The organism is Bacillus sp. OV322, assembly GCF_900112495.1.
GTDB lineage: Bacteria > Bacillota > Bacilli > Bacillales > DSM-1321 > Peribacillus.
Genome location: NZ_FOMA01000006.1, coordinates 1 through 115343, shown reverse-complemented (window position 1 = coordinate 115343; position 115343 = coordinate 1). Strand labels below are relative to the sequence as shown.

Below are 115343 nucleotides of genomic sequence, written 5' to 3'. Positions count from 1 at the left end.
AATATCGCTGCTGCATACAGGAGCGGATGGTTGACGAGGCCGATTACGAATATTCCTCCGTGCGGTGCCGGGAGAGTGATGCCAAAAACCATGGTAAGGGCACCGGCAATCGCAGATCCGATTACACTGCTGATGATTACCCTGAGAGGATCAGCAGCTGCGAAAGGAATTGCCCCTTCTGTTATAAAGGATATTCCCATGAAATAGTTGGTAAATCCTGATTTTCGTTCTGTTTCTGTAAATTTATGCTTAAAAAAAGTGGTAGCGAGTGCAATACCGAGTGGAGGAACCATCCCTCCTGCCATAACGGCCGCATGAGGCCCAAGGCTTCCTGCCTGGATGGCAGCAATACCAAATGTAAAGGCTGCTTTATTAATCGGACCACCCATATCTACTGCCATCATTCCGCCAAGGATGATGCCGAGCAGAATGGCATTCGCACCTGATAATCCCTGCAGCCAGGAAGTCAAGCCTGTATTTATGGCTGTTACCGGGTCATTAATCACGTACAGCATAATTAATCCTGTAATCAGGATTCCAAAAACCGGGTACAGCAGAACTGGCTTTATTCCTTCAAGCTGCTGCGGCAGTTTATCAAATAATTTCTTAAGCCCTAATACAACGTATCCGGCAAGGAATCCTGCAATCAATCCGCCAAGAAAACCAGCATGGGCCTGGGCTGCCAGATATCCGCCGACAATTCCCGGTGCAAACCCTGGCCGGTCAGCGATGCTGCTTGCGATGAACCCGGCAAGAATTGGAACAAGGAAGAAGAATGCGCCATGATCTCCCCCGCCAATGTATCCCAGGGCACCTGCAATCGGATTATAGCTGGGGTCTTTTGGATCTGAGGCATGAATGCCAAAAAAGAATGAAAGGGCTATCAAAATTCCGCCTCCAACAACAAACGGAAGCATATTGGAAACACCGTTCATTAAATGCTTGTAAAATCCCCCCAGTTTTGATGTTGAACCGGCATCTTCACCGCTTCCAGCGGTATTTTTCCCCGCCTTATAAATAGGTGCCTCCTGTTTCATTGCCCTTTGGATCAATTCCTGGGGCTTCCTTATGCCCTGTGCGACAGGAACAATAATGACAGGCTTTCCTGCAAAGCGATCCATCTCTACCTGTTTATCGGCAGCAACGATAATGGCATCAGCCGCCCGTATTTCTTCATTAGTCAGTTTATTTTTTATCCCGGTGGAACCATTTGTCTCTACCTTAATGTTCACACCCAACTCTTTTGCTTTCGCCTTTAAAGCATCAGCTGCCATGTAAGTGTGGGCAATGCCTGTCGGACAAGCGGTAACGGCAAGCAGCATCCTTGATGTAGCAAATTCTTCCGATTCATTCTGACTTTCGCTTTCTTGTTCTTTTTTATCTATCAGCTCAAGTATTTCACCTGCCTTTGAAGCACTAAGCAGCTTACCGCGGAACTCTGCATCCATTAATAGAGACGAAAGTCTTGACAGCGTTTCCAAATGATCGTTATCAGCACCTTCGCTTGCTGCAATCATAAAGAAAAGATGTGATGGCTGTCCGTCCAGTGATTCATATTCAACCCCGCGGCTGGAACGTCCGAAGCAGATGCTTGGCTTTTTTACCGCTGCAGTTTTGGCATGGGGGATGGCAATTCCTTCTCCGATGCCTGTTGTGCTTTGTTTTTCCCTATCCAATATGGCAGCCTTGTAGCTAACGGGATCGTGCAGCCTTCCCGCTCCCTCCAGCTTGGCAACTAATTCGTCAATGACACTGTCTTTGGATTCTGAAGCTAATTCAAGAATAATAGTATCATATTGTAAAAGGTCTGTTATTTTCATAGTAAACCACCCTTCATTTCTTCAATTTCAATGTCGCCAAGCAAATTTTCGATATCACCTTGTCTGCAAAGATCCGCAGAAAAGGCAGTCGCACTCCCCGCGGCCAGACTGTATCTGAAGGCAGCAAGCATGCCCGCTGTCACATATTTACCGATAAATCCGGCAACCACGGAATCTCCTGCTCCTGTAGAATTCACTACACACCCTTTTGGAACATTGGCTTTATATGTTTTGCCATCCGTGCATAAAACAGCTCCTTCACCAGCCATAGAGACGATAACATGCTGTGCCCCTGCTTGTGCAAGTTTTTTTCCGTAAAAGGCAGCTTTATCGAAGGAGTCAATTTCTTCAGAAAAAATCTCTCCCAATTCATGATGGTTAGGCTTAATCAGGAAAGGCCGGTGCTTCACTGCATTCAGCAGTTCACTCCCGCTTGTATCGACAACTGCCTTAATATTGTTATTTCCGCAAAATTCAGTCACTTGTTCATAAAATCCGGCCGGCATGCTTTTAGGAATACTTCCAGAGAGTACCAGGATATCGTTTTCCTTCAGCTTTTTTATTTTATTTAACAGGTCTTGATAATTTTCGGAAGAGATTTCCGGTCCGTTTCCATTGATTTCGGTTTCAGTATCTGTTTTTAATTTAATGTTAATCCGGGATTCTCCGGAAACCCTTGTGAAGTCCGTTTCAACATCTTCTTTCCTGAGGAAATCTGAGATAAATTCGCCTGTAAAGCCGCCAATGAAGCCAAGTGCCATGCTATTAACATTCAGCCTTTTTAAAACTCTTGAAACGTTGATACCTTTGCCTCCCGGAAATCTGACATCGTTGTTTACCCGGTTTAAGTGGCCGATTTTTAAATGTTCCACTTGTACGATATAATCTATCGAAGGATTAAGGGTTACTGTATATATCATGCTGTCACAACCTTTGCTTTAGGGTTTTTCCTAAGCTCGGCCAAAGCCTCTGCATCATTTTCATCTGTAATGACCATTGCTTCATGTATATCTGCTACTTTAGCGAATGTCGATTCATTCAGCTTCGTGCTGTCAGCCAGAATATACACTTCATTGGATACAGAAATCGCCATCTTCTTGAGCAGTGCCTCGTCCGGGTCTGGAGTTGTAAATCCAAGTTCAGGATGTATGCCGTTAATACCTAAAAAGCATTTATCAAACCTGAATTGCGAAATGAAATTCACTGCCGTACTTCCTACTACGGCACTAGTAGAAACTTTTATTTCTCCACCGGTAATCAGTGACTTTATCTTATTTTCCATCAGGAGCTGAATATGCATCACTCCATTTGTAAGAACGGTTACATTTTTACTTTTCAAAAAAGGAATCATTTCCATTACGGTTGTTCCGGCATCCAGATAAATGCAATCGCCTTCCTCAACAAAGGAGGAAGCCAATTGGCCGATTTTCAGTTTTTCAGCTGTAAATTTATTTTGTTTTTCATGTATGCTTGGCTCAAGTCCTTTTCTTTGAAGCAATGAAGCGCCTCCATGCACTCTTTTCAGCAGCTTCATTTCTTCGAGCTGCGATAGGTCTCTCCTGATTGTTGACTCCGATGTTTGCAAGTGGTCGACAAGCTCCTGCAGCTTGACAGTTCCATTCATCTTTAGGAGTGCCATTATCTCTTGGTGCCTTTCAGCGGTAAGCAAAAGAACCACCTCATTTCTTATTATCTTTATAATAAAGGAAGCCCTTACAAAATACAATCAAAAACATTCAAAATCATTTAAATTCATTCAAAAACATTTAAATTCATTCAGTTCGATTTTTAAACCTCTGCTAATTTTCCTGGTAATTTCCGCTTCACAGCTGCACTCCCTTCCACTTTAACCGGGCCTGAGGGCTTAAATAAAGGCTGTTTTTGTAAACGTTGCTGCTATGGAAACAAGGTGGTTGATTTCCTCTTCAGGCTGCTCGCTTTCCGCGGGGCAGCCGGTGAGCCTCCTCGGCTGCGCCTGCTTGGGTCTCACCTGTTCAGCATATGAAGCCACTGAAAAAGTCAGGAATTTTAAAAGTGAAAAATGATGTACAAAAAACGAAGCTCTAGAATCGCTTCTAAGCGACGATAAGAAGGTCAGGAAACATTTTTGATCCCCTATAAACTCATCTTTTTTCCAAAACATATAGTTTTTCAGTGGCCTGCTGCATATCCCGCAGGAGTCTCTCACCTTACGCTCCAATCAACCTGACTTGACAATGGGAACGCCTCACATAAAAAACTAAAAAAACAACAATCTTTAAGAAATGAGCCTAAATAAAAAGGGTACAATCCTTTTCAGCCACAAACAGCATGATTCTTTTGCAGATCAGCTGTGAATAACGAAGCTGCTTACTGGTGGTAATTAAGTATTTTTGGATGTCCTCTCTTTCCTGAGATGATATAGATTCATATAAGAGCTTAATCTATTGTCATATTGGAAGACTTGAAAACTATTTGGAATAGAAGATTTCCATGAACGAAAAAAAGCCTAACTTATTCCAGCAATATGGAATAAGTTAGGCTTTTCTGTAATCAGCCTTCTAATAAAAGCTGTTCAGGATCTTCTAAAAGTTCTTTGACTGTGACAAGGAAGCCAACCGCTTCTTTACCGTCTACAATTCTGTGGTCATAAGAAAGCGCAAGATACATCATTGGCCTGTTTTCCATTGTGTCATTATCAATGGCAACCGGCCTAACCTGGATTTTGTGCATTCCGAGGATACCCACTTGCGGAGCATTTAGGATCGGTGTTGATAATAATGATCCAAATGTTCCTCCATTTGTGATTGTAAACGTGCCGCCAGACAAATCGGATAGTGCCAGCTTATTGTTCCTTGCTTTTACAGCAAGATCAGAAATCGCTTGTTCGATTCCGGCAAAGCCTTTTCTGTCTGCATCACGCACAACAGGAACCACAAGACCTTCATCTGTCGAAACGGCAACGCCGATATCATAAAATTTCTTCATGATAATTTCATCGCCATTTATTTCTGCATTAAGAAGAGGGTATTTCTTAAGTGCGCCGATAACCGCTTTTGTGAAGAAGGACATAAAGCCCAGCTTAACATCATGCTGCTTTGCGAACGCATCTTTACGGCGTTTCCTAAGATCCATGACTGCTGTCATGTCAACCTCGTTAAAAGTAGTAAGCATTGCTGCTTCATGCTGCACTGCCACAAGTCGCTTAGCAATGGTCTGGCGTCTGCGGGACATTTTTATTACTTCTACACGGTCATCGGATTGGGATGGTGCCGCTGGTGCAGGCGCAGCCTTTGGTGCCGGTGCACTTTGCTTTTGAACAGGTGCTTTTCCAGCCGCTTCTACATCCTGGACCCGTACTCTTCCAAGCGGATCTGCAGCTGCCACTTCACTTAAGTCAATTCCCTTTTCACGAGCAAGTTTTCTTGCAGCAGGAGAAGCTATTGTCCTCTGTGCAGGGTCTTGTTTCGTTTCTTCTTTTGGTTCAGTTGTGATAGGCTCTGTCTTCGCTTCTGCAGCTTTTGGTGCTTCCGTGCTGACAGGAGCTGCAGTTTCAGCAGGAGCTTCGGCTGGTGCCGCTTTTGAACCGCTTTCGTCTACTACAGCAATTGCCTGGCCGACTTGAACGGTATCGCCTTCTTCTGCAAGAAGCTCTTTTAGTGTTCCAGAGTAATCGGAGATAATTTCCACATTTACCTTATCTGTTTCAAGTTCAAGGATATAATCCCCTTTTTCCACTGTATCTCCCGGTTGCTTTAACCATTGTGCAATGGAACCTTCTGTAATTGATTCTGCTAATTCCGGTACTTTGACTTCAGCCATCTTACTTTTCCCCCTCTACTGTACGTGTAATCGCTTGAGTAATAATCCTCTGCTGCTCTTTTTTATGGACAGTCGGATCTCCCTCTGCAGGGCTTGAACGGCGTTTTCTTCCTATATAAGAAACATTCAGGCCATGAGGTGCCGCTGCATTCAGCCTCGGTTCAACAAAGTTCCATGCCCCCATGTTTTTAGGCTCTTCCTGCAGCCAGATAATTTCCTTCAGGTTTGGATATTTTTTCATGACCTTCTGGATTTCCTCAAATGGGAATGGATAAATTTCTTCGATTCTGATTACATGAAGCCAATCCAGATTTTCCTCAGAAGAAATTCTGCTGCTAAGTTCTACGGCGAGCTTTCCTGTGCAGAAAACAATTCTTTCTACTTGATCAGGGTTTTCACCAAGACCCGGCTGTTCAATGTAAGTCTGGAATTCACCTTCAGTAAAAGCGGAAACCTCTGATGCCATAACCTGATTTCTCAGCAGGCTTTTAGGTGTCATAAGTACCAGCGGCCTTACTTCATCCATTTCAAGAATCTTGGCTTGTCTTCTTAAAATATGGAAATACTGTGCGGCAGAACTCAAGTTTGCAACAGTCCAGTTATTTTCAGCTGCAAGAGAAAGGAAGCGCTCCAGGCGCGCACTTGAATGCTCTGGCCCTTGCCCTTCGTATCCGTGAGGCAGCAGCATGACAAGCCCGGACTTCTGGCCCCATTTAGCACGTCCGGCGGCAATGAACTGGTCAAACATCACTTGTGCTGTATTGGCGAAATCCCCAAACTGGCCTTCCCAAAGAACAAGTGTTTCAGGTGCAAAAACATTGTATCCATACTCAAATCCTACCACTGCTGTTTCAGTGAGCGGGCTGTTATGGACAGCAAAGGAAGCTTTTGCAGACTCAAGTTTGTGAAGCGGTGAATATGTCTGGCCATTCTCGCTATCATGAAGAACAATGTTGCGCTGTGCGAATGTTCCCCGTTCAGAATCCTGTCCAGTTAGCCTGATTGGCGTACCATCACTTAAAATGGAGGCGAATGCCAAGGTTTCAGCATGGGCCCAGTCTATCTTTCCATTTTCAGTGAATGAATCAAGGCGGCGGGTAAGGATGCGTCCCAGTTTTTTATTGACTGTAAACCCTTCCGGCCATTGAACTAACTCTTCATTAATTTTTTTAAGTTCAACTTCCGCTACAGCGGTTACAATTTTTGGAAGTCCATGTTCAACCGTTTCAGGCGGGTTGCATTCTGCACCTTCCACCGGTTTATCGCCTGATACCCTGCTATATGCTTCTGTCAGCCTCGAATCCACTTGTTTTTCAATGTCATCGATTTCTTCCTGAGAAATTTCATTATTTTTCAGGAGAAGTTCCCCATAAATTTCTTTCTGGGTTTTATGCTGATGTATAAGAGCATACATTTGCGGCTGGGTGACAAGCGGCTCGTCCATTTCGTTATGGCCAAAGCGTCTATAGCCGATTAAATCAATTAAGAAATCCTTTTTAAATTCTTTGCGGTATTTATATGCCAGCGCCACAGCTGCAAGGCATGCCTCAGGGTCATCTGCATTCACATGCACAATCGGAACTTCGAATCCTTTAGCAAGATCGCTTGCATATCTTGTGGAACGGGAGTCTTCACTTTCAGTGGTAAAACCGATCATATTATTTGCAATGATATGGATGGATCCGCCGGTCTGATAACCCCGCAAACGGCTTAAATTAAGGGTTTCCGGAACAATGCCTTCACCAGGGAAAGCTGCATCTCCGTGTATTAAAATTGCCATCGAACCCGTTATATCCTGAACAGGATAACCTGCCTTTGTCCTGTCTTCCTGTGCAGCACGTGAATATCCGACAGAAATCGGGCTGACCACTTCAAGATGGCTCGGGTTATTGGCCAAGGTAATTCTTGCTTTTTGGGTATTTTCCTTTGTAATTTGCTTATCAAGGCCTAAGTGATACTTAACATCGCCAGTCCAGCCGTAATTGATGCCAATCGATCCCTCAGATGGAACAAGATCTTTATTTGGAGAGTGCTGGAATTCAGAAAAAATCACTTCATATGGCTTCCCAAGCACATGTGCAAGGACATTCAAACGTCCGCGGTGGGCCATGGCAATATTCACATTAAAAGCCCCGTCCTGGACTGCTTCGGAAATCAATTCGTCGACAATCGGAACTAGTGTATCTAAACCTTCAATAGAAAACCGTTTTTGGCCGACATATGTACGGTGCAAAAATTTCTCAAAGTTTTCTACTTCAGTCAGCCTTTTCAGCAGAAGAGATTTTTTCTCTTTTGTAATCTCCGGGAACATGCTTCCGGTTTCAACCATATCTGTAAGCCATTGTTTTTCGCCTAGATCGCTAACATGCTGAAACTCAAAGGCTATCGTTTTTGTATAAAGTTCTTTCAAATATTGAACAGCATCGTATCCGTCCTTCACATGATCAGGAGAAGCAGCACAAATGAAGTCTGCCGGAATTTTTTTCAGATCATCTGCTGTTAAGTCATATTTTTCAAAATGGATCTGCTCTGCATCTAATGTTTTGTCATTCAGAGGATTAATATTGGCCGCTAGATGTCCATATGTACGGATATTATCAGCCAGCTTAACGGCTGACATGATCTTCTTCATAGATAGACTCTCGCTTGGTTCGATGGTTTGCCTAACCGGTGCCTCTGCCATTACTTCTGCATGTGCATCCAATGCCGGCGGACCAGCAATCTCAAATAAGTTTTTCAGTTCCGGATCCACTTCATCCGGATTGCTTTGCAGTAAATCGTATTGCTCCATGACGTACCCAAGGTTTGGACCGGAAAAAGCTTTCCATGGATCGTATGCCTTAGCATCCTTGTTGGCCATCTTGTAAACCCCCAGATTTTTTCAAAATTTTAAGTTCCCGTTTTACCCATCCCCAGAATATTTGCTGTTTGTCTATTTTTAATAAATATATAAAAATAGTTAATTTGCGATAAATTTATAATATTCAAAGGATAAAACGTTTTCAGATGTTATATTACCATGTTTTCAATGAAATTTCCAAAGAGATTCCTCGCATTGATCAGCAAATTCCAAGAAAATATTCTGCTTTATTCAGTATTTTAAAGCTTTTACTTAATTTTTTTCTGAATTAGGCCATTTTTCGCTGTTTCGACATTTTTTTTCTTCAAGCAAATAATTCAGGGTCTGGAAGAAAATATCATAAAAACCCTTACATCTGACGAAACCATTATAACAAAATATAACTTTCTTTGTTCTACAAATTTTTTATTTTTTTGCATCTGACGAATAAACGCAAACAAAGACTGTCCTGCTCGCTTGAACAATAGAAAAAGCCGGATAAAACACCTTCTGCGTGTTTTCCGGCTTTTCTCATTTTATTAAGGCACTGTAAAATTTGTCTTTTTTAGCGAAAATGTACGATTGGGGCATTTTCCTGAATCATATCGAATTCATATCCCTGTCTTTTCAGCCCCTCAATAATGGCTGGGAGGGCTGTAACTGTGTTTTTCATACTATTAATATCATGAAGCAGAATAATGGCCTTTTTTTGGTTTCGGGCCCCTTTCAGCACAGAATTGATAATCGTTCCTGTGCTTATTGCCGGGCTGATGCCATCTGTAGAATCAACATTCCAATCACAATACACATAGCCTTTATCCTTCAGCTCCTGGAGGATGCCATCCATCATTTCCTTTTTGACATTTTGGCTGATCAACCTGTTTTTGCTTCCTCCGGGGAATCGGATGTACTTGGATGTAATTCCGTATTTCTTTTGAAGCATCTGCTCCAGCCTGTTTACATCCTGAAAAAATCTCTCCTTATCCCGGTAAATTACTGAATAATCATGGGTATAAGAATGCAATGCCACTGTATGGCCTCTTCTTATCATTTCTTTATAGCCCTGATCTGCGTATTTTTCTTCATTTCCCATTACAAAAAAAGTGCCTTTGATATGATAGCGGTCAAGTATATCTAAAATATCCAGGGTATGTGTGGAAGGACCGTCATCAAAAGTCAGATAGGCCACTTTTCTGCTGGCTCTGTCAGCCAGTTCCAGCGGAGTCAGCTCCTCAGGCACAGTTTTCCATTGCTGTTTTTCACCTTTCCCGCCTTGAAATCCTTCAGCCATTTTTTCTGTTGCAATTGAATCCGGACCAGCCCCCAGCATACATATAAATAACATCATGAAACACAGAACGATTTTCATTACAGTTCCCCCTTGTTATTCATAAGGTGCTCAACAGGAGGGAACTCATTCACAGAAGCAAAAAATCAGGTATTCTCCATGTCCGGGGTGTTACTTCATTTTAGGTATCCACCCTGTTTGCATCAAAATACCTTGCCTGCGGATGTGAAAATACAACTGCAGAAACCGATGCCTCAGGCTCCATCATATAGCCTTCTGTAAGTGTTATGCCAATTTCCTCTGGCTGCAGCAGCCTGAATAGCTTAGCCTGGTCCTCAAGATCCGGACAGGCAGGATATCCAAAAGAGAATCTTTGGCCTATATATTTTGCAGCCAGTCTTTCTTTCATGGTCATGTCCAGATGATCGCTGATTCCCCAGTCATTTCTCATGATATGGTGAAGCCTTTCAGCAAACCCTTCAGCCATTTCAAGTGCCAGTGCCTGCAGTGCATGGCTTTTTAAGAAGTCTCCTTCTTTTTTTAGTTCTTCAGCCTTTAGCCGGATTCCCTTGCCTGCAGATACAGTGAAAAACCCTGTATAATCCATGATGCCAGAACTTACTGGTTTGACATAATCGGCAAGGCATAATCCCATTTCCCCGTTTTGGCGGGGGAAATCAAAGGTTTCTGCCACTTCCCCCGGATTTTCAGGATTATAGATAAGGATTTTATTTCCTTCGCTTTGGGAAGGGAAAAACTGATATACGCCATTTAAGCTAAATTCAGGATTTGTTTTTAGCATGTCCACAAGTTCATTTGTCAGCTCATTTAAAAATGCAGCTTTTTCATTCCCTTCCCGCAGCAGTACATCCACTTTTCCTTTTAGCCCCAAGTGATGCCCTATCAGCATCTGTTTATTAACATAAGGCAAAACTAATTCCAGAGGGTAATTTTTCAAAACATGCCGCCTGGTGTCTGCAGGTTTTTTTACATCAAGATCCCTTGAAATAATAAATGCGGCCTTTTTGGCAATCTGCGGCCTTTCTAACAAAGAAACGGCTTTTGCATTTTGTTCTGCTTTATTTCTTTTTTGATCCAGATTAAGCAGAAATTCCTCCTTCTTGCTTTCATCATGGAGCATATTTGCTGCTGAAAGCCCGTCCATGGCATCCTTTGAATATATGACTGGCCCATCATATTCCGGCGAAATCTTAAAATCTGTAAATTTACGGGATAATGCAGCGCCGCCTACAAGGATCGGCACTTTTACTCCCGCCTGCTTTAAATCCTGTGCCGTTATCACCATTTGCTGGGCAGATTTAACAAGGAGGCCTGAAAGCCCGATAACCGTTGGATTATGGGTACGGACTGCCTCAATAATCTGCTGTGTCTGGACCTTGATTCCCAGATCAACGACTTCAAAACCGTTATTCGAGAGGATGATTTCAACTAAATTTTTCCCGATATCATGTACATCGCCTTTTACGGTTGCCAATAGCAGCTTGCCTTTTTTTGCGCTTGTATCCCCAGCCATAAGAGGTTCCAAGTATGACACTGCAGCCTTCATCGCTTCTGCACTTTGAAGAACCTCTGCTACAATCAGCTTGTTATCATTGAAAAGCCTGCCGACTTCAGCCATACCGTCCATCAGCGGGCCATTAATGATGGCAAGCGGCTCTCTGCCCTCTTTCAAGGCGGTGTCAAGATCTGCCAATAGACCCTCTTTTGTCCCCTCTATAATGTAGTTTGCAAGCCTTTCATGCAGCGGAAGCGATGCACCGCTGACTTTACTCTCCGTTTTCTTTCCGCGGTAAAACTCTGTAAAAGCGGTTAATGCTTCTTTCGTGGTATTAAAAAGCAGTTCCTCTGCAAGGCGGACCTCTTCCTTAGGAATAGAAGCAAAACGCTCTAATTTTTCCGTGTTGACAATCGCATAATCCAGCCCTGCTTTTGTGCAGTGATATAAAAATACAGCATTAAGAATTTCCCGCCCTCTTGCCGGCAAGCCAAAAGAAACATTGGAAATGCCCAGGATCGTCTGGCATTGCGGATATTTTTCCTTAATGCTCTGGATGCCTTTTACCGTTTCGGAGCAAGAGCCCAGATATTGCTCATCACCAGTCCCGACGGGAAAAACGAGCGGGTCAAAGATGATATCCTTAGGATTGATTTTATATTTATTAACAAGCAAATCCATGGACCTGCCGGCAATTTCAAGTTTTCTATTCACATCAATTGCCATTCCCTTTTCATCAATCGTCCCGACAACAACAGCTGCCCCGTATTGATGAATGTATGGGGTGATTCTTTCAAATCGATCTTCACCATCTTCTAAATTAATTGAATTGATGATGCTTTTCCCCTGTGAATTCTTCAATGCCTGCTCAAGCACGGCTTCATCTGTAGTATCTATAACTAATGGTACCTTGACTTTCTTCACAGCCTCCCTGACAAATTCCATCATATCACCGAATTCGTCGCCATCAGGGTCTGCGAGGCAGATATCAATCACATGGGCGCCCTTTTTCACTTGTGCTCTTGCAACCTCTGCTGCCTGCTCATATTTCTTATCACGGATCAGCTCTTTGAATTTGCGGGATCCTATTACATTTGTCCTCTCTCCGACAAACAGCGGCCTCATCGTTTCATCGTATATAAGAGGCTCTATGCCTGCAATCGCGTGATTGTGGGTGTTTTCTGGCAGTTCCCTTGGCAGAACATCCTTTAAGGCATCAGACAGGGCCTCAATATGGGCCGGTGTAGTTCCGCAGCAGCCGCCAATAATATTGACCCAGCCCTTTTGGGCAAATTGCTTCATTTTTTCCGCCAGGGAAACTGGCGATTCATGATAATGGCCTTCTTCATCCGGCAGCCCGGCATTCGGATAACAGCTTACTGCATGGTGAGACAGCCCTGAGAGTGTGCGGATATGGTCAATCATAAACTCCGGCCCTGTTGCACAATTCAGTCCGACTGCCAGCGGATCCATATGCTCACAGGATAAATAAAACGCTTCAATGGATTGCCCGGCGAGCGTTGTTCCCATCGGTTCGATCGTTCCAGAAATGATGATCGGCACCGTTCTTCCTGATTTCCTAAAGGCTGACTTAATTCCTAAAAAAGCGGCCTTAACATTCAGCATATCCTGACAGGTTTCAACTAGAAGCAGATCTGCTCCTCCGTCCAGCAAACCTCTTGCCTGCTCTTCATAAGAGGAAGATAATTCATCAAAATCCGCCCCTCCTGTAACGGAAATGGTTTTGGTGGTCGGGCCCATCGAGCCTGCCGCAAACCTAGGCCAGCTGACTGTTGAAAATTTATCACATGCTGCTCTTGCCAGCCTTGCAGAAGCTTTATTCAGTTCATATGCCATGCTTTCGAGTCCATATTCCTCCAGCACAATGCTCGCAGCTCCAAAACTATTGGTTTCAATAATATCGGCTCCTGCTTTTAAATAAGCTTCATGAATGGACAAAATAATCTCCGGGGCTGCAAGTGAAAGATATTCATTGCATCCATCATACGCTTCACCGCCAAAATCAGCTTCGGTGAGGTTTTTAGCCTGAATCATAGTTCCCATTGCACCGTCCAAGATCAATATTTTCTTCTTCATCTGCTTAACAAGAAGATTTTCACTCATATGCTGTCACCCCTGCCAATTTCTTACTATCCGTCTTCATGATATATTCAGTCAGCACTACAGTCATTTCATAGCGCATAAACGGAGTAATTAAATAAATCCCTTGAAATTTTTCCATCGCCGCATCTGCCAAAGCTTTTGCAATGGCAATCCCTTCATTCCTGGCAAGCAGCGGATTGCTGCCTGCAGCAGCCATTGCACGGCGCACATCATCAGGGAGTGTAATGCCCGGTATTTCATTATGAATAAATTCAGCATTTCTGGCACTTGTCAGCGGCATGATGCCTGCAAAAACAGGTGTATCAAGATGTTTAGTTGCTTCATATACTTCTTCCATCTGATTTACGGAATAAATCGGCTGGGTCAGGAAGGATTGTGCCCCGCAGATAATTTTCTTTTCCATTCTTTGTACAGCTTTGTCGAGATACTTAACGTTGGGGTTAAATGCTGCAGCAATTTTAAAATGTGATTGCTGTCCAAGGCTTTGCCCCGAAAAGGATAAACCCTCATTAAACTGCTTGACGAGGCTGATCAAATCGAAAGAAGAAAGGTCATAAACTGAAGTAGCTCCCGGAAAATCGCCAATTTTGGACGGATCTCCAGTCACAACAAGCAATTCATTCAGCCCCAGAGTCTGAAGTCCCATTAAATGAGACTGCAGTCCAATCAGGTTTCTGTCCCTGCAGGTCAGATGTATCAAAGGATTGGCCCCCATCTGATTTTTCAGCATTACGCCAAGAGCTGCATTGCTAATTCTCGGCGTTGCGAGCGAGTTGTCAGCAAGGGTTACGGAATCAGCACCTGCATCTAAAAGTGCTTTAGCTCCCATCATAAAAGGTTCAATTCCGAGCTTCTTTGGCGGGTCAAGCTCAACGAGAACCGTCCGTTTTCTTTTGGCAAGCTGGTGCAGTGCGGGTGTTTTATCATCAATTATCTCGATGATTTCTATTTTTCTGGCCTTAATTTCTTTTTGTGTAACAGGAGGGATAGTGCCAAGCTTCTTTTTTACCTCCGCAATATGAAGCGGAGTTGTTCCACAGCAGCCGCCGATTACTGCCGCCCCCTGTTCTCTGAGCTTTAAGGCACTTGAGCCAAAGTATTCCGGCACGGCTTCATATATCAGCCTGCCATCGATATATTCGGGGAGGCTTGCATTTGGATAAACGGATATCGGCGTGTTCTTCATTAGGGGAACTTCTTCTAAGGAGCGGATCATATGATGCGGCCCTAGCCTGCAGTTTATGCCTGCAACATCTGCACCAAGCTGTTCCATTCTTTGGAATGCTTCATTCAAATGAATGCCGTTTTGCATGTATCCTATTTCATGCAATGTCACATTGGAGATGATAGGAAGATCTGTTTCTTTCCTGGCAATCGGCAGCACGGTCTCCAGTTCTTCGAGGTCATAAAAAGTTTCAAGAATCAGACCATCAGGCCCTTCCATAAGGATACTGTAAAGCTGCTCACGAAAGCTGCGTTTTATCTCCTCCATACTAAGATCATTTTTCCTTATGCTCCGCAGCGCTCCGATCGTTCCAAAAACAAACGCTTTTCCTTCCGAGGCCTTCCTTGCGATGGCAACTCCATTGCGATTAATGGCGCTTACTTCATCTTCAAGGCCGTACCGCTTCAATTTATGGTAGTTTGCACCGTAGGTATTGGATTGCAGAATATCGGCCCCCGCTTCTAAATAGGCCCTGTGAATCGTTTCTATTTTTCCTGGGTCAGTGGAATTAAGCTCCTCATAGCAATGATCAATTCCATGGGAATACAGCAATGTTCCCATGGCTCCCTCCCCGATAAGCACCCGTTTTTTCAGCTCGCTCCGGAAATCCATATGACACCTTCTTTCAATATCTGTGTGTAATTTTAAAAGGGCTTACTGTATACGTGGCTGTTGCTCTCCGTCAGTGACGGCAGACTTCCGGGGACGCGCTGCCTCCCTGTAAATCAAGCCCAACCATTCCAATAATAAAGTGCTGGGATTTGCAATGAACCATAATAATGCACTTCGAAATAATATAAAAACAGGCCTTCTTGGAAGAAGGCCTGTTTCAAACATTCTCCTCATCTATCAAGCTTCTGCTTGCTGGATTTAGCACCATGGCGATATGCCGGTTGCTGAGGCTTCATGGGGCCAGTCCCTCCACCTCTCTCGATAAGATATGTAATTTTAATATTCAAAAAATTAATTACATTTAATTTACATGATTATGCAGCCAATTTCAAGACTTTATGGAAAATAGTATGTATATCCTTCTAAAAAACCCAGGTTTTATCCTCGTGCCGTTCTTTTTTTGCCTTTGGTCATCGCTTTATCTTATAATCCCTGTGTGCATATCAGCTAAGGATTTTTAAGAACAAAAAACTAAAAAAATCAGCACCATGTTTACCAAAAGCTGCAGAAGTGAATAACAAAACTATAATCACAAAGAGAAAGGAGGCATTTTTTTGATTGAAATTTTAGCTAAGCAATTCCGCAGGCCAGACGGGCTATTAGGAAAGCTTGCCGGAACAATAATGCTGTTCGAAAACCGCAGGATCAACCGCTGGACCATTGACCTATTAAATATAAAGCCCGGGGATTATCTTCTTGAGATTGGATTTGGGCCAGGGTATGCGATAAAGGAAATTTTCCGCAGACACCATAATGTGAAAATAGATGGAATAGATGTCTCAGAGTCTATGACTAAGGAAGCGGAAAAGAGAAATTACAAATATGCAGAAGAAGGAAGGCTTCAGCTATACAGCGGGGATGTGACAGATTTCAAGCAGGATTTATACAGATACGACAAGGTTTTGTCTGTTAATAACTATCCCCTTTGGAAAAATCCGAAGAAGGAATTAATCAGGATTCACCATTTGATGAAGGATGGAGGTATCATCGCCATCACTGTACAGCCAAGAGAGGAAGACGCATCCCGGGAAAAAGCCCTGTCCCATGCCATAGAAATTGAACAAGCACTCTTTCATGCCGGATTCCGCAGCATCTCTGTTAAGTTCAAGAAAGTCCGGCCACAATTAACGGTATGTGTTACTGCCCATTGCAAAAAGAATTAAAAAATCAAGGTGTTATAAGAGCTCACTGATTTTAACAGAATCACAGAGCTCTTATCCATTAAGCTAGGTTTATTTATCAGGAAAAATTAAGAAAGCCTTTTTTTCAGCTTTTTTTTCCAGTCTTCTGCAAGCCCTTCTGCCGAAATCAGTTCCTCAGCGGCTGCCAAGCCTCCCTCCTGGTGCAGAAGAATTCTGGATGCCTGTAAGACGGTAATGGGCTTTTGCGCGCGGTGCAGTAAAGTTATATTATCATTTTGATTGATTGTGCCAGCATCAATCATTTTTGCAAAGTAACCTGTATAGCACGTGTCCAAAATGCGCTTTAAGAATTGAGGTTCATTATTGAAAAAAGAAATCGTGGAGCATGGCACCCTTCCTTGTGTTACCTGGACTGCAGCACTTCTGCCAATTCTGAAAATATCACCGATGCATACTTCTTCTTCCTTCATCCCATGAACGGTCAGGTTTTCACCAAAAGCAGGCATCGCAATGGTTTTCTGGAATTCTTCTTCCCACAGGGAATAATGTTCTGCAGGGTAAAAGCATACAGCGCGTTCAGGTCCGCCATGGTGCACCGGGTTTCCTACTCCGTCCCCGGAAAACCCATTTGCACCAAGGTCCGCCATTTCTGTTTTCTGTTTTTTTATGGCTGTCTTCATGTTCATTCCGCTGAATGCCTCATTCTGCGGTTTTCCTATTTGAAGTGATACAATGCTCCCTTGCAATATCATTATTTTTCATCCTCTCTTTCTAAGCATCTCTTTTAGCGAATACATCTGATAGAAACGCAGCTGATTTTGGAGAGTGCTTTTTAACATGCAGTCCTCTTTATGTAAGTATACTAAAGCTTGCCGCCTTAAAAAACGGTTCATGTTGTATTCGTGACAGGGCAGTGATCTTATGATATTCTAATGATAGATAAAAACAAAAAGAACCGCAAATGTGCCAGCATCTGCGGTCCCGCGATAGACTTTTCTGTCGGACCGGGCTTCTATCAGCAAACAGGCCTCTCCTTGTGCATTTTAGGATGGCCTATTTTTTATTGTGAAAAGACAAAATTGCAATTATGAGAGTTGCAAACGAAAACATCGCCATAAAAGTTTCAAAGATTGTCAAAGGCATCACCCCCTTTTGGGGAGTCCCGATCCTAGCAGTCTATCGTCCTTCTATTATACCATAAATCCGCTAAACCAACGAACGTGTGTTCCTTTTTAATGAAATAACTACTTTAGTACTAAAAATTCTGAATAATTATTGTTTTTGATAATGAGACATGTTACTATTACCATACAATATATAGTTGATCTACTGATAATATCGCCTATATATTGATTGTTTTTGTAAATAGATTTCCTCTTTTCCGCCCATCATTTGGGCGGCTTTTTTATTTTCCGGACATCAAAAAAGACGAGCTGCCTCCGATCTCAGGAACAGCTAGTCTTTTAGGATTTTTTAACATCTGTTTTACATGCTTATCAAAACTCCAGGGGAAACTCAGCTTCTCTTATACGTTCCTTCAGAACCTTATCCATTTCAAGTTTCCTGCTCTCACTCCAGCTAAAAACTTCCTCCATATAGGCCGTCACTCCCTCGCTCCACCTTTTTGCGCCAGCGATATCAAACAGGATAGCACCTGTTCTTCTTAGCAGAAAATCATCTGGCGAAGCGGCACTTTCCTCTTCAATCGCATAAACAAGCATGGCAAAAATCTCTTTAGGAAGATGGTATTTGTCCGCAAGACTGCCTTTTTCAAGGAGGATTTGAAAGATCCTGCTGACATTCGACCCGTATTTCTTTGCAAGTTTTTCAGCAGATTCCCTAGACAATCCAGCTTGTATGCCTTCTTCCACCCTATTTTCTATATAGCTTTCAAATTTTGATGCCCCGCCGACATCTCCTCCTGAAATCGGCATATGTTCCGTCTGGCAGACATCAAATTTAATTCCGTGCTCTTTTTCAAATTGCAGGGCAATCTTGTCAGTTACCTGCTTTGACATTTTCCTGTATCCCGTCAGTTTACCTCCGGCAATGGTAATCAGGCCGGAATCCGAGACCCATATTTCATCTTTTCTTGAGATTTCCGAAGGGTCTTTCCCGTCTTCATGGATGAGCGGCCGCACACCTGCCCAGCTTGATTCGACGTCATCTTCTGTAATGCCTACATCAGGGAACATGTAATGGATTGCATCGAGCAGATAATCCCTGTCTGCTTTAGTCATTTTGGGATGGATGGGGTCATTTTCGTAAAAGGTATCCGTGGTTCCTACATATGCTTTCCCTTCCCGCGGAATGGCAAATACCATCCTCTTATCGGGTGTATCAAAGTAAACTGCCTGCTTGAGCGGAAATCGTTTCTGATCGATCACGATATGGACGCCTTTCGTTAAATGAAGGGTCTTTCCTTTTTTTGAATGGTCTTTTTCCCGTAAGTCATCTACCCACGGACCCGCCGCATTCACGATTTTTTTTGCCGTAATGGTGAATTCCTCTCCTGTCAGCATATCCATGATTACAGCTCCTGCTATCCTTCCGTCCTTGTATACTAAATCAGTTACTTTGGCATAATTCAGGAGGTCAGCTCCAATCTCCGCAGCCTTTTTTGCCACTTCAATCGTTAAACGTGCATCATCTGTACGATATTCAACATAATAGCCGCCCCCTTTCAAACCGGTTTGTTTGACCAAAGGCGCTTTGGAAAGGGTTTCTTCCCTTGAAAGCATCGTCCTTCTTTCTTTTCTTTTAACTCCTGCCAGGAAATCATAAACACGCAGCCCGACTGAAGTAGAAAACTTACCGAAATTTCCTCCTTCATGAAATGGAAGCAGCATCCGCTCCGGTGTTGTTACATGAGGGCCATTTTCATAAACAATCGCTCTTTCTTTACCAACTTCGGCTACTAAAGAAACCTCAAGCTGCTTTAAATAACGCAAACCTCCATGAACGAGCTTTGTGGAACGGCTCGATGTTCCCGAAGCAAAATCCTGCATCTCAACCAGTGCCGTTTTAAGACCCCTTGACGCCGCATCAAGAGAAATGCCGCACCCTGTTATTCCTCCTCCTATTATTAATAAGTCATACTCATTTGACTGCAGCTTATCTGTCACTTTCCCGCGATTTAGATTAGAAAACTTCATGCTATCTCCCCCTCAAAGCTTCGTTTAGTTCTTTAATACCCTGATAGCCTTGCGTTTATGTTAAAAATGCATACAAAAAGACCGCAAACCGCACAGCTGCCATATGCAGCCATGCCACTTGCGGTCTCTCCAAATCTCCAACCAATTTTATTAACTTATTTAAAGTATAACGCTTTCTTTTTCATTTGAAAAGCATTTTGCCCGGCAATCAAAGTTCAGGGTCACTATACAGCTTCCAAAGCTCTAAATTGGAAGTGGTTATGGCAACCGCTCCGGAATTCAAGGCATTTTCTGCTTCCTGCCGGGTTCTTATAAAACCGCCTGCCATTATGGGTATGTTCACCTTTGACTTGATTTCTTCAATGATCCAAGGCATTGCACCCGGAAGAAGCTCAATAAAATCAGGCCTTGTTTTTTCAATGAGCTGAAGGCTTTTTTCCAGTGCATGGGAATCGATCAAAAACATGCGCTGTATTGCTTTTATGCCCTTTTTCTTCGCTCTTTGAATCACACTGATTTTTGTGGATATTAATCCGTAAGGCTTGAACTCCTGACAGATATATTCTGTTCCGTATTCGTCATTTTTAATTCCATGGATCAAATCCATATGGTAAATCATATTCTTGCCATGCTGTTCCGCCATTGCTGCAGCCGATTTTAACTGTGAGATATGTATTTCAAGGAAGGCTCCGATTTTAAATGGGCTTTCAAGAAATTTTTCAAATTCCTTCATATTTCTTGAAGCGGGAATAATGTGCTGCATGATTGTCCTCCCTTTCGGAAAGTATCCATTTTCCCATCATTTTATCATACTTTGGCCAATGCTCAAATAACAAAAAAGGAGAAGGCATCTTCCCCTTTTAAGCTTCTTTTTTCCTTATTGCCGTCTTTTTTCTTGCTGTTTTTTTCTTTGCGGCAGGCTGTTTTGGCTTCGTTTTATCAATAGATGCCTGCAGGGCAGCCATCAGGTCAGTAATATTGCTTGCCTGCGGTTCTTTTTCTTTTGCGGTAACCGTCTTTCCTGATTTTTTGGACTCAATCAGTTCAAGAAGTGCCGTACGGTAGTCGTCATGATATTTTTCCGGCTTAAACTCTGCCGTCAGCTGATCAATAAGCATGATGGCCGTTGATAACTCAGTATCAGAAATGGCATCCCCGGAAGGAATACCAGGCACATCGGCTGCCGGCCGGACCTCATCAGGATAATGAATGGTTTCCATGATCAGTGTGTTTTCCATTACCCGGATTACTGCCATTTGTTCCTTTGAGCGGATCATGATTTTTGCGAGACCTGCTTTGCCGGAAGTTTCCAGTGCCTTCCGAAGGAGCGAATAAGCTTTTATTCCTCCTTCATTTGGAGACATATAATAGCTTTTATTATAATAAATGGGATCAATTTCTTCCAATTTCACAAAATCGATAATCTCGACTGCCTTTTCTTCATTCTCCTTTTTAAGCATAGTTAATTCTTCATCTTCAAGAATCACATATTTCCCTTTTGTATATTCGTAGGCCCTGACAATATCATCCTTGCCCACTTCCTTGCTGCAGACAGGACAGACTTTTTCATATTTAATGGGGGAATGACACTCTTTGTGCAAATTTCTAAGCGAAATGTCTTTATCTTCAGTGGCTGCATGCAGCTTGACCGGAATATTCACCAATCCGAAGCTTATGCTGCCTTTCCACATTGTGTGCATATTTTTCACCTGCTGATTTTTTGTCTGCTCCTGTTACGTACTTCCTGGATTCCGTTTCAGGCTTACCCGTGTGCTTCTTTCCCGGGTTTCCCGCAGGAATCCGCCTTCCGCAATCCTCCAGTTTTTAACAGGGCTTTTTTAAAGGAAGATGCTTTAAGTCTCCTTTATTAGGTATTGTGCACAGCTCTTTATATTCCTTCCGTAAAAAAAATTGGCAATGCAAGTTTATGCTGATCTGGTACATCCTAAATGAACAAGCCTTAGACAGACAGGAGGATTCTTCATGAAACCAATGCTTCCTACATATAAAAGCGATCCCCCGCTTGGAGAGCCGTGGAGCTATGAAGTCAAATATGACGGGTTTAGGGGAATATTGACAATAGGGGAATCGCACACAGAGCTTTTAAGCCGGAATAATAAGCAGCTGCTCCCTAATTTTCCCGAAATACAAAGGTACGCTGATTCAATAAGGCCTATGCTTGACGGTTACCTGCCTGTCAAACTGGACGGCGAACTGACGTGGCTTGTTAATCCGTGCAAAAGCGATTTCATGCACCTGCAATGGAGAGGAAGATTAGGAAATTCAGAAGCCATTGAAAATGCCTCTTATGATTCCCCGGCGATATTTCTGGCCTTTGATCTCATTGAATACAAAGGACAGAATCTTTTAAATACCGCTTACAGCGAACGCAAAAAACTGTTAAAAGAATTTATTAGAATACCAGGCATGCCAGAGTCACCTGATCCGTCCGATTCTGCCTGTATTCAATATATTCCTGCCTTCAGGGATTTCCATGCATTAATGGATATGGTGATTTTATATGACGGTGAAGGAATTGTAGCAAAACATGGCGCAAGCCTTTGGGAAGCAGGAAGGCGGACACAGGAATGGATAAAAGTAAAAAACTGGAGGACTGTTTCCTGTTTTATCACCGGGCTCAATACGGTAAATGGCTACTTTTCCCTTGGTGTTTACCGGGGAAGTGACATCATATCCGTGGGACAGGTGAAAAACGGCCTTCCTTCGCATGAAAGAGATATTTTGGAACAGGTTATAAAAAGTAATGCGGCAGGCAGTGACGGTGCTTCTCTGTTCATTCATCCTTCTATATGTGTATCTGTTCATTTTCTGCATTCCTATGATGAAAGTGAGCTTCGTGAACCAAAGTTTCATAAAATTCTTGTAGAGGCACAACCATCTCAATGTACTTGGGAAGCATTTATAGAAGGACAGTTTACTTTTCCTGAAAACCTTAAGATGACATCTCCTGATAAGCCCATATGGAACACTGACAACGGCTGCACTATTACAAAGATAGAGTATTTACAGTATTTGAGGGATATATCCTCTTGGATGCTGCCCGGGTTATACAATAAAGCATTGACGACCATACGCTACCCTCATGGACTCATGTCTGAAGAACGCTTTTACCAGAAAAATGCGCCTGAATATACCCCTTCATTTGTCGATACGTTTAAGGAAGGAGATATCTCCTATATTCTTTGCAATGATATACAAAGCCTGCTATGGCTTGGCAACCAGTTAGCCATTGAGTTCCATGCACCCTTCCTTTCAGCAGGCAAGAACATGCCGGATGAAATAGTACTCGACCTTGACCCTCCCTCATCCGCTTCGTTCCCGCTTGCAGTCAAAGCTGCGGCAGCCATAAAGGGGTTTCTCGATTCCATTTCTATTAGCGGGGTGTTAAAGACCTCTGGCAACAAAGGTCTGCAGATTCATATCCCGATCCCTGCTGATACATACAGCTGGTCTGATACCCGTCTTTTCACGGATTTTCTGGCAGATTATTTATTAAACGCCTTTCCGGATGATTTCACGATTGAACGGATGAAAAAAAACAGACATGGAAAGCTGTATCTTGATTTTGTTCAGCACGGGGAAGGAAAGACCATTATTGTGCCTTATTCTGCAAGAGGCAACAGCTTTGCGGGTGCAGCGACACCTCTTTATTGGGAAGAACTGGAGAATGAGATTGCCATTGAAGATTTTACAATCAGAAATGCTGCCAAAAGGGTCAGAAGTCAGGGATGCCCTTTCAGACATTACGAAGAGTACAGAGCAAACCAGCCATTTCAGGAGGTCATTTCTTTTTTAAATAAGCACAAAAAATAAGGTGCATCACCGGATGCACCTTATTGTGTACTTATTTGAATGCCAAAATTTGTTCCCGCACCGAGTTTTCAAATTTTGAGTAGACGTTGGTCTCTTTTGTGAATTTAGTTTCATGCAGAAGCTTGAATTTTGCCGTTTCTTCAAGGTCGACGGCTATGGATGCACGATACTCATATGTTGCGTTGCCAATCAAATCTATTGTATATTCTCCTGTTTTTTCATCCAAGTGCACAGCACACTTTACTTTGCCGCCTGGATTAAAAACTTCTATTTCTTCTTCCGCGTTAGCTTTGCCGTTCAAACAGGCAACAAGGCTTGAAGCCGACATTGCTGTTCCGCAGGCATTGGTGAAGCCGACTCCTCTTTCAAATGTGCGGACAAAAATTTTGTTTTCCCCAAGATGCTTTACAAAGCTTACATTTACTCCATCAGGAAAAAGTTCATTCGGTTTATTTACACTTTCGGCAAGTTCCTCCTGAATGCCAGAATCCAGGACTTCCTGTTCTACAATTGAAACAAGATGAGGGTTTGGCACAGCAAGGGCAGTAAAACGCAGGCTATCCGAAAGCCCCGGGATCGTTTCATTTTTCAGGGTTTCTTGCCCAAGCCGGAGCGGCAGATCGTTCAGCCTGAAAGAAACAGGCGATATTTCCACTTTAAAAGTAGGAATGCCATCATAAATATCTTCGGTCCGTTCGACGGCAAGGTCTTTTTTCATTGTTTCAATTACTAATGTATCCTTGGTAACTGTTTCATGGACAAACCTTGCCACACAGCGCAATCCATTTCCGCACATTGACGCCTCAGATCCGTCTGCATTGAATACTCTCATCCTGGCATCCCCGCGGCTGCTCTTCATGACAAAAAGAATGCCATCTCCGCCAAGGCTGCCTTTCCGGTTGCATAAAGAAATGGCAAGCTTGCTTCTTTCATCATCCGTAAAGCTTATATCTTTTGTCAATTCATCGATTAATATAAAATCGTTGCCAGATCCATGGCATTTCAGTAAATCAATAATCATTCCAGCATCTCCAATCCATGTTTAACCCGGTGTTAATCTGTTCGCTTGAAAGGGTATATGTATGTAATTCATTATACTATGCTGCTCTGCAAAAATTGAGTGTTACTTCCAGTATACTGATATTTTTTCTTGCGGCAAGCAAACAAGAGGCCATTTATCCGAATAAGCAAATAAGGCCAAGGCGTTAAGGAGAGTGCCATCATGAAAATCCGTTCTGTATTTAAAAAGCATGTCTATTGGTTCCATCTATTTGTACCGGCAAAAGGACATGTCCTTTCTGAAGATTCCAATGGAAAGGTCATTTCTGCAGAAGTTTCCATACTGACAGAATCACAGGAATTAGTCTGGGAAGGTAAAATCCGCGTTTTAATCAATCAGTTTGGCATCTATCCGCAGCCTGAAGATCTAAATCGGATCCATGCTTCCGATACAGCAAAAAAAATGCTTCTTATTGAGCTAAGGCGGTACATCAAACCGCAAAAAGCCTATTTATGATGAAGCCGCACTTCCTGAAAGCAGGCCGCTGGACCAGAAGAGTGCTTCTTTGCAGGCTTCAAATACCTGGCTGCTGTCAAATCCCAGTGAGGCACACATCATTTCAGCGCTTTCCCAATTTGCCCCTTCCACTTCAATTGCCAAGTCCAGAATTTTTTTATAGATATTATGTTCTCCAAGCAGCGCCTGGGAAATTTCTTCATGCAGGGAAAGTTCCTGCAGTACATCCTTCATAGGAACCCCCATAATCGAATCCATCAGGGAAAACATGCCTGCCAGAAAAAATCCCGGTGCCGCCGTTCCTGCCTGGCTAAGTGAAGCAATTTTTTCACATGCCCTTGCCCTCGTCAGGCATATCCTGGCAATTTCACTGGATGCCTTCGATTGCCCCCCGCTATAGTCCCTTACAGCCAGTACAAAGATCCACTTTTGGATTTCAATCAATCCCAGAAAAACAATCGCCTGGCGAATTGAATTTATTTTATTTTTCGGCCTGAAAGATGGCATATTGATTAATTTAAGCAGCTTATAAGATAGAGATAAATCTTTCTCTATTAAACTTGTCAGATGATCGATATCCGGCTCGGGCAATGATAAAATCTGGATAATTTCATAATATGAATGAAAAAAAGAAGGTACATCATGTGTTGTCAAAATAATGGGCTTAGAGAAAAAATACCCTTGAAAATAATCGTAGCCCAGTTTCTTTGCCAGCTCATATTCCTCCCTTGTTTCTACTTTTTCAGCCAGCAGTTTTAAATTCAGCAGCTTGCAGATCGATTCTATTTGCTCTCTCATATTTTCTGGCGTATTCAGAAAATCCACTTTTATGATATCAGCTGTTTTCAGCAGCCTTTCTGAAAAGGGATTTTCTTTATTGAAAACAAAGTCATCCAAAGCAATCTTATAGCCCTGTTTTTTAAGAGATAAACATATGCCGATCAATTGCTCTGTCACAGGGACTGTTTCAAGAATCTCAACTACTATTTCCCTGGGAGGAAAGTATGTCGGCAGGTTCAGTTCCAGTAAATTTTCAGTAAAATTAATAAAGCATGGCTTTCCATCAGAAAGTCTGTCAATCCCAATGTTTAAAAAGCTGTTAATAATTACATCGGCAGTGGCCTGATCATGATTAACGGCTTGATAGCTATTTTCCATACTATTGCGATACAATAATTCATAAGCAGTCAGTTCATCATTTTTCCCAAAAATAGGCTGCCTGGCAACAAAAACTTCCATTTATAAACTCCTCTGTCATCTATAAATAATTATGCCTATATTTTAACAATAAAAGGAATATGTGTCTATTGGTATAAGAACAAATAATCAGGACAAAAAGCCGGCAAAACAGAAAAAGGAAGCAGATTTTACATATCTGCTTCCTTTTGGTTTTACAGCTCAGCTTATGGTGCTGATTATGAAATAGGCTAAAAATAGCACACCAATGATATAAAGCACAGGCGAAACTTCTTTTGCCTTGCCAATTACAATTTTCAAAATAGGATACATGATAAATCCGATGGCCATTCCGTCAGCTATGCTGAAGGTGAATGGAATCATGGCAATAATTAAAATGGCAGGCACACTTTCAGAAAAGTCCCCGAAATTCAGATTCTTGATATTTTCCATCATTAAAATTCCTATAATGATCAAGATAGGTGCAATGGCACTGTCAGGAATGACCTTGATGACTGGAATGAATAATATGGACACGATAAAAAGAATCCCGGTAATGACCGAAGTTAAGCCAGTCCTGCCGCCAGATGCGATTCCAGCCGCTGTTTCAACAGTTGCCACCGTAGGGCTTGAACCAGCTAAGCCCGAAATCAATACAGAAATTCCAGTTGCCTGGAATGCCTTTTGATACTGTCCTGGTCTTTTAATGCTGTTCACATGTCCATGAACAAGGCCGATGTTCTCAAACACAAGTACCATTGTCATGATAAATACGGCTACCCAGAAATCAAAGCGGCCAGCTTCGGCAAAGGATAGAGACATAAAAACATCTCCGTAGGATGAAACATCCATGCCTTTAAACGAAACTCCTGAGAATGAAATGATCCCAAGACAGTATGCAATGATACTGCCGGCAATGATCGTTATCAGAAAGCTGCCCGGCACGTTTTTGATGAACAATGAAATGGCAATGATAAAGGTCAGCGCTGTTGCAATGACTTTGGGGTCGCTGAAGCTTCCAAGCGCTAAAAGCGATGAAGCACTCTTGGTAATCAAACCGCCCTTTTCAAGTCCAAGGAACATTAAAAATAATCCAAGCCCCACTGAAATGCCTTCTTTTAATGAGTTCGGAATTGAATCACTGATAACTTTGGAAAAACGGGTAAAGGCGATAAACGCAAAGATGGCACCGGAAACAAATACAGCACTTAATGCAGACTGCCAGGATAGGCCCATTCCCTGGACCATCGTATAGGCAAATAATGCATTAAGCCCCATTCCCGGCACAAGGATAATCGGGACATTTGCAAAGAACCCCATCAGGATGCAGCTTGCAGCAGACGTGACAATTGTCGCAACGATTGCACCGTTAAATGGAATGCCTGCTTCAGACAGTATCAGCGAATTTACCACGGTAATGTAGACGATGGTAAAATAACTCACTATCCCTGCAAGGATTTCTCTGCGGAATGTCGACCCATTTTCTTGGATGTTAAAAAGCCTTTCAAAAATAGAACGATTCATAGTAGATTCCTTATTTAGTTTATCCCTCACCCACCCGTTTGTTACAGTGACAAACCACACTATGTGATTTTAACAGAAAAACACCGAAAATCAAACTATTCTCCCATTTCATCAGCGGACCGCTTGCTGCAGCCATTTTTTACATGGTGGGCTCAGCTGGCCAAGCAACTTCACCAGATGGACGTATGATTACAGCCCTTTAACGCGATTCTATTATTTAAGAAACTCGTAGCCGTCCACGACTTTGTCAAGTTTACCTGTTTCAGGAGAGATGACAAGCCCGTGTACCGGGATATTTGGCGGAAGCAGCGGATGGTTCCGGATAATTTCAACACTGTTTTTGACGCTTTCCACTACACTGTCAAAGCCGCGGAGCCAGTTTGCCAAGTGAATGCCGGAGTTCTCTACCGTTTCAATTGTTTCTTCTGTAATGCCCCTGTCCTTCATTTTTCCAATCATCTTGTCACTGTTGATGGAGGACATTCCGCAATCATGGTGGCCAACTACAAATACCTCATCAGCATTCAATTCGTAAACGGCAACCATTATGCTCCTCATGGCACTTCCGAATGGATGGGAAACAACCGCACCCGCAGTTTTAATGACTTTGGCATCTCCGTTTTTGAAGTTCATGGACTTAGGAAGCAATTCCACAAGCCTTGTGTCCATACAGCTTAAGACAACCATTCTTTTTTCAGGCAGCTTCCCTGCCTTATACTTTTCATATTCCTCTTCTTCCACAAATCTTTCGTTATATACCAATATTTCATCCAATAAAGACATAAAATCACCTATTTTCTATGTATTTTTCTTGCTAATTATAATACAAAACAAACAAAAATGCTTTTTATAAGAATTCTTTATGCATTCATGCAGTTCTTTTTTTAAGGCTGTTTTAGTAAACTTTGCTGCTGCCTGAACAAATGGCTGATTTCCGCTCCAGGATGATATGCTTTCCGAGGGGCGTTCGCCAGGCCTCCTCGACTTCCGTCTGCGGGGCCTCATCTGTCACGCTGATCCGCAAACCTTTCGCTTCAATCAGCCTGCTTTAACAATGGATTTGCCTCGCAGCTTAAAAACATCATTCTTTATGAAAGGAACCTTATTCATAGCTTTGTTCAATTTTTTCTGTGATGTAAAACTGCTGCACAAAAACCAAGCACGGCCACTTTTTCTTCCATTATGGCTGCTTCACTAAATGAGAGAACGGGAGTGTTCATCTCCTTGAATCGCTCTCCCCACTCGATAGGCATCCAGCCTTTTTGAAACCTCACGATCTTTTTGCCGCTGCAAGTGATTAATTCAAAATCATTAAGCAGCCCGCCGATGCTGACTGGGATCCAGTCTTCCCCGCCCGCACCAGCAATCATGCCATTCACTTTGAAAAGGGATTTTTTCCAGACTTCCTTAAAGGTCCCTATCAGCTGCCCTTCACCGTCTTTCATAACCACTTTGTTCAGCAGGCCCCAGCGGAAATTATACATACCAAACAGTTTTCCCTTTGAGTCATACAATCCATACCTTTTAGGCAAAACCAAGGAAACAGAATTCGGAATCATCCACATATACCAGCTCATGTTCATATCTCTTATTTCTCCTGCAAGTGCCCCGTTCGGTTCAAAAAGCAATACCCTCAATGTAGGAGCCGGCATAAAGGCCGCAAGCAAGTTCTTTTGCTCCTCCAGCGGCTTGCATGAAGTTACCGCTTCTATCGGCAATCCCTGTGCCCTGTTTTCGTATACTCTATAACCCGCAAAGCTTATTATGCTAAAAAGAATGAATGGTGCTTCAATCTCCAGAATATTGCCCGTTAAAACCCCAAAAAGATGCAGTGCAAAGAAAGCTGCAGCCATGATCAAAGAAATCCAGGAAGTCCGGAAGCATATCTTAGCCGTTTTCACATAATAAGTCCGTATATTCATAATCTGCTCCTTGGGAGATTAATAGTATGCCTTAAGAATACATTAATAGAATTGCCGCTTGCCCAGCCTCCTAAAGTACGTTCTACCTCTTTCATTCTATTCCTTCTTGAACTTTAATAGAATACTAAAAAAGCGAAAGCGCCTGATTCAAAGGATCGAAGACTAAGAACGCCGCGTCCTGCGGCAACGTCTTCGTGACCCCCGTCCTGGTGGCCCTCGACAAGCATAAGACGCATCCAAATAGAAGGCGCTCTTTGCCTTCAATTTGGATGTGGCTTATGACCTCGAGAGGCTAGGCGCTGCAGCTGGATTACATAAAAAGCGAAAACGCCTGGTCAGCCTCGTCCTGTGGCTGCGCTTTTGTGCCCCCGCCCCTTGAACTCATATTTTATACAAGTCGCAAGGAAAAAAGTCGGTTAATGAACACCGGCAAACATAAACAAAAAGGCATCCGGCAATGCGGATACCTTTTCTGATTATTACAGAATGCGGAATATAACTGGAATCTTATATTCTATACCCTCATATGACTTAACTGCCGCAATGATGGTAAAAACAAAAGCCGCTATCCCTATCACCGGCAGGGCAATAAATCCTATGAACACCAGGCAAAGCACACCGGCGGCAACTGTATAAATCGTATAGGAAATCAGAAAGTTAAAATATTCCCGTCCATGATAATCAATGAACTTAGAAGAATCTTTCTTTATCAGCCAAATAATCAATGGCCCTATGAAAACAGTAAAGAAACTGGCAACGTATATTAGCGCAGCCAATGATCTTTCATCACTTGATGGCATTTCCCTCTCCTCGCTTTCTTTATGATATTATACGCAAAAACTGTAAATAAGGCTTCATATTTTTCCAGACTCCCCCTTTTTCTTAAAAATCAACATGTTTTTTTTAGGGATACATATGTATGGATATAAGGTTGTACAAAGTATCTTCTTATGAGGTGATGGTTTGTTGAATGGATTTCAAGCTTTAATACTAGGTATGATACAGGGATTGACGGAATTCCTTCCCATATCAAGCACCGGTCATCTGTATTTAGGGAGGCACCTCTTTCACCTTGATGAAGCCGGCATTACGCTCGATACCATGCTGCACATCGGCACACTGCTTGCCCTTATCGCGGTGTACAAAGAGGATTTGTTTGCTTTAGTGAAGAAGCCCTTTTCCAAATTGACACTGTTGCTTATCGCAGGCACGATACCCGCTGTATTTGCAGGACTGCTGCTGGGAGACTGGTTTGATGAGCTTTCCAAAACAGGAGTGACCATTGGATGGGAGTTTCTTGCGACAGGATTGATCTTATGGCTTGCAGACAGCGCCAAGGAAGGCAAAAAATCGATCAGCCAAATCACTGTAAAAGATGCCTTCCTCATCGGCAGTTTTCAGGCTGCTGCAATCATGCCTGCATTATCCCGCTCAGGCCTTACAATAGCTGCAGGATTATTATGCAAGCTAGACAGAGCGACTGCAGCTTATTTTTCTTTTCTCCTATCCATCCCTGCAATAACGGGCGGCATTGTGCTGCAGATCAAACCTGTTTTATTGGGACAGGCTGAGTATCTAAGTTTGCCTGCACTTTTTGCCGGCACCCTGTCATCAGCGATTTTTGGATACATTGCTGTAGTATGGATGATAAATTATTTAAAAAGAAGATCATTAAAGGTTTTTTCCATCTATGTATGGGCTCTGGGCGGGCTGATTTTACTTCTCCAATTTACGGGTGCCTTTTAGACAGATTGGGGCTGCCAGAGTTCCGCCTGTTTTAAGGGGATTAAAATATATGTAGGAAAGGAGAAAAAATGTCTATACTTTTTCAGAATGCCATTGTCCATTCTGTTACCTCCCCTCCTTTGCAGGGAGGTGACGTATATGTGAGGGATGGAAAGATAAAGGATATCGGCCATTCACTTGAGCAAAAGTACAGCCATTATGCCCTTACAAGAATCGATTGCAGAACCATGCATCTTTTCCCTGGATTAATCGATGTTCATACACATATGGGGCTATACGATGAAGGCACAGGCTGGGCTGGCAATGACGCGAATGAAACCATCGAGCCGCTCACCCCCCAAATCCGCTCCATTGATGGGGTCTACCCTCTCGATACGGCTTTTACTGATGCAATTTCAAGCGGAATAACAACTGTTCAGGTGCTGCCTGGAAGCGCCAATGTCATTGGCGGGACTACATCTGTGATTAAGACTTTTGGAAATAATATTACCAAGATGCTGGTAAGGGAAACTTCCGGCCTTAAGATTGCACTCGGTGAAAACCCTAAGAGGATTCATAGTTCCTCAAGCAATGATTCCATAACAAGAATGGGAATTATGGGAATGCTCCGGGAGGCATTTACTGAAGCAAAATACTGTGATAATCCCGATACATTCAGGGCTGCCCCGATCATTAAAGCCTTAAAGAGGGAGATACCAGTCCGCATTCATGCACACAGGGCAGATGATATTTTCTCTGCCATTCGTTTTGCTGAAGAATTCGGGCTGGATTTAAGAATTGAACACTGTACGGAAGGACATTTGATAGCAGATGAACTGGCGGACAGGCAGCTCAAAGTATGCGTCGGTCCGACTCTTACCAGGAGATCCAAGGTCGAACTGAAGAATAAAAGCTGGAAAACGTATGAAGAATTGACTAAACGGGGTGTCGAGGTCTCCATCACCACCGACCATCCTTACACCCCGATCCAGTATTTGAACATATGCGCTTCACTTGCTGTCCGGGAAGGTTTGTCTATTCAAAAAGCAGTTGAGGGCATAACTATTCTTGCTGCAAGAAATCTGGGACTGGAAAAAAGATTAGGGAGCATCGAGGCTGGAAAAGATGCCGATTTGGTTCTTTGGACACACCATCCTTTCCATTATCAGGCAAAGCCATTTATCACCATGATTAATGGAGAAATTGTATTCAAAAAAAAGTAGAAATTTGGTGAAAAAAATAGATAAAAACCTATTTTCAAATTCATTTTTTTTTAGTATTATACCTTCGTAAGGTATTTTTTTTTGAATATATTGCTTAAAAATAAAAATAGGGAAGGCAAATGGTGCGCCACCGGTTTCCGGTCCTAGTGGGTTCGATTCCCACCCCGAAATTTTTTGATGCATTACTTAAAAAATTTCGAGGGTGAGAGCAGAGCAGATGCTTGGAATCTGCCCTCAAGCGGAGGGACGGAAATGTTAAAAAAGAGAGATTTTACAGATTGTCATCCTCTTTACGAGTTGATTACGCATCCAGATGTCTTCCCTTTCGTGCGCCAAAAAGTTGATTCATATGAAGAATATGTATTCGTCACAAAGCAAACGATGGAAGCTGAAGAATCGGGCCATTTGATTTCCCGCACGATAACCGATGAATGGGAAAATCCTATTGGTACGATATCCCTTTTTGATGTACAGGATTCTGCCGGTTTTCTTGGGACCTGGCTTGGCAAGCCTTACCATGGAAAAGGTTATAATGCCATGGCAAAAGAAGCCTTCTTCAATGAACTTTTCTTTGAACTGAACATTGAAACTGTGTTCATGAGAATCCGCAAAAAAAATCTGCGTTCTATTGGGGCTGCCGAAAAACTTCCATATGCAGTCAAAGCCAATGAATCAAGGAAATACATGTATGATGCCATTAACGAAAACGGCGATATTTTTGATTTGTATGAAATTCCAAAGGATTTGTACACCCTTCATATTCTAAGACAGCAGCAGGATGATGATTCACAGCACCTGCTTGAAGCATAATTTTATAAGTTCGCTGATGTAACACCACTAGGGGATTGGCAAATGCGCCAATCCCCATTTATTTTTCTCCTCAGCAATTATCACAGCCCGAATACGCAGAAAAAAACACAGAAGTTATCTCCAGGAAGAAAAAATCAGCCCGGGAGGCTTCTGTGTTTTTTGTTTTTCATTCAGGCTCTTTTTTAAAGATTGCTATATTAATGAGTTCTGCGAGGCGAACCCATCGTTAAAACAGGCTGAATGGAGCGAAAGGCGCGAGCATCCTGGAGAGGAAATCAGCGGCCTGGATCCTGGAACAATACGAAAACAGCCTTCATTTATAAGCTGGAACTTTTTCTGTCACTCTCGATCAATTCTTCGTACAGCTTGCGGACCACATAGGTTTTGTAGGATTCGAGCTTTCTTCTTTCAACAGGATGCTTTGTAATCCCTTTTGCTTTTAATTGAGTCAAAAACCAGCCTTTTGAATATTTATAGGCCAATAGCATCTACCCCCTCATGCGCGTTTTACAAGATATGCGCCTGAGGGGTTTTTCATGTATGTTCTAGCGGTTTTTCATCATACCGTTAAGCAGTTCATACATTTCATGAGCGGTTTTAAAAGGACGCTCTTTTTTCATTTTATCTTTATACAATGCAGACTTCTCCTGTAACGTATGAAGTGCAGCTTCAAAATTTTGATATGTTGCGTCTTCTTCCTGCAGCACCTTTGAAAAACCTTGTTTTTCAAAGCTTGCTGCATTGAGGATTTGATCTCCACGTGAGGCCTGTGCGCTTAAAGGAATCAGCAGCATCGGTTTTTGGAGGCCTAGAAATTCAAAAATCGAATTGGATCCTGCTCTTGAAACGATCACATCAGAAGCAGCCAGCAGGTCGAAAAGCTCTTCATGGACAAATTCAAATGGGCAATAGCCTTTTCTTTTCAGCTCCTCCTTCACATTTCCTTTTCCGCAAATATGGATAATCTGATAGGAATTCAGCAGTTCATCAAGATTTTCGGTAATCAGATTATTGATCTTCACTGCCCCGAGGCTTCCGCCCATAACCAATAGCACGGGCCTGCTGCTGTCAAAACCGCAGAATATCTTTCCTTTTGCTGCATTTCCCTTAAAAATGCCATCCCGCAAAACGGCTCCTATGTACATGGCTTTTTGCTCCGGCAGGTTAGCGGCAGTCTCCTGGAACGTTGTGAAAATTTTAGACGCAAATGGCATGGCAATTTTATTGGCAAGCCCTGGAGTATAATCTGATTCATGAATTAAAATGGGGATTTTCAGCATTTTCCCTGCGAGAACGACAGGAACTGAAACAAATCCTCCCTTTGAAAATATGAACTCAGGTCGCACTTCTTTTAAAATTTTTCGTGCATCGAAGATTCCCTTAATCACTTTAAAAGGATCTTTCAGATTTTGAAGAGACAGGTATCTTCTTAATTTTCCTACAGCAACGGTACGATAGCTGATTTGAGGAAATTCCTTTTCGATGATGGATTTTTCAATCCCCTGCTCTGATCCAATATAGGTTACATCCCAGCTTTTTTCTATAAATTCAGGGATAATGGCAGCATTGACCGATACGTGTCCTGCTGAACCTCCGCCCGTAAAAACGATTTTCTTTTTCATTGATTTCACCTTCCGCAGCCAAAAATGTTTTCCCTTCATATTACCACAGTTAAAGCCGGCTGAAATGGCGAATCATGAATTTTCTTTTGTCAATATAAGCAAAGCGGGAAAAGAAATTCAAGGAACGCGCCAGATCCTGGATTGGAACAAGTGCCTCCCTCCATGCCATATTTAAAATAATTCCCCCCCAGAATAAGCAATCTTCAACAGACTCTATCTATTCAATGAAAAAATGTTATAATGCTATCATTCGCAAAAATGTAAATCGAGGTAACAGCATGAAGCAAACTTATACAAAAGCAGAAAAATTCCGCCAGCTGCTGGTGATACTCCTCCCTATCCTTGTCACTCAAATGGGCATGTACGCAATGAATTTTTTCGATATCATGATGTCTGGCAAATATAGCACTTCACATGTAGCAGGAGTTTCTATAGGGAGTTCCTTGTGGGTCCCGGTAAATACAGGGCTATGCGGGATATTGCTCGCCATTACACCTATTGTTTCCCAGTACATCGGCTCGAAAAACCATAAAGCGGTCCCTGTTTCAGTCATTCAAGGAGTGTATTTATCTGCTTGTATGGCCATTATCATAACAATCATCGGCATGTTCGTACTGGATCCTGTCCTCAATGGCATGAGTCTGTCTCCTGCTGTCAAAGAAGTGGCGCACGATTATCTTGCAGCTCTTGGACTGGGCATCCTGCCGCTTTTTATGTACAATGTCCTTCGATCATTCATCGATTCACTTGGCCAAACAAGAATTTCCATGTTCATTACTCTTTTTTCCCTGCCGGTAAATGTCCTGTTCAATTACCTCTTAATTTATGGGAAATTTGGTTTCCCAGAGCTTGGGGGCGTCGGTTCGGGTTATGCAACAGCCATTTCCTATTGGATGATCTTTTTCATTGCGGTGATTGTCGTTCACAGGATGCGGCCTTTTTCGGGATATAAAGTATTTCATTCTTTTCCAAAAGTATCGTTTGCACAGTGGCGGATGATTCTGAAAATCGGCATGCCCATCGGATTTTCGATTTTCTTTGAAACCAGTATCTTTTCTGCAGTGACACTGTTCATGAGCAATTATGATACAATAACGATTGCTTCTCACCAAGTGGCAATTAATTTCGCTTCTTTCCTTTACATGCTCCCGCTCAGCATTTCAATGGCCCTGACCATCATTATAGGTTTTGAGGCCGGTGCCGGCCGTTATAGGGATGCAAAAGAATACAGTGTGATTGGAATTTCCACGGCACTATTTTTGTCATTGCTATGCGCGTGCATCATTTTCTTTTTCAGGGAAAACGTTGCTTCCCTTTATACAAACGATTCCGTCGTCATGAAAATGACTGCACACTTTTTGATTTACGCAATCTTTTTTCAGATTTCAGATGCCGTGCAGGCACCTATTCAGGGAATTCTCCGGGGTTATAAAGACGTCAATATTACCTTCATCATGACACTTGTGTCGTATTGGATCATTGGCCTCCCAACGGGATACCTTTTTGCCCATTATACAGCGCTCGGACCTTTTGGATATTGGATTGGCTTGATTGCAGGGCTGGCATTTGGAGCCGCCGGACTGACAAGCAGGCTCCTTAACCTGCAGCGAAAAAAAATCGCGGGGCGCGGATAAATCTTAAAAGATTTTTGATTCAAGAGAGTATCTCAAATGAAAAAAAGACTCCGCCGCGGAGTCTTTTTTTCATTTGTGGAATATTTTAGCAAGGACATCCTTGCCTCCTGTAACGGGAATGATGCTTCCTGTGATAAAGTCTGATTGAGAATCGCAAAGGAAACGGATGACACGTGCAAGGTCCTGCCCTGTGCCAGGCCTTCCGACTGGAACCGTATCATCGGAGATGCCCGCTGCCTCAATGATATCTTTTTCTTTCCATTCCTGGGTAATGTCTCCCGGACAAACCATATTTACCGTAATTCCATATGGAGCTTCTTCAAGTGCCAGGGTTTTGGTCAATGAAGTTAAACCGCTTTTTGCTGCTGCAAAGGCAGAACGGTATATCCAAGCAGGTGCTGTATCACTTCGCTCAAAACCGAACGATATCACTCTTCCCCACAAATTCTTCCTCATGCTTGGGATAATCTCTTTTGCCATATAGAAAAAGCCGTTCAAGTTTCCGTTCATAAGATAATTCCATTCATCGCTCGTGTAATCAGCCATCGGTTTGCGCTCTTGAATATAAGGGCCGGCATTGTGGATAAAAATATCTATTTTACCGAAATTCTCTAAAACTTCACCCACAGCCCTGGCACAATCCTCTTCAAGCGACGCATCAGCCTGTATGGCCATAGCCCGGACGCCAAAGGAGGAAGTGATATCTTCAATCACACGTTCTGCTTCTTTGCTGCTTTTCCTGTAGGTTATGATAACAGCCGCTCCTGAGCCTGCAAGCATATAGGCGGTTTTTTTGCCGATGCCTGTTGCCCCCCCGGTTATTAACGCTACTTTTCCATCCACAGTAATACCTCTTCATTTAGTGACTTTTCTTATAGTTTATTATACATAAAAATTTTTCATTCTCTACTTTTTATGGTTTTCTCCCGCATATTCCATTTTCGTAAGTCCACCGTATATTAACGTATAGGCAATGGCCAGCATACGATAACACAACAAAGAAAAAGGATGTGCGGAGATGCAGACCGTGATTAATATTTACAGCCTGAAGATTAATAATATTTCAAGCAACGGAAGTATTAACATTGGGGAATCTCTTCATAATTCTCCCACTGCCAATACCAAGTCACAGGGCCAAAATTCTTCTTACGGTGATTTTGCCCCTCCACACGCAGTCATGGAAAATGTATTTATCGATCCAGACCTAAACGATCAAGGCGACGTTTTGGATTCAACACCAGTAGTATCCAGCCAATTGTAAAGGATGAATGTGATGCCTCAGCAAATAAATATATTTAACATCAAGACAAACAGCATAACCACAAATGCGAATTTTGACATTGGGCCTACTGTCCATAATAGCCATACCTCGAACTTTAAAATCATTGGCGCAAATTTTTCTTTCGGAGATATATCTCCTGCAGGTTCAAGCATGGCAAACGGTGTCTGGGATCCGGATTTCAGTGATCAGGACCAAATTGCCAACCCATCCATGCCGATCACAAGCCAGCTGTAAGAAAGCAAAATACGAAATGCCGGCAACGGAAGAGAGGAATTCATCATGTTTCCCTGGAATATGCTTTTCCCTTTTCAAAAAAACCAGAATGATTCTTTAAAAAACATGAAACCCCAAGAAGTTCAATCATTCATTGATACATTATTTTCCCAGGTGATTCCCCAAAATATGAAAGGAATGATGAACCCTGGGCAAAATGACGGCGGAGGAGGCTTCCCGCCGTTTGGCCAGTCTCCTCAGCCTGCTTCTGCAGAGAGAAAATCCCCTCTTGGCGCAGAGGTATTCGAAACACATACGGATGTTTATGTCAGAATACCCGTTAAAGATCCCGAGTGGCTGAAAAAAATCAGGATTTTTCATACCTCTAATCAATCCATTATTGAAGGAATACCAGAGAATGATGACAAACATATCATCACACTTCCGGCCATTGTAAAGAAAAAAGGAGCCTCTGCACATTTTAAGGATCATACATTGGAAATCAAATTGCAAAAAAACCTTGATTTGCAGTATTCAGAAATAGACGTCTCCGAAATATAATGGAGGCGTCCTTTTTTATCTTTTATTCTGAGATAAGCTCTGTAAAAATATAGTAATAAGAGCACCCGCTTGAAAGGTGGTCATAGTATGGATATGGATAAAATTAAGCAGTGGATTGAAATCTCCCAGTCTTATCAATCCGAACAGTTCTGGAAACAGGTTTTTTCACAAAAAACTGCCGCTGAAAACCCGTCTGCAGATAAAAGCCGCACAATGGATGGCCCTATCAATACTGAAAGTGAATGGCCCATATATGATCTTTTCCTGTTTGGGGAGGTTATGACAATTACCATTGAGCTTGCCGGGATTCACCGGGAAGATATCGAGCTTTCCCTGAAGGATGATATTTTGGCCATAAGGGGCAGGATCAGGTCCATACAGGAGAAAATCCATTATTACGTGAAGGAACGGAAGCATCAGCAATTTGAAAGATTGATTAAATTGCCATATCTCCCGGAAAGAAATACCTTTCAATCTGCCTTCCAAAATGGTCTGCTTACAATCACCTACAAAATCCCCCCTCAGGAAGAGCCGGTGAAGATCGATATACAGCCGGCCAATGAGAAGTAATGGAAAACCGGGGATGATAAAGTTTTTTAAAAGGAAAAAAACGGCCAGCAGCATATATGATGAAAAAATCGATTCACTCGAAGCAACCCTGAAAAATATCGAGCAGTATCTTTTTCAGCTATCGTCCAATAAAGGGCCTCCCATTCTCAAGCAGCAGGTTTCCATCAGACATGAAAACCTTGTCAGGCAAGAGCATAATAATAAAACAGAACAGCATGTTCAGCCCCCGCCAATTAACACTGAAGATTCTCTCGGCGCGTCCGCAGGCTCTCCCATCAAAATTGAGTCTTTAAGGGTCGATAAGATTATTGTGGAGAAGCTGGAATACAGCAACAACTTTGGACAGCTTGGAATAAATGAACTTACCGGCAAACTGAACATTGGAACGAGCTATGAAGGCAAGCTAAAGAAAATGCCGGAATTCAGCATGGCTAAATTTGCCTCAAAGGATGATGATGAAAAAGCACCGGAGGTAAAACTTCATTCAAGAAAGGAGGAATAGCTTATCACAGCAGAAATACATGAAAAAGTATTCTAAAGTAATCGGGGCGGGTTCTGCGGCCGATTATTTTTTTGTTTTGCTGACTGCAGATTTCAGGACTCCATATGCCCCCGCCTTTGATGCTAATCCCCCAGAGTCAGTGAATCCGCTTTCAGCAAAACTTTTTGAAAGCAATACATAAGATATCCTGGAATTACTCCGTGCTGCTGCGGGAGCCTATGGTAAATTCCTTTTTAGGCATTGCATGCATCCCTTCTGCCGTTACGTGCGCAATTATGTAATAGGTCCCTTGTGCCGAAAAGGTTTTTTTTATTTCATAGTCGCCTTTTTCATTGGGGTGGACTTCAATTGTTGTATGCTTATTAATTTGCGAATTCCAAATCTCGAATTTTACCTCGTCTGCCTTTTTTACTCTTTTTCCATTAGAAACAATGTCTGCTTTAAAATCCACCGTTTTATTGACATCTGCTATTTCCGGATTGATTGTAACCTTAACATCAAGCATATTTGGCATATCTTCGGCCATTTCTTGCTTATTGCCGGAACACCCGCCTACAAGCAAAAGCAGGCCAATCAAGCAGCATAAGCTTATCTTTTTCATATCCGTGCCCTCTTTTCCTGTGACTTTCCTTAAAACTGCAGGTCAGTTATTATCTATTTTTGAAGCGTCTTCATTTCCTCAATGTACAGAGAAAGCAGCTCCTGTTTTTCATCAGCTGTCAATGCTTCCGACTCTGCTAATCTTGTAATGCTGAGATAAAATTTTTCATAGCTGGACTTTCTTGTTCTTGGATGTGCATTTTCATCAAGAAGCTCCCGGCGTATCAGCTCACTTATTATTTCTTCAGGCTTTTGTTCCTTTTTACGCAGCTGCCGGTTATTCCAGAGCCTTAGATACAAGGAAAGCAGCTCTTCGCTATGTATATTTGTCATTATAAATTCCTCCTTTTTGGGGGCTTTGTACATAAAACCCAGACGATTTGCAAAAACTTACAGAAAAAGGAGTGAATAACATGCCACAGGTATATCGATGTCCCGGATGCAAAACCAATAAATCCAGATTTAACATGATTCAGCAGGTTTCAGTCCCGGTTAAAAAAGATCCACATACTGGGGAAATCGTCTCTGAATATTCCAATGATGCTCTTGATCCCTTCCATTTGCCTTATAAAGGGCCAGAATTAAAGGTTCAATGTGCGACATGCGGAATGATAGATGAAGAAAAATCCTTTGCTGCTTTCGGGAATATGGACATGCAATAAATTATCAAATACGAAATAATGGCGGCATTAGCCATCACTGCCTAATGCCGCCATTTTCATTTAAACTTTTTGATTAAATGCAGCAGTGATGTCAATTCATCTTCTGTAAATGTGCCGAATTTTTCATGAAGATATTCGGTCTTTTTCTTTTCCAGATTATTGATGAGGTTTACACCTTCTTCTGTCAAATCGAATGTGACAACTCTCCGGTCACTTTCCGTTCTTTTTCTAAGGAGCAAGCCTTTTTTCACTAATGATTCCGTAACAGTTGTGATATGGCTTGCAGAAACATCCATTTCCTTTGATAGCCCTGTTGCATTTTTTATTTCAGAAAAAGCTATATTTTTCAAAACAAGAAATTCACTGCTATTAATGGATTCACCGTAAATGACTGATAATTCTTTTCTCATTGTTCTAAACATATTCTTGAATTCTTTTTCTAAAAGATATAATTTATCTTGTTTTAAAATGATAATCATTCCTTTAATTTTATATGAAGGCGATATTCTAAACGCTTTAAGTATAAAGGTAAATAGGCCATAAGTGTAGTATTATCCTTCAAAAAAAAATAAACCAGTATTGATTGGTTTATTTTTCTATGATTTTCGCCCTGCTCCTGGATCTTCTAACCAGTTTTTTTGCAGGCTTTTTACAGTTACCCGAGATTTTCCAGCTGATCTAATATTCCTGCTTTATCAAGTTCTTCACCGATGATAACCAAATTCAAAGGCAAATTCAGCCCTTCCTGCAGAAAGAGCGGCATTCCATAGGAATATTGAAACAGATAAGGATAATCAGAATGTGAAAATTTAATGTAGCCTTTCATTCTGTATATGGTATCAGGAAGGTTTCGCAGCCATTCCTCAAATTCACGCTGCTTTATTGCATCTTCGAACCGGTGCACCAGCGCTTCAAGCTGCAGACTGTGCTTTGATCCTGAAATTTTGGAAGCATCCTTTGGCTGCATATTCATGTTCCTGATCATATCCAATGAAATTCTTGCCTGGCTGGTTAACAGGCAAAAGGCATTTGGATTAATATTCTGAATGCTAAAAAGGATTTGGCCTGCATCAATTTCACTGACAAGATCCTGTTTATTCAGCAATATCAAATCAGCATGGCGGATTTGTTCCAAAAGCAGCTGTCGAAGATGAGGAGGAAGCTTTTCTCTGTCTTTCCACCTTAGCAGGTCAACCACTCCAACAATCCCTTTGTATATGAGCTGATCTGCAAAGAGCGGAGACATGATGCTATCGAGCACTTCCACCGGATGTGCTGCACCAGTTGTTTCAATATATATGGAATCTAAATCATTAGACGATAAAAGCTCATGCAGCTGCACTTCAAGCTTATCCTGAATACTGCAGCAAATGCACCCGTCAAATAATTCTTTAAGAGGAACGTCCTCCCCAATCAAACCAGTATCCACAGATATGCTTCCTAATTCATTAAGCAATACCGCAATTTTTCTGCCTGCCTTTTTTTCTTCTTTTATTATATTTCTCAGCAGCGTTGTTTTACCGCTGCCCAGGAAACCGCCAAGTATGTATATTTCTGTTTTCTTCATTATTTTTCTCCTAATCCTGCTTCTTTATTACCCTTTATTTTAACATATTCCTGCATGCAGTGAATGCGTCATTTACGCAGATAATTATAGCTCGGGAGAAAATCATTCTGTCATTCAAATAAAAAGCTGAGCAAATGGAAAAAAAACAAAAAATCATTACTTCTGGTGTATTAGCTTAGCTTTAGGAGTGCTTTATGGGGGTTTTTATATATACAATCTTCATACCACTCCAAAAAAAGTAAAGGTAAGTGCGAAATATATCCAACCAGAGATGTGAATGGATTTATTGCCAAAACAGAGTTAATAGCCAAGGTCACTAAAGTGGACGAAAAGAATATGACAGAGGTTACTCAAAGTTCATCAGATCCAAGCCTCAATTATGAAGATCCTTATACAGAGTCTGCTTTTAAGATTGAAAAGATTTATCGTGATACTAAATCAAAATTCCAGAAAAATGATGAAGTGATTGTTGAAGAGTTTGCTGGATATACTGAAAATAAATTAACCGGTCAACGAACAATTTATACTCCTGAAGACTATGAATTGACACAAAAAGGGTATTCATACCTAATAGGTGCAAGAGAAAGCCAATCTTCCCCAGAAAAACATGTGTTGATTGGGCATATATTTGGGAAGTACTCTCTAGAGTTCACTGATGCGAAAAAAGCAGAGTCTCACATGCATGGGGATGTATTAAAGGAATAAAAAAATTTGAACATGAGTTAAAAGGAAAGTTTAATTAGTTCAGGGCATTAACCCCTCAAATTTCAAAGGTACCGGGAGGTTTCGCAATAGGGGCCCTTTTACTTTATTGTACCCAGTGACCTGATTTTTTACGGTTCCTTTTCAAAAAAATAAAAACCCCTTATCAACTCGCTCTAGCCAACCTAGAAAGGCTACTTTAAATATGTTCAGTAACGCTTAAATAAACATATACATATATGCTTTCAATATACATACTTATCATGTGTGCACGTATGGATATCTACCAACAATTGAAAGTGACACAAAAGGTCAGCATTAAATATTCTCATATCACTATTGTTGTCTTAAATTTTAAAAAGAATATGATAAATATTCTAAAGTTCAATATTTCCTGGCTTTGTATCATTGGCAACAATACTATAGCTCGGCAATTAATATGACTTATTTACCTAATCTCTCTATCTCTTTATCATTCATGAGTTCACTATGTATCGCTTATCAGGTATACGTATAAATTGACAAAGTAGATTGTTTCCCTCATTAAGCAGAGGAAATATTCAAGAATCTCTACAATACACAAATAATAACAAAATCACTTAAATCCAATGAGAAGGCCGTTGTATATGAGCAGGTAATTTTGTTTTTACGTCACCTTTAGCCGAATTTATTTGCATTTGTGTCAAAAACATACTGACAGATAGATCGGCCCCACTAAAATCAGCATCCCGCAAATCTGCACCAATAAAATTAACCGCCCTTAAATCAGTATTTCGCATATCGGCAGCAATTAAATATGCTCCTCTAAAATCATTTGCCCTTAAATCTTTGTTCTTTAATTTTTTCCCCATCCAATCTGCTCTCGCATGGTAAAAATCTTTGATTTTTTTATCACCCGGTAACTTTGCAATGATATTTTCTCTAATAGAATTACTTGCTGCTGTAAGTAGCTCATTCAACGAAAATCGGTACATTATCAAATCAAGAGATAATAGTTCATCAGCACCTAATTTTGCTAAATTCTGTAACTCCTCCAATTTCTCAGTTAACTTACCAGACAAGGCACTTGAAATATCATACGATAAGACTTCTGCTGCATATGCAATCATCTCATGGATTTGTTCCATTAAAGAAAAAACTCGGAACATTTTTTGTCCAGTTTCAGGATTATCTTGCCAACTTTGGCCATTAAAAGTAATTTGAGAAACAACTTGTCCAGCACCTAAACAATCAAATACTGTACAGCCATTAAAACCCTTTTCTCTTAACCGGCTATGAATTTGGCAGCTATAATCAGATTGCAAATTCATGCAGGGAGTACCTGCGGGCTTGTTAATGGGAAAATCACTCGATGCAATAATATTAAGTGCTGTGCAGCAGAGTCCAAAGCATTTAGAACAATCAGCAGTTAAACCTTCTCTAATATTTTGGGCTTTTTCTTTATTCATTTTTAATCCTCTTTAGATTCCTTCTTTTTAGTTGAATAAAACCTACTGAATCTATTTTATACTATTCTTTTATAATCTGTTCGGAAAATATGGAATAATTTTAATAGTTCTTCTTAAACAATCCTGATCTACTTCAACAATATTGGTTATGAATTAGATCGCCGCTGACCAAGTCTCTTAGATTAAAAGACCTCAGTAAAGCTTCGATATATTGAACATGTCCTCCATTTTCTTGTAGAGTTTTTCGGTCGCTTACATTAAATAGTCAACCACATTTTTTCGCCGGCATACCCAGCAGACACTGCAAGACATTATGAATGAATTAGAATAAGCATTAAAAGGGTCTGCAGAACATCCGGAAATAGACTAACAAATAAGGCCGCCTCTCCCTCTTTTTGGGAACGGACGGCCTTTTTATTAGCTTACATTATCGTTTTATTCAGGCTTGGATTTCTTCTTTTTCATAGATTGGCACCCAGCCTTCCGTTGTTACAAAAATGCGGACAGCCACAACTTTGCGGTCCTCCTGAAGGGTAAAATAATGGCGGACAGATTCCGGTACGCTGATTAAATCACCAGGATCCAGATTCACATCGAACCATGTACCTTCTTTTCCTTCAATGGCAAATAAGCCATGTCCGCTTACAATAAAACGAACTTCGTCATCTGAATGATGGTGCTCCTGTTTAAAATTGCTGAGTAAGGCATCAAGATTTGGGGTTGAATCCGAAAGCGTAATCACATCATGGGATTTATAGCCCCTTCTATCGGAGATTTCCGTGATTTCTTCTTGAAAGGACTGAAGAATCTCATTCTTTTCTTCATCAGTAAGCTGAAACTTTTCCCTTAATTGCTCTGGAAGTTTTTCAATATCCCAGTTTTCATAAATAACTCCCTCATTTTGCAGAAAAGCATGTACCTTTTCCCTTCCTTCAATCAATTCAGCTGTTCCATGAATTTTAATGCTCGCCATGTATAATCCCTCCAATTTTTATAATGAAACTGCATATGCAGCCTGCTGCCTTAATAGCAGATGGTACTGAAAAAGAAATTCGCTTGCCTCAAGATACTTCTTTGCTTCCAGCGGTGTCCTTCCCCATACTGTAATTCCATGATTGCGGATCAGTATGGCACCGGCGGAGCTTTCAATAAACTTCGAAAATTCCGTTGAAAGAGCAGGTATATCCGCATGATTATGCACAATAGGAATTGTGAACTCTGCATCTTCCTCCCATCTTCCAGTGGCTTTGATAATTTCGTGGCCTTTGAAGGTCACTTTTCCTTTATCTGCGTAAAGATCTGAAATGACGTTATTTTCCACGGTATGGATGTGAAGCACACAGCCTGCATCCGTTTTTCTGTAGATTTCCGTATGCAAAAGCGTCTCTGCAGAAGGCCGCAGCAATGTTTCTTCAGCCGGCTCGCCATTTTCATCTGCAAGCAGAAAATCTTCACTGGTCCTCTTCCTTTTATCCTTTCCGCTGGCAGTAATCAGAAAGGTTTTTGTTCCTTTCACCTTGATGGAAAGGTTTCCGCTTGTTCCCATAAACCAGTCACGTGCGGCAAGTTCATCCTTGATATCAGCAAGCTCCTGCCATTCTTTTTCATAGATACTCATACACTAAGCCGCCTCCAGTTTTAGCTTAAGGATGTTTATACAATCAAAAAATGTTTGAAAGGGCTGGTAGCTGATTCCTTCTTCCATGCATTTTTCAGTCAGGAAATCTCTTGCTAAAACCAAATCTGCTTCTTTGGCTGCTTCAAAGTCAGTGATAGAATCGCCAATGACAATTTTATATGTATCAGCTTCCGAGATCTTCCTCATGATGGAAGGCTTGCAGCAGCCGCATCCATTCTGGCATTGGTCATCACAGGAATTCGGCCATTCTATCGAAATGTTTTCCTGTTCAAAGACCGCCTTATTGCAGTATAAAAGATCCAAATCCAATATATTTTCAAGCAGTGGTTCAATAAAGAAATCAATCCCGCCGCTGACAACGTATAAAGGGATGCTGTTTTGCCTGGCAAATGCAACAAATTCCCGGAATCCGTCCCGAATAACAGCACTGCTTTTGACAAATTCGATAATGTCCTGCTCAAGCCCGCTATCGAGCAGGGAAAACATCTTTCCAACACCTTCAGAAATGCTCACTTTCTGGGATAGAACATCATCTTTTATCGATTCCCATCCTTCGGGAGCGAATTCTTTCATGATAGCTATAATGTTGTCGCTGTTCGTGATTGTTCCGTCAAAGTCGCAAAAAATGATTGGTTTCATAGTCTCTCAGGAACACCTCCCCACAAATCCAGGGCTTTCCGGAGTTCCTGATGATCCCTTGCAGCAACTTCAAGACTTATACCGTTTAACGAAGCTTCTACAGCCTGGCGGAATGCCTTGCCGCCGCCTGCTGCTCCATCCGGATGGCCATGCACTCCTCCGCCTGCATTTATCACGCAATCCTTCCCGAAATCCTCTATTAAATGCGGCACCATGCCTGGGTGGATGCCAGCTGACGGTACAGGAAAGGCTGTATTCCATGGCTCTTCCACTTTTGTCAGCTGACCGGCGAGCTCAATGGCAATGCTCCGGTCAAGCGCGACATTTCCATATGGTGATGGAAAAAGTGATAAATCAGCTCCAGCATACCTGACAAGCTTGCCTAAAAGCAGCGGATGGGAAACTCCGTAAAATTCCGATGCTGTCAATGAACCGCTGAATGCAGGATGTGCCATGATGGGAAGGGAGACATCCTCCAATTCTCTTAAACTCTGAAGAACGTCCAGCCCATATGAAAAGACATTGAATAATAAAGCGTCAGCACCTGCTTCAGCAGCCATCCTTGCTTTATCGGCCAAGGCGAATGTGCTGCCTGTCAGATTAACAGCATATAGTGTCCTCTTTCCTGTTTCTTCGTAAGACTGCCGGAGCACTTCCTTTCCCTGTATTATCCGGTCAAGAAAAGGCGTCTGATCATTTTCAAAAAGAATTTCATCATCTTTTACTAAATCAACGCCCCCCTTGGCTTGGGCGCTGAGCTGGCTTTTCAGATACGAAAGATCTCTGCCGATGACTCCTTTAAATATGCTCATAACCAGCGGCCGGCCAAACACATCAAGTTTTTCGCGAATACCCTTTATTCCATATCGCGGACCTGGGAAGGATTTTCTCAACTCCCCAGTTAGTTCAAGATCCAATAATTTTATGGCGCCGTCCAGTGAGAGCTTACCGAAAACCGTTGTCAATATTGCCGGAAGATCAGCCGAAAAATTGAGAGCAGGATAAGCAATTTTAATGATGGAGCGAAATGTTTTTTCACCAAAATAATTATTAACATTTTCTCTCTGATCCAGCTCTTCTACAGACAAGACCCGCCCTTTATGCTTTTTGAGCTGCTCTTGTTCCAGCAGGGGCAAATCTGTCCACGTTCCTACTGTTAATCCAAGGGCAATTCCCTCTGCCTTTTTTTCGTGATTTCCTTTTGAATCATGGACCATATATGTTGCTATAACTTCACTCACAGATTTCACTCCCGGATGTAAAAATAAAAGGCTGTTTTCGTAAACTTTGCTGCTATGAAATAATGTGGCTGATTTCCGATTCAGGATGCTCGCTCTAATCAACCAATGGGAACGTCTCACATAACAAATTAAAAAAACAACCATCTTTAGAAAATTCCAAATAAAAAAACCTCTTCAGAAAGAAGAGGCCTTTTGAGCCATCTTCTTATCTTTCAGCAAAAAGCTGCAAGAATTAGCACCGTGCCTTGCGGATTATTCATCCGGCGAACGTATTCGCCCCACTTCACAATGGTATTACAGTCGGTTGCCGGGCTTCATCGGGCTAGTTCCCTCCACCTGCTCACAATAAGAAAATGAAATATTTTAATTAATCATGTTTTTGAAATTGTTTAATAATTCATATTCGGAGTATGACAGGAAATTTATTTCTTGTCAATCACTTTCCGAGTTCAATGTGTAAAGAATTTGCCCTGCCGCTGCTGCCTGTTATAGTCCGTTCTGGCCAGCGTTTCAAAACATGTATTAGAAGTTAAAATAAATGTAACGCATCTATTCTCCTGACAGCCTCCAAAAGCCTGTCTTCACCGGTTAGCAGTCCTGCCCTTACATATCCTTCTCCGTATTCCCCAAAACCTGCTCCTGCTGCCATTGCAACATGTGCATGCTGAAGTAGGTAATCTGAAAATTCCTGTGAAGTAAATCCAGCCGGAACTTTAAGCCATGCAAAAAAAGAGCCATCTGGCGAAGATACATTCCACCCTATAGAGCGCAGGCCTCCTATGAATGCCTTTTTCCGGGATTCATAAATATTCACCAGTTCGTTGACGCATTCCTGGGAATGCAGCAGCGCTTCTTGTGCAGCCTCCTGGACGGCCGGGAATAAGCTCACATACATATGATCCTGCAAAAGTTCAATCGCTTCTATCACACTGGAGTTTCCGACAGCAAAACCCACACGCCAGCCGGCCATGTTATAGGTTTTGGAAAGTGTATATATTTCAATCCCAATGTCCTTTGCTCCCTGTGTCTGAAGGAAGCTCAGAGGCTTTTTGCCGCCAAACCCGATGGCACCATACGCAAAATCATGAACGACGCAGATGGAGTGCTTCTTCGCAAGCTTTACTGTTTTCTCAAAGAAATCTTCTGTAGCTGCTGCACCCGTCGGATTATTAGGATAGTTTAAGAACATCAGTTTTGCCAAATCGAGTGTTTCTTGGCCGATTCCATCATAATCCGGCAGAAAACCGTTTTCCTGCAGAAGCGGCAGGGTTTCGATTTTGGCCTGCGCCATCGCTATCCCGGACATATAATCAGGGTACCCGGGATCTGGAACCAGCGCTGTGTCACCTGGATTCATCAGGCATTGCGGCAATTCTACAAGCCCCGCTTTTCCTCCGAACAGGATGGCAACTTCTGAATCGGGATCAAGTTTGACATTATATTCTCTTTCATAAAATTCTGCTGCAGCTTCTTTCAGTGACCGAAGCCCCTTAAATGGCGAATATTTATGGTTAACAGGATTTTCTGCAGCCTGCTGCAGCTTTTTAATAATATGCTGCGGTGTTGGCATATCCGGGTTTCCTTGCCCTAAATTAATTACATCATGTCCTTGTTCTGTTCTGCTGTTCACCTTAGAGACCAGTGAAGTAAAAAACTGCTGAGGCAAATTTTTGAGCAGCTCTGATTTTTGGAATTCTGTCATTTTGGCACCTTCTCTGAAATTTCTTGAAATTCTCGTCACAAATGATATATCTTAAAATTACTAATGTAAAGAAAATTCTATGAAATCATGGAGGAAGATAACATGAAATGGAAAATAGCCTGCATACAAATGGATATATCCTTTGGCAGCCCCGCACAAAATTATGCCAAGGCAGAAGAGCTCATCCGGAAAGCTGCAGAGGAAAGCCCGGATATAGCGGTTTTGCCTGAGCTATGGACAACGGGATATGATCTCGGCAGGCTTGATGAAATAGCTGATGAAGAAGCTGCCGAAACCGTGGCATTTCTGCAGAATTGCGCAAAAAAATACCGCATCCACTTAGTGGGCGGTTCTGTTGCGAAAAAAACAGCAGAAGGAATAACAAACACGCTCATCGTCATCAGCAAGCATGGCGAGCTGATTAAAGAGTATGATAAACTTCACCTATTTCGCTTGATGGATGAACATCATTATCTGCAGCCGGGAAAAGAAGATGGGCTTTTTTCTTTGGAAGGCATGCTCTGCGCAGGCTTTATTTGCTATGATATCAGATTTCCGGAATGGATACGTGCCCATGCTTTAAAAGGTGCACAAGCCCTATTTGTTTCTGCAGAGTGGCCTAAACCCCGCCTTTCGCACTGGAGAGCCCTGTTAATCAGCAGGGCAATAGAAAACCAGGCATATGTAATAGCAGTAAATCGTTCAGGCAGCGACCCGAAAAACCTATTCGCAGGACATTCCATGATCATTGATCCATGGGGAGAAATAGTGGCTGAAGCTGCAGAAGAAGAAGCAATTATCACAGGGACAATCGATTTTGCAAACACCGAACATGTCCGGAAGCAAATACCTGTTTTCTCTGACAGGCGGCCGGAATTTTATTGATATTCTAAAAATTCAGCGTTGACAAATGTTTTTAAATATTGTTATTATTCATTTCAGGAACCAGGAAAAAAACTTAATAGCATCAACTTTCTCTTATCAAGAGCAGGCTGAGGGTTATGGCCCTATGAAGCCCAGCAACCGACCGTAATTCCATTGTGAAATGGGGCGAAACATTTTCGCCGGATCCAATCCTTAAGGCACGGTGCCAATTCCATCAGAAAGACATTTCTTTCTGGCAGATAAGAGGTGCGAAGCCTACACTTCAAGCCTCTTTCTTTTTAGAAGGGGGCTTTTTCTTTACCCCCGGATACATTATTTGGAGGGATTACTCATGACTGAAGCTGAACATACACATTATGAACCACTGACCGAAAAAACCGCTCTGGAGCTCGTGCACCGGCTTGGATTATTTGAAGATGCAGGCAGCTTGAGCTGCAGGGAAATAGGCGATGGCAATTTAAATTATGTTTTCCGCATTACTGAAAAAGACACATCGAAGGGAATCATTATTAAACAGGCCCTGCCATATGCCAAAGTAATCGGGGAATCCTGGCCGCTTACAATCAAACGGGCAGCCATTGAAGCAAATGCACTTGTAATTTTTAGAAGCTATTGCAAGGAATATGTGCCCAAGATTTACTATTCTGATGAAAAATTGGCCATTACCGTAATGGAGGACCTATCACACCTGACCATTGCACGCGAGGGGCTGATTAATGGCGAAGAATTTCCCCTGCTGTCAAAGCATATAGGCGAATATATTGCAAAAACTCTTTTCTATACTTCAGATTATTTTTTAGCTCACACAAAGAAAAAGGAATTGGCGCGGCAGTTTTCCAATCCTGAATTATGCCATATAACAGAAACCTTTGTTTTCACAGATCCCTTTTTCGATAGTGAATCCAATGATTATGAAGCAGAATTGAAGGAAGAAGTTCAAGCTATCTGGCAAAATAATTTACTGAAGCTTGAAGTAGCTAAATTAAAGAAAAGCTTTCTGACCGAGCAAGAAGCGCTTCTGCATGGAGATCTTCATACCGGAAGCATCTTTGCAGGCAGACAGGAAACAAAGGTAATAGATCCCGAATTTTCTTTTTATGGTCCTATTGGATTTGATTTGGGACAGTATATCGCAAATCTGCTCTTTCAGGCTTTCAGCAGATCACAAGATTCAAAAGAAGCCATCTTTACCCACCTGCATGATGTTTGGGATTCATTTACGGAGGTTTTCACTGCCCTTTGGAATGCACAAGGACAGGAAGCTTTTTGCAGAACAGAAGGCTATCTAGAATTTGTACTGAATAAAGTCACCAATGATGCCTTTGGCTTCGCCGGCTGTGAATTAATCCGCAGGACAATCGGTTTGTCCCATGTAAAGGATCTGGACGGAATCCAAGATAAGGACGCACGTATTTCAGCTAAAAAAGTGGCCCTGCGAATCGGGGAATTTTTAATAAAGAACAGGAAGCACCTGGATATTTCACTGGTGACAGAAGCTGTGAGCCAGCATAACCTTTCACTTTCATACACTGCTAAATTATAATTCTGAGGAGATTATCCATGCAAAAAACGACAGATATCCCTTCTTCCATCCAGTGGAAGGACACTCACATAACTATTCTTAACCAGCAGGCCCTGCCTCAGATTACGGAGTTCATTGACCTTTATACGATACAAGATGTTTTTGACAGCATCACCACCCTTAAAGTCAGAGGAGCTCCAGCAATCGGGATTGCCGCCGCGTACGGCATTGCACTTTCTGCTTCTGCATTTATTGGAGATGATCTTTTGGCATTCAGAAAAAAAATGGAAGAAGATATTTCCTTCCTTTCTTCTTCACGGCCAACTGCTGTCAATTTATTCTGGTCATTAAACAGAATGAGGAAAAAGCTTCATGATGCAAGCAGTGTTAATGGAGCCAAAACCGATTTGACACATGAAGCAATCTCTATTTTCACTGAAGATGAAGCGACATGCAGGAGCATTGGAGAATATGGGTTAACGCTTTTTAAGCCTGGAGAGGCTGTCTTGACCCACTGCAATGCAGGTGGTATAGCAACAGCAAGATACGGCACCGCTCTTGCCCCCTTTCACTTAGCAGCTGAAAAGGGAATGAACCTTAGGGTGTTTGCTTGTGAAACAAGACCTGTCCTTCAAGGAGCAAGATTGACTGCCTGGGAGCTGATGCAGGCAGGTGTTGATGTGACCCTGATATCCGATAACATGGCTGCACATACAATCAGCACAAAAAACATCTCAAGTATCATTGTCGGTGCGGACAGGATCACGGCAAACGGCGATACAGCGAATAAAATCGGCACACTTAGCCTTGCTGTACTGGCAAATCACTATGGCATCCCTTTTTATGTTGCCGCTCCTTCCAGCACGTTTGATTTATCCCTGGAAACTGGAGATTTGATTCCTATTGAAGAAAGAAACCCAAAGGAAATCACTCATATTCACGGAGTCCCAGTCGCCCCTGAAAATGTCTCAGTCTTCAATCCTGCATTTGATGTCACACCTAATCATCTTATTACAGCCATCATAACTGAAGAAGGAATCATTTATCCGGATTTCAAAAAAAATATTAGAAAAACTATAAAAAACTAGGGAGCTTTGCCCCTAGTTTTGTTTGTTTTCATTATGATCCTTGAACTCTGGTTCTTCTGCAAATTCTGTCTCATAAGATAATCTCCGGCTATAGAAAGCCTTTTTATCCTGAACATTTCCTGTTCCGCTGCTAAGGCTTAAAATATGCCTGTGTACAAATACCTCTGCACCCAGTACAATGACCGCAGAAATAATACTTCCCCAGGCAATCTGCAAATAATTCTGCAGCACAATGTTCCCGAAAACCCATACGCTTATATATGTGATTAAAAAATCAAAAGCCAGTGCCGCTTTATTCCCGAGTCTCGGCAGAAGGATCAGGTCGCCGAAAATATAGGATACAGTGACCGCAAATAAGCTAAAAGATATGATTTCCAAAAAGGAAGCTTGAAAAAACAAATCCAGTCCGACAGAAAAGGCTATAATGCAAGAGAGGAATTTAATGGCCAAAATTGCTGCATTTTTCACAGGCGTTCACTCCTTTTTCTCTTTAATATGTGTTAGCAGCCTGCCTTTTATACATATAAAAGCCGATTCAGCGCGGGCAGCGCCAAATCGGCTTTTTACTTGATCAAGCGGCTTCGTTTCCGTGAACACCGCTTTCCCGGTTATTTAGATTGAAGTTCTTTTTTTAATACTTCCTCTGCCTTCTTGACTTGAGTGTCATTGGCAAGGATTTTATTGCGCAATATCTCCATTAGCTTTACAGTCGTTTCGCCTGTAATAATGCCTGTTTTCTTTAAAGAATGGTCACCCTGGAACTTCATGACGGCAGATTTGGTTTGTGCATCGAAAAATCCGTCAGCCTTGCCGGGATAGTATCCTTCTGCTTTCAGCATCTCTTGTGCAGACTGCGTTTCAGCAGACGACATAGATTGCTTCAGCACTTTATCAGGAGAGATAAACGGCAGATTCGCATAGCTTGGAAGCGGTACTGCGATATCAGGTTTTATTCCTTTTTTATGAATCCAATTTCCGTTTGGAGTCAGCCATTTAGCAATCGTATATTTGATATTGGATCCGTCACTGAAATCCTGTGAAGTCTGCACAGTACCCTTGCCGAAAGATTTTTCCCCGATAAGTTTTATATCAGCTGCTTCACTTACAGCTCCGGAGACAATTTCGGAGGCGCTTGCGCTTCCTTTATCGATTAGCACCACAACAGGAAGCTTTAACTCGCCATTATTTTGAGATTTAATAATTTCTTTCTTTCCAGCTTTATCTTCTACCTGAACAATTACTTTTCCATCTGGAACGAACATGCTGGCAATTTTCATAGCCTGGTCAAGCAGCCCTCCCGGATTTCCGCGCAAGTCAAGGATAAGACCCTTCATGTTCTTCTTTTTCATTTGGCCAATTGCTGTTTCAAGTTCTTTTGAAGTATTATCGGAAAAGCTTGTCACCTGGATCCTTGCAATTCCCCCTGATAGCATTTCAGGATATACTGTTTCAATCGGGATTGTATCCCGCTCAATACTCACTTGAATAGGGTTGGAATCATCTCCTCTTGAAATCTCGAGGTCTGCCTTTGTCCCTTTTTTACCGCGGATTTTCAATACCGCTTCTGTAGCGCTTAATCCCTGAAGGCTCTTGCCGTTAACACTCAGGATGACATCATTAGGTTTTAGGCCAGCCTTTTCGGCAGGTGACCCTTTAATTGGGGAAACCACCATGATTTTTGAGTTTTGCTCCTGAATCTCTGCCCCAATTCCCTCGAATGAGGAAGAAATGCTTTCATGGAAGCTTTTTGCTTCCTTATCCGTCATATAGTCGGAATAAGGATCGCCTAGTGCTTCCACCATTCCATTTATTGCTCCGTTCACAAGCGTCTTATCATCTGTTTTCTGATAATATTGGCCCTTGAGTGTGTTATAAGCAGAGAATAGCTTATTAAACTCCGGATGGTCTCCCTGCGTCTTTGCCACAATTGGAGCGGCTTTATCGTTGCCGAATGTAAGGGCAATCGTAGTGATTCCTGCCGTTAAAAAAATGAGCAAAAAAATTCCCATAATGAAAGGGAACCTTTTAATTTTAATAAATTTGGGTTCACTATTGTGTTCATGCTGCTTCTTTTCTTCTTCCACTAACCTTCACCACTTTCACCCATCAAAACTGGACTGTTTTATATTCAGGAATTTTATGATTATTTTATCAGGTTTGTCAGCAAACGAAAAATATTAATGTTCAATTTTAAGGAATTATAGAAAAAAGCCGGCATTCTGAAAAAATGATGCCAGGGCTTTCAGGGACATAAAAAATACAGGCAGTCCAGCCAATGGCATATGTCTCAAAATTGGCATATGCCAAATTCATGGTGTGTCATGCCATTGACTTTACTGCCCGATCTCTTTATGGGGGGGTGGCAGGACTGCTTACTCTGCCGCTGCTGCTTCCAATGCAACTTCGATCATTTCATTAAAAGTGGTCTGCCTTTCTTCTGCTGTGGTTTCTTCTCCAGTTAAAATGTGATCGCTGACAGTTAAAACGGAAAGAGCTTTGCGCCCGAATTTGGCAGCAATCGTATAAAGAGCCGTTGTTTCCATTTCAATGGCCAGGATTTGGTATCTTGCAAGCTTCTCTAAGTCAGCGTTATCATTATAGAACTGATCGGCTGTGAATACATTTCCCGCTTTTAGGCGGAGGCCTTTTTTAAGACCTGCATCATAGGCCTTTCTTAGAAGATCGAAATCCGCTGTCGGGGCATAATCAATTCCCCCGAATGCCATCCTGTTCATCTGTGAATCTGTTGATGAGCTCATGGCGAGGATTACATCACGGACCTTGACATCTTTCTGGATGGCTCCGGCTGTACCAACACGGATCAAATTCTGAACATTATAGCTTGAAATTAATTCATTCACATAGATGGAAATAGACGGTACTCCCATGCCTGTTCCCTGTACGGAAACTCTCTTGCCCTTATATGTACCGGTATAGCCAAACATGTTTCTTACTTCATTATATAATTTGGCATCTTCCAAAAAGGTTTCTGCTATGTATTTAGCCCGAAGCGGATCTCCCGGCAATAAGACCGTCTCTGCAATTTCGTTTTCTTTTGCACCAATATGTACACTCATTGTATTGTCCTCCTCATTGTAAAGGATATTCATATATCCTACATTAATATAACACACAGGCGTCTTGAAAGGGAAATAGAACTATATGAATGGGAAGCATCGATAAAAATAATAAATAGCTTAGTTCTGTGCTGCTTAGGATCCGCCTGGTTTCCGGGGTTTAGCATTTCAGCTCCACAAGCGGGCCAGATGTGAGGAGCACAAATAAAAATAACGCCAAATAAATAAAACGGCGGGGGTGTCCGCCGTTTAGCTTCTCGATTCATTTCATTAAAAGGGCAATCCATCTGCCGGCTTTATTGCCGTCTACTCATCAATTTCTTCATCAATGATGCTTTTTTCAAGCAAATAGTCGAATGTAATATCAGCGATGTCTTCTACTTCTTCTGCTGTAGGAATATAGCCCCTTTTCATAAGCTCCCTAAAAAAGAACTCGGCAATTTCTTCCGTATCAATAAATACCTCGATTTCCCGCATATCATCGCCCCCTCAATAAGATGTATGAAAAAAACAAGACAAATATTCCTTGTCTATTCGTGTGAATCTGTAAAATCGGATCTTCATGAAGCCGGATGGCGTATGGTGTCCCATAGTTTTCATTTTAGCCGCCAGCAATTATTCATGAAGAGGATTCCCGGTATTTATTACCATAGTTATATACTTCATGCGCAGCCTTTTGGACTTTGATCATCGCAATATTCATAATCTGTTTAAAATCTTCATCGCCAAACATGTCATACAAGAGCTGATAATCATTATATAAATCGAGAAGCCCATCGATGAAAGCCAGTTTCTCCGATTTCGTGTTTAACGTTTCCTGCTCGCTTGCGCGGGAATCCTTCTTTGTTTTATTGAGATCTACTTTTACCGGTTTTTTCGCTATAGAGTGAAGCAAGCCCAGTTTTTCAATGATGCCGTCAGCCTCTTTTGCATCTGCAATCAGGGTAAGCTCTTCCTCATGGGCCTCAAGCCATTCACCATCCGACACCCTAGAAAGCTCATAGATGACATCTTCCCAGGCATTTTCTTTATACCGCCAAATTTCCGTCCTGAAGCCGATTACCTTAAAATAATCCCGGTCATATCCATCAACCTGAACAAGATCGCCAAAAATAAATTTGTAATCAATGTCAACTTGTTCTTTTTCATAGTGCACTTCGCCTTTATATTCGAAAATATGCTGTAAAGTGCTCTCGATATACAAACCTTCACTATAATTCACTTCATACACATAATTACCGTCGAGATACTTGATATCTGTGATATTGCCGACTGTTCCATACATGATGATCACGACGGTATCGCCTTTCTTGAACTTCGGCTGTTTCCTTTTCCCCATAAGAGACATCCCCTCAGCATAGGTCCTTTAGTTTGATTATTAAATTATATGCAGAAAGAAACAAACAGGTTAAAAAGAAAATCGGCTGGAAATAATCCCAGCCGATAAAAGCATACTGTGCCTTGTGTGACATTAAAAATCAAAGCCCTTTTTCATCTTCTTGGTAAATCTCCCAAGCCTCATCGAAAATCGACATGCTATCAAGATAATGGCCGTTCATTTCAAGATATCTGCTTACTTCATCATAGCTTTTTGATTGTTTGGGAAATCCATGGTCTTCATAAGCCCGATTCGCAAATTTGGTCAATTCATCTATGTCTTTGGGCTGCCTGTATTTCATTAAAAAAGAATAAAAAGCCTTCATCAGAAATCAAATCCTCCTCATTTTCTCCCGGAACCCGCTTTGCCGCTTATTGGACGCTTGCCTAGAAGTATTTAAGCATGGAAATCCACCGCAAGGCAAGCAGGATGATTAACAACCTCATATCCTCCAGCAAGGAAGGATGCTGCCCCTTCAAATATTCCCCATGATGCAGCACCTCTGGGAAATCACTGAAAAAGTCTTTAGAGGATAAGCTTCCTGAAAAAATAAATATTGATACCCCCCTTTTTAAATAGTCGATCACCATGTTAAAACAAAATAAGTCAAATCCCTTTAAAAAATAAGGGATTTGACCTCCTGAAATGTGGTTAATTTTTTTTAATAGCATTAGGTTGATTGGAGCGGCAAGCGAAGCATCCTGCAGTGGAAATCAACCGGACATTTTACAAAGGCGATCCTTTTAAAAATTTTTCAGCGGACTCTGTATCCTGCTGCAGCTTTAATCCCTCGCCAATCTTACCGGTTTTTAGGTAAAGTCAAAATAATTTCTTTTTAGCAGCCTTTCTTTTTTAAGCAGTTCCCCATAGGAGATCACCTTTTCAAGTGTTGAGGTGTTGATTAAGAACAGCTGGTCTTCAATCGTTTTGACGATATCTTCCGTCTGAAAGCTGGCTTTGCAGTCGCTGCAGAGCTTTGAAGGTGTTTCCTTTATTTCAATGGCTTTTGTGCCATCCGGCAGCTCCCAGTATACCGACTCCTTATGATCTGTGAGCACTCCATCACCGCACCAGGGACAAAGTTCCATGTCAATCACCGCCTTCTGTTTTCAGCTCTTTGGGCTGTGGCTGATTTTTTGCTGTGCCTGATATTTTTTTTCTTTTAACGTATCCCGTTTTTCACGCTGATCCTTTAAAGTGGTATGAACGGGATCAGATGTGTAATCCTTCCTTCTATCCATTCGTTTTAATCCTTCAGGAACAAGGTTGAATTGCTTATCATTCATTAAGCCTGCAATTCCTGAGTCTGAGCTTTTTTGCATATAATCCGGGTAAACACCTGCAAAATAGCCATCAGCCATGCCAGGAGTGTAATTCTCCGTTTCCGGATAGGTAGTAATTACACCTTCGAAGTTCCGCAGCACGGTTTTTGACGGTGATTGTGAAATAATATAATTTGGCTGCAGTGAGATCTTGCCTCCGCCACCTGGTGCATCAACAACGAAGGTAGGCACAGCATAACCGGACGTATGTCCCCTCAATCCCTCGATAATTTCCAGTCCCTTTGAAATCGGGGCCCTAAAATGTCCGATGCCTTCAGATAAATCACATTGGTAAATATAATAGGGCCTTACCCTTATTTTTACTAAATCATGGACTAGTTTTTTCATAATCGGCACACTGTCATTAATGCCGGCAAGTATCACAGACTGGTTCCCTACCGGCACTCCAGCGTCAGCAAGCATCTCACAGGCTTTTTTAGATTCCTCTGTAATTTCTATAGAGGTATTAAAATGGGTATTCAGCCAGACAGGATGATATTTTTTCAGGATACTGCACAGATTTTCTGTAATGCGCTGCGGGAATACAACAGGCGCCCTTGTGCCTATGCGGATGATTTCAACATGGGGGATTTCCCTCAGATTTTTCAGAATATATTCCAATATGGTGTCATTGATCAGCAGCCCGTCTCCGCCGGAAATAAGGACATCCCTTACAGCAGGTGTTTCACGGATATAGTGAATCGCAGCATCCAGCTGCTTTTTGGGAACACCCATGCCAATTTGTCCGGAAAACCTTCTTCTTGTACAGTATCTGCAATACATGGAGCATTGATTTGTCACCAAAAATAGGACACGGTCCGGATATCTGTGTGTCAGGCCCGGAACCGGTGAATCTTCATCTTCATGAAGAGGGTCCTCCATATCATATTTTGTCTTATGCAATTCCTTAGAAATGGGCACAGACTGCATCCTGATCGGACAGCGCGGGTCATACTGATTCATCAGGGACGCATAATAAGGAGTGATATTCAAAGGTATCGTCTTCGTAGAGATCCGCACACCTTCTTCTTCGTCTTCTGTTAAATGAATGACCTTTTTCAAATCATCCAGGGTCCTGATTGTATTCGTCAATTGCCATATCCAATTGTTCCATTGCTCATCACTAACGTCTTTCCATAATTCAATATCCTTCCAGTGGCGATCTGGTTTAAATAAATCGTAATGCATACTATTTCCTCCCCCAAAAACTTGATACTTATATTTAATGCAAGAATCGTGCCAAAATAGACAGTTACCTCTCATTACCATAAATATTTCATCTGGTTTTCAGGGGTGCTGGATTTGCTCTGGCTTCTATTTACTGCAAAAAAATCCTGTACAAGCGCAACAGGATTTTTTTTGCTATTTCTTCCCCTTTTGAATCTTGTATTGAAGAGTCTGTCTGGGAATGTCAAGCAGTCTTGACGCCTTAAGGATATTGCCTTCTGAAGCTGCAAGAGCCTTTTCAATCAGTTGTGACTCCGTTCGCCTCACTGCCTCACGTAAAGGCAGGAACTCCGGAAGTTTTGGCGTTTCCCGAGGAACTGACTGTAAAAATACCGGAAGATCACTGCTTTGCAGCTGCTGTGTTTCGGTTTGGTTGATCATGAACTCAATCGTATGCTTGAGCTCTCTGACATTTCCAGGCCATTGATAGTCAATAAAGGTTTTTCTGACAGCTTGGGTTAAATCGGTAACATTGCGGCTGAATTTTTCATTAAAATGATTCATAAAGTGACAGGAAAGCATCAAAATATCGTCTTTTCGCTCACGGAGCGGGGGCAGCTCATAGCTCATTACGTTCAGGCGGTAATATAAATCGCCCCGCAGGAGGTTTTCTTTTACCGCCTCAGAAGGGGGAATATTCATTGCCGCCATCACCCTTACATCCGTTTTGATGCTCTTGCTCCCCCCGATTCTCCGTACCATGCCGTCTTCCAGCACCCTCAAAAGTTTGGCCTGCAGGGCCACAGGCATGGATTGAAGTTCATCCAGAAAAAGTGTCCCGCCGGTTGCAAGCTCGAATAATCCCCCGCGTTCCACAGCGCCGGTATAGCTGCCTTTGGCAGTGCCAAACAGGAGGCTTTCAAGCAGCGCTTCAGGGAGAGCGGCACAGTTTTGGGCAATAAATGGGCCATTCCTTCTTTTTGACTCATTATGGATGCTCTGTACAAAAAGTTCCTTGCCTGTGCCGCTTTCTCCATAAATAAGCACAGGTGAATCGGCTAGCGCGGCTTTTTTGGCCTGCTCGATTTTTTTTCTGAACTCAATGTTTTCTGTAAGAATATCTTTAAAAGTGAAGAATGCCCCGCTTGTTCCTGTCTTTACTGCCGGTTTTGTCTTTAGTGTATGCTCCAAATCCAGAAGCCGCTCAGAAAGGACTTTCAGCTTGGAGAAATCCTTCGCAATTTCAACAGCACCGATAAGCTCCTCGCCGACCTTTATAGGAAGGGTAGTGTTCATTGTTTCTATTTTCCTTCCATGCAGGTTCAGGTAAGTCTGGCTTTTGTGAATAATGGGCTCTCCTGTCTGCAAAACCTGAAGCAGGGTCGATGAGTGCCTTGTCAGGGAGGGGAAAACCGACAATAAAGGCTTCCCCAAAACCTCATTCGCCTTCATTCCATCATGGTTTGCTGCCACTTCGTTATAAAATATCGTCCGCCCGTCTGTGCCGACAACATGTATTCCTTCGTCTATGCTCTTTAATATAGCTTCCAGTACTTCATTCGTATTAAATTCCCCCTGCATGCATGGCCTCCTATCTCTCTTTTTACTAATATATGAGATGATGCCGGAAACTTGCCAAATACATGCCGGATTTTTGGCAGCTATGCTAAATTCTTTACCCAAACATTCATATCTTCCAGCTTGTCAAAAATATAACAGTTGTTGGCCATTCTTCCTTTATATGTATAATCAAGCTGGTGAAAGGCCGCATTCATGCCAAAAGAAAGAGAACGCGCTATTGAATACACACAAAAAGTCCCGTTTTCAAAAAGATGCTCTTCAAGCCTTGAAAGCAATATTTTCATCAGTCCAAATTGCCGATGATCCGGCAGGGTTGCGCAATCTGTCAATTCTGCATTATGGTAAACAGCGCTGCATTCTGCAGAAGCAGCACTGACAATCTTTCCGCCAAATGTACAAATAAAAAAAACCGTGTCCTTGCCCATGCACTTTTTAATATATTCCGGGTCATTCATAGGGACAGGATATATTTCGAAAACAGCGGAATAAAGGGCAGCCAAATCATCAGCATCCTCCAAGACGGCTCTTCTTGCACCATAGCCAACTGGAAGACTGCCGATTTCAGGCTTCCTTTTAAGCTTTGTTACTTCTTCCAGTATAAGATCCTCCTTTGTCCAGAATGCGCTGTTTCTTCTATGTTCGGTAAAGTACTTGGAAAACAGATAACAGTCACTGCCAAGAAAGTATCCCGGTATACACGCTTCCAGTACGAAGCCCTTTTCCAGCAGGTGCACAGTCTGTTCCTTCCTTGCTTTAAATATAAGTTTTTCTGCATTCATTTCACGGGCTATCCTGATGGACTCCCCGGAAATTGCCGCTACCTGGCCCAGGCAGTCATCTGTTCTTGCTCTTTTGTTAAAAGCATCTAATGTAATGGAAAGGGAGAATCCCGGTTTCATTATCGTTTTTTCTTCCGGCTGCATCGACAAATCACTCCTTTTCCGTTTTTGAATTGCCGCTTTCCCATCGCTTTACAGGATTAATCAGATTTTATTCCGCACCAGTTAATGATCGTAAGCGCAATAACTTCAGCCGCCTGTATCATTTTTTCTACCTCAATATATTCATTCGCTTCATGGGCGCACTCCGTAACTCCGGGACCAAAAACAATGACAGGTGTTTCTCCCACATCGGAAAGATACCCTCCATCAGTTCCCCACGGCGAAGCCTCTAATACAGGTTCAGAGCCCAAGGCATCCCTGTATTCATCCGATATCGCCTGCAGCAGAGGATGTTCAAGATCCAAGTTACCTGGTAGCCACCTTGCCCCGAACCATTCCAATTCCACTGGCTTATTTTGAAACCATTCATGGTTTGCATTGATTTCAGAAACAAAAAGCTCAAGAGCCTGTTCAGCGCTTTCAACCGTTTCCCAGGGAGAAATTCCAAATCTTCCTTCAATCACTGCTTTATCAGGGACGGACGAAGGCCATTCACCGGCAGAAATTTTTCCGATATTTATTGGTATAGGGATAGGTATATTTTCGTACAGGCGGCTTTTAATATTTGCATTCCTCTTCTCTTCCAGCCTTTTAATCTCCGCCAGCACCTCTGAAGCTAAATCTATGGCGTTCACTCCCTCGTACCTTGTCCCGCCATGTGCCGATTTACCTTTGATGGTCAGCCTGAACCACATGGATCCCTGCTGCAGCGGAAATATCTTCATATTGGTCGGCTCTGGGATGATTGCCCCGTCCGCCTTATAACCTCTGAGCACAGCAGCAAGAGTTCCTGCTCCGCCGCTCTCTTCTTCAATTACACTTTGAAAAATCACGTCGCCTTTAAGAGGAATATTGAGAGCCGCCAATGCTTCAAGAGCCATAAGCAATGAAACCGTTCCTCCCTTCATATCTGATGCTCCCCTGCCATATATCCTTCCTTCATGAAAGGTGCCGCTGTAGGGATCATCGTCCCAGTCTTCTGCATTTCCTTCAGGAACTACATCAATATGGCCATTCAAGATCAGGGATCTGCCGCCTCCGCTTCCTTTTTTTACGGCTATTAAATTCGGATTCTCACTAAAATCTGTCCGGTCACAATAAAAGCGCGGATGATTTCTAAGCGTTTCATCCCCAATTTCCCATAAATCAATTTCAAGCCCCAATTCCCGGCACTTTTCCACGATGATTGCCTGCGCCTTTCCTTCATTCCCTCTCTTGCTTGGCTCCTGGATGAGCCTTTGAAGAAGCTTAATGGCATTTTTTTCACTGCCGCTCAGCCACCTGCTGATTTCTTTTTGGTATGTCATCAGGCATCCTCCTCTAAATGATCTTTAGTTTTGATGAAACCGTAAATTTGGCTGATGTTTTTTGAACAACATCCGAGACGGAAAATGGCCTGAACAGATCACTTAAAACCAGACCTGCTTCACTTACAGAGAAAACACCCATTTCAGTGATAACCATATGTACGCAGCGCTTTGATGTAAGCGGAAGGGTGCAGGTTTCTACAAGTTTGGGAGCTCCCCATTTATCGGTATGGTTCATTAATACAATGACCTTCTTGGCTTTTGAGGCAAGCTCCATTGCCCCGCCCATGCCAGGCACCTTTTTTCCAGGAACGATCCAATTTGCAAGATCACCATTTTCACTCACTTGAAGGGCTCCGAGTACAGTCACGTCAACTTTCCCCCTCCTGATCATTCCAAAAGCTACTGTACTGTCAAAATAAGAAGCACCATTTCTCACAGATACCGGAAAACCGCCAGCATTGCATAGATGAGGATCTTCTTCACCATTTTTTGGCGTCTGGCCCATTCCTGCAATGCCATTTTCAGCATGAAACATGACTGTGTGATTTTCGGGAAGAAAATCAGGGACCAAGGATGGTATGCCGATTCCTAAGTTTACAAGCATTCCATTTTTAATTTCTTCTGCTGCCCTTTTTGCAAGCTTTTTTCTTATATCTTCTCCCAGGCCCATTTCCAGGTAACCCCCTTGCTCTCAATGATATGGTCAATAAAAACACCTGGTGAAACAATTTCTTCCGGATCCAGGGAGCCCAGCGGAACGATTTCACGGACCTCGGCAATTGTCCTGCTTCCTGCCATTGCAACCAGGGGGTTGTTGTTGCGCGCGCTTTTATCATAAACAAGGTTTCCATAGGGATCTGATTTCTCCGCATACACAATGGCCACATCAGCGGTTATGGCGGGTTCGACTAAATATCTTTTACTGTCCACGGTGACCACACCTTTATCTCTTTTTACAAAATCATCTTCAAGCCCGATATCCGTTAATATCCCTCCCAGGCCCATGCCTCCTGCCCGTATTCTTTCAGCAAGTGTCCCTTGAGGGGAAAATTCAATCTCCATTTCTCCTGAAGTCATAAATCCCCCTGCATTCGGGTTGGAGCCGATATGGGAAACAATCATTTTTTTTACCCTTCTGGCCGTAACGGCCCGGCCGATTCCAATATCGGGGAAGCCAGCATCATTTCCTATGACAGTCAGGTTTTTCACTCCGCTTTGGAGGATTAAATCTATCAGTCCAGGAGGGGTTCCAACTCCGCCGAATCCTCCGAATAAAATGGTCATTCCATCCTTGAAAACATGTTTTATATCTTCCATGCTGCATATTTTGCTATAAAAATTACTCATTTTTACACCCCCTTAATTGGATTCCATGAATCCCGGCAATGCCGCTTTCGTAAAATCGGAATATGTCAGATCCAGCCTGAAAAGCAGGTCATTCATCTCTGCTTCAGTGATGGTTAACGGAGGTGCAATCATGACGGCAGATCCTGTTACTCCATCATGGCCGGATGCGGCAGGGTAAAGAAGCAAACCGTTTTTCTGTGCCAGGGAAATAAATGTATTCGTTACTTCTGCAGAACGGAGGAACGGTTCTTTCGTTTGCTTGTTCTTTACAAATTCTATCCCTAAGAGCAGGCCTTTTCCCCTGACATCTCCAATAAAGGAATGATTCTCAGCCGTTTTCTCTAGTGCCTTTTTTAAAAAAATCCCTGAAGCTGCTGCTTTTGAAGCTACATCATGTTTTTCAACATATTCGAGCACCGCCAATGAGACGGCGCAGGATTGGGGATTTGCACTGAATGTATGTCCGCCCATAATGGATTTAGAACCCTGTAAAATCGGCTGTATCACATGATCGGCCATCACCGCAGCTGCAATCGGGGTGTATCCGCCGCTCATCCCTTTTCCGAAGACCATGATATCCGGACAGGCATCCCAGTGGTCACAGGCCAGTGTCTTTCCAGTCCTACCAAACCCTGTCATCACTTCGTCGGCAATAAATAAAATGTTATATTTGCTGCAAATCTTTTTTATTTCCTGAAAATATCCTTCTGGCGGAGAAATCGCCCCGCCAGCTGCACCGATAACGGGCTCAGCAATGAACGCTGCAACATGATCCTCTCCTATTCTTCTAATAGATGACTCCAGTTCTTTTGCACAGGCCATCCCGCATGTTAAGGCTTCCATTCCGAGCGGGCATCTGTAGCAATATGGAGGAGGCACAGAGGGAAAGGACTCCAGATATTCTGTAAATCGCTCACGGCGCTGCTGATATCCTGACATGGATAAAGCCCCCATCGTTATGCCATGATAGCTCATCCAGCGCGATATAATTCTGCTCTTTTGCGGTTTCCCTTTTTCCTGCCAGTGCTGAATAGCGATTTTCATGGCTGTTTCAGTTGCCTCCGAACCGCTGTTGACAAAAAAACTCCAGGGCATTTTCCCATCCGTCATATCAGATATTTTCGCTGCAAGATTTTCGGCTGCATCACTTGTAAATTGCGAGCGGTATACAAACGATACTTTTTTCGCCTGCTCTGCCATGGCTTCCGCTATTTCTTCGACTCCGTGGCCGATATTTGCCGTCACCGCCCCGGATGAAGCATCCAAATAATCTTTTCCTTCATGGTCATACAAATACACGCCTTTTCCATGGCTGATTGTCGGATAGCCGGCATCTAGCACCGGCTTTATCAATGAAGAATGCTGTTTCACCTGGCCCACTCCTTTACTCTCTTAAAAAACATACCTATAGTGAATTGTATGTGGGTGCTTCGGCAATCTTTCACAGGAAATAAATGAAAGAAAGCTTTTTCCTGCTTACATAAAGGGCCATCATTTTTTTATGAATCTATAAAAAATAGGAGGTGTCCGCAATGGCCCTCCCTGCTGCAATTCTATTTTATTGATTAACTGTTAGTTATCCCATTTGATTCCAGGGAAGTCCATACGCAATAGATTTGTATTTTTTAAGGTGACTCCCTATAAGCTTCATAAAAAGTTGTTATCAATTGATGATTCCATGCTGAATGATGTTCACCTTAATATCGGGGGTTATTTTTACATTGGGATAATCTTTGTCCCAATTCAGGCCGCTCCATGCATCAAAATGGAAAGCGTGAAGCTTCTGGCCAATCCCCTGCTTTAAATTTAAAGCATCCAGGGCCCTGCCATTGATCACTGCCACTAATGCATTCAGAGAGCCTTTCGGATCGCGATAAATGACATCCATGCTATTGTATATATTTTCCTTCGCCAATGCAGCACCATAAAGGAAGACCTTGACCTTTGAAGCATTGTAAGCCTGCACCACTATCCGGTCCAAAGCAAGCCTCGCATCTCTTGGGGAATAGTTTATTGCCGAATTAATATTGCTTTTGGGCTGTATGGAAGATAAATCCAATACCCTTACACAAGCTAACAGCAAGACCAGGAACTCTGAAGTAATGTGACGGAAACAACAGTATGCGAAAAAAGCCCCTGCTGCCCCTATAAAGTACATTTCCTTTTGCGGGCAGCAGGGGACCAGATATTTTCGTGAATCATGCTGATACATATTAACTATACAAAGTTAAAGAAAAAGAAAAGCAGCCCGCACTGCGGACTGCTTCTCCAATTATTATAATCATATGGAAATAAGGATGCGGCAATAATCATTGCACTATCTCTTATCCTGCTTTTTTACATAAATTGTATCAGTGCGCTTAATGCGACAAGGCAGGTTCGGCATTAGCTTCTTTTATGCCTGCCAGGAAATCTGCATCTTTTAGGATAGCAAGGGTATCTCTGTAAAATGCCTCTTTATCTATTACTTGTGTGTGGACATATTCGTATTTTTTTAATGATGAGTGGCGCAATACATTTTGGACACAAGGAATGCAAACACTTTTAGTGCCCAGTTTAAAATATTGATTGCCGTTCTCGCCATTTTCAATATGTGAAAGAGCTGCCGAGGTATCCTGGCCGCATACAAAACATGTATGGCTTACCCTTCCCTTTTTCTTATATGAATCAAGTACTCCTGTTAAACGGATTGAAGCTGGTATTCTTAACAACACGTAATCACCTTTTCTAATTATTCTCTTCTATTAGTATATCAAAAAAATAATTATAATGTACAATAAGCCAAGTAATGGTTCAATTTCATATATTCTGAATTTTCTTATCAGATACTTTCTAACAGTCCGCGCTGCTATCCGGCTCCTGTAAACCCATTGATTTAATGAGAGGAAATTTTTATCGCCGCATTATTATTAATCCGCATTGAGCACCTGGCTCCAATTGGTATTGTTGCAAATGGATGCACATGGCCAAAGTTGGCATTTGAAATGACAGGCAGTCTCTGCAATTCTTTTTTGCTTTCTATAATTTTATGAAGCGCATAATCAGTCATGCCGGATTCTTTTTGAAAGCGTCCAATCACAAGCCCTTTCAAGCCGGATGATCCATGATGCTGCAAAAGAGACTGCAGCCCCCGGTCAAAAGCGGGCGGGTGCATTTCTTCGTTTTCTTCCAGAAATAAAATACTATTTGAAAGAGAAGGCATGTATTCTGTTCCCTGCAGGGAGTTTATTCCACTTAAGCTTCCGGCGATAATCACACCCTCGCCTTCTCCTGCGCACATTGCATTATACCCGGGATTTTCATGCATTTCCCTTTGTTCGTCTTCTAAAATCCAGGATTCATTATTCCACATGCCACTTGGTTCAAGTTCAAATTCTTCTTGGCTCATAATAGCTTTCGAGAAATGCTTCACTGTATAGTCAAAATAAGATTTCATGCCGAACGATGAAAAATCCGGACCAGAATAAGTGATCATCCCAGTCTTCTTGTAAATAGCCAAGCTCAGCGCTGTGGTATCTCCATAACCGCAGAATACTTTAGGATTGCTTCTTATAAGGTCAAAGTCGAGATATCCCAGCAGCTGATTCGCATTATAGCCGCCAGCTGCAGATATGATTCCTTTTACATTAGGATCTTTGAAGGCTTCATGCAAATCTGCTATCCTATCTTTAATGGAATTCGAGAAAAATTCATCATGGTGAAAGGAATTCTCCCCAAATGTTACGGCAAATCCCATTTTACTTAATCTTTCTTCAGCAATTCTCCGCTGTTCGCCTTTAATAATGGCAAGACTCCTGGAGGGAGCTATAATCCTGATTTCATCTCCGGCCTTTAATTTAGTCATTGCAATCTCCCTTACCCCTCTTAATAGCTTTTCATATATAGCTGCATTATTTTAACAGAACAGCACTGCAAAATAAAGAGGATGGAGATAGTCCCACCCTCTTGTCCATCTATTATTCCTGCTATCAGGAATGGCTCAGCACCGTGTCTCTATGGCTTTTTTTACTTTGTGATGTTTCGATAATGTCCCTTGCTATCCAGACACCGCATGCACTTGCCTGGGCAAGTCCCCTTGTTATCCCTGCACCATCACCGCCAACATACAATCCGGAAATTTCTGTTTCGAAACGATCATTTAATTTTGGACGTGCAGAATAAAATTTCGCTTCCACTCCATAAAACAGGGTATGTTCAGATGCAAGTCCCGGAGATACTTTATTTAATGCTTCAGTCATTTCAATAAGGCTCTTCATCGTATTATAAGGCAAAACAAGCCCTAGATCGCCAGGTACCGCTTCTTTTAATGTCGGCTCAAGAAAACCTTCCTTAATTCTCTTTGCAGTAGACCGCCTGCCTTTAAGGATGTCTCCATACTTTTGGACAATCAGACCTCCGCTCGAAAGCGCATTTGCCAGACGTGAAACTTCATGTGCATATTCATTTGGCTTATCGAAGGGTTCAGCAAAAGTATGTGATACAAGAAGTGCAAAATTCGTATTTCTGCTGCCGAGCTTCGGATCTTTGTATGCATGGCCATTGGCAAGCATGATTCCTGAATGATTTTCCACAACCACATGCCCAGACGGATTGCTGCAGAAGGTCCTGACTGTAGTGCCTACAGATGTGTTAAAAATGAACTTTCCTTCATAAAGGTTTTCATTGATTTCTTCCATGACAATATCGGACGTCTCTACGCGGACACCGATATCAACCTGGTTGTTAATCATTTTAAGACGCCTTTTTTTCAGCATCTTGCTCAGCCATGTCGACCCATCACGGCCAGGAGTGATGACGACCTTTTCTGCGGTAATGCTTTCTCCTGACTTAAGCTGTATGCCTGTCACAAAATGGTTTCCTTCGCTGTTCTTTTCTGTGATCAAATCTTCAACTTCCGTTTTAAACACCATTTCAATTTTTTCATTTAAGTATTCGTATATGCTCTGCATGATTTTCAAGTTTTGCTCTGTACCCAGATGCCTTACCTGTGCGCGAAGGAGCTTCAATCCTGCAGCATATCCCCGCTTTTCAATGTCTTTTACCTTATCTGTAAGCGGATCGGTAATAGTATGTGTGGCTCCATGGCTTAAGTTGATTTCATCAACATATTTTATTAAATTGACGACCTCTGAATCTGGCAAATAATCTGTCATCCAGCCGCCAAATTCGCTTGTGATGTTAAATTTACCGTCAGAATAAGCACCGGCACCGCCAAAACCATTCGTGATCGAACATGCTGGCAGGCACCCTGCAAATTCCTTTCTTCCAATTGCAGGCGGGCATTTCTCAATTTTATGCTCAAGTATCGGGCAATTTCTTCTATATATATTATGGCCCTTATCTATCAGCAAAATATTTGCTTCGGGCATTTTCAATGTTAGCTCATAGCAGGTGAAAATCCCTGCAGGACCTGCTCCTACCACGATTACATCATAATTGGTTTTCATTTATAAATTCCTCCCAGGAGAAAATGATCAGATATCCCGCTTTCACGGGCAGTAAGGTCTCCGCTTCATACTTAAAAATAAACGAAGAAGTCTAAGCGGGTGGTTAATGGCCGTAAAGCCTAATTCGTTCAACTAATCATCAGTGGCTAAAGACCCAACTGATGGATGATTGTTTTATCCCTCGGTTAATATAACAAAATACGCCAATGAGGTCAAGAAAAAAACGAACTATATTATGTATTAAATATCAATCGTTCGTATTTTATATTATTTCACCGATTAATATATGAAGTAAATACCAAAAAATGATTTTATCTCTTCTTTTCAGATTTTTCCGCAGATTATCCAACGCTTGTATAGGGAATGATTGGCGCATAGAGAAACCAGCCTTCCTAAAAAAGGCTGGTGAACATTTTTATTATTAAAACCCGTCAAGGACAGCAAAAAGATGCTCCGATAATTATTAAAAGAATGAACAATACTACAATCAATGCAAAGTTCGCACCAAATCCGCTTCCTCCGTACCCATAACCGCATTCACCGTATCCATATCCGCAGCCGCCATATCCATGTCCGTACATGAAAATCACTCCCTTTTTATCCTCAATCTCTTTACATCCTTACCATATGTATATTCGCCCTTTCTGGACTGTGCGAATGCCTATTTTTTCATTAAGATTAAAAAAACATTAAATTTTTCTTTCAGCCTTGAGATATTTGAGATATAATAATGAACTCGAAAGGCAATTCAGCAAAAATATACCAGCTGTAACCTTATTACTTATATATGGGGGCAAAGAGTGAATTGAAAAAAAGGGCGATTCTGGTTCCTTTTATTATTGTGATTTTGCTGGCACTATTAACAGGTTCCTTGTTTTTTCAAAAAGAGCAAAAAACCTACGGATTCCAAGAAAAAGAGAATGTGTATGAAAAATACAATCATCACACACCTATCCGCTATCTTGTAATAGGTGACAGCATCGGACGGGGTTCTGGAGCAGAACATGCATCACAAAGATGGTTTAAGCTTTTGGAAAAAAAGATGTATGAAGAGCGGCATATTGACATGAAAGGCGATTACATTGTTCAAAGCGGTTCAACTGCCTTTGAAGGTTTATATAAACTTAACAGCCACTCTGCTGTCGCCAAACCAGATCTTATTTTTATTGTGTTTGGGGAAAATGACAGGAAATATATGAATAGTGATGAATTCGGAAAGATTTATGAATCCCTAATCCGAAAAGCGAAAAAGGATTATCCAACAGCGGAGATTATTACACTAACAGAGAGCTGTTTAGCGTATGAGGATTTTGCCCGGCAGATAGCGCTTGTATCAAAGCATTACCAAGCAGTCAATATAGATATGAGACCAGTATTCAAGGATACCGGCCTTCCTGCAGAAAAGCTGACGAGGGACCTTGTACACCCAAATAGCCGCGGATACAGGTTATATGCTGACAGCATCTATCAGGTAATTAAATGGAATGCGGCCAAACATAAAAAAATAGCTGTCCTTTCCTCTTCCATTCATAAGAATCCTGACCTTCTATTTTCAACTAAAAAGAAAATACTAAATAAAAAGGGATTTATAAAGAATGGCGCTTATTATATAAGCGGCAAAAAGGGAGATTTTCTGGAGTACTCATTCACGGGAAATGTTCTGGGTGTTAATCTTCAGAGAAGCCCAGACGGCGGTGAAATAAAAGTATTCATTGACGGCAAGCCTGTCACAATAATGAGCACATGGTGGCCCTTCCAAAGAAAAAGACCGCTTTATATCACAACCCAATTATCAAACGGACACCATACAGCCAGATTTGAAACCACCGGCAGCAAAACAGCCAACCACAAAACAAAAAACAGCATAATAAGAATCTCCTCCATAATAACCAATAAAAACTAATGAAAAAAGCGGAAGCGACTGGTCAGACCGCGAAGCAAATAGGGTTTTGGCCTTGGAAGGCGCTCTTTGCCTTCTGAGGACAATACATCTTTTGCACAGCGGTCTAGGCGCTGCAGCTGGATTAAACAAAATACGGATGCTCCTTGCAATGGATCAAAGTCTAAGAAGGCCGCATCCTGAAATATCCCTTGAAATCATAGGACATAAAAAAAGCCAGATTCCTAAAAATCAAAAAGGAATCTGGCTTTTTTAATTAGCTTAAAGCTGATGGAACCAAAAGGCGCGAGATCAGCGGGGACAGGCAGAACCATACGGAATTCAAAGCATCCTGCAATGCAAATCAACCGCATTTTAAACAGGCTATCCTTTAAAGACACCTATTGGGTCTCATTATCAGGCAGCTTTTTGTCTCATTTCATAGTTACGGTTAAAAAGGAAGTTTCATTGCTTACTGCTTCAGACTGACTGGTCTTCTCAATGTTCTGAACCAATTCTCCATTGGTTATGATGATGGGAATGACCGTACTAGCCGCTTTTTCTCTTATCAAGCTGGTGTCAAAGCTTACAAGCTTTTGACCCCTTTTAACGGTATCTCCCTCTTTCACGTAAGCCTCAAAGCCTTCGCCCTTCATATTCACCGTATCCAGCCCTATATGAATCAGTATTTCTGCACCATTTTTTGTTTTAAGGCCGATTGCATGCTTAGTCGGAAAAACTTGAATAACAGCTGCGTCACAAGGTGCCCTTACTTCACCTTCATCAGGATCAACAGCAAGTCCGTCTCCCATCATCTTTTCAGAAAAAACAGGATCGCTTACTTCTTCAAGTGGAATGACTTTTCCGCTCACTGGAGCAAATAAAACAATTTCTTTCTCTTCTTTGTCCTTGTCCTTTTTTCCAAATAAGTTCCTTAACATACAATTCCCCTCCTCAAAACAGCTTAATATAGCAGGCTATATTTCATCCGCATCCATTACTGAAATAATTTTTTGTATTCCCCGTATCCTTCTTTTTCAAGATCCGCGGCAGGTACAAAGCGAAGAGCCGCTGAATTGATACAGTATCGAAGCCCTGAAGGTCCAGGCCCGTCATTAAATACATGGCCCAAATGTGAATCAGCAGTCTTAGAACGCACTTCTGTACGAATCATTCCATAGCTTGTATCATTTTTCTCGATTACCTCTTCTTCCTGAAGCGGCTTAGTGAAGCTTGGCCAGCCGCAGCTGGAATCAAATTTATCTCTAGAAGTGAATAAAGGATTTCCGGAAACGATATCCACATACAGGCCTTCTTCTTTATGGTTCCAAAACTCATTTCTGAAAGCTGGCTCTGTTCCGCTATTTTGTGTTACTTCATATTGAATTGGCGTTAATTTCTTTTTTAGCTCTTCTTTATTTTTCATTGATATCCCTCCATTTATTTTCCAGGAATGTTTGCCTGCCCGAGCCAAAACGGTAAGATGCATAATGCTGAGGCTGCTTTTTATAGTAATTCTGATGATATTCTTCCGCAGGATAGAATTCTTTAGCAGGCAGAACAGGTGTGACGACCGGCTTCGAAAAGCGTCCGCTTTTATCCAGTTTTTCCTTTGAGAGCAGAGCGATTTCCTTTTGCTCTTCTGAATGGTAAAAGACCGCAGTCTGATAAGAACTGCCCCGGTCAAAGAATTGGCCGCCTGCGTCTGTAGGGTCAATTTGCTGCCAGAATAATTCTACTAGCTTTTCATATGGAAAAACTTCCGGATCAAATGTAATCTGTACAGCTTCATAGTGGCCTGTTGTTTCAGAACACACTTCTTGATAGGTAGGATTTTTCTTTGTTCCTCCTGTATAGCCTGAAATGACTGATTGGATGCCAGGCTGCTCATCAAATGGCTTGACCATGCACCAGAAACATCCACCCGCAAATGTTGCCTTTTCAAATGATCCTGTCATTAATATCCTCCTTGCGTTGATCAAATCTAAACTGCAAACTACATGTTTATCCTTAAGATTTTATCCTCTTTTTATGAGTATGTAAAACAATATGCGGGCTGCTCATGGATTTTGCATGACACCAGCCTACCTCCATCCGCATATGCTGAGTACGTAAAGGCCATATGAATTGGAGTGAAAAAAGTTATGCAGAATAATAAGTATCTATATAATGCTGTGCTGTATGATCAGCTGTCACAATTTTATAAATACAGCAACCCCGAACTTTTTGTGCACTATTATTATAAACATTTAAAAAGGATGAACCAGGCAGCATCCCATATGCGTGCGTTACATGGCGCAAAGCCAGACAGTATACCTGCGCGAGTCCGGGTATTGCATGCTTCCCCCGATGCACCGAATGTAGATGTATATGTAAATGAAACCCGTATCCTTCAAAACTTCCCATATAGGGATATCAGCAATTACATGTCGCTTCCAGAAGGAACCTACCAGATTGATATTTATCCCGCAGGACAGCAGGTACAAACTGTACTAAGCCAAAAAGTGAGCCCGCGAAGCGGCAAGCTTTATACACTTGCAGCCGCAGGGCAAGCCAAAACATTGAAATTGATAGTGATTGAAGATGATCCGTACGTGCCCAATGAAGAAACTAAATTGAGGGTGATTCATCTTTCTCCAGATTCTCCGCCGGTTGACATAGCCGTGAAAGGCAGGGATGTCATTTTTTCTAATGCTGCCTACCGCAAGCCTACAAAGTACTTAGGGCTGACTCCGATGACAGTGGATCTCGAGGTTAGGGCTGCAGGCTCCAAGGAGCCAATTTTGCCTCTTGATGGAATTACGCTAATTAAAAATACGCCATATTCTCTCTACATTATTGGTCTGAGCCAAGGATCGCCTGGTTTAGAACCGCTTTTCCTGGCTCCTTAAATGGAAAAGAACCGGAGAGCATCCGGTTCTTTTATGGATTTACAGAAGGTACATTGAGAAGAAATGATATCCTGTTGTGCTTTAAATCAAAGGTTTTTGCCTTAACATGTACATCACTTTTTAATTTCATATCATTTAAGGAGACGTATATCAATTCATTGTTAGGCTGGATATTGACCCAATCCGGGGTTTTGTAGCTTTCATTAATGAAATTCATTACATATGAAACCGGCAGATTCAGCTGTCCGACAGAGATGGATTTTTGCTTCAGCACCAAGTCCCCGTTTTTCTGTGCCAGCGGTTCAAATGCAAGCTTCATCTGAAGTTCCCTTCCGAAAAAAGGGAGTTTTCCGTATAATTCCACATCATCATTCAAATACACTTCATAGTGAAGCGGGCCGTCACTCAGCCCTTCCTTTTCAAGGTATTGATTAATCAGTCTATTCATATCTTGTTTATTGGTATCAATTTGAAACTGAATGTCTTTTTCCCTGCTATAGCTTTTCGGGGGCTGTTCATCTTTAGCAGGCAAATTGATGGCAATCAGCAGCCAGATGACCACTGCTGCATTAATCGATAATAATGTAATAAATAAAATCTTCCACTTCTTGCTCTTCATGTTCAGTTATTCCTCATTCCCTTTGGCACTCGCTTCTAATGTATTATCGCCTAGAGAGTTCCCTTCCATATTCTGGTAGATCCTGGAAGCAATTTTTTCATATCCCCTGTCATTTGGGTGGAAATTATCGTCCTTGAATAATAATTTCTCTCCCTGCTTGCTGAAAATATCCTCAATTTCAACAAAATGGCTGCCAGGGAATTTCCGCAGCACTTTTCTGCTGCTGTCATTCCAGTCTTCACTGATGACATCGAGTTCCTTGAAGGATGTCAGATAATCAGAGAAAGGATTATACACTCCGACTAAATAAATCTGTGCTTGCTGATTTTCTTCTTTGACTTTATTGATGATTTTCCCCAGTCTTTTTTCATACCCTTTTCTTGCTTGTTCAAACTGCTCCATTTGTAAATCTGAAAAATGATTGCGGACGACCTTCATGATATCATTGCCGCCGATCGTAATAACGACACTGTCAGCTTTTCTGATATCCCTCTTTGTCTCAGTCTGTTCCATCCTTTTTAGCAATTGGTCTGTCCGGCTGCCCCGTACACCGTGATTGATGATATTAACTGCCGTGATGGAAGGCTCTTTTTCCAGCTGTCTTTGCAGATAAGGAACATATCCCCCCTTATCTGTACTGTCGCCAACCCCTTCAGTCAATGAATCGCCGATTGAAACTATTTGAACCGGATCCGGAAAAAAGGATGCCGGAATATCTTCTTTTTTATCCAGCGTGAGGCTGTTTTTTTGTCCTTCGCCATTTACAGCTGCAGGAGTTTCTGCTTCACGGGAACAAGCTGATAACCATAGCAGGCATATTAAAAGACAGGTGAATTTTTTACTCATAACTCCACCTTCCTTTTTTACAGAATCTTTATAAGTCTTCACTTTATTATAACACGGAAAAAGAATAAAAAACTTCCTATCTGATTTCGCTAAAAGATCACTATCAGCAATTTATCAGGATTATTGTATATTTTTTTGGTGTCCTGAAGCAAAGTAAAACCCTCGGGAAGGAGTGAGATTTGAACATTTTTTTTGATGTTTTTAGCAGTATGAGCATGAAGGCAAATTCAGCGGACCAATTGTACTATAGGTATATTTAATTATCTTAACAGCTGCTTTACTAATCCCTTTTTCATATTGACCGCTTTTGGGAAGTGTGTGAAAATGATAATCGTTATCAATTAGAATTATTTTCAAGGAGGATTTATATGTTTATTGAGTTTTTAAGGACTAACCGTTATGTCTCTTATGTCCTTGCCATTATTCGCTTGTATCTCGGGATTCAATGGATGAAAGCAGGCTGGGGAAAAATCGTCAGCGGGAATTTTGATGCAGCCGGTTTTATGCAAGGAGCTTTAAAACAGGTATCAGGCAGCCACCCAGCAGTACAGCCCTGGTGGGGTGTCTTTTTAAAAGAACTTGCCTTGCCAAACATAGAACTTTTTAACACACTTGTACCATGGGGCGAGTTTTTAGTAGGGATTAGCCTGATTTTAGGATTATTCACTTCTTTTTCTGTGTTAATGGGGCTCACCATGAATTTTGCTTATATGTTTTCAGGTGCGGTAAGCACCAATCCGCAAATGATTATTCTCGGGATTTTCATCCTCATAGCTGGCATTAATGCAGGAAAAGTTGGAGCAGACCGCTGGGTTATACATCGATTATTCCCCGAAAAAAAATCCGTCGAGTATATGGCAAAAAGTGCTTAGACATCTTTCATATAATTGCTCTGCCTAAAATTCTTACAATTAAAATTTGATCGATTAACTGCATTGTTTGAAAAACCAAAGCTTGGAATAGATTAAAACCCCTTTTTCCTCATCTGAATTTTTGGAAAAGGGGTTTGTCTGTCTCAGTTGCTGCCTTGCAATATCTTGATATGCTTTACAATGTCATCAAATGGTGTTCCTTTCACACCATTGTAATACTGTATGACTTTACCTTTTTGATCTACAAGGTAAAAATTGATTCCATGCATGACTTGATCCATATTTTCCGGTTTTTGCACAATGGTATGAAAGCTGTCTTTAGCAAAGGATTCTATCTGAGATTGTTTGTACCCCGTAAGGAAATTCCAGTTTTCAAAATCGGCTTTAAACCTTTGTCCAAATTCCTTCAGAACGGCTGGCTTATCTGTATTTGGATCCACTGAAAAGGAAACAAATTCCACATTTTCGATTCCTTTATCCTTAAGCATTTGCTGAAGCTTCACCATATTGGCTGTCATTGGCAGACATACATCCTGACAGCTTGTGAACATAAAATCAGCTATCCAAACTTTTCCTTTTAAATCTTGCTTGGAAATGGTATTTCCATCCTGGTTGGTAAATGCAAAGGATTCAATATCCCAGTTCTTGGCTCCTGGCACACCCTCCTTACCGCAAGCTGATAAAAGCAGTACAGCAAAAATTCCCATGAGGATGAAAACGGTATGCAGCTTTTTCATTATACCCCGCCTTTATGTTTTACAACTGTTAAAATAGCCCAAACTTATTACTTCATAATTTTGGCTTGTTTTTATTATTTTAACAGATAATAAAAGGTGAGGTTATCATTTAAAAGACTTTTTTCATTTTGCACTTCGGTTGCTTCCTTTGATAAATGTTTCTGCAAAAGAATTAACAAAACGTGCATAGTCGGCACGGAGAGCAATTTTATGAACAGGATATAGCGCCTTTTCCCTTATCTTTCTAAAGTCTGCAATACTTTGCCCAAATGCGTCTCCTTCCTCAGTTATCACTTTTACAGGAGCATCAGCGAAAATAATGCATTGTTTATCTTTAATGGCCCACATGGTCATTAAATCATGAAGCGGTGTTCCCTGGATGGAAGGATTCTGTTTTTTGTAGGCATTGAAGTAGAAGTCATACATTGGTTTTAGTATTTTTGCCGGTTCCATTTTTCCGCTGTTCATTTCAGAAATAACATAATCCATCACGTAAGGTGTGATGATGCTGTTTTGGGTTACATTTAGCGGGAATATCCTGACTTTTCTCGGAGCTCTGGAAAATACGATGTTAGCTGCAATTGGATCTCCATGAAAGTTAGCTTCTGCTACCGGGGTAACATTCCCGGGATAATTGAACGCCCCGCCCATAATATAAAAATCTTTGATTTTTTTCATTGTTTCAGGAAAAAACACAAATGCCGAGGCTAGGGATGTCAGCCTGCCCACGTTGATTAAAGTCAAATTCCCTTCATACTTATCAATCAGAGGTGCAACTTCAAAGAAATTTTCAAACGTCGAGCTAGGCTCATCGGCTATCGACAAAGGACCAAGTCCTTCAAGACCATGGATTTCCGGAAAATACTCTGGCTCTTTTCCTGTCAGTGGTATCCTGGCCCCACCCATAACAGGCACATCTTTTTTAAAGATTTTTTGAAGGTAGCGGGCATTTTTAACGGCTTCATCTTTCGAAACATTTCCATAATCTGCAACCACACCGACCACTTCAATATCTTCTGAGTAGTACGCATAAAAAAGCGCAAATATATCATCGATGCCCAAATCGCCGAAAAAAAGTACTTTTTCACTCAGTCCGCCCACCGCCTTATCTTATTTCCCTCCTAATATATGTATGTCATACTTAACGTTTCATGATTTATCCCAGTTGAGGGCTTACAGGTGCAAGGAATATGTGAATCGGGCCTAATTTTTTTCCATCTGCGGGTGAAGAACAGCTCCATGATGAACGCCCTAAAGGTAAATCAGGAGATAATACAAGGAAAAGTAAGTTTATTAAGGGAGGGTGTAAAATGAGTGAATTTGACTTACAAACATCTAATTTGCCATGGCTTGAAGAAAGAACCATCATTCTTTCCCCTGCTGGGAGCTATGCATATGGAACTAATACAGAAACATCAGACAGGGACTTCAAAGGCATTTGCATTCCGCCTCCTGAGTACTACTTAGGTTTAGAATCTTTTAATGAATATAATACAAGCGGCGGAAAGAATTTTAAAAATACCAAAGATGATGTTGATGTGAATATCATTCATATCAATAAGTTTGTAAAAGATGCCATGGGCGGTGTACCAAATAATATTGATATCCTTTTTGTGAAACAAAGTGATTATGTAAAAGTAACACAATTAGGGCAGATATTAATTGATAACCGGCATTTGTTTTTATCTAAGCATATTCAGAAAAAATTCGGCGGCTATGCTTATTCTCAGATTCAAAAATTGAAAAATAAAAATATCACTGGTTCCGGAAGACAGGATTTAATAGAGGTTTATGGCTATGATACAAAATTCTTCATGCACAGCATCAGGCTTCTTACAAGTGCTATAGAAATCCTTGAAACCGGGGACTACAGTACATTTAGAACAAATAGGCATTTGCTACTCGACTGCCGCAATGGGAAATTTTCCTTTGAGCAGGCATTAGAAATGGTCGAGATGTATGATGGCCATTTAAAAGCTGCATTAAAAAAATCACAGCTTCCGGAATTCCCTGAATATAAAAAAATCAACCAGTTATTAATAGAAATCAATAAACAGGGATTAAATCTATAGTGATCGAAAAAAGCTCTTTTCCCAAAGTTTGTTGTTTCTTTCATGAGTTCTATTATGGACCTCATTATTTTATGAGGTTAATTGGAGGGAAAGGTGCGATTAGCGGGAAGCGAGTATCCTGAAGCGGAAACAACCCTCTATTACATAGCAACAAAGCTTACGAAAACAGCCTTCTCTAAGAAAACAGCAAAAAAAACCTCCTATCTTCTATTCCCGCAAAAAGTTCAAGAAGAAGAAGGTTCATTAAATTATTTAATCCCAATAGTACATGAGTGCCATTGCACCCTCTCCTGTGTGAGTGCTGATTACAGGAGTAGTACCTTCAATAGTAATCGTTTCAAGTCCAGTAATACTGCAAATGGCATCTTTAACTTTAGCAGCGAGCTGATAGCCATTGGCATGCACGATACCGACTCCTGACAGTTTTTTGCCTTCTGTATCGGCTTTAAATCGGCTGACAAGGCATTTAATCGCCTGCGATTGGCTTCTCACCTTTGTAATCGGATTCAAAACTCCTGATTCAAGCTCTGCGATTGGCTTAATATTCAGCAATGAGCCAATGAATGCGGCCGTTTTCCCGATTCTTCCGCCCTTCACCAGATTTTCCAATGTATCAATAACAATAATCAGGCTAGAATTTTTTCTGATTTGGTCTAGCCTGGCTTCTATTTCAGCTGCGGTTTTTCCGGCGTTGGCCATTTCAGCAGCTTCTATCACCTGATAAGACAGTGATTTTGAAATGAAACTTGAATCAATGACCGTTACTTTCGAATCCGTCATGGTTGCGGCACTTTCAGCTGTTTTCACTGTTCCGCTCATTCCGCCAGTCATATGGATCGAAATGATTTCACTGCCATCTTCGCCCAGTTTATTATAAACATCCAAAAAAACTCCTGCTGAGGGCTGAGAGCTTTTAGGAAGGTCCTTAGCATTTCTCATTCGTGTCAAAAATTCTTCTTGTTCGATTTCAATTTTGTCCAGGAAAGTTTCCCCATCTATGCAAATGGATAGCGGAATCATTGTTATCCCGTATTTTTCAAATTCTTCTGGTGTCATATCTGCTGTTGAATCAGTAACAATTTTGACTTTTTTCAATGTTTCACATCCTTCGGGTGGCAATTCTATTGTATTATACCTTTTCGGCAAGTGCTTTCAAACCGAATTTTATGGTGTAAAGGCTAGTATATTTTTATAATTCACGAATTAGACTTATTTCCAATAATTACAGCTGTAATTTAGACAGCACTGCTATGTATCAATAAAAAAAAAGACCGTCTCCGGCCAGCAGAAGACCGTCCGGAATCTGGCAGCTCAGGAATATTAACTAAGCCGTTTCTTCCGGGCTATTCTGGTGGTTAAGACAGTCTTTAGTGTCAGGCATTGCTTTTCAAGTGTTCCTCTAAAAACATTTTTTGATAATCCGGCCATCTTAAAACGGCAGCTAAATATTCCTTAAAGGAACAATTAACTGGGCAATCCGTTTTGCGATAAACATGATTCATGAGCATCTCCAGCCTGGCGGTGACCATAAAATAATTGGGGTCGCCTGGCAATAAGACGGGGATATCTGTTATTTTCACCTTATGTCCAATACCATTTTTGAACTCCAGGTTTTTAAAAAGCAAAATATCAATCCTCATTTTCCACCGATTATTCTTATTATACACAAAAAAAGAAAAAAATGTATTTCTCCTGCAAAAAATAACCTTTCATTTACCTGTTTCCCGATAATAATGGCTGCCGGCAATTGTCCCGGTTACCTCCAATACTGGACTAATAGTCAAGTGAGTTCAGGTGAACATTAAACCCGGATTATTTTAAGGTTTGAGATTGTTCTTCCTCCCCGTTCGATTAATCATTCAATCCCTTGCCATTAAGAATTTGCTGTATGTTTTTTTCAATCCGGGACTTGCGGGTCTTGGTTTGTTTGGGATTGGAGAAATAAAGAATATAGGCTCTTTGACGGCCCGGAGTCAATTGTTCAAAGGCGGTTTTCAAAGCCGGGATTTCACTGAATGCATTTTTCAGTTCATCAGGTATTATTTCAATATTCTTTTTATCCACTTCCAATCCGGCTTTTTCCACTTCAATGGCATCTCTTATATAGTGTTTCAAAATGGTCTCCATTTCGACTATTTCTTGAACATCACGGAAACGGATTTGGCGCGCTGCCTGTACATTTTCCGTTTGCTGAACTAAAATCCCGTGCGCATCCTGCAGCAAGCTGCCTTTGTGAAACAGAAGCGCACAATATTCTTTGAAACCATGTATTAACACTATGTTTTTCCCCCCGTAAGTGTAACAGGGATGTTTCCATTTATAGTCTTCGCTCAATCCGCAATCAAGAACGATTTTCCTCATTGCCTCATATTCTGCCTTCCACTTTTTTGCTTTACTAAAAAACTCATCAACCTGAGGATTTACCATGCCATTTTCCATCATGCAGCACCTCTCTCCCATTCTTCGCTGGCTACTTTTAACATGCTCTTTTCTTAAAGATTATTGTTATTTTTTGTTCTGTAAGGCGATTCCATTGTTGAGTCCCTTTGATAGGAGCGTATGGTGCGGGACACCTGCTTTAATTAGCGGAACAGAGATCCCGGCTCACCGCCTGCCCGGGAAAGTAAGAATCCCTGAACAGATATCAGCCTCCTTGTTCCATAAGCAGTAAAGTTTAAAAGGCTATAAAGGAATATTCGCCAAACGTGAAGCAATTTCCTTGCAGCTTTTAAATATTACTTCAATCTGTAAGGGCAGAAAGCCTACTCCTACTCTAATTTCAATAATGAAAATGGTGCAAAGCGCTTTGGTGTTACATTCAAGGAATGCAGATTGCTCCTGCCCGCCATAAACACTTCCTCCAATTATGGGCTTTCTTCATTCAGAGCTTTTTACAAACTGTATTTTTCCGGTAAGCGTCAAGCGGGTAACAGCTTTGGAGAAGGGAATAGTACGGGCTGATGGGGGAATACATTGAAAGCAAACAGTCAAAAAGCAAAAAGGAGGGCTGTAAATATTGAAAATACATGTTGTGCATGAAGGCGATACGCTATGGCACATTTCTCAGCAATACGGTGTGAGTGCAAGCAAAATTGCTGAAGTAAATGCGCTAGAATATCCGGATAAACTGTTAATTGGCATGGCACTGCTTATTCCTGAACGATATCTTACCTACAAAGTTATGCCAGGAAATACCCTTACTGGTATTGCAGATTATTTCAGCACGACACCCCAGGAAATTCTGCTAATCAACTCACTGTCATCTTTATCTAAGGTTTATCCTGGGCAGAAGCTTACCATACCGGCAGTTTTTCACCGGGTGAAGAAAGCTGATTCTATCCATAAAATAGCAGGTATGTACGGAACAAGCGTAAAATCGCTTTTGCAGGCAAACAATCTTTCAAGCTCTTCTGTGCTAACAGAAGGTCAAATCATCAAAATTCCACGAAAATCCAGACCCCGAATTGAAGTGAATGCATTTACAAATAGGTATGGCCAATCCGGAGCAAGGGACGTGAGAGAAGCTGCGTATGATTTGACCTTTGTATGCCCTTTTGCCTATCTGATGAGAAAAGATGGGACCCTTGGACCGCTTGATGATGTCCCTACTGTTGAGGCTGCACTGTCAAATGGGGTTGTACCGATCATGTCCATAACAAATTTCTCTTCTTCTGAAGCAGGTACCGAGCTGGCACACGCCATCTTATCTGATAGGCAATTAACGGAAAAGCTTTTATCGAATATTCTTGCTGTGATGAAAAAGAAAGGCTACAGGGGTTTGAATATTGATTTCGAAAATACTGCGGCTAAAGACCGTGATTTCTATAATCGTTTTCTTAAGCTTGCAGCTGATAAATTACATCAGGAAGGCTACTTTGTCAGTTCTTCACTCGCCCCGAAGACCAGTTCGGAGCAAAAGGGGCCTTTAGTTGAAGCACATGATTATGCTGCACATGGAAAAATTCTCGATTTTACCGTGCTCATGACCTATGAATGGGGATACCGAAAAGGGCCTCCGCAGGCCATATCCCCGCTGGATCAAATGAAGCGTGTATTGGATTATGCCATAACAGTCATGCCCGGAAAAAAGATATTAATGGGATTTCAGCTTTATGCCAGAGACTGGCTTATTCCACATAAAGAAGGACAGGAGGCTGAAACATTTGATATGCAGGAAGCAATTCGCAGAGCCGTGAAATATAATGCAGCAATAAAATATAATCCAGTCGCCCAATCTCCCTATTTTAACTACCAGGACAGCTCTGGGCAGAGCCATGAAGTCTGGTTTGAAGATGCAAGAAGTGCCAAAGCAAAGTTTGATCTGGTAAAAACCTATGGATTAAGGGGAATCAGCTACTGGGTACTAGGCTATCCTTTTCCGCAAAACTGGGCATTATTATCAGATACCTTCGTTATTGAAAAACGCTGAATGTCTATAAGAGGAAGAAAGCAGACAAAAAAAGCATGAGGACATTTCCTTCATGCTTTGATGTTTGCTGACAGTGTATTAAGCAAGACCGGTTAATTTTTCTGTTATTTCCTGCTCAAAACCTTCTTCGAGCTCTTTGGACATGTTCCTGCATTTCACTTCAATGAGAGACAGGTCGTCCTTTACCCTGACATGTGCCAGTTCCTCTTCATAGGAAAAATCAAAAAGGACAAACCCCTCTTCTTCCTTTATATTTTTCGCAAAATCTACACGGGTCACTACGGTTTCTGCTGTGATATTCATTTGAAAATCTCTCCCTCACATGATGTTTTATTCCTTTTCCCTATTTCAGCTAAAAAAACACGTTCTATTCAATAGCAACCCTATTACACTGAATTTTTTATATGCACTGTACATCATGTTTGTCGATAATTCCTTATTTTCAAGTCCTGACCACAGACAGGTGACGTTGCCAAATCCCGTTTTCTATATACACGATTGTACGAAGACAAGCTTTAAGCCTTAGAGGATTTTTTCATAAAAAAAGGCTGTTTTCGTAAACTTTGCTGCTATGAAACAAGGTGGTTGATTTCCGCTCCAGGATGCTCGCTTTCCGCGTGGCAGGCGGTGAGCCTCCTCGGCTGCACCTGCTTCTTAGGTCTCACCTGTTCTGCTTATCCCGAAGAAGTCTCGCACCTTACGCTCCAATCAACCTGACTTGACAATGGGAACGCCTCACATAACAAATTTAAAAAACAACATCTTTAAGAAAAGAGCCTAAAAAAAAAGGCGCTTTAAAAAAGCCCCCTTCGTGTCTTTAATGGTTTTGCAGACTAAATTCCTGCATGGCTTCCCTTTTTTGCTTCCGCTTAAAGACAATCTTAGAAAGCGAGATGCTGATTTCATATAAAAACAGCAAAGGAAGTGTCACAATGAAGTCTGACATAAAATCCGGCGGTGTAATCACTACAGCAATGATAACCAGAACAAAATAAGCATATTTCCTCAGTTTCTGCAGCACAAATGGATTAATGATCCCTATTGATGTCAAAAACATGGTGACCACTGGAAGCTCAAATAGAACCCCAAATGGAAGAGTCATATTCAGAACAAAACGGAAGTACCTTTCTGCTGTAAAAGCAGCGGTGAACATATCTCCCCCGATGTTGAGGAGGAATTTAAAAACCATTGGCAAAATGATGAAATACCCGAATGCAAGGCCACCTGCAAAAAGAAGAAAAAGGGCCGGAATATATGCTAATGTTGCTCTGATTTCATTCGGCATAAGTGCGGGCTTTACAAATAGCCATATTTGAAATGCCAGCACGGGAATGGTTCCAGCTATTGCGATAACTGCCGCAAGAGTGAAGTATATCCAAATAATATCGCTTGGCCCCAGTACGAGCAGTTTCATATGCAGATCCCGGATAAACCACTTATAGATATCTTCCACATAAATGAAAGCCAATATAAAAAAAACAAAAAAAGCAGCAACAGAGATAATGAGCCTTTTTCTCAGTTCCTCCAGGTGTTCAATGATGTGTAAATCCTGGTCTGCCAAGTTCATCACGCCTTCTCTATTAAATTCAAGTGTCGGAATAGTCCAATACCCACATGAGCCCTTTACCGCTAAACAGGTGCAAGATGGCCTCATCCCGCACCTGTTTAAACCCTTATGGACAAGCAGTAATTCCCCTGCAAAATCGGGAATATTTGCGGCAGAAACATGGGGCCTTTCACTGCCATCAGCTGGGAGTAAGAACACCTGCAGCTGGCAGTTTCACTTTATTTCATGATATTTTTCTTTTCTTCGATTTCCTCTTTGCTGTCACTGGTCAATTCACGTGCAGAGTTCTTGAATTCCTTTAGAGTTTGTCCTGCGGCACGGCCGATTTCAGGAAGTTTCTTCGGTCCAAAGACAATTAGTGCTAATATAAGAATAATAAATAGGCCCGGCAAGCCAATATTTGAAAGCATAAACACATCTCCTTTGATGTTAAAGCCCCGTATAGGCTTTGCGTAATTTCCTCATACCAGTAATTGCGAACGTTAAAAAAATCTTAACTTCCTATTCATTTTAACTCAATACATCCTTGTCTTCCATATAAAATTAAAATTTCGGAATAATTAGACCATATTTCAGATTAAGAGGTGAAATAGATTGCTGTCTTTATTCACTTCCACAAAAGGAAATGCCTTTTTCTTCATCCTCTGAATCAGCCCGTCGTAATCGTGCCGGCTTTTAAGCTCCACACCCACAAGAGCAGGTCCGCTTTCCTTATTGTTTTTCTTTGTATATTCAAATCTGGAAATATCATCATCCGGCCCTAGAACTTCATCAAGGAATTCTCTCAATGCTCCTGCCCTTTGCGGGAAATTCACGATAAAGTAATAAAGCAGGCCCTCATACAGCAACGATTTTTCTTTAATTTCCTGCATCCTGCTTATATCGTTATTGCCTCCGCTGATGACACAGACAACAGTTTTTCCTTTTATCTGCTCTCTGCAGAAATCGAGAGCAGCAACAGGCAAAGCTCCGGCAGGCTCTGCGATGATGGCGTGTTCGTTGTACAGTTCCAGGATAGACGTGCACACTTTCCCTTCCGGAACCTTCAGGATATCAGCTACATTTTCCCTGCATATCTCAAAGGTCTTGCGGCCCACACACTTCACTGCAGCACCATCAACAAATGTATCAATTTCCGCTAATTCTCTTACTTCTTCCTGTTCAAAAGAAAACTTCATGGAGGCAGCACCTGCAGGCTCTGCCCCCATGCATTTTGTCTCTGGAGAAAGAGCGGAAAAATAGGAAGATAACCCTGCCATCAGGCCCCCTCCGCCTATACTAGCAAAAAGATAATCAATTTTTTCTTCGCAATCGTTTAATATCTCGACGGCAGCAGTCCCCTGGCCTGCAATGACCCATTCATCGTCAAAGGGATGTATAAAGCTTCTTTCTTCTTTATCCGCACAAAGCTTTGCTTCGGCAAATGCATCATCAAATGTGTCGCCAGAAAGAATAATTTGTATTTTATCCCGGCCAAAAAGTTCAACCTGTTTCACTTTTTGTCTTGGAGTGGTAGCAGGCATAAAAATTTTCCCGTGTATGCCAAGCTGGCTGCAGGAAAAAGCGACTCCTTGAGCATGGTTGCCTGCACTTGCACAGACAATCCCGTTTTTCGTTTCTTCTTCACGAAGACTTTTCATTTTATAATAGGCTCCCCTGAGCTTAAAAGAGCGCACATGCTGAAGATCTTCACGTTTCAGATAGAGGCTGCATTCATATTTCTCTGATAATCTTTCACTTTTCTGCAGCGGGGTATGAACGACAACCTCTTTTAATTCTCTGTTTGCTATAAGTATTTCTTCAATTCCGATCCGTTTTTTTAAGGATGCTGTCCCGGCCATCATATCCCTGCTTTCCTTTTAATATAATTTTTAAATTATAACACTTCAACGCGATAAATCAATTAATTTTTCTAAAAATTCAAATATTATTACTTACCATTTGCTCCAATTATATAAATTCAAGAATCTATGAATCTGGAGTGTTTTAAAATGATATCTTCTATTCCGGATGTGTGATTGGAGATTGAATAAATGTAGCTCTATTCGTAAAGATTGTTGCTTTTCAATTGGACCAAGGTGTATGTACTTTTTATAGTATTATATTTATTAGACTTATTCTGTTAAAGGACAATTATATTGAATTAAGAATGACAATTTTACATGCAGGTGAAAATATGGGAAAACTATCTTTGATTGTATCAGCAGCTTTATCTTTTTTTGTAACAGTATTGAATTTTACAGACCATAGATTTATAAATGGTACCTTTATGGGTGTTATGTTTGTTTCAACGTTAATTGCTCTTTTAGGAGAATTAAAAAGACAAGCAAAAAAATGAGTTCTTCAGCAAATTGCTTACACTCCAATCAACCCGGTTTAACAACAGGATCGCTTCACAGAACAATTAAAAAACAACAATCTTAAAAAAAGGCTCTTTTCTTAAAGGTTGTTGTTATTTAATAAGTTTTCGAGGCAAATCTATTGTTAAAGCAGGTTGATTGGAGCGAAAGGTGCGAAGACTCCGACGGGATTAGCGTGACAGATGAGACCCCGCAGACGCAAGGCAAGGAGGCTCAGCGCACGCCCCGCGGAAAGCGGACCATCCTGTAGCGGAAATCAACCCCTTGTTCCATAGCAACAAAGTTTACGAAAACAGCCTAAAAAAAAGAGCCAAACATAAAAACCCGTACTTAAAATTTGGATTAAGTACGGATTTTTTATAATAGGCTCTATTTGTTTTTTTACGAAAACAGCTTTTTAATAAGGTCGGCCAAGGGATAAGAAAAAGTTTTATGTTCCATGAATGCCTTCCAAATCAGCCAGTTTTAAATGAATCAGCTTTGTTTTTTCTCATAAACAGCAAAGTCGAATGGATATTTGTTTTTTTCATCCTGTTCACCTGGAGTCAATGATATTCTTGACCACTGCTCTTCTGCTACTTCCGGGAAAAATACATCTCCTTCAAACACATGGTGTATATGGGTAATATACAGCCGATCTGATATCGGCAGCATCTCTTTGAATATCTCGGCTCCTCCGATCACAAAAACTTCATCGTTCTCTCTTTCTGCCATTTTCTTCAACTCAAGTATGTTATGGTAAACTTCGGCTCCTTCTGCCTCGAAAGATTTATTTTTGGTAAGAATGATATTCTTTCGGCCGGGCAGAAGTCTCCCTATTGAATCAAAGGTTTTCCTGCCCATAATTACAGAATGGCCAGTGGTCATTTTCTTAAAATACTGAAGATCTGCCGGCAGGTGCCAGGGAAGTTTATTATCCTTTCCAATCACCCTATTTTCGTCCATTGCAAGCATCAATGAAATCATACACTGACCGCTCCTTTTATATGAGGATGCGCTTCATAATTTTCCAGTTCGAAGTCTTCATAAGAAAAACCGAAGATATCCTTTACTTCGGGATTCAATTTCATTACCGGGAGTGCTTTGGGTTCGCGGGTAAGCTGCAATTTCACCTGCTCTACATGATTGGAGTAAATATGTACATCACCAAAGGTATGCACAAATTCCCCTGGCTTCAAGCCGCATACCTGGGCAATCATTAATGTCAGGAGCGCGTAGGAAGCTATATTAAACGGCACCCCAAGGAACACGTCTGCAGAACGCTGATAAAGCTGGCAGGACAGCTTTCCTTCCGACACATAAAACTGAAAAAATGCGTGGCACGGCGGAAGCGCCATTTTACTAATTTCCCCGGGATTCCATGCACTGACAATCAGGCGCCTTGAATCAGGATCTTTTTTTATCATTTCAATTACTTCAGTAATCTGATCAATACTGCTGCCATCAGGAGCACTCCATGAGCGCCATTGATGTCCATATACCGGTCCAAGTTCCCCATTCTCGTCCGCCCATTCATTCCAGATGCGGACACCATTATCCTGAAGATATTTTACATTGGTATCTCCTTTTAAAAACCAAAGAAGCTCATGGATGATGGCCTTCAGGCTTAACTTTTTTGTAGTAAGCAGCGGAAATCCATCCTGCAAATCAAATCTCATCTGATATCCAAATGTGCTGATTGTTCCGGTTCCTGTTCTGTCGCTTTTTATTGTGCCATTGTCTAATACGTGTTTGCATAAATCAAGATATTGTTTCATTGTGACCAGCCTTTCCTGGAATCTCATTATCATTCTAACACATGAATGTCTTTTCGGTATTCTTTACAGGAAGTAACCATTTTCGTTTTTTTACATAATTTATTATTAATCTGATTCCCATGTTGAACATTATTTAACAGGTCTGCAGCGTCTGAATCACTAAAAGAATGATTTGATGTATATACAGCACATGCTTCATCCTCTTTCTGACAAACTGCGCTTTTTAAAGTCTGACTTATTCAAAACTACAAGGTGATAGATATGAGAACTTACAGCAAAAAAGCAATTCTGCAAAGCAAGCCAGAAATCACAGAAGAAGTGATTGAAATCATGAATCTTGAAATATTCGTATATCTTGATTTAATATTTTTTTCGATTTTCCTTGGTTTTATCCTCATGCCGCTTGTTCACTCTGTTTCCTTATCTGTTATGATTCCTGCCCTCTTTTTCCTATTATTTTTGGGCATATTCCGCATATTTTTCAGGCAAAAGAGCAGGAATATGTAACATTTGAAGACTGCACAAGCCGCTCATGATTATAAGAAAGACTGTTTTCGTAAACGTTGCTGCTAGGGAACAAGGGGTTGATTTCTGCTCCAGGAAGCTCGCTTCCACGCAAGCGGTGAGCCTTCACAGAAATGCCTTTGTGTCTCACCTTCCCGCTAATCTAAGCAGGAGTATCGCACCTTTCGCGCCAAATCAACCTCATTTAATAATAAGATCGCCTTACAGAACTCAATAAAAAATAACAATCTTCAAGAAAAGAGCGTAAGAAAAAAAGCTGACGCAGCCGCCAGCTTTTTTTCTTGTCCATATTTTTATTGTTCTTTCAGATTCTTGCTTTTGCGGAAATGCAGGATGAAAGTCAAGCCAAATGTAATGACGATCAGCAAGAAGAAAATCGTGGATGATATTTCGATATGAAAGACCGATAGAAACATTTTAATGGAAATAATGGCAATCAGCACATATGCGGCTGTTTCCAGTTCTGGAATTCTATCAATCAGATTCAGGAATACGCCTGCCACTCCCCGCATCATCAGAACGCCGATCATTCCGCCCAGAAGAAGGACCCAGACTTTGTTGCTGACCCCGAAGGCTGCAAGTACACTATCAACGGAAAATGCGATATCCATCAGTTCAACCGCTACGACAGTACCCCAGAGAGTCCCAAACATACGGATAAGCAAGCTCTCTTTTGACATGCCCTTCACTTCATCTTCTTCAGATTCGCCTTTGCGTTTATCAAGGAAGTATTTAATTGAAAGCCATGCTAGATATGCAGCGCCCAGTACTTTGATCCACCAGAGCTTGATAAGGAAAATTCCAAGACCAATGGCTATAAATCGAAAGGCATATGCACCAAGCAAACCATAGAATAATGCTTTTTTGCGCTTGTTTTTTGGCAGATGGCGGACCATTACTGCTAGCACAAGGGCATTATCGGCTGATAAAAGTCCCTCAAGTATAATTAATGTCCCGATCAGACCCCAGCTTACCGGATCTGTCAGTATTTTGCCCCACATTTCCCAATCAAAGAATTGTGCATAAGTATCCAAGATATGATTCAGCATTACAGGATGTTCCTCCTAAAAATTTTAATATGAGTTGTATATGAAGACAATGGAAAAGGAACCTGCGGCCGAAGGTTCCAAATACCAGATTATATTATACTAGTGTACGCTTTTCCAAAATCTTTTTCAATAAAAACCCTGTTTCAGCCTTATGATAGCATCCCTTGCGAGGACCATTTTGGCGGTGTGTTTTTGTCCCAGTAAATCCTGCCCAAATCATGGTGGGCAGCAAATTGATCATGATAGGTGTGATAATGGAAATTAAACCAATAGCCTTCTTGAGGAGGATTCTCCTGCCTGACATGAAATCTCATAATGTCTTCCCCATTATTCTCATTATAAATATGAAAGATTTTTTCTCCGCGCCCTGAAGCAGGATTTTCTGTAATAGCGAGCTGCCGTAATTCTTCTTCTTGATGGCTGGAGGCCATTTCGGCAATGGCTGCCTCCATTTTTGGAAGGATTACAGCTTTAAATTCTGCTTGGATTTTCGGTTTTATTTTGCCGCCGAATTTACAATACGCATTCTCTTCTCCCTTGGAGACAATATTCTGGATGAAATCATTTTGGCTGAATAATTCCTCTTCTATGTTTTTATTGACGTTCTGGACAGAGGCACCATATCTTGCAGAATTGGCTTCTTGTGAATCCTTTTCCGGATGCTTGGCAGAATCTGTCTCACCAAGCCAGTTAAAATCAGCTGGAGTAACAAGCCCGAATGTCAGGGCAGAAACTAAAACAATCAGACTTTTTTTGAACCATTTAGCACCTTTCATGACATATCCCCTTACGCATCAGTATCAGTGTCAAACATTCAAGATTCCTGACAGCTCAGTGGCTGTCTTTTATAATTCCAGTATACTTTGGTTTCTGGGATATTACGAATATTAATTTCAGCATTTTACCAGAAACCCCGCTTCTTCATTCGCCCCTTTTTCTTAATGCCCGCTATTTTCCAGTGAGCATAAGGTTTTAAATTCATTAAAAAAAGGTATTGATATTCTAAAGCAGCTTTAACGTTTAAGGCATTATTTAATTTAAAACCACATAGAAGGACAAGGCGGCGGATATACTTAATGAATAGATTTTTCCAAGGAGGGGCTTCAATGGAATGGTCAGCTGTATTTATGATTCTAAGCATATTGATGTTAATGTATTTCATTTACCTCGAAATTGCCGATTGAATGATGAATATTTAAACTATCAGCTATCTTCATGAGCCTTGCCTAATTATTCGGCAAGGTTTTTTAGCTCTTCCTGCCTATTCATTTTCTGCAGCAATAAAATTTGAGGAGGTATACATATGACTGAAAACAGCAAAGCCTACATGGGCCGTTCTAAAAATCACTCTTATGAAAGAGAAACAGCAGAAGGAAATGCAGGAATGGTTGTTACTGCACATCCGATTGCGACGGATATCGGAGAAAAAATTTTAAAAGAAGGGGGAAACGCAGTAGATGCCGCTATTGCCATCCAGTTTGCATTGAATATTGTGGAACCTATGATGACCGGCATTGGCGGAAGCGGGTTTATGATGGTTTACAATAAGGAAGAAGATGCCGTGAAAATTTTTGACGGACATGTGCGGGCTCCAAAGGCGGCACATCCAGAAATGTTTTTAGATGAAAACGGAGAAGTAATTCCATTTAAGAAGAGATCGACCGATGCCACTGCAGTCGGCATACCGGGTATCTTAAAAGCCATGGAGGAAGCACGCCTGAAATATGGATCCAAGCCTCTTGCAGATTTGATTGAGCCATCCATTGAATTTTGCGAAGAAGGAGTTCCTGTCAATTGGGTGTTCACGGATGCCCTTGAAAACTTTCATTACCGACTTGGAGATGAAGCCCAGAGATTGTTCGCCCCGGAAGGCAAAAAGCTGAAGGAAGGAGAAATCCTGAAAAAAGAGCATTTGGCACATACCTACCGGATTCTGCAGCGTGAAGGAATTTCAGCATTTTATGAGGGGGAAATCGGCGAAGCGATCATTTCTGCCATTAAGGAATTAGGCGGTTTTATGGAAATGTCGGATTTAAAGGATTATAAAATCACCATTGATGAGCCAATGCGGGCAACTTATAAAGGCTATGAAATTGTTTCCTCCTTTGCTCCAAGTGCTGGCGGATCAACTGTTCTGCAGATTCTTAAAATACTTGAAGATTTTCACATTGAGCAATATGGCCCTCGTTCATGGGAAAAATATTATCTGATTGCCGAAGCCATGAGACTCGCTTTCACAGATAAAAAAGCCTTCCTTGCCGACCCGGAGTTTGCAGAGCTGCCGCTGAAAGGTCTTTTTGATGAAAAGTACCTGAAAGAACGTAAAGCATTCATTAATTTTAAAGAACGCAATAATGAAATTGATTTCGGCAATCCATGGGTATATGACAATGTACCGAAAAGGGATGTTGTAAGACAGCCGGAGCTAGATGAATTAAGTGAAACAACCCATTTTACGGTCGCAGACAGGTGGGGAAACATTGTCGCCTGTACATCCACAGTCGAGCACCCTTTCGGCTCTGGAGTAATGGTGCCGAAATACGGGTTTATGCTGAATAACGAGCTTACCGATTTCGATTCCATGCCTGGAGGAATGAATCAGGCTGAGCCGGGAAAACGCCCGGTAAGCTGTAAAAGCCCGACTATTATTTTCAAGGATAAAAAGCCTGTTCTTACGCTTGGTTCTCCTGGAGGGCCAACCATCATCAGCTCTGTATCCCAAACGATACTGAATGTCCTTGATTTCAACATGGATCTGAAATCCGCCATTGAAGAGCCGCGTATTTTCACGCCAATGGGGCCGCATATTGAGTGGGAAGCAGGAATGGATATGAGCAGCAAGGGACATCTTGAAGGAATGGGATTTGCTTTCAATGAGGTTCCGCATCCTATTGGCAATGTCCAGGGCATCAGCTTTTCAGAAGGCAAAATGTTCGGTGCAGCTGATTCAAGCAGGGAAGGAAAAGCAAGCGGCCTGAACGAAGAAGATTATCTCAATTAATGCAATAGAAACAAGAAAGAGGCAAAAATTACTTTTGCCTCTTTCTTGTTATTGGTTTCATTCATTGATATCCATAAATCCAAAATGAAATTTAGAGGTTTTTCGTTGAACAGTTTGAAATCCAAATTCATTAAATCGGCTGCTTTTATAATGGTCCTTTAAAACGACACGTTTTCTGGCGACCCTTTTTGCTTCCCTGACCGTTTCCAGGGTCAGGCCGTGCCTGGAGGCGAAAAAGGCTAACGCCTGTATGCCGCTGGACTCTTTAATGGCGGTCTCGAACATTGGATCAAAATAAACAACATCATAGCTATTATCCGGAAGCGCCTCAAGCACCTTCAAATGCGGCGCTGTCTTAACCTCTATTCTCTTCATAGCTTCATCCATTTTTTCATTGCCTGTTTTCCACTCCGAAAGCCCCTTTTCTACAAGAAGCGACAGATAAGGATTTTCTTCAATGGCGGTTACACGGCCCCTAGCACCTGCAGCATAGCTTGCGACAATTGCATCTGAGCCAAGCCCCAGAGTACAGTCGAGAACCTCACTTCCCTTAGCTATTCCGGCCACAGCCAGATAAGCATCCTGTTCCCCTTTTTCCAGTCTCTTGATTCGAATCGATGCCAGATTCGGGTGAAAAAAGAATGGCTCCCTTTCGTTCAGCCGATAAAGTTCGTATCTTTCTTTCCCAAGAACAAGACAGTCGCTATTTGTAATTTGCTGCAGTTTTCTGATAGATTGTTTATTTCTTGGCACATATGATAAGCCCATCTCCTCAGCAAATGACTTTGCCTTTGCTATGCTCTCTTCGTCTGTTCTTCCCGGGGTGGTCACAAACATAAAAATCTCCTCTAAAAAAGGGAATGCTGTGAGCATACCCTTTTGGTTGTTTTATTTTAAGCGGTCAAAAGATAAAATCAGGCTTTCCATGATTTCTTCCATCGGATGGCCTTCGATTTCGTGGCGCGGAATGAAGTGAAGCACTTCTTTTCCTTTGATTAATGCCATCGACGGGGAAGATGGTTCAATTCCCTTAAAGTATTCGCGCATTTTTTCTGTTGCATCTTTATCTTGTCCTGCAAAAACAGTCACCAGCTTTTCAGGCTTAGTTTCTGCGCGGAGTACAGCTTGAGTTGCAGCCGGACGCGCAAGCCCTGCAGCACAGCCGCAAACAGAATTAATGACAACCAAAGCCGTTCCTTCGTTATTTTCCATAAAGTTTTCGACTGCTTCATCTGTCGTTAACTCTTCAAATCCTGCCTGAACCAGCTCTGCACGCATCGGCTTGACCATTTGTTTCATATATTCTTCATATGCCATAGACATTATGATAACCTCCTGTAGTTACATGATTTCTCTTTAGCATACTATAATATTGATAAGATATGCAAAACCTGTGCTCCATGACTGGTTAGTACCCTCCAAAACAACATTTCATAAAAAAACTGGAGCGGGAGATTCTAATTCTCCCGTTCCAGTTTCCCACTCACTTTGTCATAGCTGGCGCTTTAATTTCTTCTTCTTCAAATAAGTCTGTTACCGCACCTTTTGAAGCAGATGAAACCAGTCTGGCGTATTTCGCAAGTGTCCCTCTTTTCACAAGCGGCGGAGCCTGCCATTGCAATTTTCTTTCCTGTAGCTCATCGTCCGATACATGTACCTTCAGCACCTGTCTGTTTGTATCAATTGTGATGACATCACCTGTTTTAATCAGGGCAATGGGGCCGCCAACCTGTGCTTCTGGTGCAATATGCCCAATGACAAGACCATGTGTCCCTCCTGAGAAACGGCCATCCGTCAGAAGTGCGACAGATTCACCGAGACCCTTGCCCACAAGCATTCCTGAGATGGATAGCATTTCAGGCATCCCCGGACCGCCTTTTGGACCCTCATACCGAATAACCAAAACGTCCCCTGCTTCTATTTCTCCTTTCAATATCGCTTCTGTCGCACTGGGTTCATCATTATATACTTTAGCTGCACCTGTCATTTCCCGCACCTTTAGTCCAGAAACCTTTGCTACAGCACCATCCGGGGCAAGATTCCCTTTCAGGATCACCAATGGCCCTTCTTTGCTTAACGGCTTGTCAACAGGAAAGATGATTTTTTGCCCTTCTTCAAAATCAGGCCATTCCTCAAGATTTTCCGCAACAGTTTTTCCAGTAACGGTCAGACACTCCCCATGGAGCAGGCCTGCTTTTAATAAATGCTTCATCAAAGCAGGGATACCGCCAATTTCGTGAAGATCCTGCATCACATATTTTCCGCTTGGGCGCAGATCAGCTATGTGCGGCACCTTCTTCTGCATAGCATTAAAATCTTCAAGTGATAAATGGACTCCCGCTGAGTTGGCTATAGCCATCAGGTGCAGAACAGCATTTGTAGATCCTCCCAGAGCCATCACGACCGCTATGGCATTTTCAAATGCTTCTTTCGTCAAAATATCCCTTGGATAGATGCCTTCCTCAAGCAAATGGTAAACAGCCTGTCCCGCCTTATAACAATCTTCGTGCTTCTCGGCCGTTTCAGCTGGATTTGATGAACTGCCCGGAAGGCTCATCCCAAGTGCTTCAATTGCACTTGCCATCGTATTGGCTGTGTACATGCCGCCGCAGGATCCCGAACCGGGACATGCATTGCATTCAATTTTATGGAGACCTTCCTCATCCAGTTTGCCGGCATTGTACGCCCCCACTCCCTCAAAAGCAGAAACAATATCAATATTTTTGCCATCCAATTTTCCTGGCTGAATGGTTCCTCCGTAAACAAAAACAGAGGGAAGATTAATTCTCGCTATAGCCATCATGCAGCCTGGAATATTTTTATCGCATCCCCCAATCGCCACATAACCGTCAAGGCTTTCCCCTTCAACAACCGTTTCAATGGAATCTGCAATCAAATCTCTGCTCGGAAGCGAATACCTCATGCCTTCGGTTCCCATTGAGATGCCATCAGATACGGTAATTGTATTAAAAATCATTGGCGCTCCGCCTGCATCCCCCGCTCCTCGCTTGGCTTTTCTGGCTAGCTCATCAATATGTATATTGCAGGGTGTCACCTCGCTCCATGTGCTTGCGATCCCAATCATCGGTTTCTTGAAATCTTCGTCCGTAAAACCTACAGCCCGAAGCATGGCCCGGTTTGGAACCCGTGTTGGCCCCCCTTCACTGATTACTTTACTTTTTATCCTCAAATCTTTTTTCATGTTTTGTCCCTCCAGTTGTTTTCTTTTCAATATAGAGAACTTTTCTGATAATTTCAATAATTAATGCATTTTTTTCTCTATTATTTTTTTTGAAAGGGTTTACATATCAAAACAGGCTAAAGTGCTCAAATCTGCCGGTTTACACTTCTGATTATCTGCACACACTGATCGGCGGAACCCGCATTTTCTTTCAGTTTAGAACTTTTTTGCAGAGCATAAAAAAACTGCAGCTCAATTGTCCGTTGCCTGACAATTGGGCTGCAGTCCAAAGTTCTATAGTACTGGTTTATTTTCTCCGTTCTGTCTGGATTCTGTCATTTGCTTCCAGACTGAACCTTTTGCTTCTTCGCCATTTTCAATCCTGCTGATAGCCATCTTAACCTGCATGGCCACCTCAAATTCAGGATCATTTTCTGCTTCTTTCAGGGCAGGCAATACCCGCTCATCACCGGATTCATACAAAAACATGGCTGCTCTCCATCTCACAAGCTTGCTTTTATCATTGAGTGCATGTGCCATTTGGTCCATAGCATCGTCGAATCCTAAATCAGATAAACAGTCACCCGCCGTCCTTCTTACTGCAGCACTTTTATCCATAAGCCCTTTATACAGACCCGGAAGCACGGCAGGATTTTCAATCATGCCCAAATAGACAACTGCAAGCCTGCGGATCGATACTTTTTCGTCATCCAGCGCTTTTTCAAGCAGCGGGATATCTTCAGCGGACGGGCTGGCCATCTGTTCCAGAACCTGATATCTTTTTTCCCAATTGTCGCAAGCAAGAACCTCTTCGGTTAGCTTTGCCTGAGGTCTTTTCGCCAAAATTTCCTTGCCCTTATTGCTTGCTTGTGCATTGTTCGCAAGCTGCTCCAGGCGTTCTTTTGGGTAGGCAGCCATAATCTCTTCACTTACTTCAGCGCCGATTGCGTCCATATCTCCATAACGCACTCCGTACTCTTTCCACTTTCTCAGCATAACGACATTGTCGTCCGTCTTTTGGGCTCTCGCCACTGCATCTGAAAAAATCGCAGGAAGCCCAAACCTTTTTTCCTGTTCTCCGTCATTCAATTTTATCTGCATGGGGATACCCTTGAATTGCTGTATTGAAACAGCCACTTCACCATAATGATCAAGAATGCTGCTGCCAGCGGATTCTGAGGATGTATCCTCCCCGAATGTCTGGCGGACTTTAATTAAAATATCCTTCCAATCATATTTGGCATTCCTTTCTACAGCAAGGAAATCAGCCACATGGTAGACACCTTTGATACCCTCAATGTTTAAAATGTCCTGAATCAGCATTGGTGCATGTTCTGCCTGGCCTTTTTTGTAATTATTGCTTCGTCCTGCAGGCAGTTCCTCTGTGAGGATGATTTTCATGGTATTTGGGCTTGGCGTAGGTTCTATATTTTTTATATTCAAATGACACACTCCTTTATATCTTATAAAACTTGTTCATTTTAATCATAAAGCTTCCCGGAAAAGTAATCCGTCAGGGTTCAATAAACCACCTTTATGCTGTTCAATCTTCCAGCTTTTCAGCTAAGTACTCCCAGCGCTCCAGCATATGCTCCAGTTTTTCATTCAGCTCTGTTTCTTCATTTAAAAGCAGCCTGACTTTTTCAAACTCACTTCCGGCCGCTGCCATTTCAGCTGAGATTGCTTTTAGGCGCTCTTCAGCTTCTTCCATTTTCCCCTCAATTTCTTCCCATTCCTTGCTTTCCTGATAGGTATGCTTTTTCTTTTTCTTCTCTGTACGCGGCTGCTGGGCTGCAGCCTGACTTTTCACTTCAAGTGGTGAAGACTCTTCTTTTTCATCCAGAAGCTCGGAATATCTTCCATAATAAAAATCAACTTTACCCAAGTCTTTAAACACTAGAAGCTGATGGCAGGTTTTATCAAGAAAATACCTGTCATGCGATACAGTTATCACAACTCCAGAGAAATGCTCCAAATAATCTTCCAGAATGGTCAGTGTCTGGGTGTCAAGGTCATTTGTCGGCTCATCAAGCAGCAGTACATTCGGCGCTGACATCAGGATTTTAAGCAAATACAGACGGCGCCTTTCTCCTCCGGAAAGCTTCCTGATAGGAGTGCCATGCGTGCCCATCGGAAATAAAAACCGCTCAAGCATGGAAGCAGCCGATATGATGCTTCCATCCTTTAACGTAATGCTTTCTGCCGTTTCCCTGATATATTCGACCATTCTCAAGTTTTCGTCCATATCAGAATTTTCCTGGGTATAATAACCAATCTTTACTGTCTGCCCTTTTTCAAGGTCTCCGGAATCAATATCCGTGCGTCCTGCTAGGATATTGAGCAGTGTGGATTTCCCGCTGCCGTTTCTTCCTACAATTCCGATTCGATCGCCAGGCTTAAATAAGAATGAAAAATCCTTTAGTATGATTTTATCAGAGTAGGCCTTTGAGACATTGATCAGCTCCAGAACCTTTTTCCCCAGCCTGCTGCCGCTCAATTCTATTTCCAGGCTAGCGGTTTTTGATTTATCCCTGACTTTCCCCTCCAGGTCATCAAACCGCTGTATCCTTGCTTTTTGCTTTGTAGACCGCGCTTTTGCCCCTCTTCTAATCCAGGCCAATTCCTTCTTGAAGAGACTCTCTTTTTTAGATCTGTCAGCTGCTTCATTTTCCTCGCGGATAGCTTTTGCTTCAAGAAAATCTGCATAGTTTCCTTTGTATTCAAAAAGGCTGCCTTGGGCAATTTCCCAGATTTTGCTTGATACATGGTCCAGAAAATACCTGTCATGGGTAACAAAGATTACGGAACGGGCATATTTAGCCGTATACTCTTCCAGCCACTTAATGCTTTCATAATCCAGATGGTTTGTCGGTTCATCCAGAATAAGAAGATCCGGAGTCTCAATAAGGGCTTTTGCAAGAGCAGCCCGTTTTTTTTGTCCTCCAGACAAAACAGAAATACTTTTTGAAAAATCCGGAAGGCCAAGTTTTGTCAAAATGGTCTTAGCGTTTGCACTTGTTTCCCAGGCATTAAGCTCATCCATTTGCTGCTGATGTTTTAAAAGCTTTTCCTGGATATCCTGATTTTCAGGATTTTCCTGAAGAAGAAGCAGCGTTTTTTCATATTGTTTAATTGCAGTAAATACAGGCGTATCACTTTCATACAGATATTCCATAATCGACAGGCTATCGTCAAAATCAGGATCCTGGGGCAGGTACGAAATTGTATAATCATTTGGATGATCCTTTGTGCCTTCATCAATATCTTCTATTCCGGCAATGATATTCAAAAGAGTGGACTTTCCTGTTCCGTTTATGCCAAGGATCCCAATTTTATCTCCTTCGGTTATTGAAAAGGAAGTATCTTTAAAAAGTGTTTTTTCTCCGTGCGTTTTGGTCAGGTTTTCCATGCTGAAAACTTTCATAAGCTTACATCCCATTCTTTATAAAATTGCTTTAAAAAGCTCTCCATATAGTCATGGCGCTCTTTTGCTATTACTTTTGCAGTTTCTGTATTAAGCTTGCTTGCCAGGGTCAGCAATTTTTCATGAAAATGATTGATGGACGAGCTTTTGCCGCTGCGGTATTCTTCCTTCGACCACATTTCCCTGACTGCAATGGAAGGATCATAGATTGGCTGCCCTTTTACCCCTCCATAGGCAAATGTCCTGGCTATGCCTATTGCCCCTATCGCATCAAGCCGGTCTCCATCTTGTACGATCATTGCTTCAATGGAGGGAAGTGTCTCTTTTTTGGCACTGAAAGATATGGATGAAATAATTTCTTCCACCTTACGTATGGTTTCCCCGTCCAGTTGAGCTTCGGCAAACCAGCTGCGGAGCTTCTTCCATCCACTTTCTTCAGAATCATTTAATTTCCCATCCGGGATATCGTGCAGCAGTGCACCCAGTTCAATAATGGTTTTGTTTCCTTTTGCCTCTTTGCCGGCAATGAAAAGAGATAACTTTCTGACCCTGTCGATATGGTGCCAGTCATGTCCGCTTTTGTCTTCACCAAGCTGCTCTTTCACGAATTTCTCTGCTGATTTTATATAATAATTTTCCATAGTATTCTCCTCTATTCAGATCCCTTCCATTTTACCATGGTTATCATGTTTTTTCAGGTAAAGAGGACAGGTCCATACTCAAATTCCTGACGATTGCACATGGTGATTCAGCATTCCGCTTATATACAGGAAGGAATTATTCCTATTAAAGGCTTGTAAAGTACCTGAGTGTTTGTTAATGACTTACATAAGCGAACCCTTTGCTAAATCAGGAAGTGAAGCGTAAGGTGCGGGATTAGGAGCCCGTCCGCATCCTGGAGCGGAAATCAGCCACCTTGTTCCATAACAGCAAAGGATACGAAAACAGCCATATAAAAAAAGCCTCTGGAAGATGCAGTCCAGAGACTTTTGGCAATCTGTTTTATTTTTCGTTCTTCAGCAGCTTTTGGATATCGTTTTCTATTTCCATAGGCTTAGTGCTCGGCGAATAGCGTTTTACAATGGATCCGTCACTATTAATGAGGAACTTCGTGAAGTTCCACTTAATGGCTTTGGAACCCATAACCCCTGGAGCATGGTCTGTCAAATATTTGAAAAGAGGGTGAGCGTTTTTCCCGTTCACATCAACCTTTGAAAACATGGGAAATGTTACACCATAGTTAAGCCGGCAAAATGAGTCGATTTCAAGATTGTCGCCAGGCTCCTGTGCAAGGAACTGGTTACACGGAAAACCCAAGACAGAAAACCGGTCATCACCGTGCCTTTTATATAGTTCTTCCAGCTCTCCGTATTGCGGGGTAAATCCGCATTTACTGGCTGTATTCACAATCAGGAGAACATTTCCTTCATACTCTTTCATTGATAACTGTTCACCATTAATTTTCTCTGCTTCAAATTCATAAATTGACATACTTGCTTCCCCCATTCGCATTACGTTACAACTATTTTATCCTACCATGAAAGGAAATTTCCAATATCAGCATTCTCCTGATTTTCTAGAGGGAGACAGCAAGGAAGGAATGGATTTTTTCCAGAGAACTTATTAAATAGTCAATCATATCCACAAGATCATCCAGCTGGTCTTCTCCAACAAGCCTCCCGAAGGAAATTGAGGCATTTGTAAGAAATTCATGAGATTCAAAATGGCTTCCGGTTACCTTTGAAGAGGTTATTTCAATCAGCCGGTCTTTGCCCCATATACCTGACAGCAGCGCCATCAGCCCTCCGACTTCCTGCTGCATGAGCTGATAGGGAAAAGAAATAAAGATACGGACTGAGCAACCTGCCTGACTTTCATTCAGTATCGGGTGCAAAAGCTCAGAGCCCAGATTTTCCAGGCTTGCCTCAATCACCATGCCGCCTTTTAAAGTTCGTATTTGCATGTGTTCTTTAAGTTCCATCTCAATAGAGAATTTCCTCGACAGGTCAGCAAGGTTCATGATATCCTGTCTGCCTGTTACAGCAATTTCTCCTTCAAGATCTCTATCGTAAAAAGCTCCCTCAATAACAACCTTCATGTTTTCATATGCAGTTGGATCAAACAAAGTCTTGCTTCACCTCTTTGATGTTGATTTATCAAACTTCTATATTGCCATGTTTCTCTCTTTCCTGCTCATAGTTACACTGCAGCTGAGTTTTTTCTAAAGGCTGTTTTTGTAAACTTTGCTGCTATGGAACAAGGGGTTGATTTCCGCTCCAGGATGCTCGCTTCAATCAACCAGCCTTAACAATGGAATCGCCTAACCAAACACAGTAAATTAAAAAACAACAATCTTTAAGAAAAGAGCCATTCTAAAAAAGCCCTTTTGCCTGCCCGAATTCATCTACATCCATATTCAGGGCAGCGGGCCGCTTAGGCAAGCCGGGCATGGTCATAATCTTTCCAGTCAGCACAACGATGAAACCCGCTCCTATAGAAGGTTTTAGCTCCCGCACATTTAATGTGAAATTCTCAGGGCGGCCGATTTTGCCTGGATCGTCAGAGAGCGAGTATTGCGTTTTTGCGATGCAGACAGGCAGATTTCCCCAGCCTTCCGCCTCAAACTGCTGAAGCTGTTTTCTGGCTGTTGAACTAAAATCAACATCTTTTGCTCCATATACCTCTTTGGCAACTGTCTTGATTTTTTCTTCAAGTCTTTGTGAAAGCTCGTACAAGGGCTTATAGTGCCTATCTTCGTTCATGATTTCCAGCAATTTTTCAGCAAGCAAGACGCCGCCTTCCCCTCCTTTTTCCCAAACTTCTGTCAAAGAGAAGGGCATGTGATGATCACTGCAAAGCTTCGAAAAAACTTCCAGTTCATTTTCAGTATCTGTTGTGAATCGATTTAAGGCTACTACAAATGGCAGGCCAAACGCCGAAATTGTTTCTGCATGTTTGCGCAGATTTTCAAACCCCTCCGTTAATGCAGGAAGATTTTCTTCTGTCAAACCCTCTTTATCAAGTCCGCCGTGAAGTTTTAATGCCCTGATTGAGCATACAATGACAACAGCTGATGGATTAATGCCGGCACTTCTGGCTTTAATATGCAGGAATTTTTCTGCGCCTAGATCTGCCCCGAATCCTGCTTCTGTCACTGTATAGTCCGCTAATTTCAGTGCTGCTTTTGTAGCGATGACACTATTGCAGCCATGGGCAATATTAGCAAAAGGCCCGCCGTGGATGAGAGCCGGGGTATGTTCAATGGATTGAACAAGATTCGGTTTAGCGGCATCCCTGAGGAGCAGGGAAAGAACGCCCTGTGCCCCCAGATCACTCACCGTAACTGGCCCGCCGGACAAATTATAGGCAACAACCATCCTTGAAAGTCTTTCTTTCAAATCTTTCAAGTCTTCTGCCAAACATAATACAGCCATTATTTCTGATGCAACCGTAATATCAAACCCATCTTCTCTTGGCACTCCATTCGCCGGCCCGCCTAAACCTACAACAATATTGCGCAGGACACGGTCATTCATATCCATTGCTCTTTTCCATAGTATTTTCCTCGAATCTATATTCAAGGAATTCCCCTGCTGCATGTGATTATCCACAATCGCTGCAAGAGCATTGTTGGCGGCTGTTATAGCATGAATATCCCCTGTGAAATGAAGATTGATTTCATCCATGGGAAGCACCTGAGAATAACCTCCTCCAGTTGCCCCCCCTTTCAGTCCCATAACAGGCCCGAGAGACGGCTCTCTCATGGCAATCATCGTTTTTTTTCCGATTCTCTGGAGGGCATCAGCAAGGCCGACTGTAACGGTTGATTTGCCTTCCCCCGCTCTGGTAGGATTGACAGATGTCACAAGGATAAGCTTACCATCAGGATTTTTCTGCAGTTCCGCCAGTTTATCAAAAGATATTTTCGCTTTATATTTTCCGTACAGTTCTAAATCATCTTCACGTAAGCCCATTTTTCCGGCAATGACTTTTATTTCTTCCATTTGTGCTTCCAGGGCGATTTCTATGTCAGTTTTCACGGCACTCGCTGAATTCAATCTAAATTCCTCCATTTTCTAATTATGTATAGGGTCAGCAGGATGAAAAAATTTCCAGCTGCAATAGTCTGCAGACGAATATAAAAGAATAAATTTTATATAATATTCGCATTTCCCTTTTCGTCTGTCAATTTTATTTGTCACCTGGAAAAAATATAAAACATGTGATGTTCACCACTTTTTTCTATATAATGAATTTATTATATTTTAACTATTCACACAAAAGGGAGGACATTATGCCAATAAAAATACCCGGACAGATGCCAGCCAAAGAAATTCTGGAAAGAGAAAATATTTTCGTAATGGACGAGGCTCGTGCACAAACGCAGGATATCAGGCCATTGAATATACTGATTTTAAATTTAATGCCGGAAAAAGAAAAAACCGAGGCACAATTGCTCCGTTTTTTAGGCAATACTCCTATTCAGGTGCATATCTCCTTTTTAAAACTGGTTTCCCATGAAGCCAAAACAACAAACAAGCTTCATCTGGACCAATTCTACAAACCTTTTTCTGAAGTCCAGGATAAGAAGTTTGATGGAATGATCATTACAGGTGCCCCTGTGGAAAAGCTGCCCTATACAGACGTGGACTATTGGGACGAATTAAATGACATCATGGAATGGACCAAAACTCACGTGACCTCCACATTGCATATTTGCTGGGGTGCGCAGGCAGCTTTATATTATCATTATGGTATCGAGAAATATGAGCTTCGGGAAAAGTGCTTCGGAGTATATCCGCATAAAATACTAAAACCCCATGAAAAACTGGTCAGGGGATTTGATGATGTATTCCTTGCCCCGCATTCAAGGTATACCGATATTGATTTTGAAAAAATGAAGAAACACCCTGACTTGAGTATCCTGGCTCAATCAGACAAAGCAGGTGTGCTGCTTGCATCCTCAAAGGATGGGAAAAACATTATGGTTACCGGGCACCTCGAATATGATGCCCAAACACTCGCAGATGAATATTACCGTGATCTAGAAAGAGGACAGAACACACAGCTTCCCGAGAATTATTTCCCTGATGATGATCCAAAGAGAGCTCCGCAGCACCGCTGGAAAAGCCATTGCAGCCTCTTATTCTCTAATTGGCTTAATTATTATGTTTACCAGGAAACTCCTTATGAATGGGATTAGCATAAAAGGGCTGCACCTGAATTTTCAGTGCAGCCTCAAACGACAGAAATTCCAGCACTATTCCTGCCGCATCTATGTAAAAACAACTTGCATCAGCTTTTTTCGGAAGTATATATTTCCTCAAACGGCTGGACGACCACAAATCCATTTCCCTCAAATTTCATCTGGATGGACTCGCCGCTGCCTCTTCCAAAAAATGTTTTAAGAGAAACATCTGTCACAAACTCCGGCTGCAGATGGCCAGACCAGGCTACCGTGGCATTGGGATCGGTATAAACCGGCTTCCCGGGTTCCACGGCCAAAGTCAGGGGCTCATGATGAGTGGTGAAAGCCACCATCCCTGTTCCTTCCATTTTGATATTGAACAGTCCGCCAGAAAGAAGCCCAGCCACTCTGCGCATCATTTTAATATCCCAATTCAGCTGTTTCTCAAAAGCCAGCAAGTCATTTCCGTTAATTGAAATAGATTCACCCTGCAATTGAAGGATTTTTATGGTTTTTCCCTGATCTGCCAGATATAGCTTGCCTTTTCCAGTCACTTTCATCAGGGATGTTCCCTCACCGGACAAAGCCTTTTTAAATACTTTTCCGATACCATGCTCAAGCAGGCCTTCTCTTTTGAATTTCATATCACCTAAATACGAAATCATAGAACCCATTTTCGCCCATACCTGATCTTCCAAGTTTATTTCCAGTATCCTTGGAGTTTCAAGTTCAAACAGTCCCTCGCCCTTATCTTCCTGTTTTGTTTCGCTGATAAATTGATCCATATTGTACTTATTCACTTTTTTCATCTCCGCTGCATTTTTTTAAGATGAATAGCCACATAAACGAAACCGCCTGTTTGAGTTCTTTTGGCAGGCGGGCAATTTTTTCAGTTTCTGCCCCCTTCTTTACAACAGCCATTTCGTCCACAATCTTCCATCCGTTTTCCAGTGAAAGACGTTCAAATTCCCATGGCATCATGGAATTCATGATGGTCTTTTCTCCATAGAGCCTCCGGTAGCTGTGTGCTTTCCTTGGGGCAGCTGTTGGGCCAAGAATACCAATACAGGCAAGAGCGTCTTTCTTTAAAATCCGATTCATTTCCTTTAAAGCCATAAGAGGTGATTCAGTCCATTCAATGGAGTTTATCGCCATCGCCGCATCGAACTGCTCATCATAAAAAGGCATGGCTGCGAGATCTCCCTGAATAAATCCCGGGTTCTCATGGCCTTGTGCCAGCTCCTTGGCCGCTGTGATCATGTCCTTGGAAAAATCCATTCCAGTTACCTTAAAACCCGCCTCAGCAAGCTTTAGTGAACCATATCCATCCCCGCAGCCAAGGTCACAGATTTCTGATCCTTTTAGAACATGCTTTGTGATGAGGGGAAGTATATCCTTCCTGCTTCCCTTCTCCCACATATTTCCTGAATTGCTTTTCCACTGATCTGAATATGAATTCCATAATTTTTCTGCTTCCCCATGCCAGCTATCCTGATTCACCCAACCCTCTCCTTCCGTCGATTTATGTTTATTTTAACAGGAAAAATCTTCTTTTTAACTGTTTTTTCTGAAAGATTTGCAGAATACTATACAGAAACAAGAAACTGATTTTCCGATATTTTTACATTTAAATCTCACCTAAAATAAAAAAAGCCGCTATCGCAGCTTTATTCTTCAGGTTCTTCATTTTGTTTTTGAATGGCTCTTAATTCATCCAGGCGTATAGGTGATTCATCAAAGTACTGGACAAGATCGCTGATTCTGTCAATTGCATCCCAGCTGAGATGGTGCTCGATTCCTTCAACATCTCTATAGATATTCTCTTCTTTCACGCCAAGCTGCCTTAGCATCTGCTCTAATAATTCATGGCGGAAAACCAGTCTTTTTCCGATTTTTTTGCCATTCGCGGTTAATACAAGACCACGGTATTTCTCATATACCAGGTACTTTTCCTGGTCCAGTTTTTGAACCATTTTAGTGACGGAGGAAGGGTGTACTGACAGGTTTTCTGCTATATCAGAAACCCGCGCGTAACCTTTTTCTTCGATTAGTATGTATATTTGCTCGATATAATCCTCCATGCTCGGTGTAGGCATCCCGTATCCTCCCATTCAACACATATCAATCAAATTTTACTATAAATACTTCAATCAAACAAGAAAGTGCTTTGGCCGCCATAGCAGCCAAAGCAAATTATGATTGTTTTGAAGGAAATTTGAAGGAAATTTTCTTCGCCCCTTCGTCCCAGAATAAAAAGGCGTCAAAGGCTTTCTCTCCCTTTTTAAAGCCGCTTATCAATTCTGTTTCTCCTGTATCCAACAGTTTTTTTAAGTTTGCTTTAGTGATCTTAATAGATAGGATTTTTTTGGATAAAGTGAAAGAACATTTAGTTTTGCTGTAATTTGAACAGCCGTAAAATTCCCCTTTATCTACCACATTGCCTCCGCAAAGTCTGCATTTCCCAATGGAACCGCCGCTTCTTTTGGCGGTTTTGCGCTGGATGGAATCTGTATCCAGGCCATTGAAATCCCATGATTTGGATAAATCTACTGCATCGGAAATAATTTTGGAGGAAAGTTTTTTTACAGCCTCCATAAAAACGGTTGGAGATGCTTTACCTTCACCGATTTCGTGCAGGCGCTGTTCCCACTTTGCCGTCATTTCAGGAGAAGCAAGAATTTTATCTCCAATGGCAGTGATAAGGACTTTTCCTTTATCAGTGGCAAAGACCTGATTTTTTTTCACATCAATATACTTGCGGTCTTTCAGCATGGTTATGATGCCTGCCCGGGTCGCTTCTGTCCCAAGGCCTTCAGTCTTCATCAGAACCTTCTCCAGTTCCTCATTATCCAGATGCTTTCCTGCTGTTTTCATTAAAGTAATAAGCTGTCCCTCTGTATAGCGCTTAGGTGGCTGGGTTTTTCCTTCTTTCACTTTAATTTTGCTGACAGTTCCCTCTTCCCCCTCACTGAGCAGCGGAAGCAGGATGTCATCATCTTCCTTATCAATGGCAAAGATGACCTTCCGCCAGCCTTCCTGAATTTGCTGTTTTCCTTTTGATATGAATTCAGCCCTCTTATCTACCATGGTTTTTACTGTAGTGTAATCAAATATAGCCTGATCGTAATGGGCAGCAATCAGGCGTCTTATGATAAGGTCATAAATCTTCCTTTCATCTTCTGGCAGTTTTTCGGGATTAGTGACCTGTTCAGTCGGAATGATGGCATAGTGATCGGTAACCTTTTTTTCATTCACAAAACGTTTATTATTAATAATAGAAGCATTTGGCACAGGAAAAAGTGATTCATAGGCTGGCAGGCTGCCTAGCTTGTTCAGAATGTCAGGAAAGCTTTCTGCTTCCCCCTTCGTTACATAGCTGGAATCTGATCGCGGATATGAAACGATCCCTTTCTGATACAGGCTTTGTACCACATCAAGAGTCTTCTTAGGAGAAAATTTATACATTTTGTTCACTGTAGCCTGAAGGGAAGAAAGATTAAAAAGCAATGGCGGCTGATATTCTTTTCTTTCTGTGTTCAGTTCAGCAATTCCGCACGTTTTCCCTTTACAGAATGCTGCAATTTTCTCTGCAAGTTCTTTCGATTTTATTCTGGATTCGTTATTTTGCTGCCATTTGCCCTCGTATTTTTTTCCATTCATAGAAAATCCGGCAATCACTTCCCAAAACGGCTCTGAAACAAATTCTTCAATTTCTTTTTCCCTTTTTACAATAAGGGCGAGCGTAGGTGTCTGGACCCGGCCTGCTGAAAAGACGTCTGACATACCTTGCTTTTTCAGCAAGATGCTGTAAATTCTGGAAGCATTCATTCCTACAATCCAATCCGCACAGGCTCTTGTATAGGCTTCATGGTACAAACTCCTTGTATCCTCTTCAAGAAGCAGGCTGCTAAAGCCTTCATAAATCGATTTCGGTGTAAGAGAAGATATCCATAAGCGCTTCATCGGTTTATTTACACCGCTTAAATTCACGACATTCCGGACAATCAGCTCTCCTTCCCGCCCCGCATCACCTGCATGGATAATTTCTTTCACTTCGGGTTTTCTGATTAGAGACTTTACTATATTAAACTGCTTGGCTTTTGATTTTGTCACTTCATATTTAAATCTTTCCGGTATAATTGGAAGTGTTTCAAGGGACCACTTTTTCCACTCTGAATGATACTTTTCAGGAGCTGCGAGCTGGCACAAATGTCCCACTGCCCACGTTACAAAGGCACCTTCGCCAAAAAGTTCATTTGGCAGAATTTCAATATATCCTAAATGCTTTTTTGTTTTAAACTGTTTTGATAACGTCAAACCTTGATCAGGTTTTTCAGCGATTATTAATTTCATCCACATTCACCTGAGCTTTATAAAATAGTCATTTTTACTTGTCTTAAGCGGGCAGCCACATAGAAAGGTAACCATGCTTATGCGCAGAACGCAGTGTTCTTTTTCACTGTACGGGCGCTTTGGCATTTCTCTATTATTATACCTTTTTTGGTTAGACCTGTTGAAGAATATTTTTGATAATTGAAAGTAACTTATGATAATCTGCACTTGTTAAAGTCTAAGGTTCATTAACATAACCGTATATAAACGAAATACTTGCTTACTAATTTATTAGAGGTGTCATATGGAAATTACATTAATAAGACATGGCAGATCCCTTTGGATAGAAAATATGCCAATGACTTGTATTGAATTTAAAAAGTGGGTTGAGAACTATGATTGTAATGGAGTGTTTGAGGAAAAATCTTATCCTTCCGTGACACTCGAAAAAATAGGGGCAGCAAATATTGTGATTTCAAGTGATTTGAAAAGGACTGTTGAGTCTGCGAAGTATTTAAGGCCAGATATACCGGTTATTTCAGACCCTTTATTCCGTGAAACAACATTACCCATTCCATTAATAAAATTAGGGGGAATAAAATTAAAGGCAAGTATTTGGGCAGTGATTTTCAGGAGCTTATGGTTCTGCGGTTATTCACGTGGGTGCGAATCTTTAAAAGAAGCGGGTATGAGGGCTGAAAAGGCTGCGGATTTTTTAATTAAAAGTGCAAAAGAGCATAATAATGCAGTGTTAGTGGGACATGGGTTTTTTAATATGCTGGTTGGAAAGGAACTCAAAAAAAGGGGCTGGAATGGAAAGAAGAAAACAAACTTTAAACATTGGAATTCTATAACTTATTCTATTTTTAATTAGTGCTATACGGGAAGAAACTCTCAAATAACAAATTATTCATATAGTTTTATGACTATTAATATTTAGTACTCCTTTACAAAAAAAGCCTGCACCTATTGGCAGGTGCAAGCTTTTTGTGAGATATAGATAGCAGGATTTTTTATTTTTCATCCGTAATAATGAGTATTTTACCGTTTTTCACATCATCTTCGTAAGCTTTTGCTTCTTTCTCTGCGACTCCCATGTCCTGTAAGGTATCTGCCAGTCCGCCTGATTTTGAAGCAAGTCCTGCTGCAGCTCCTCCAAGTGTGGCGAAGATAGGGCCCGCTGCAAGAAGCGGCCCAATGCCGGTCATTAAAAAGGTGTCCATTCCTACAAAAAATCCTGTTAAGCCGATGGCACCTCCAGCCGCCACTCCTGTCATCATCCCGTCCTTCCCTTTTGCAGAGACCTTTTCTGCTTCAGGTTCAAGTTCGTCTAATTTTTTCATATCTTTTGCAACGACTGATATTTCATCCTCTGTATATCCGGAATTTTTTAATTTTTCAATAGCGGCAATTGCCTGCTCTTCATTTTCATATGCCCCAATAATTTTTTTTACCATGACTTTCTCTCCTTTGAGTGTGTAATCTATTATGTTATTACCCTTTTGAAGTTGGTATTAATCACTAAAAGCCATCCATTCTGCTGTTGTACAAAAAATAGACCTTTTTCCAGAAGAAAAGGGTCTATTTGCAGTTTATTTTGCCAGAAAATATTTTTACGCTTCAGTTTCAAGATTCATCGCAGGACCGAAGAATTCAAAATGAATTTTTTCTCCTGGAACACCAATCTGTTTTAAATTAGAAATCATTGCACGCAAGAAAGGAACCGGGCCGCAAATATAATAATCGGCTTCTTCTAAGAACGCATTTTCTTTTAGCCAGGCAGCATCAATATAACCTTGTTTGCTGAAGAATCGGTTTTGCTTATCTTCTTCAGAAGGATTTTCGTAAACGTAGGACAAGGAAACATGATCCATTGTTTCAGAAAGAGACTGCAGCTCTTCTGTAAATGCCTGCAATTTACCGTTTCTTGATGCATGGACAAATGCAGTTTCACGGCCTGGAGCATTCTTGGCAATGCTGTTTATCATGCTTATGAAAGGTGTGATTCCAACTCCGCCGCTTAAAAGTACAACAGGAGTCTGCTGATCATTTAAAGTGAAATCGCCTGCTGGAGCGGTTATTTCAATGGTATCGCCAATATTCCTGTTTTTATGCATTTCATTTGAAACCATTCCTTCAGGTGTGTTCGGCTCACTTTCTTTTTTGACAGAAATGCGGAAATACGGAAGCCCGGGTGCAGCAGATAAGCTATATTGACGGTTAAACAAGTATTGTTCTCCCGGTATGGAAATTCTGATTGTAATATATTGTCCCGGCTTGAACACAGGCAATTTTGAGCCATCTGCAGGCTGCAGGTAAAACGATGTAATTACATCGCTTTCCTTCACTTTTTCAATGATTTTAAATTCCTTATACTCTTTCCATCCGCCAGGCTGATCAGCGGCTTCTTTGTACATATTATCTTCGATGTCAATGAATACCTGGGCAATGACGCCATATGCCTCACCCCATGCACCGATGATTTCATCAGTTGCTGCGTCTCCAAGCACTTCTTTAATAGCCCCAAGCAAATGCTCTCCTACAATAGGATAATGCTCAGGTTTTATTGCTAAACTGCGGTGTTTTTGGGAAATCTGTGTAACTACAGGAATGATTGTTTCTAATTTATCAATATATTTAGCAGCTGCAAGTACTGTATTTGCCAAAGCAGTTTGCTGACGTCCTTGTTTCTGGTTTGTTCCATTAAAAATGTTTAAAAGCTCTGGGTGTGCTTTAAAAAGGTTTTTATAAAACGCAGTCGTAATTGCTGTACCGTGAACTTCTAACACGGGAACAGTGGATTTGATGATGTCAATGGTTTTTTGGGCTAGCATATACAATCCCTCTTTTTTAATAAGTATTTTAAATACATGTTTATGATAGCTTTTAAATATCCCAAAAGCAATATTTAAAATACATCTTTTACTCCTTTGAACATCAACGTTTAAAATTTGTTCACATTTATGCTATGATTATGATAATAGAGATTGTGAGGGAACATAATGCGCTTAACGAACTACTCGGATTACTCCATACGGGTATTAATATATTTAGCGACAAACCAGAACCATAAGCTTGTAAATATCAAAGAAATAGCAGAGGTATACGGCATTTCAAAAAATCATTTAATGAAAATTATCTACAATCTCGGGAAGCTCGGATATATAGAAACCATCCGGGGCAGAAATGGCGGCATCAGACTGGCAAAGTCACCTGCCGAGATCAACATCGGCGAGATCATCCGTAAAACAGAGGAAGACTTTTATTTAGTGGAATGTTTTCAAAACCATAGCGAAAATTGTGCCATAGCACCTGTCTGCTCCTTAAAATATGTGTTTAATAAGGCGCTTGAATCCTTCCTGCAGGTGCTCGACGGCTATAGCCTTAAAGATGTCACAGAAAACAGCCCGATGCTCCGTGATTACTTTGAAATGTACGGATCGAATAGCCCAGGCCGTTCTGATTTATCCACATAACTTGAATGGATATCGCCAAAAAAATCGCAGTTTGGATATTCTTTTATTTTGAATTAAACAAAAAAAGCCAGAAGCCGGGGTTTGAACTGTAACCAATAAAATAGACAGTTTATAAAAAGGACCTTTTAAGCAGCAAGTAGATGACCTCGGTATTGTTCTGGGGTCATCTTTTTTAAT

General features: G+C 41.7%; 115 protein-coding genes and 3 riboswitches (1 of these 118 running past the window's edge). Of the genes, 29 read left to right on the top strand and 86 right to left on the bottom strand.

Annotated elements, in window-relative coordinates; all coding sequences use genetic code 11:
- The 9 genes from BM126_RS15830 to BM126_RS15790 form a co-directional block, all read right to left on the bottom strand.
- Positions 1-1820 carry the 5' portion of a PTS fructose transporter subunit IIABC gene (locus tag BM126_RS15830; protein ID WP_090990420.1) on the bottom strand. 58 nt of this gene lie to the left of the window's left edge, so 1820 of the gene's 1878 nt are visible here — the first part of the coding sequence; it begins with the start codon at positions 1818-1820; its stop codon lies beyond the left edge, outside the window.
- Positions 1817-2740 carry a 1-phosphofructokinase gene (pfkB, locus tag BM126_RS15825; RefSeq protein WP_090990419.1) on the bottom strand — a complete coding sequence of 308 codons (924 nt, stop codon included), beginning with the start codon at positions 2738-2740 and terminating at the stop codon, positions 1817-1819. The genes BM126_RS15830 and pfkB overlap by 4 nt, the downstream gene beginning before the upstream one ends.
- Positions 2737-3498 (bottom strand): DeoR/GlpR family DNA-binding transcription regulator, encoded by a 762-nt coding sequence (locus BM126_RS15820; protein WP_371261464.1) that lies wholly within the window; start codon positions 3496-3498, stop codon positions 2737-2739. Before BM126_RS15820 ends, pfkB begins: the two co-directional genes overlap by 4 nt.
- A 186-nt stretch (positions 3499-3684) precedes the next feature.
- Positions 3685-3963 carry a hypothetical protein gene (locus BM126_RS15815; protein WP_141770086.1) on the bottom strand — a complete coding sequence of 93 codons (279 nt, stop codon included), beginning with the start codon at positions 3961-3963 and terminating at the stop codon, positions 3685-3687.
- Between the two features lie 389 nt (positions 3964-4352).
- Positions 4353-5621: a 2-oxoglutarate dehydrogenase complex dihydrolipoyllysine-residue succinyltransferase gene (gene odhB / locus BM126_RS15810; RefSeq protein ID WP_090990416.1), complete on the bottom strand. Its 1269-nt coding sequence runs from the start codon at positions 5619-5621 to the stop codon at positions 4353-4355.
- Between the two features lies 1 nt (position 5622).
- Positions 5623-8481: a 2-oxoglutarate dehydrogenase E1 component gene (locus BM126_RS15805; protein ID WP_090990415.1), complete on the bottom strand. Its 2859-nt coding sequence runs from the start codon at positions 8479-8481 to the stop codon at positions 5623-5625.
- Between the two features lie 544 nt (positions 8482-9025).
- Entirely contained in the window at positions 9026-9829 is an 804-nt protein-coding gene (locus BM126_RS15800; RefSeq protein ID WP_090990414.1) for a polysaccharide deacetylase family protein, read from the bottom strand.
- Positions 9830-9929: 100 nt separating this feature from the next.
- Entirely contained in the window at positions 9930-13388 is a 3459-nt protein-coding gene (gene metH / locus BM126_RS15795) for a methionine synthase (protein WP_090990413.1), read from the bottom strand.
- Positions 13381-15225: a bifunctional homocysteine S-methyltransferase/methylenetetrahydrofolate reductase gene (locus tag BM126_RS15790; protein WP_090990412.1), complete on the bottom strand. Its 1845-nt coding sequence runs from the start codon at positions 15223-15225 to the stop codon at positions 13381-13383. Before BM126_RS15790 ends, metH begins: the two co-directional genes overlap by 8 nt.
- 227 nt (positions 15226-15452) lie before the next feature.
- Positions 15453-15553, bottom strand: a riboswitch (SAM riboswitch).
- 286 nt (positions 15554-15839) lie between these two features.
- On the opposite strand from BM126_RS15790, the gene BM126_RS15780 reads away from it, so the two are divergent.
- Positions 15840-16448 carry a class I SAM-dependent methyltransferase gene (locus BM126_RS15780; RefSeq protein WP_090990410.1) on the top strand — a complete coding sequence of 203 codons (609 nt, stop codon included), beginning with the start codon at positions 15840-15842 and terminating at the stop codon, positions 16446-16448.
- 86 nt (positions 16449-16534) lie between these two features.
- On the opposite strand, the gene BM126_RS15775 is transcribed toward BM126_RS15780, so the two are convergent.
- The 5 genes from BM126_RS15775 to BM126_RS15760 all read right to left on the bottom strand — a co-directional run bounded on the left by BM126_RS15775 (position 16535) and on the right by BM126_RS15760 (position 21282).
- Positions 16535-17179 carry an MOSC domain-containing protein gene (locus tag BM126_RS15775; RefSeq protein WP_090990409.1) on the bottom strand — a complete coding sequence of 215 codons (645 nt, stop codon included), beginning with the start codon at positions 17177-17179 and terminating at the stop codon, positions 16535-16537.
- A 301-nt stretch (positions 17180-17480) separates the two neighbouring features.
- Positions 17481-17570: a putative holin-like toxin gene (locus BM126_RS23380; RefSeq protein WP_371261463.1), complete on the bottom strand. Its 90-nt coding sequence runs from the start codon at positions 17568-17570 to the stop codon at positions 17481-17483.
- 353 nt (positions 17571-17923) lie between these two features.
- Positions 17924-19582, bottom strand: a complete 1659-nt coding sequence (locus tag BM126_RS15770) for a glycerol-3-phosphate dehydrogenase/oxidase (protein ID WP_090990408.1) — start codon at positions 19580-19582, stop codon at positions 17924-17926.
- Between the two features lie 208 nt (positions 19583-19790).
- The gene (locus BM126_RS15765) at positions 19791-20345 is read right to left on the bottom strand and encodes a glycerol-3-phosphate responsive antiterminator (protein WP_141770085.1); all 555 of its coding nucleotides are present in this window, start codon (positions 20343-20345) and stop codon (positions 19791-19793) included.
- Between the two features lie 97 nt (positions 20346-20442).
- Positions 20443-21282: a non-homologous end joining protein Ku gene (locus tag BM126_RS15760; RefSeq protein WP_090990406.1), complete on the bottom strand. Its 840-nt coding sequence runs from the start codon at positions 21280-21282 to the stop codon at positions 20443-20445.
- 283 nt (positions 21283-21565) lie between these two features.
- On the opposite strand from BM126_RS15760, the gene ligD reads away from it, so the two are divergent.
- Entirely contained in the window at positions 21566-23416 is a 1851-nt protein-coding gene (gene ligD, locus BM126_RS15755; RefSeq protein WP_090990405.1) for a DNA ligase D, read from the top strand.
- A gap of 31 nt (positions 23417-23447) precedes the next feature.
- On the opposite strand, the gene dapF is transcribed toward ligD, so the two are convergent.
- Positions 23448-24437: a diaminopimelate epimerase gene (dapF, locus tag BM126_RS15750; RefSeq protein WP_090990404.1), complete on the bottom strand. Its 990-nt coding sequence runs from the start codon at positions 24435-24437 to the stop codon at positions 23448-23450.
- A gap of 201 nt (positions 24438-24638) precedes the next feature.
- Here dapF and BM126_RS15745 point away from each other — a divergent pair, with 201 nt between their 5' ends.
- The gene (locus BM126_RS15745; protein ID WP_090990403.1) at positions 24639-24932 is read left to right on the top strand and encodes a hypothetical protein; all 294 of its coding nucleotides are present in this window, start codon (positions 24639-24641) and stop codon (positions 24930-24932) included.
- Here BM126_RS15745 and BM126_RS15740 read toward each other — a convergent pair.
- The 5 genes from BM126_RS15740 to BM126_RS15720 all read right to left on the bottom strand — a co-directional run bounded on the left by BM126_RS15740 (position 24927) and on the right by BM126_RS15720 (position 30354).
- Positions 24927-26171, bottom strand: a complete 1245-nt coding sequence (locus tag BM126_RS15740; RefSeq protein ID WP_090990402.1) for an EAL and HDOD domain-containing protein — start codon at positions 26169-26171, stop codon at positions 24927-24929. The genes BM126_RS15745 and BM126_RS15740 overlap by 6 nt on opposite strands.
- Positions 26172-26330: 159 nt before the next feature.
- Positions 26331-27632: an NCS2 family permease gene (locus tag BM126_RS15735; protein WP_090990401.1), complete on the bottom strand. Its 1302-nt coding sequence runs from the start codon at positions 27630-27632 to the stop codon at positions 26331-26333.
- A 213-nt stretch (positions 27633-27845) separates the two neighbouring features.
- On the bottom strand, positions 27846-28415 hold the full coding sequence (locus tag BM126_RS15730; protein WP_090990400.1) for a beta-class carbonic anhydrase: 570 nt from the start codon (positions 28413-28415) through the stop codon (positions 27846-27848).
- 335 nt (positions 28416-28750) lie between these two features.
- Entirely contained in the window at positions 28751-29554 is an 804-nt protein-coding gene (locus BM126_RS15725; RefSeq protein WP_090990399.1) for a hypothetical protein, read from the bottom strand.
- Between the two features lie 479 nt (positions 29555-30033).
- Complete coding sequence (locus BM126_RS15720) at positions 30034-30354, bottom strand: DUF4870 domain-containing protein (protein WP_090990398.1); 321 nt, start codon at positions 30352-30354, stop codon at positions 30034-30036.
- Positions 30355-30520: 166 nt separating this feature from the next.
- On the opposite strand from BM126_RS15720, the gene BM126_RS15715 reads away from it, so the two are divergent.
- From BM126_RS15715 to BM126_RS15705, 3 genes are all read left to right on the top strand, one after another.
- Positions 30521-31300 carry an undecaprenyl-diphosphate phosphatase gene (locus BM126_RS15715; RefSeq protein WP_090990629.1) on the top strand — a complete coding sequence of 260 codons (780 nt, stop codon included), beginning with the start codon at positions 30521-30523 and terminating at the stop codon, positions 31298-31300.
- 68 nt (positions 31301-31368) lie between these two features.
- On the top strand, positions 31369-32502 hold the full coding sequence (locus BM126_RS15710) for an amidohydrolase (RefSeq protein WP_090990397.1): 1134 nt from the start codon (positions 31369-31371) through the stop codon (positions 32500-32502).
- Positions 32503-32754: 252 nt separating this feature from the next.
- Positions 32755-33312: a GNAT family N-acetyltransferase gene (locus BM126_RS15705; RefSeq protein WP_090990396.1), complete on the top strand. Its 558-nt coding sequence runs from the start codon at positions 32755-32757 to the stop codon at positions 33310-33312.
- 317 nt (positions 33313-33629) lie between these two features.
- Here BM126_RS15705 and BM126_RS15700 read toward each other — a convergent pair whose 3' ends face one another.
- Together BM126_RS15700 and BM126_RS15695 are read right to left on the bottom strand one after the other, a co-directional pair.
- A complete protein-coding gene (locus tag BM126_RS15700) occupies positions 33630-33794 on the bottom strand; it encodes a DUF2639 domain-containing protein (protein WP_083392226.1) in 165 nt (54 codons plus the stop codon).
- Positions 33795-33857: 63 nt separating this feature from the next.
- Complete coding sequence (locus tag BM126_RS15695; RefSeq protein WP_090990395.1) at positions 33858-34934, bottom strand: undecaprenyldiphospho-muramoylpentapeptide beta-N-acetylglucosaminyltransferase; 1077 nt, start codon at positions 34932-34934, stop codon at positions 33858-33860.
- A gap of 278 nt (positions 34935-35212) precedes the next feature.
- Between BM126_RS15695 and BM126_RS15690 the strand changes: the two genes are divergently transcribed.
- Positions 35213-36568 carry an MATE family efflux transporter gene (locus tag BM126_RS15690; protein ID WP_090990394.1) on the top strand — a complete coding sequence of 452 codons (1356 nt, stop codon included), beginning with the start codon at positions 35213-35215 and terminating at the stop codon, positions 36566-36568.
- Between the two features lie 69 nt (positions 36569-36637).
- Here the strand turns inward: BM126_RS15690 and BM126_RS15685 are convergent, their stop codons facing one another.
- Positions 36638-37411, bottom strand: coding sequence for an SDR family oxidoreductase (locus tag BM126_RS15685; protein WP_090990393.1), 774 nt, complete (start codon positions 37409-37411; stop codon positions 36638-36640).
- A 175-nt stretch (positions 37412-37586) separates the two neighbouring features.
- Between BM126_RS15685 and BM126_RS15680 the strand changes: the two genes are divergently transcribed.
- The 6 genes from BM126_RS15680 (at position 37587) to BM126_RS22495 (ending at position 39877) form a co-directional block, all read left to right on the top strand.
- Complete coding sequence (locus BM126_RS15680) at positions 37587-37829, top strand: spore germination protein (protein WP_071352628.1); 243 nt, start codon at positions 37587-37589, stop codon at positions 37827-37829.
- Positions 37830-37841: 12 nt separating this feature from the next.
- A complete protein-coding gene (locus tag BM126_RS15675) occupies positions 37842-38084 on the top strand; it encodes a spore germination protein (protein ID WP_090990392.1) in 243 nt (80 codons plus the stop codon).
- 105 nt (positions 38085-38189) lie between these two features.
- Positions 38190-38624 (top strand): CS domain-containing protein, encoded by a 435-nt coding sequence (locus BM126_RS15670; protein WP_256213132.1) that lies wholly within the window; start codon positions 38190-38192, stop codon positions 38622-38624.
- An 87-nt stretch (positions 38625-38711) separates the two neighbouring features.
- Positions 38712-39194, top strand: coding sequence for an Hsp20/alpha crystallin family protein (locus tag BM126_RS15665; protein WP_090990390.1), 483 nt, complete (start codon positions 38712-38714; stop codon positions 39192-39194).
- A gap of 13 nt (positions 39195-39207) precedes the next feature.
- On the top strand, positions 39208-39696 hold the full coding sequence (locus BM126_RS15660) for a hypothetical protein (RefSeq protein ID WP_141770084.1): 489 nt from the start codon (positions 39208-39210) through the stop codon (positions 39694-39696).
- 19 nt (positions 39697-39715) lie between these two features.
- A complete protein-coding gene (locus tag BM126_RS22495) occupies positions 39716-39877 on the top strand; it encodes a hypothetical protein (protein WP_177201457.1) in 162 nt (53 codons plus the stop codon).
- Positions 39878-39889: 12 nt separating this feature from the next.
- Here the strand turns inward: BM126_RS22495 and BM126_RS15655 are convergent, their stop codons facing one another.
- Positions 39890-40297: a FixH family protein gene (locus BM126_RS15655; protein ID WP_090990388.1), complete on the bottom strand. Its 408-nt coding sequence runs from the start codon at positions 40295-40297 to the stop codon at positions 39890-39892.
- A 53-nt stretch (positions 40298-40350) separates the two neighbouring features.
- Positions 40351-40629 (bottom strand): hypothetical protein, encoded by a 279-nt coding sequence (locus BM126_RS15650; RefSeq protein ID WP_090990387.1) that lies wholly within the window; start codon positions 40627-40629, stop codon positions 40351-40353.
- 80 nt (positions 40630-40709) lie between these two features.
- Between BM126_RS15650 and BM126_RS15645 the strand changes: the two genes are divergently transcribed.
- Positions 40710-40958, top strand: a complete 249-nt coding sequence (locus tag BM126_RS15645; protein ID WP_071352621.1) for a DNA alkylation repair protein — start codon at positions 40710-40712, stop codon at positions 40956-40958.
- Positions 40959-41014: 56 nt separating this feature from the next.
- Here the strand turns inward: BM126_RS15645 and BM126_RS15640 are convergent, their stop codons facing one another.
- Both BM126_RS15640 and BM126_RS15635 read right to left on the bottom strand, forming a co-directional pair.
- Positions 41015-41368 carry a MarR family transcriptional regulator gene (locus tag BM126_RS15640; RefSeq protein WP_256213131.1) on the bottom strand — a complete coding sequence of 118 codons (354 nt, stop codon included), beginning with the start codon at positions 41366-41368 and terminating at the stop codon, positions 41015-41017.
- A 245-nt stretch (positions 41369-41613) separates the two neighbouring features.
- Positions 41614-42525, bottom strand: coding sequence for a CobW family GTP-binding protein (locus BM126_RS15635; protein ID WP_090990385.1), 912 nt, complete (start codon positions 42523-42525; stop codon positions 41614-41616).
- Between the two features lie 273 nt (positions 42526-42798).
- Between BM126_RS15635 and BM126_RS15630 the strand changes: the two genes are divergently transcribed.
- The gene (locus tag BM126_RS15630; protein ID WP_141770083.1) at positions 42799-43230 is read left to right on the top strand and encodes a hypothetical protein; all 432 of its coding nucleotides are present in this window, start codon (positions 42799-42801) and stop codon (positions 43228-43230) included.
- Positions 43231-43826: 596 nt separating this feature from the next.
- On the opposite strand, the gene BM126_RS15625 is transcribed toward BM126_RS15630, so the two are convergent.
- The 6 genes from BM126_RS15625 to BM126_RS15600 form a co-directional block, all read right to left on the bottom strand.
- Positions 43827-44675 carry a pentapeptide repeat-containing protein gene (locus BM126_RS15625; RefSeq protein WP_090990383.1) on the bottom strand — a complete coding sequence of 283 codons (849 nt, stop codon included), beginning with the start codon at positions 44673-44675 and terminating at the stop codon, positions 43827-43829.
- Between the two features lie 439 nt (positions 44676-45114).
- Positions 45115-45648 (bottom strand): cupin domain-containing protein, encoded by a 534-nt coding sequence (locus tag BM126_RS15620; RefSeq protein WP_090990382.1) that lies wholly within the window; start codon positions 45646-45648, stop codon positions 45115-45117.
- An 18-nt stretch (positions 45649-45666) separates the two neighbouring features.
- Positions 45667-46293: a methylthioribulose 1-phosphate dehydratase gene (locus BM126_RS15615; RefSeq protein ID WP_090990381.1), complete on the bottom strand. Its 627-nt coding sequence runs from the start codon at positions 46291-46293 to the stop codon at positions 45667-45669.
- Positions 46294-46296: 3 nt separating this feature from the next.
- Complete coding sequence (locus BM126_RS15610) at positions 46297-46953, bottom strand: 2-hydroxy-3-keto-5-methylthiopentenyl-1-phosphate phosphatase (protein WP_090990380.1); 657 nt, start codon at positions 46951-46953, stop codon at positions 46297-46299.
- On the bottom strand, positions 46950-48194 hold the full coding sequence (gene mtnW / locus BM126_RS15605) for a 2,3-diketo-5-methylthiopentyl-1-phosphate enolase (protein WP_090990628.1): 1245 nt from the start codon (positions 48192-48194) through the stop codon (positions 46950-46952). The genes BM126_RS15610 and mtnW overlap by 4 nt, the downstream gene beginning before the upstream one ends.
- Positions 48195-48396: 202 nt before the next feature.
- Positions 48397-48546: riboswitch (SAM riboswitch) on the bottom strand.
- A gap of 177 nt (positions 48547-48723) precedes the next feature.
- Positions 48724-49896 carry a pyridoxal phosphate-dependent aminotransferase gene (locus BM126_RS15600; RefSeq protein ID WP_090990379.1) on the bottom strand — a complete coding sequence of 391 codons (1173 nt, stop codon included), beginning with the start codon at positions 49894-49896 and terminating at the stop codon, positions 48724-48726.
- A gap of 102 nt (positions 49897-49998) precedes the next feature.
- Between BM126_RS15600 and BM126_RS15595 the strand changes: the two genes are divergently transcribed.
- The 3 genes from BM126_RS15595 (at position 49999) to mtnA (ending at position 53391) form a co-directional block, all read left to right on the top strand.
- Positions 49999-50781 (top strand): carbon-nitrogen family hydrolase, encoded by a 783-nt coding sequence (locus BM126_RS15595; RefSeq protein ID WP_090990378.1) that lies wholly within the window; start codon positions 49999-50001, stop codon positions 50779-50781.
- A 90-nt stretch (positions 50782-50871) separates the two neighbouring features.
- Positions 50872-51027: riboswitch (SAM riboswitch) on the top strand.
- 85 nt (positions 51028-51112) lie between these two features.
- Entirely contained in the window at positions 51113-52324 is a 1212-nt protein-coding gene (gene mtnK, locus BM126_RS15590; protein WP_090990377.1) for an S-methyl-5-thioribose kinase, read from the top strand.
- A gap of 17 nt (positions 52325-52341) precedes the next feature.
- Positions 52342-53391, top strand: a complete 1050-nt coding sequence (gene mtnA / locus BM126_RS15585; RefSeq protein WP_090990376.1) for an S-methyl-5-thioribose-1-phosphate isomerase — start codon at positions 52342-52344, stop codon at positions 53389-53391.
- Positions 53392-53403: 12 nt separating this feature from the next.
- Here the strand turns inward: mtnA and BM126_RS15580 are convergent, their stop codons facing one another.
- The 20 genes from BM126_RS15580 to BM126_RS15485 form a co-directional block, all read right to left on the bottom strand.
- Positions 53404-53859 carry a YndM family protein gene (locus tag BM126_RS15580; RefSeq protein WP_090990375.1) on the bottom strand — a complete coding sequence of 152 codons (456 nt, stop codon included), beginning with the start codon at positions 53857-53859 and terminating at the stop codon, positions 53404-53406.
- Between the two features lie 140 nt (positions 53860-53999).
- On the bottom strand, positions 54000-55475 hold the full coding sequence (locus BM126_RS15575; RefSeq protein ID WP_256213130.1) for a lmo1851 family serine protease: 1476 nt from the start codon (positions 55473-55475) through the stop codon (positions 54000-54002).
- Between the two features lie 288 nt (positions 55476-55763).
- Entirely contained in the window at positions 55764-56468 is a 705-nt protein-coding gene (gene deoD / locus BM126_RS15570) for a purine-nucleoside phosphorylase (protein WP_071352608.1), read from the bottom strand.
- Between the two features lie 306 nt (positions 56469-56774).
- Entirely contained in the window at positions 56775-56945 is a 171-nt protein-coding gene (locus tag BM126_RS15565; protein ID WP_071352607.1) for a YozD family protein, read from the bottom strand.
- Positions 56946-57087: 142 nt separating this feature from the next.
- Entirely contained in the window at positions 57088-57807 is a 720-nt protein-coding gene (locus tag BM126_RS15560) for a hypothetical protein (protein WP_090990374.1), read from the bottom strand.
- Positions 57808-57946: 139 nt separating this feature from the next.
- Positions 57947-58171, bottom strand: a complete 225-nt coding sequence (locus BM126_RS15555; RefSeq protein WP_090990373.1) for a YozE family protein — start codon at positions 58169-58171, stop codon at positions 57947-57949.
- 61 nt (positions 58172-58232) lie between these two features.
- Entirely contained in the window at positions 58233-58517 is a 285-nt protein-coding gene (locus BM126_RS15550) for a hypothetical protein (RefSeq protein WP_090990372.1), read from the bottom strand.
- A 138-nt stretch (positions 58518-58655) separates the two neighbouring features.
- Positions 58656-58934: a YokU family protein gene (locus BM126_RS15545; protein ID WP_090990371.1), complete on the bottom strand. Its 279-nt coding sequence runs from the start codon at positions 58932-58934 to the stop codon at positions 58656-58658.
- Between the two features lie 21 nt (positions 58935-58955).
- Positions 58956-60356: a lysine 2,3-aminomutase gene (ablA, locus tag BM126_RS15540; RefSeq protein WP_090990370.1), complete on the bottom strand. Its 1401-nt coding sequence runs from the start codon at positions 60354-60356 to the stop codon at positions 58956-58958.
- 174 nt (positions 60357-60530) lie between these two features.
- Positions 60531-61916, bottom strand: a complete 1386-nt coding sequence (locus BM126_RS15535) for a sigma-54 interaction domain-containing protein (RefSeq protein ID WP_090990369.1) — start codon at positions 61914-61916, stop codon at positions 60531-60533.
- A gap of 80 nt (positions 61917-61996) precedes the next feature.
- Complete coding sequence (gene ablB, locus BM126_RS15530) at positions 61997-62839, bottom strand: putative beta-lysine N-acetyltransferase (protein WP_090990368.1); 843 nt, start codon at positions 62837-62839, stop codon at positions 61997-61999.
- 56 nt (positions 62840-62895) lie between these two features.
- Complete coding sequence (locus tag BM126_RS15525) at positions 62896-64164, bottom strand: peptidase (RefSeq protein ID WP_090990367.1); 1269 nt, start codon at positions 64162-64164, stop codon at positions 62896-62898.
- Positions 64165-64177: 13 nt separating this feature from the next.
- A complete protein-coding gene (locus BM126_RS15520; RefSeq protein ID WP_090990366.1) occupies positions 64178-64837 on the bottom strand; it encodes a 3-oxoacid CoA-transferase subunit B in 660 nt (219 codons plus the stop codon).
- A complete protein-coding gene (locus BM126_RS15515) occupies positions 64816-65514 on the bottom strand; it encodes a CoA transferase subunit A (RefSeq protein ID WP_090990365.1) in 699 nt (232 codons plus the stop codon). Before BM126_RS15515 ends, BM126_RS15520 begins: the two co-directional genes overlap by 22 nt.
- A 12-nt stretch (positions 65515-65526) precedes the next feature.
- A complete protein-coding gene (locus tag BM126_RS15510; protein WP_090990364.1) occupies positions 65527-66885 on the bottom strand; it encodes an aspartate aminotransferase family protein in 1359 nt (452 codons plus the stop codon).
- Positions 66886-67177: 292 nt separating this feature from the next.
- Positions 67178-67726: a Ger(x)C family spore germination protein gene (locus tag BM126_RS15505; RefSeq protein WP_141770082.1), complete on the bottom strand. Its 549-nt coding sequence runs from the start codon at positions 67724-67726 to the stop codon at positions 67178-67180.
- A 148-nt stretch (positions 67727-67874) separates the two neighbouring features.
- Positions 67875-68225, bottom strand: a complete 351-nt coding sequence (locus BM126_RS15500) for a hypothetical protein (RefSeq protein WP_090990362.1) — start codon at positions 68223-68225, stop codon at positions 67875-67877.
- A gap of 164 nt (positions 68226-68389) precedes the next feature.
- The gene (locus BM126_RS15495; protein ID WP_371261462.1) at positions 68390-69358 is read right to left on the bottom strand and encodes a S66 family peptidase; all 969 of its coding nucleotides are present in this window, start codon (positions 69356-69358) and stop codon (positions 68390-68392) included.
- A gap of 124 nt (positions 69359-69482) precedes the next feature.
- Complete coding sequence (locus BM126_RS15490; RefSeq protein ID WP_090990360.1) at positions 69483-70961, bottom strand: NAD(P)/FAD-dependent oxidoreductase; 1479 nt, start codon at positions 70959-70961, stop codon at positions 69483-69485.
- 431 nt (positions 70962-71392) lie between these two features.
- The gene (locus tag BM126_RS15485; protein WP_090990359.1) at positions 71393-71542 is read right to left on the bottom strand and encodes a YjcZ family sporulation protein; all 150 of its coding nucleotides are present in this window, start codon (positions 71540-71542) and stop codon (positions 71393-71395) included.
- A gap of 206 nt (positions 71543-71748) precedes the next feature.
- Here BM126_RS15485 and BM126_RS15480 point away from each other — a divergent pair, with 206 nt between their 5' ends.
- Complete coding sequence (locus BM126_RS15480) at positions 71749-72864, top strand: SGNH/GDSL hydrolase family protein (RefSeq protein WP_090990358.1); 1116 nt, start codon at positions 71749-71751, stop codon at positions 72862-72864.
- A gap of 410 nt (positions 72865-73274) precedes the next feature.
- On the opposite strand, the gene BM126_RS15470 is transcribed toward BM126_RS15480, so the two are convergent.
- The 3 genes from BM126_RS15470 to msrA are packed head-to-tail and all read right to left on the bottom strand — an operon-like array spanning position 73275 to position 74798.
- Positions 73275-73781, bottom strand: coding sequence for a PTS sugar transporter subunit IIA (locus BM126_RS15470; protein WP_090990356.1), 507 nt, complete (start codon positions 73779-73781; stop codon positions 73275-73277).
- A 56-nt stretch (positions 73782-73837) separates the two neighbouring features.
- Complete coding sequence (gene msrB, locus BM126_RS15465) at positions 73838-74266, bottom strand: peptide-methionine (R)-S-oxide reductase MsrB (RefSeq protein ID WP_071351125.1); 429 nt, start codon at positions 74264-74266, stop codon at positions 73838-73840.
- Complete coding sequence (gene msrA, locus BM126_RS15460) at positions 74256-74798, bottom strand: peptide-methionine (S)-S-oxide reductase MsrA (protein ID WP_090990355.1); 543 nt, start codon at positions 74796-74798, stop codon at positions 74256-74258. The genes msrB and msrA overlap by 11 nt, the downstream gene beginning before the upstream one ends.
- 186 nt (positions 74799-74984) lie before the next feature.
- Here msrA and BM126_RS15455 point away from each other — a divergent pair, with 186 nt between their 5' ends.
- Entirely contained in the window at positions 74985-75731 is a 747-nt protein-coding gene (locus tag BM126_RS15455) for a DUF4397 domain-containing protein (protein WP_090990354.1), read from the top strand.
- Between the two features lie 31 nt (positions 75732-75762).
- On the opposite strand, the gene BM126_RS15450 is transcribed toward BM126_RS15455, so the two are convergent.
- Positions 75763-76350, bottom strand: a complete 588-nt coding sequence (locus BM126_RS15450) for a YpmS family protein (RefSeq protein WP_071351128.1) — start codon at positions 76348-76350, stop codon at positions 75763-75765.
- A gap of 6 nt (positions 76351-76356) precedes the next feature.
- Complete coding sequence (locus tag BM126_RS15445) at positions 76357-77196, bottom strand: SGNH/GDSL hydrolase family protein (protein WP_090990353.1); 840 nt, start codon at positions 77194-77196, stop codon at positions 76357-76359.
- A gap of 368 nt (positions 77197-77564) precedes the next feature.
- Between BM126_RS15445 and BM126_RS15440 the strand changes: the two genes are divergently transcribed.
- Positions 77565-78068, top strand: coding sequence for a DoxX family protein (locus tag BM126_RS15440; protein ID WP_090990352.1), 504 nt, complete (start codon positions 77565-77567; stop codon positions 78066-78068).
- Positions 78069-78211: 143 nt separating this feature from the next.
- Here BM126_RS15440 and BM126_RS15435 read toward each other — a convergent pair whose 3' ends face one another.
- Positions 78212-78805 (bottom strand): SCO family protein, encoded by a 594-nt coding sequence (locus tag BM126_RS15435; RefSeq protein WP_090990351.1) that lies wholly within the window; start codon positions 78803-78805, stop codon positions 78212-78214.
- 123 nt (positions 78806-78928) lie between these two features.
- Positions 78929-79906 (bottom strand): nucleoside hydrolase, encoded by a 978-nt coding sequence (locus BM126_RS15430; RefSeq protein ID WP_256213128.1) that lies wholly within the window; start codon positions 79904-79906, stop codon positions 78929-78931.
- 209 nt (positions 79907-80115) lie between these two features.
- On the opposite strand from BM126_RS15430, the gene BM126_RS15425 reads away from it, so the two are divergent.
- Positions 80116-80877 carry a nucleotidyltransferase domain-containing protein gene (locus BM126_RS15425; protein ID WP_090990350.1) on the top strand — a complete coding sequence of 254 codons (762 nt, stop codon included), beginning with the start codon at positions 80116-80118 and terminating at the stop codon, positions 80875-80877.
- 252 nt (positions 80878-81129) lie between these two features.
- Here the strand turns inward: BM126_RS15425 and BM126_RS15420 are convergent, their stop codons facing one another.
- The 3 genes from BM126_RS15420 to BM126_RS15410 all read right to left on the bottom strand — a co-directional run bounded on the left by BM126_RS15420 (position 81130) and on the right by BM126_RS15410 (position 83316).
- The gene (locus BM126_RS15420) at positions 81130-81972 is read right to left on the bottom strand and encodes a DegV family protein (RefSeq protein WP_090990349.1); all 843 of its coding nucleotides are present in this window, start codon (positions 81970-81972) and stop codon (positions 81130-81132) included.
- A 278-nt stretch (positions 81973-82250) separates the two neighbouring features.
- The gene (locus BM126_RS15415) at positions 82251-82544 is read right to left on the bottom strand and encodes a DUF2535 family protein (protein WP_371261461.1); all 294 of its coding nucleotides are present in this window, start codon (positions 82542-82544) and stop codon (positions 82251-82253) included.
- A gap of 184 nt (positions 82545-82728) precedes the next feature.
- A complete protein-coding gene (locus BM126_RS15410; RefSeq protein ID WP_090990624.1) occupies positions 82729-83316 on the bottom strand; it encodes a YdeI/OmpD-associated family protein in 588 nt (195 codons plus the stop codon).
- A gap of 577 nt (positions 83317-83893) precedes the next feature.
- On the opposite strand from BM126_RS15410, the gene BM126_RS15405 reads away from it, so the two are divergent.
- Positions 83894-85306, top strand: coding sequence for a glycoside hydrolase family 18 protein (locus BM126_RS15405; RefSeq protein ID WP_090990348.1), 1413 nt, complete (start codon positions 83894-83896; stop codon positions 85304-85306).
- A 78-nt stretch (positions 85307-85384) separates the two neighbouring features.
- On the opposite strand, the gene BM126_RS15400 is transcribed toward BM126_RS15405, so the two are convergent.
- From BM126_RS15400 to ilvA, 4 genes are all read right to left on the bottom strand, one after another.
- Positions 85385-85609 (bottom strand): hypothetical protein, encoded by a 225-nt coding sequence (locus tag BM126_RS15400; protein WP_090990347.1) that lies wholly within the window; start codon positions 85607-85609, stop codon positions 85385-85387.
- 514 nt (positions 85610-86123) lie between these two features.
- On the bottom strand, positions 86124-86873 hold the full coding sequence (gene tatC, locus BM126_RS15395) for a twin-arginine translocase subunit TatC (RefSeq protein WP_371261466.1): 750 nt from the start codon (positions 86871-86873) through the stop codon (positions 86124-86126).
- Positions 86874-87091: 218 nt separating this feature from the next.
- Complete coding sequence (locus BM126_RS15385) at positions 87092-87283, bottom strand: twin-arginine translocase TatA/TatE family subunit (RefSeq protein WP_090990344.1); 192 nt, start codon at positions 87281-87283, stop codon at positions 87092-87094.
- 162 nt (positions 87284-87445) lie between these two features.
- Entirely contained in the window at positions 87446-88714 is a 1269-nt protein-coding gene (gene ilvA, locus BM126_RS15380; RefSeq protein WP_090990343.1) for a threonine ammonia-lyase IlvA, read from the bottom strand.
- Positions 88715-89022: 308 nt separating this feature from the next.
- Between ilvA and BM126_RS22490 the strand changes: the two genes are divergently transcribed.
- Positions 89023-89211, top strand: a complete 189-nt coding sequence (locus tag BM126_RS22490; protein ID WP_177201456.1) for a hypothetical protein — start codon at positions 89023-89025, stop codon at positions 89209-89211.
- Between the two features lie 496 nt (positions 89212-89707).
- Here BM126_RS22490 and BM126_RS15375 read toward each other — a convergent pair whose 3' ends face one another.
- Positions 89708-90199, bottom strand: a complete 492-nt coding sequence (locus BM126_RS15375) for a dihydrofolate reductase (RefSeq protein ID WP_090990342.1) — start codon at positions 90197-90199, stop codon at positions 89708-89710.
- A complete protein-coding gene (locus tag BM126_RS15370) occupies positions 90196-90990 on the bottom strand; it encodes a thymidylate synthase (RefSeq protein WP_090990341.1) in 795 nt (264 codons plus the stop codon). The genes BM126_RS15375 and BM126_RS15370 overlap by 4 nt, the downstream gene beginning before the upstream one ends.
- A 261-nt stretch (positions 90991-91251) precedes the next feature.
- On the opposite strand from BM126_RS15370, the gene BM126_RS15365 reads away from it, so the two are divergent.
- On the top strand, positions 91252-91497 hold the full coding sequence (locus tag BM126_RS15365; RefSeq protein WP_090990340.1) for a hypothetical protein: 246 nt from the start codon (positions 91252-91254) through the stop codon (positions 91495-91497).
- 311 nt (positions 91498-91808) lie between these two features.
- Here the strand turns inward: BM126_RS15365 and BM126_RS15360 are convergent, their stop codons facing one another.
- Both BM126_RS15360 and BM126_RS15355 read right to left on the bottom strand, forming a co-directional pair.
- Positions 91809-92564 (bottom strand): TerC family protein, encoded by a 756-nt coding sequence (locus tag BM126_RS15360; protein ID WP_090990339.1) that lies wholly within the window; start codon positions 92562-92564, stop codon positions 91809-91811.
- A gap of 149 nt (positions 92565-92713) precedes the next feature.
- Positions 92714-93340: a YpjP family protein gene (locus tag BM126_RS15355; protein ID WP_090990338.1), complete on the bottom strand. Its 627-nt coding sequence runs from the start codon at positions 93338-93340 to the stop codon at positions 92714-92716.
- 527 nt (positions 93341-93867) lie between these two features.
- Between BM126_RS15355 and ggt the strand changes: the two genes are divergently transcribed.
- Complete coding sequence (gene ggt, locus BM126_RS15345; protein ID WP_090990336.1) at positions 93868-95565, top strand: gamma-glutamyltransferase; 1698 nt, start codon at positions 93868-93870, stop codon at positions 95563-95565.
- Between the two features lie 57 nt (positions 95566-95622).
- On the opposite strand, the gene BM126_RS15340 is transcribed toward ggt, so the two are convergent.
- The 9 genes from BM126_RS15340 to BM126_RS15300 form a co-directional block, all read right to left on the bottom strand.
- The gene (locus BM126_RS15340) at positions 95623-96402 is read right to left on the bottom strand and encodes a class I SAM-dependent methyltransferase (protein WP_090990335.1); all 780 of its coding nucleotides are present in this window, start codon (positions 96400-96402) and stop codon (positions 95623-95625) included.
- A 51-nt stretch (positions 96403-96453) separates the two neighbouring features.
- Positions 96454-96888, bottom strand: coding sequence for a BrxA/BrxB family bacilliredoxin (locus tag BM126_RS15335; RefSeq protein ID WP_090990334.1), 435 nt, complete (start codon positions 96886-96888; stop codon positions 96454-96456).
- Between the two features lie 160 nt (positions 96889-97048).
- Positions 97049-98767 (bottom strand): dihydroxy-acid dehydratase, encoded by a 1719-nt coding sequence (gene ilvD, locus BM126_RS15330; RefSeq protein WP_090990333.1) that lies wholly within the window; start codon positions 98765-98767, stop codon positions 97049-97051.
- A gap of 273 nt (positions 98768-99040) precedes the next feature.
- The gene (locus tag BM126_RS15325) at positions 99041-100189 is read right to left on the bottom strand and encodes a conserved virulence factor C family protein (protein WP_090990332.1); all 1149 of its coding nucleotides are present in this window, start codon (positions 100187-100189) and stop codon (positions 99041-99043) included.
- A 100-nt stretch (positions 100190-100289) separates the two neighbouring features.
- Positions 100290-102170, bottom strand: a complete 1881-nt coding sequence (locus tag BM126_RS15320) for an ABC-F family ATP-binding cassette domain-containing protein (RefSeq protein ID WP_090990331.1) — start codon at positions 102168-102170, stop codon at positions 100290-100292.
- The gene (locus BM126_RS15315) at positions 102167-102811 is read right to left on the bottom strand and encodes an HD domain-containing protein (RefSeq protein ID WP_090990330.1); all 645 of its coding nucleotides are present in this window, start codon (positions 102809-102811) and stop codon (positions 102167-102169) included. The genes BM126_RS15320 and BM126_RS15315 overlap by 4 nt, the downstream gene beginning before the upstream one ends.
- A gap of 361 nt (positions 102812-103172) precedes the next feature.
- The gene (locus tag BM126_RS15310; protein WP_090990329.1) at positions 103173-103661 is read right to left on the bottom strand and encodes a glutathione peroxidase; all 489 of its coding nucleotides are present in this window, start codon (positions 103659-103661) and stop codon (positions 103173-103175) included.
- Positions 103662-103746: 85 nt separating this feature from the next.
- The gene (locus BM126_RS15305) at positions 103747-104295 is read right to left on the bottom strand and encodes a hypothetical protein (RefSeq protein WP_090990328.1); all 549 of its coding nucleotides are present in this window, start codon (positions 104293-104295) and stop codon (positions 103747-103749) included.
- Between the two features lie 247 nt (positions 104296-104542).
- On the bottom strand, positions 104543-106243 hold the full coding sequence (locus BM126_RS15300; protein ID WP_090990327.1) for a formate--tetrahydrofolate ligase: 1701 nt from the start codon (positions 106241-106243) through the stop codon (positions 104543-104545).
- Positions 106244-106464: 221 nt separating this feature from the next.
- Here BM126_RS15300 and metA point away from each other — a divergent pair, with 221 nt between their 5' ends.
- Positions 106465-107373 carry a homoserine O-acetyltransferase MetA gene (metA, locus tag BM126_RS15295; RefSeq protein WP_090990326.1) on the top strand — a complete coding sequence of 303 codons (909 nt, stop codon included), beginning with the start codon at positions 106465-106467 and terminating at the stop codon, positions 107371-107373.
- Positions 107374-107465: 92 nt separating this feature from the next.
- Here the strand turns inward: metA and BM126_RS15290 are convergent, their stop codons facing one another.
- The 4 genes from BM126_RS15290 to BM126_RS15275 form a co-directional block, all read right to left on the bottom strand.
- A complete protein-coding gene (locus BM126_RS15290) occupies positions 107466-108143 on the bottom strand; it encodes an AIM24 family protein (RefSeq protein ID WP_371261465.1) in 678 nt (225 codons plus the stop codon).
- Between the two features lie 7 nt (positions 108144-108150).
- The gene (locus BM126_RS15285) at positions 108151-108858 is read right to left on the bottom strand and encodes a class I SAM-dependent methyltransferase (RefSeq protein WP_090990324.1); all 708 of its coding nucleotides are present in this window, start codon (positions 108856-108858) and stop codon (positions 108151-108153) included.
- A gap of 167 nt (positions 108859-109025) precedes the next feature.
- The gene (gene mntR, locus BM126_RS15280; protein ID WP_071353408.1) at positions 109026-109454 is read right to left on the bottom strand and encodes a transcriptional regulator MntR; all 429 of its coding nucleotides are present in this window, start codon (positions 109452-109454) and stop codon (positions 109026-109028) included.
- A 97-nt stretch (positions 109455-109551) separates the two neighbouring features.
- On the bottom strand, positions 109552-111711 hold the full coding sequence (locus BM126_RS15275; protein ID WP_090990323.1) for a DNA topoisomerase III: 2160 nt from the start codon (positions 111709-111711) through the stop codon (positions 109552-109554).
- 283 nt (positions 111712-111994) lie between these two features.
- Here BM126_RS15275 and BM126_RS15270 point away from each other — a divergent pair, with 283 nt between their 5' ends.
- Entirely contained in the window at positions 111995-112564 is a 570-nt protein-coding gene (locus tag BM126_RS15270; protein WP_090990322.1) for a histidine phosphatase family protein, read from the top strand.
- Positions 112565-112703: 139 nt separating this feature from the next.
- On the opposite strand, the gene BM126_RS15265 is transcribed toward BM126_RS15270, so the two are convergent.
- Both BM126_RS15265 and hmpA read right to left on the bottom strand, forming a co-directional pair.
- Positions 112704-113147 (bottom strand): YflT domain-containing protein, encoded by a 444-nt coding sequence (locus BM126_RS15265; RefSeq protein WP_090990321.1) that lies wholly within the window; start codon positions 113145-113147, stop codon positions 112704-112706.
- 156 nt (positions 113148-113303) lie between these two features.
- Positions 113304-114524, bottom strand: coding sequence for an NO-inducible flavohemoprotein (gene hmpA, locus BM126_RS15260; RefSeq protein WP_090990320.1), 1221 nt, complete (start codon positions 114522-114524; stop codon positions 113304-113306).
- A gap of 168 nt (positions 114525-114692) precedes the next feature.
- On the opposite strand from hmpA, the gene BM126_RS15255 reads away from it, so the two are divergent.
- Entirely contained in the window at positions 114693-115166 is a 474-nt protein-coding gene (locus BM126_RS15255) for an RrF2 family transcriptional regulator (RefSeq protein ID WP_090990319.1), read from the top strand.
- Positions 115167-115343: the final 177 nt, after the last annotated feature.

Excerpts from the sequence above, each read along its gene's own strand:
- ligD (WP_090990405.1), top strand. The coding sequence starts at position 21,566 with ATGAAACCAATGCTTCCTACATATAAAAGCGATCCCCCGCTTGGAGAG.
- BM126_RS15640 (WP_256213131.1), bottom strand. The coding sequence starts at position 41,368 with ATGAGAAAAGAATTATCAGTCATTTACGGTGAATCCATTAATAGCAGT.
- BM126_RS15560 (WP_090990374.1), bottom strand. The coding sequence starts at position 57,807 with ATGGGGAAAAGGAAACAGCCGAAGTTCAAGAAAGGCGATACCGTCGTG.
- BM126_RS15365 (WP_090990340.1), top strand. The coding sequence starts at position 91,252 with ATGAGAACTTACAGCAAAAAAGCAATTCTGCAAAGCAAGCCAGAAATC.
- BM126_RS15770 (WP_090990408.1), bottom strand. The coding sequence starts at position 19,582 with ATGAAGTTTTCTAATCTAAATCGCGGGAAAGTGACAGATAAGCTGCAG.
- BM126_RS15690 (WP_090990394.1), top strand. The coding sequence starts at position 35,213 with ATGAAGCAAACTTATACAAAAGCAGAAAAATTCCGCCAGCTGCTGGTG.
- BM126_RS15725 (WP_090990399.1), bottom strand. The coding sequence starts at position 29,554 with ATGAATATACGGACTTATTATGTGAAAACGGCTAAGATATGCTTCCGG.
- BM126_RS15680 (WP_071352628.1), top strand. The coding sequence starts at position 37,587 with ATGCAGACCGTGATTAATATTTACAGCCTGAAGATTAATAATATTTCA.
- BM126_RS15445 (WP_090990353.1), bottom strand. The coding sequence starts at position 77,196 with ATGAGTAAAAAATTCACCTGTCTTTTAATATGCCTGCTATGGTTATCA.
- mtnK (WP_090990377.1), top strand. The coding sequence starts at position 51,113 with ATGACTGAAGCTGAACATACACATTATGAACCACTGACCGAAAAAACC.
- BM126_RS15385 (WP_090990344.1), bottom strand. The coding sequence starts at position 87,283 with ATGCTTTCAAATATTGGCTTGCCGGGCCTATTTATTATTCTTATATTA.
- ilvD (WP_090990333.1), bottom strand. The coding sequence starts at position 98,767 with ATGAAAAAAGATTTGAGGATAAAAAGTAAAGTAATCAGTGAAGGGGGG.
- BM126_RS15265 (WP_090990321.1), bottom strand. The coding sequence starts at position 113,147 with ATGGTAAAAAAAATTATTGGGGCATATGAAAATGAAGAGCAGGCAATT.
- BM126_RS15535 (WP_090990369.1), bottom strand. The coding sequence starts at position 61,916 with ATGCAGGGGGAATTTAATACGAATGAAGTACTGGAAGCTATATTAAAG.
- BM126_RS15520 (WP_090990366.1), bottom strand. The coding sequence starts at position 64,837 with ATGGGCCTGGGAGAAGATATAAGAAAAAAGCTTGCAAAAAGGGCAGCA.
- BM126_RS15735 (WP_090990401.1), bottom strand. The coding sequence starts at position 27,632 with ATGAATCGTTCTATTTTTGAAAGGCTTTTTAACATCCAAGAAAATGGG.
- BM126_RS15620 (WP_090990382.1), bottom strand. The coding sequence starts at position 45,648 with ATGGCGAGCATTAAAATTCATGGAACAGCTGAATTGATTGAAGGAAGG.
- BM126_RS15300 (WP_090990327.1), bottom strand. The coding sequence starts at position 106,243 with ATGGAGGAATTTAGATTGAATTCAGCGAGTGCCGTGAAAACTGACATA.
- BM126_RS15710 (WP_090990397.1), top strand. The coding sequence starts at position 31,369 with ATGTCTATACTTTTTCAGAATGCCATTGTCCATTCTGTTACCTCCCCT.
- msrA (WP_090990355.1), bottom strand. The coding sequence starts at position 74,798 with ATGACAGGATCATTTGAAAAGGCAACATTTGCGGGTGGATGTTTCTGG.
- BM126_RS15255 (WP_090990319.1), top strand. The coding sequence starts at position 114,693 with ATGCGCTTAACGAACTACTCGGATTACTCCATACGGGTATTAATATAT.
- BM126_RS15400 (WP_090990347.1), bottom strand. The coding sequence starts at position 85,609 with ATGAATATCACAGCAGAAACCGTAGTGACCCGTGTAGATTTTGCGAAA.
- BM126_RS15425 (WP_090990350.1), top strand. The coding sequence starts at position 80,116 with ATGAGTGAATTTGACTTACAAACATCTAATTTGCCATGGCTTGAAGAA.
- BM126_RS15435 (WP_090990351.1), bottom strand. The coding sequence starts at position 78,805 with ATGAAAAAGCTGCATACCGTTTTCATCCTCATGGGAATTTTTGCTGTA.
- ablA (WP_090990370.1), bottom strand. The coding sequence starts at position 60,356 with ATGCATTACGATTTATTTAAACCAGATCGCCACTGGAAGGATATTGAA.
- BM126_RS15660 (WP_141770084.1), top strand. The coding sequence starts at position 39,208 with ATGATAAAGTTTTTTAAAAGGAAAAAAACGGCCAGCAGCATATATGAT.
- BM126_RS15705 (WP_090990396.1), top strand. The coding sequence starts at position 32,755 with ATGTTAAAAAAGAGAGATTTTACAGATTGTCATCCTCTTTACGAGTTG.
- deoD (WP_071352608.1), bottom strand. The coding sequence starts at position 56,468 with ATGAGTGTACATATTGGTGCAAAAGAAAACGAAATTGCAGAGACGGTC.
- ggt (WP_090990336.1), top strand. The coding sequence starts at position 93,868 with ATGACTGAAAACAGCAAAGCCTACATGGGCCGTTCTAAAAATCACTCT.
- BM126_RS15505 (WP_141770082.1), bottom strand. The coding sequence starts at position 67,726 with ATGTATCAGCATGATTCACGAAAATATCTGGTCCCCTGCTGCCCGCAA.
- metA (WP_090990326.1), top strand. The coding sequence starts at position 106,465 with ATGCCAATAAAAATACCCGGACAGATGCCAGCCAAAGAAATTCTGGAA.
- BM126_RS15525 (WP_090990367.1), bottom strand. The coding sequence starts at position 64,164 with ATGACATACCAAAAAGAAATCAGCAGGTGGCTGAGCGGCAGTGAAAAA.
- BM126_RS15595 (WP_090990378.1), top strand. The coding sequence starts at position 49,999 with ATGAAATGGAAAATAGCCTGCATACAAATGGATATATCCTTTGGCAGC.
- pfkB (WP_090990419.1), bottom strand. The coding sequence starts at position 2,740 with ATGATATATACAGTAACCCTTAATCCTTCGATAGATTATATCGTACAA.
- BM126_RS15625 (WP_090990383.1), bottom strand. The coding sequence starts at position 44,675 with ATGAATAAAGAAAAAGCCCAAAATATTAGAGAAGGTTTAACTGCTGAT.
- BM126_RS15805 (WP_090990415.1), bottom strand. The coding sequence starts at position 8,481 with ATGGCCAACAAGGATGCTAAGGCATACGATCCATGGAAAGCTTTTTCC.
- BM126_RS15275 (WP_090990323.1), bottom strand. The coding sequence starts at position 111,711 with ATGAAATTAATAATCGCTGAAAAACCTGATCAAGGTTTGACGTTATCA.
- BM126_RS15470 (WP_090990356.1), bottom strand. The coding sequence starts at position 73,781 with ATGTTAAGGAACTTATTTGGAAAAAAGGACAAGGACAAAGAAGAGAAA.
- BM126_RS15555 (WP_090990373.1), bottom strand. The coding sequence starts at position 58,171 with ATGAAGGCTTTTTATTCTTTTTTAATGAAATACAGGCAGCCCAAAGAC.
- tatC (WP_371261466.1), bottom strand. The coding sequence starts at position 86,873 with ATGAACTTGGCAGACCAGGATTTACACATCATTGAACACCTGGAGGAA.
- ilvA (WP_090990343.1), bottom strand. The coding sequence starts at position 88,714 with ATGGCCGGGACAGCATCCTTAAAAAAACGGATCGGAATTGAAGAAATA.
- BM126_RS15545 (WP_090990371.1), bottom strand. The coding sequence starts at position 58,934 with ATGGAACTTTGTCCCTGGTGCGGTGATGGAGTGCTCACAGATCATAAG.
- BM126_RS15745 (WP_090990403.1), top strand. The coding sequence starts at position 24,639 with ATGAAAATCCGTTCTGTATTTAAAAAGCATGTCTATTGGTTCCATCTA.
- BM126_RS15775 (WP_090990409.1), bottom strand. The coding sequence starts at position 17,179 with ATGATATTGCAAGGGAGCATTGTATCACTTCAAATAGGAAAACCGCAG.
- BM126_RS15495 (WP_371261462.1), bottom strand. The coding sequence starts at position 69,358 with ATGACTAAATTAAAGGCCGGAGATGAAATCAGGATTATAGCTCCCTCC.
- mntR (WP_071353408.1), bottom strand. The coding sequence starts at position 109,454 with ATGCCTACACCGAGCATGGAGGATTATATCGAGCAAATATACATACTA.
- BM126_RS15740 (WP_090990402.1), bottom strand. The coding sequence starts at position 26,171 with ATGGAAGTTTTTGTTGCCAGGCAGCCTATTTTTGGGAAAAATGATGAA.
- dapF (WP_090990404.1), bottom strand. The coding sequence starts at position 24,437 with ATGATTATTGATTTACTGAAATGCCATGGATCTGGCAACGATTTTATA.
- mtnA (WP_090990376.1), top strand. The coding sequence starts at position 52,342 with ATGCAAAAAACGACAGATATCCCTTCTTCCATCCAGTGGAAGGACACT.
- BM126_RS15765 (WP_141770085.1), bottom strand. The coding sequence starts at position 20,345 with ATGCAGCACATTATTCCCGCTTCAAGAAATATGAAGGAATTTGAAAAA.
- BM126_RS15455 (WP_090990354.1), top strand. The coding sequence starts at position 74,985 with ATGCAGAATAATAAGTATCTATATAATGCTGTGCTGTATGATCAGCTG.
- BM126_RS15815 (WP_141770086.1), bottom strand. The coding sequence starts at position 3,963 with ATGTTTTGGAAAAAAGATGAGTTTATAGGGGATCAAAAATGTTTCCTG.
- BM126_RS15675 (WP_090990392.1), top strand. The coding sequence starts at position 37,842 with ATGCCTCAGCAAATAAATATATTTAACATCAAGACAAACAGCATAACC.
- BM126_RS15375 (WP_090990342.1), bottom strand. The coding sequence starts at position 90,199 with ATGATTTCATTGATGCTTGCAATGGACGAAAATAGGGTGATTGGAAAG.
- BM126_RS15730 (WP_090990400.1), bottom strand. The coding sequence starts at position 28,415 with ATGTCTTTATTGGATGAAATATTGGTATATAACGAAAGATTTGTGGAA.
- BM126_RS15650 (WP_090990387.1), bottom strand. The coding sequence starts at position 40,629 with ATGACAAATATACATAGCGAAGAGCTGCTTTCCTTGTATCTAAGGCTC.
- BM126_RS15315 (WP_090990330.1), bottom strand. The coding sequence starts at position 102,811 with ATGGAAAATTATTATATAAAATCAGCAGAGAAATTCGTGAAAGAGCAG.
- BM126_RS22495 (WP_177201457.1), top strand. The coding sequence starts at position 39,716 with ATGAAAAAGTATTCTAAAGTAATCGGGGCGGGTTCTGCGGCCGATTAT.
- BM126_RS15790 (WP_090990412.1), bottom strand. The coding sequence starts at position 15,225 with ATGGATTTCCGGAGCGAGCTGAAAAAACGGGTGCTTATCGGGGAGGGA.
- BM126_RS15695 (WP_090990395.1), bottom strand. The coding sequence starts at position 34,934 with ATGAAAAAGAAAATCGTTTTTACGGGCGGAGGTTCAGCAGGACACGTA.
- odhB (WP_090990416.1), bottom strand. The coding sequence starts at position 5,621 with ATGGCTGAAGTCAAAGTACCGGAATTAGCAGAATCAATTACAGAAGGT.
- BM126_RS15610 (WP_090990380.1), bottom strand. The coding sequence starts at position 46,953 with ATGAAACCAATCATTTTTTGCGACTTTGACGGAACAATCACGAACAGC.
- BM126_RS15450 (WP_071351128.1), bottom strand. The coding sequence starts at position 76,350 with ATGAAGAGCAAGAAGTGGAAGATTTTATTTATTACATTATTATCGATT.
- BM126_RS15760 (WP_090990406.1), bottom strand. The coding sequence starts at position 21,282 with ATGCACACAATGTGGAAAGGCAGCATAAGCTTCGGATTGGTGAATATT.
- BM126_RS15310 (WP_090990329.1), bottom strand. The coding sequence starts at position 103,661 with ATGTCAATTTATGAATTTGAAGCAGAGAAAATTAATGGTGAACAGTTA.
- BM126_RS15800 (WP_090990414.1), bottom strand. The coding sequence starts at position 9,829 with ATGAAAATCGTTCTGTGTTTCATGATGTTATTTATATGTATGCTGGGG.
- BM126_RS15270 (WP_090990322.1), top strand. The coding sequence starts at position 111,995 with ATGGAAATTACATTAATAAGACATGGCAGATCCCTTTGGATAGAAAAT.
- BM126_RS15480 (WP_090990358.1), top strand. The coding sequence starts at position 71,749 with ATGGGGGCAAAGAGTGAATTGAAAAAAAGGGCGATTCTGGTTCCTTTT.
- BM126_RS22490 (WP_177201456.1), top strand. The coding sequence starts at position 89,023 with ATGACAATTTTACATGCAGGTGAAAATATGGGAAAACTATCTTTGATT.
- BM126_RS15655 (WP_090990388.1), bottom strand. The coding sequence starts at position 40,297 with ATGAAAAAGATAAGCTTATGCTGCTTGATTGGCCTGCTTTTGCTTGTA.
- BM126_RS15360 (WP_090990339.1), bottom strand. The coding sequence starts at position 92,564 with ATGCTGAATCATATCTTGGATACTTATGCACAATTCTTTGATTGGGAA.
- BM126_RS15320 (WP_090990331.1), bottom strand. The coding sequence starts at position 102,170 with ATGAAAGTTTTCAGCATGGAAAACCTGACCAAAACGCACGGAGAAAAA.
- BM126_RS23380 (WP_371261463.1), bottom strand. The coding sequence starts at position 17,570 with ATGCCTTTGACAATCTTTGAAACTTTTATGGCGATGTTTTCGTTTGCA.
- BM126_RS15720 (WP_090990398.1), bottom strand. The coding sequence starts at position 30,354 with ATGCCATCAAGTGATGAAAGATCATTGGCTGCGCTAATATACGTTGCC.
- msrB (WP_071351125.1), bottom strand. The coding sequence starts at position 74,266 with ATGAAAAATAAAGAAGAGCTAAAAAAGAAATTAACGCCAATTCAATAT.
- BM126_RS15410 (WP_090990624.1), bottom strand. The coding sequence starts at position 83,316 with ATGGAAAATGGCATGGTAAATCCTCAGGTTGATGAGTTTTTTAGTAAA.
- BM126_RS15615 (WP_090990381.1), bottom strand. The coding sequence starts at position 46,293 with ATGAGTATCTATGAAAAAGAATGGCAGGAGCTTGCTGATATCAAGGAT.
- BM126_RS15370 (WP_090990341.1), bottom strand. The coding sequence starts at position 90,990 with ATGAAACAATATCTTGATTTATGCAAACACGTATTAGACAATGGCACA.
- BM126_RS15340 (WP_090990335.1), bottom strand. The coding sequence starts at position 96,402 with ATGTTTGTGACCACCCCGGGAAGAACAGACGAAGAGAGCATAGCAAAG.
- hmpA (WP_090990320.1), bottom strand. The coding sequence starts at position 114,524 with ATGCTAGCCCAAAAAACCATTGACATCATCAAATCCACTGTTCCCGTG.
- BM126_RS15600 (WP_090990379.1), bottom strand. The coding sequence starts at position 49,896 with ATGACAGAATTCCAAAAATCAGAGCTGCTCAAAAATTTGCCTCAGCAG.
- BM126_RS15565 (WP_071352607.1), bottom strand. The coding sequence starts at position 56,945 with ATGCGGGAAATCGAGGTATTTATTGATACGGAAGAAATTGCCGAGTTC.
- BM126_RS15515 (WP_090990365.1), bottom strand. The coding sequence starts at position 65,514 with ATGAGTAATTTTTATAGCAAAATATGCAGCATGGAAGATATAAAACAT.
- BM126_RS15485 (WP_090990359.1), bottom strand. The coding sequence starts at position 71,542 with ATGTACGGACATGGATATGGCGGCTGCGGATATGGATACGGTGAATGC.
- BM126_RS15670 (WP_256213132.1), top strand. The coding sequence starts at position 38,190 with ATGAAACCCCAAGAAGTTCAATCATTCATTGATACATTATTTTCCCAG.
- BM126_RS15440 (WP_090990352.1), top strand. The coding sequence starts at position 77,565 with ATGTTTATTGAGTTTTTAAGGACTAACCGTTATGTCTCTTATGTCCTT.
- BM126_RS15665 (WP_090990390.1), top strand. The coding sequence starts at position 38,712 with ATGGATATGGATAAAATTAAGCAGTGGATTGAAATCTCCCAGTCTTAT.
- BM126_RS15550 (WP_090990372.1), bottom strand. The coding sequence starts at position 58,517 with ATGCTATTAAAAAAAATTAACCACATTTCAGGAGGTCAAATCCCTTAT.
- metH (WP_090990413.1), bottom strand. The coding sequence starts at position 13,388 with ATGAGTGAAAATCTTCTTGTTAAGCAGATGAAGAAGAAAATATTGATC.
- BM126_RS15335 (WP_090990334.1), bottom strand. The coding sequence starts at position 96,888 with ATGTCTATGGCATATGAAGAATATATGAAACAAATGGTCAAGCCGATG.
- BM126_RS15645 (WP_071352621.1), top strand. The coding sequence starts at position 40,710 with ATGCCACAGGTATATCGATGTCCCGGATGCAAAACCAATAAATCCAGA.
- BM126_RS15635 (WP_090990385.1), bottom strand. The coding sequence starts at position 42,525 with ATGAAGAAAACAGAAATATACATACTTGGCGGTTTCCTGGGCAGCGGT.
- BM126_RS15490 (WP_090990360.1), bottom strand. The coding sequence starts at position 70,961 with ATGAAAACCAATTATGATGTAATCGTGGTAGGAGCAGGTCCTGCAGGG.
- ablB (WP_090990368.1), bottom strand. The coding sequence starts at position 62,839 with ATGCAGCCGGAAGAAAAAACGATAATGAAACCGGGATTCTCCCTTTCC.
- BM126_RS15290 (WP_371261465.1), bottom strand. The coding sequence starts at position 108,143 with ATGGATCAATTTATCAGCGAAACAAAACAGGAAGATAAGGGCGAGGGA.
- BM126_RS15355 (WP_090990338.1), bottom strand. The coding sequence starts at position 93,340 with ATGAAAGGTGCTAAATGGTTCAAAAAAAGTCTGATTGTTTTAGTTTCT.